The following is a 113820-nucleotide window of genomic DNA, read 5'->3' as shown; positions in this document are numbered from 1 at the left end:
TAGCGTTCGCGGTTGATGGTGCCGGTGGTGGCGTTGATGGCCAGTTGGGTGCTGCCGTGCTGGCCGGCCAGGAGCCAGGTGACGCCGGTGGCGTCGCGCATGGCGATCGGGGAGCCGTCGCTGGCGCTGTAGTAGCGCTTGCCCGCGACTAGGCCGCCAGACAGGCGCAGTTCCATCGGGCCGAGGTAGAGGGTGGTGCTGCCGTCGGGGTCGCGGCGGATCAGCCGCTGCCCAGCGGCGTCGTAGACCATCGAGGTCTGCTTGCCGTCGACGGTTGCCTGTGCCAGCTGGCCGAGTTGGTCGAAGTCGAAGGTGGCCTGCTTGCCGGCCACGGTGCGAGCTGACAACTGCCCGGCGTTGTCGTAGGCGTAGGTGTCGGTGCCGGTGGGACGGGTGATGGAGGTGACGGCATTGGGCCGGACCGCGGTGGCGCCGGGGGCGGGATAGGAGTAGGTGGCGGTCTGGCCGTTGTCGGTCAGGCTGGTGAGGTTGCCGACCTTGTCGTAGGAATACGCCTGGCTGTAGGGATCGAGGCCCTTGGCGTCGCCGGTGCCGGTGCACGAGGAAGCGGTGGTGGTGTAGGCGGTCTTCAGCCGGAGTAGGCCGTCGTAGGTGAAGCATTCGGACTGGCCGTCGGTGGTGCCGGGGATGGCCGAGGCGGCGTCCAGGACGCGGGTGATGGTGCCGGCGACGTTGTAGCTGTAGCGGTCGTCCTGGACGGTGTCGGGGGTGGTGGTGTCGGCCTTGGTCTGGGTGGAGACCCGCGACAGCCAGTCGGTGGTGGTGTCGCGTTCGAGGGTGCGCTTGACCTGACCGGCGGCGCCCAGCGAGCGGGTGGCGAGTTTGCCAGTGGGGGTGAAGGCCGTGTCCTTGACGTAGGTGAAACCACCCAAGTCGGAGGTCAGTCCCTTGGCGAAGCCGAGGTCGGTGTAGGCGTAGGTGAGCTTCTCGGCGGCTAACCCACCCGCGTCAGGCAGGCTCTGCTCACGCAGGTTGCCTGCGGCGTCGTAGGCCGAGGTGAAGGTGTAGTCGCGGCCCAGGTTGCCTTCGCTGGCCGGGATGGTGAGTTTGGTGGCGGTCGGCCGATAGTCACTGTCGTAGGCGGTGACGGTCTGGGTGTAGGCCTGGCCAGCGGTGTAGCGGGTGGCGGCGCCGGGCTGGCCCTTGGCGACGGTGTCGTAGCTGAATTCGGCGAGTTTGGTGCCGGTGGACACTTCCCCGGCCCATTGGATGGTGCGTCGGCCGAGGTCGTCGTAGCTGTTGGAGATCTTCTGGTTCTTGCCGTCGATGCTGAAGGTGAGCTGGCCCGCCAGGTCGTAGCCGTAGCTGGAGGCACCCGCGTCCGGATCGGTGGCGGCGGTGCGCCGGTTCAGCCAGTCGAAGGTGTAGGTGCGGACGTTGCCGTTGGCGTCCGTCATCTTCGTGAGGTTGTCGTGCAGGTCGTAGCTGTAGCTGGTGTCCTGGTGGGTGGTGGCGTCGGCCCACTCCTCGACCTTGACGGCGCGGTCGAAGGCGTCGGTGACGGTGGCGGTCTTGCCGCCGACCGGCGGGGTGACCTCGGTGCGGTCGGCGCCGGGGTAGGCGGTGCTGGTGCGGCGCAGCTCAGTGTCGAGGTGGTAGGCGATCGAGGCGACCGGGCGTTCCTGATCGTCGTAGACGCTCTTCGTCCACTGCGGCAGGCTGGTCGTCGCGGGGTTGAGCAGCCCGCTGCCCGGCTGGCCGGTGTTGTGCACCGGCTCGGAGATCGCGCTGGTCAGGCCGCGCGCGTCGTAGGTGGTGGCGGTGACGATCCGGCCGCCGGACGGGGAGGCGGTCTGCGCCTCGCGAGCCCGCCCTAACCCGTCCTCGTAGCTGATGGCGCTGGTGTACTTCGTGCCGGTCAGAAGTTGCTTGACGGTCGTCTTGATCGGCGCGGTCGGCTGACCTAACCAGCCATTCCAGGCGATGTCATAGGCCACCGTCGCACTTGGGATACCACCGCTGCGCGGCTGGCCCGGCTTCCACAACGCGGTGGTACGGCCGAGCGCGTCGTAGTCCATCTCGGTGGTCTTGCCGTTGGCGTCGGTGACCGCGACCGCGTCGCCCAGGCGATGCGAGAGCCGAGCGGTGATGGTGTGGCCGAGCGGGTTGGTGGTGGTAATGCCGGTACTGGGCCAACCGACGGGCGGGGTGTACGTAGTCGTAGTGGTCTTACCGAGCGGGTCCACGCTGGTCAGCTGGCGGCCGTACTCGTCGAAGGTGGCCTTGGCGGTGGAGATGGTGGACGCGTTGGCGTAGGTGCGGACCTCGGTGGGGTTGCCGTCGCTCGGCTTGTTGGTCGCTGGGTCGGTGCCCAGGTCGTACAGGCTGACCGTCTTACCGATCAGAGCCCCGGCGGCGCAGTCATCGCCCGACCGCTCCTCCACCACCGACGGGAAGTCCAGCAGCCACTGACCGGCGTCGGCGTTGCGCGCATATGTGGTCGTGGTGCACGTGTTGTCGGTGGTGACGCCGTCCTGGCCGTAGTCGTTGACCTTGTTCGGCAGGCCGTCGGCGTTGTAGCCGGTCTTGGAATCGGTATAGCGCCAGGCGCCGCCGGTTATCTTGTCGCGGGAGCGCTCACGCGTCTGCAGCACCAGGGCGGGATCCATGGTGCCGGGCCCGTTGCCGGTGGTCTGGATCGTGTACTCCCACCGGGTGGAATCCACCTCGGTATAGGCGCGCGGGCTGAGCGCGGTCATCTTCCACGACTGCTCCTGCAGCACGTTGCCCTGCAGGATCGGCTTGTCCACCACGGTGCCGCCGTCGAAGTCGGTGAGCGTCTCGCCGGTGCCGCCCAGGAAGGTGCGGGTGGTGACCGTGTAGGCCGACGGGTCAGTACCGGAGCCGTCGATGGTGCGGACCTGGCTATAGCCGCGCCAATCCGAGGTCGGCGGCGCCTGGCCGGGCTCGGCGAACTGCACCGGCTTGGCCCAGCGAGGTTTGCCGAGGAATTCGTACTGATGCACCATGTCCGGCGAGCCGCCGACCATGTCCCGATCGACGACCTTGACCGCGAGCTGCTTGAAGAAGCGTGACCAGCTCTCATACCCGGAGTCAGGATCGCTGCCCATGTCGACGTCGTAGCAATCGCCGCTCTTGTCGGTGAAATAGTTGGACCCGTCACGGCCCTTACCGCCACCGCACGCATCGGCCTGCCCGTAGGTGACCTCGGTGCGGCCGCCCATACCGTTGCCGATCGCGGCGATGCGCGGCACCATCCGCCATGACAGCAGGTCGGTCCAGTCCGACATGGAGTCATAGTCCATCTTGCCGGCCAGCATCACCGCGTCGAAGTCCAGCGGCGGCAACGCCACCTCCTGGGCGGCGGCCAGCCCGACCTGCTGCACGGTGTCCAGCCACAGCGCCGGATCGTCGGCCGGCCCGAAGTCGGTGCGCTGGTAGATCCAGGTCTGTGCCAGGTCCAGGCGGTCCACCGGATCCCACCCGTTCGAGGTGGGGTTGAGCGACTCGGTCAGCACCGAGACGAGTTTGCGGGTGGAGAAGAAGCCGATCGCGCTGTTGGCGCAGCCGGCGGCCTGTGCGCACTGCAGGTCGGTCGGCACGTCCACGCCGCCGCGATCGGCGGTGGTGAAGGTGGTCCGCGCGGTCGGCACGCTGCCGGGCACCTGGGTGTTGTGGCCCCACTGCACCTTGGCCAGCGTGCCGCCCCGGTCATAGGGCAGCACCCGGTACAGCTCGTGCGCGCACGAGGGCAGGCAGAAGTAGTTGGTCTCCCGGTTGTAGGAGTAATCGATCACGTTCTCATTCGAGTCGAGCTCCTGGTCCAGGTTCCACCGCCACACACCGGTGCAGGTCGGCGGAATGTCATTGGCCAGGTAACGGTCGTAACACGGCTCACCCGAGTCGTTGCCCACGTACGGCACCTGCCACTGGGCGTCCTTGGTGTAGCCGAACCGCCACACCGTGCCGTCCTGGCTGGTGACCTTCCAATACGGCTGGCTGTCGGCTCCCCCGGCGACCTGCTCGATCTTCCAGCCGAAATCCGGAACCGTCTTCCAGCCCCCGCCCGCATTGCGGTCCTTGACGATCTGCGCCGACCGGCCACCCGCCGACAGCACCAACTCCGACTGCGACCTGTCAGTGGTGGCGGGATCGTCGTCGGTATCATCCGGCGACTCCCAGCACAACGCCTCCCCGCCGATCCCCTTCTCCTCGGCGGTCCAGATCAGCTCTGCGGTGTTGTCGTCGTAGAAGTTGTCGACGTAACAGCGGCGATAGCGCCGCTCGATGAACCCGGCGCTCAGATCCCAGCCCGCACCCACCACGCTGGACTGGTTGTTGGACCACTGCCCCTGCCCGTCCACCGACGACGCGTCGTACTGCAGCGACAGATCCGGCCCATCACCGCCCACCGACGGCGCCTCCGGCAACGGCACGTCATAGTCGAACCCGCCCCCCGACGTACCCGCCTGCCACGTCCCCGACGGCTTCAGATCGGTCGCGCCCCAGTTGCCGTTTGGCCCCGTCATGCCGACCTGCAGCAGATACACCGACCCGGCGGCCAGCTGCGCCGCCAGCCGATCGCGCGTCACCTGGGCCGCCCACGCCTTACGATCCTTGCCCACAGGCGTCGGCTTGACCGCCGCCGCACTCGCGCCGGCCGGCGTTGCCTCGACCTCCGCGGTCAGCATCCCGGCCTTCGCGTTGTTGGTGGACGGCACCACCACGGGGCGCACCACGCACGTCTTCGGTCGCGGCACCTCCACCGCACACGCCGGCACCCGCACCAGCCGCAACCGGCTGACGAAGTTCCCACCGAACGCGTCCCGGAAGCCCGCGTACGAAAACTCCGCCCGCACCTTGCCCGGCGCCGCCCCGTCATCGGCCCGCACCATTCGAGCGGCGATCCCCACCCCGCCCAGAGCACGCGCAACCTCCGGCGACAAGGTCTCCACCTTGACCTTGTCCAGCCCGCCGCCCTTGACCTGGCCCACCTTGACCGGCAACGTCCCGGCCTCGGCCACCTTGTCGACGGCCGGCACCTCCACCTCGGCCGTGCCCGCCTTCGGCCACACCGGCTTACGCCGCTCCACCTTCGGCGCTGACTCCTCCGCGCCCTTGGGGACCTCGCGTTTCGGTACAGGGCGGCCGTCCACGGACTGTTCAGGGTCCGGCGCGGCAGCGGCAGCCCGCTCCACCAGCTGATCCGGCACCCCGACACTCGAAATCAGCACCATCGCGCAAAGCCCGACAATCAATGCCGCCAACCACATCCGTACACGTCGAGCCCGCATACCGCATCCCTTCAGGGCACGCTGACGCAGACCCCGGGAAACGGGGCCTTGGCGCACCTAAGGCAGACATAAGAACGATCACTCGGAATGTGATCGACAAACCAAGATCGGTCAACAACGGGAGGGTCACTTACCCGACACCAACCGTCAGGACGCGTCAGCCACGCACTTCATGTTCACTGGTCAACCGACATGTCAGGGAAGGCGCTTTCCTGAAGAAAAATGCACATGTGATCTACATCACAGTGATGACGGTACGGCCACGAGACCGTGGGTGCCGGGTTGCCGCCTGCCCAGCTCTTGCCGCTGACCGCTGTGATCTGATGCGAGCTCCATGTCAACCGGTTCGACACGCGCGGGGAATGGTGATCACCACGGTCTGCCAGTCAAACCTTTCGGTCTCATTGAACACAAAACGGATATCGAACCGCCATTCCCTTGCTTTCCAGCCAAAAACCGCATCGAGCGAATGCACGCCACCGCAATCACTGAATCTAGGGATCCCCCTCGTATGCCGCCCCGATGCACAGTCGGAGCAAGCATCCAGCCGAGGATGAATCCTTTCTCATGGAGGTAGACATGAAGAATTCAGTGCGACTGCCAATGATGCTGGCAGCCTCTGCCATCATCGCCAGTGGCGTGTTCGCCGTCTCGAGCGCGACTGCGGAGACCAACTCCGCTGCCCTGTCCGCCAATCGGGCTGCCCCGGGAATCCTCTGGGCCAAAGTCAGCTCAAACGGAACCCTGCTCGCCGCGTCGGGCATCAGGAACGTCAACAAGTTCGGCGGGGGGCGTTACAACCTGACGACGGACTCCGACATCAGCAGATGCGCGCTGACCGGAACGGTCAACACGTCGGGTGGCAGTGACCCCGGGCCGGGCAGTGCGTCGATCCTGGTCGGCGCGGTCAATGGAACGACACTTTTCGTTCGCACAGCCACGCCATCGGCTCAGAACCCGAGGACCGTCGACGACGATCGACCGTTCTCCCTGGTGATCTCCTGCTGAGGTCCGCCTGCTGAAACGAGCAGTCATCCGCCGAAAGCAGATCCCGCTCAGGCCGGAAAACGGCACCACATCGGGAGAAGGAGTTTATCGTGAGTTACCGAATCCGCCTGCTTTCCGGACTGGCCGGCACTGCCGCCGCGACCAGTCTGCTGCTGGGCGCCGGCGCCCCTGCCATGGCCGCCGGTGAAAGGGCGGCCGTCGGCGCCGTTCACGCCCAGACCGTCCTCGGCCCTTATGCCACCTTCGAAGCTTGCGCGGTATCTGGGCTACGGGGTCAGCAGGCCCATCAATGGATTTCGTGGTTCTGCTCGCAGAACGGCACCACCCAATGGTGGTTGTTCACCACTCCATGACCTACCCCATAGCTCGATGACCCGGCCTTGGCCATCTCCGCGATCTTGGAGATGGCCAAGGCCGGGCTCAGTTGGGCGGCTCGTCCAGGACCAGCCCCAACGCGGCCGCCAGGTCGATCGTTCTGCGTGGTGTCGGGCACTGCTTGGCCAGGCCGGCCCGGTCGAGGCGGCCGTCACGGGCCTGGAAGAGAACCTTCGCGGCAGGATGTCGGCGCAGCCCCTCCTCGGTGAGCTCGCCGGCGACTCGATGCGCAGTGGCGACCAGAATGGGGAATGCCGCCTGCAGATTCGCGGCCCACTCTTGGAGCGCCTCCAACCACCCCCGTGTAGCGGTGTCAGATGCCGAGGTGAATCGCTCTGTCGCCTGAGCCAGCTCGAGCCAGGTGGAGTCATGCCAAGGCTTCGACTTCAGGACGGGCAATTGCCAGTGACGCTTGGTGATCGCCCAATGATCCGCGTGCGCCTTTACCGAGTGGGCCGTGAATCCTGGAAGACACAGTGCGGTGAGATTCCAGCCGTGGCAGGCACCGGTGTCGAGGCCGAAGATCCGGCCGTCGAGGATCATCGGTTCCCGGCCGGTCACGTGATGGCCGAACACCACCGGCTTGGCATCGGTGTAGTGGTCGTACCAATGGCTGCCCGGGAACAGCGCCGCGAGCTCTCGTTCGCCTCTCGTCGAGCCACAGAGGATTTCCTCCCTCTGATCGGCCAGCGGAATTCCGGACAGCATCGCGGCGTGGACCACACGGACATGCTCGTTCTCGAAGTAGTACGGCAGTGTCCGCATCCAGTCGACCGTTACGGCGTAGTGGTCGCCGAGCTGCAAGCGCGTGATCTCTTGTGCGTAGGAGAAGATCCCGCGTACGTGCTTCCGCTCGTGGTTGCCCATGACCGCGACCGAGTTCGGGCGCTCGCGGAAAAGCCTGACAACGTCACCGGGCACTGGACCGCGATCGACCAGATCACCGACGCTGACCAGCAGGTCGTCCGGTCGGATCTCGACTTTCTCCAGCAGTTCGAGCAGCTCGTCGAAGCAGCCGTGGATGTCGCCGATGATGATCGTGCGCCGCATTCGGGAGATCGTAGGGAGGCGTCGGTACGGCGGACAAAGGATTTTGCGCGATCTCCGGTGCTGGAGACATCTACGATGCCGCGTGTGAATCGTGATCAAATTCTCCTGACTCATCCCGGTACCTCCAAGCCCAAGTACTTGGAACTCCGGGTCGACGGGGTTGAGCTGCACCGGAGTTGGTGGGCCGGTACCGGGAAACCTCAGGGGCGCACGAAGGCGTTCGACGACGGGCCCGCGGCACGCGAGGCCCTGGAGAAGGTCGTCACCGAGAAGATGCGTGACGGGTACGCCCTGCTCCGCGACGCCGCCGCGACCGAGCCGGGTGACGTCGTCGTCCAGTGCGCCACGCGGGCAGAGAACGGCGCCGTGGAGATCGCCATGCACCCGGACGGCCACACCGTCGCGGTCGCCCGCGGCATCCCCGACCGGGTCGGCAGTGCCGGCTCCGATGTGCAGACAATCGACCTACGGACCGGCGTCCGGCAGGTGATTTACACCGATGCGTACCAGTACTCACTGATCCACACCATGGCCTTCGAACCGGACGGATCGCACCTGACGTTCACCATCCGCGACAGGATCACCATGGTGGAGGTGAGCTACACGGTGGCGCTCGCCACCGGTCATGTCCAGCGCCTGCCCCACACCCGACCGGAGTGGGACGCGGCCCGCCAGCGGATGCTGGTCGTCGGCAACGATCACGCGGTGCGAGTGCTGGGCCCGGACGGCGATTCGTGCCTCGATTTTCCGCCGGGCAAGCGCTTCCAGACCACCGCCACACTGTCGCCGTCAGGCCGGCTCCTCGCCCTCACCCATGACCCGGACAACCGCGATACGGAGTACGACCTCGAGATCTGGGATGTTGACGCTGGTCAGCGAGTGCTCGCCGCCCCGTTCCCCTTCCCGGCGGGATTCCAGGGGTTCGGCCGCCGGTTCGACAAGCTGGCGTTCGATGGGACCGAGCAAATCCTCGTCGCGAGCGGCAAGACGTCAGGATGCTTCGGCCTCTCGGTGGCATCCGGCGACCTGTGCTGGGCGATCGAGGGCGAACGGGACGGGTACGAGCGGTTCGCCGACTTCGCAATGTCACCCGACGGCACCCTGCTCGCCGGCGCCCCCTCTCGTGGCCCGGTCATTGTCTACGACGTGGCGACCGGACAGCCGCTGGAGCCGCGCTTCGCCGTTCCCGGCGAGTGGCCGAACTGGTACCAGGGGGTTGGTTTCTCCGCTGACGGCCGGCTTCTGGCGGTCGGCGACTACCCCGGCCGCGTTACGGTGTTCCGGGTCGACGGCGTGGAGTTCACCAAGCCCGGCGAGTGACGTCCGGCACCGGGTCGGCAAGGCTTTCCGGTCTTGCGTGGGAAGGTCCTGCCGGAGGGCGATCACCGGCTCGAGCCTCTTGGCACTTCACGTTCGGCGTCGACACGGACCACCTGGATGACCTGGGCGAGAGCGTGATGGGAGAGTAGCGTGAGGCAATGGATCGCCGCATCTTCGGGCTGGAGAACGAGTACGGCGTGACCTGCACGTTCAGGGGACAGCGCAGGCTGTCCCCCGACGAGGTCGCGCGCTACCTGTTCCGGCGGGTCGTGTCCTGGGGCCGATCGAGCAACGTCTTCCTCCGCAACGGCGCACGTCTTTACCTCGACGTGGGCAGCCATCCTGAGTACGCAACACCCGAGTGTGACAACGTCATCGAACTCGTCACCCACGACAAGGCCGGCGAGCGCATCCTCGAGGGACTCCTCGTCGACGCCGAGAAGCGGCTGCGCGAAGAGGGCATCGCCGGCGACGTCTACCTGTTCAAGAACAACACCGACTCGGCCGGCAACTCCTACGGCTGTCATGAGAACTACTGTGTGGGCCGGCAAGGCGAGTTCGGGCGGCTGGCCGACGTGCTGATCCCGTTCCTGGTCACCCGGCAGATCATCTGCGGTGCGGGCAAGGTGCTGCAGACGCCGCGCGGCGCGGTCTACTGCGTGTCGCAGCGGGCCGAGCACATCTGGGAGGGCGTCTCCTCGGCGACGACCCGGTCCAGGCCGATCATCAATACCCGGGACGAGCCGCACGGTGACGCCGAGCGATTTCGCCGCCTGCACGTGATCGTCGGCGACTCGAACATGAGCGAGGCCACGATGCTGCTCAAGGTCGGCGCCACCGACCTGGTGCTGCGCATGATCGAGGCGGGCACGGTGATGCGCGACCTGTCGCTGGAGAACCCGATCAGGGCCATCCGCGAGGTGTCGCACGACATGACCGGGCGGCGGCGGGTGCGGCTGGCCAACGGCCGTGAGGCGTCGAGCCTGGAGATCCAGCAGGAATACCTGTCCAAGGCCAAGGACTTCGTCGAGCGCCGCGGCGGCGACGCGATCGCGCGCCGGGTGCTGGAGCTGTGGGAGCGGACGCTGCACGCGGTCGGCACCGGCGACCTCGACCTGGTGGCGCGCGAGATCGACTGGGTGACGAAATACCAGCTCATCGAGCGTTACCGCAAGAAGTACGATCTGCCGCTGTCGTCGCCGAGGGTGGCGCAGCTCGACCTGGCCTACCACGACGTGCACCGCAAGCGCGGCCTGTTCTACCTGCTACAGCGCCGCGGCTTGGTGGAGCGGGTGGCCTCCGACATCAAGATCTTCGAGGCCAAGTCGGTGCCGCCGCAGACCACCCGGGCGCGACTGCGCGGCGAGTTCATCCGCAAGGCGCAGGAGAAGCGGCGCGACTTCACCGTCGACTGGGTGCATCTCAAGCTGAACGACCAAGCCCAGCGCACCGTCCTGTGCAAGGACCCGTTCCGCAGCGTCGACGAGCGGGTGGACAAGCTCATCGCCGACATGTGAGTCAGCGGCGCCGCTGACCACCATCATCGTGCGGGATAACCAGTCGACGGGTACGCGGTCCTGTCCGAGTTCGATGGGCGGCAAACATGGTCGCCGCAGATTGGCGAGATGGGTGTCATCGAAGGCTGTCGTTCCGGCGCGCGCTCCACACTGCCGGCCCGGCCACCAGGACGAGAACGCCGGCGAGCCAGAGGATGCCCCGGAGTGGCAGGGCATCGACGATTGTGCCGCCAGCCAGCGCGCCGAGACCGATCGAGAGGTTGAACACCGCCACCCACAGAGCGGAGGCTTCCTCGACCGCTTGTGGCGCGGACTTGATCATCCATGTCTGGAGGCTCGTGGAAACCCCGCCGTACGCCAGGCCCCAGACGACGAGCAGCGTTACCCCGCCCGCGGCGGTGAGCCCTGCTAGGGGGTAGAGCAGCACGGTAACCCCCAAGGCGGTGGCGATGGTGAGGACCGTCCGATGGAGTCGTTTCGCCACGGCGGCACCCGCGATGAAGTTCCCTGCGACGCCTGCCAGGCCGAATCCGAACAGCAGCGGCCCCAGAAGTTGCGCGTCGATGCCGGACAGATCCTGCAGCACGGGGCTGATGAACGTGTAGGCCGCGAAGTGGCCGGTCACGATCAGGAAGGTTGCCAGAATGCCGATCCGGACGCCCTGGTTGCGGAACTGGTCGGCCAGCCGGCGCAGGCCGACGGGTTGAGCAGCGGTCAACGGTGGCAGCACAGCCAGCAAGGAGACCAGCACGACCAGTGCGAGGGCGCTCAAGGCGCCGAACGCGATCCGCCAACTCGCCAGCCCGCCGATCACCGTGCCGATAGGGACGCCGAAGACGTTCGCGGCCCCGACACCGCCGAAGATGATCGCCGTGGCCCGCGGCACGAGCTGGGCGGGGACGAGCCGGACGGCCAGGCCGCCGGCGATGGCCCAGAATCCGCCGATCGCCACCCCGACCAGCACGCGGGCGGTGATCAGAAGTGGATAGTTCGGGGCCAGGGCGGAGGCCAGGTTGGCGAGCGTCATGAGTCCCATCAAGGCGACGAGCAAGAGCCGGCGATCCATCCTGCCGACGAGTACCGGGACCGATGGTGCCGCGACGGCGGCGACGATGCTGGGGACCGTGACCATCAAGCCCGCCGCACCCTCAGAGACCGACAGCGCCGAGCCGACGGGGGTGAGCAGTCCGATGGGGAGCTGCTCGGCCGTCACCAGGAGAAATGTGCCGAAGGCCACGGCGGACACCGCGATCCAATGATTCTTCGCTGACGCGTCTCGCCGGGCCGTCGTAGGGTCCGTTGCCGTCACGTCGTGTCTCCCCTCTCATTCGGGAGCGATCGCTCCCATATGACGGCACACCCTAATACGGGAGCGATCGCTCCACAACCTTGGTAGAGTGGCGAGCATGGCACGGCCCAGGGAGTTCGACGAGCAAGACGTGATCGCCAAGGCGACCGACCTGTTCTGGCGTCGCGGCTACAACGCCACGTCCGTCCGCGATCTGGGCGCCGAGCTCAGACTCAAGCAAAGCAGCCTGTATCGGACCTTCAACGACAAGCGCACACTGTTCTTGCGGACGCTGGACCACTATCGGGCGACGGAGTCCACGCAAGCCGAAGAGCAGCTCAGCGCCGCTGGTCCCAGCCTCGAAGTCCTGCGAGAGTGGTTGATCTGGATGATCAGCCACGAGGCCGGTCGCGGCTGCTTCGTGGTCAATACGGCTGCCGAACTCGGCACCACCGACCCCGAGGTCCAGCAGAGGACCGAGGCCGCGTTCGAAGTCACCAGGAAAACCCTGGCGTCACTGCTCCGCCGCGGCATCCGCGACGGCGACCTGCCCGCCGCATTGGACGTCGACGCCGCAGTGGAGCTGCTGTTCACGACGGTGCTCGGACTACGCGTACGCGAACGCACCGGACACGACGTCCAACGACTCGCCGCAGCAATCGACTTCACCATCAAAACGCTCGCGACATCTGCGACCTGACCGGCAGAAGGGCACCTCGGCCGAGATCTCCGTGCAGGTCGCTGCGTGCCGCCACCGCTACGCCGGCGTCTCTAATTCGGTACCCCTGCGAGGGGTGCTGTGCCAAGGTTCTGCAGAAGATCAGGCGAACCGAGGGCTTGGATGTGGAATGGGCGCAGTGCGGTCGGAGGAATGGGATGAGCGAGAAATGACCGAGCTGGACCCGCCCCCGGCCGACCACCCCGCGCGCCTTGAGCAGGGGCACCCGTTCCGGCAGTGGAAGACCTGGCGGATGCCCGGCAGTGAGCTGACCCTCACCGGCTACTCTCGCGCGAACGACAAGACGTTCTTCCACATCCCCGAACTGCGGTGCAGCCTCGATGCGGGGCTGTGCGAGGGGCGGCAGGTGGACACGGTCTTCCTGACCCACACCCACCATGACCATGCCAAGGACCTTGATTTCCTGGCCGCCAATCCCGCCGGGACGGACATCTACCTGCCCGCCGAGGCGGTGCCGTACGTGGAGTCCTACTTACGCGCGTCCGCGGAGCTCAATCACGGAGCGGGGTTCGATCCCGCTCTGGCGGCAGGACACCGCTTGCACGGGGTGCGGCGCGGCGACGAGTTCGGCTTCGGACGCCGGGGACATCACGTGCGGGTGGTGGAGTGTGAACACAAGGTGCCCTGTGTGGGGTACGCCTTCTCGGAGCGGAGCAAGGCGCTACGGCCGGAGTTCGAGCAGTTGCGACTGTCCCTGATGGAGCAGGGCAGGGGCGGTGAATTCGGCCGGATCATGGCGCGGAACCGCAAAGAGGGGGTCGCAGTCGACCACGAGGTCCGGCGACCGCTGTTCGCCTTTCTTGGCGACACTCATGTGAATGTGTTCGCCCGCAACCCGTGGTTGTTTGAATACCCGGTCATCATCACCGAGTGCACGTTTCTGGATGACACCGAGTTGGAGCGCGCGGACCGGATCGGGCATACGGTCTGGAGCCGGCTGCGGCCCGTGGTCGAGGCCCATCCGCAGACGCTGTTCGTTCTGACCCACTTCAGCCTGCGCCACTCCGACCAGCAGGTCCTCGCGTTCTTCCGGCAGCAGTGGGAGCAGGCGTCGCGGCCGGACAACAACGTTTTCCTGTGGGTTCACCCGGACAGCCACCTGCCCGAGCAGCACCAGCACCGCACTTCCTAAACCCTGACACTCAAATGCCCACGGGTCCGCCCCCGGGATAAGGGGCGGACCCGTTCGTATCAGGGACCCGTTCGCATCAGTAGGGGAAGACCGGGTAGCCGTTGTAACCGCCGCCGACGCACGTGCGCCCGGTCGGGCTCAGCCAGTCAGGGACGACCACCCCGCCCGCGAACACGCACTGGGTGACGGTGATGTACTCGCGGGCGGCGGCCTGAGCGGTTGCGGCAGGGGCGAGTGTCAGCGCACCTGCCGCGGCCGCGGAGACGAGGGTGAGGGTGAGGAGCAGACGACGCATAGGACTCCCATCACGGAGGGTTATTGAGCCACTACCTATGGTTACCTACGCGCCCGCCCGCCAAACTGCGACAAGGCCGCTAACAGTTGCCGAAGGCCGGGAGGCCGAGGATGCGGAGTGCGAGCCATTCGATGGCCAGCGGCCCGCCCTCGATGGCCCCCGTCACGTGGCTCGGGGCCGGAAGGGACGTCCAGCGGAGGTTGACCCCCGCCCGGCAGTACTCCGAGCGCAGCGTGGCCGAGATCGCCTGCGGGATGATCTCGTCGCCCTGCGCGTGGTAGATGAACATCGGAACGCGCGGCGCGATCGCCCCGAGGCGGTTCTCGGCGAGCCGGGCCAGCCACTTGGGCTGGTTCATCAGGTCAACGGGGCTCAGGTCGGAGAAGCGCAGGCCGGCGAGCTTGTCCAGGTCGCCCACGCAGTCGTCCGCCGCGTCCGCGAGCAGGGCGCGCCCGCGGTCGTTGAGGTCGGCGTTGAGATCGAGTTCCGGGTAGGCGGCGTCGAAACCGACCCCGGCCGCGGCGGCCAGCCCGAAGTTGGCATCGCCGTCGAGGTGGTCCGCCACCGCGTGCAGGTCCGCCGGGACTCCGCCCGCGGCCACGCCCTTGAGCCGCAGCTCCGACGCGTACGACGGCTGGAGCTGGGCCGCCCAGGCGGCCGACGCGCCGCCCTGCGAGTAGCCCATGATCGCGACCGGCCCGCCCGTGGACAGGCCCGAGCCCGACACGCGCGTGGCGGCCCTGATCGAGTCCAGTACGGCGTGACCCTGCGAGATCCCCGCCATGTACGTATGCACGCCAGGTGTGCCGAGGCCCTCGTAGTCGGTGATGGCCACCGCGAACCCCTTGAGCAGGAACAGGCTGACCAGCGCGAGCTCCGCCTCGCCGCCCCGGCTCATGCTGGCCGAGGGCGCGCACTGGTCGCCGAGTCCGTGGGTGCCGACGGCGTACCCGATGATCGGGCGCTTGCCCAGCGGGTAGCTCGCCTTGGGCACGAGCAGGGTGCCGGACACGGCGTTCAGCGAGCCGGTGGCGGAGGTCGAGCGGTAGAGCAGGTGCCAGGCGTTCACCGGGACTTCGAGCAGCTTGCCCGGCAGCAGGTAGACGGTGGTGGGCTGGGCGGTGACCACGTCCCCCGCCGCGGCCGCGCGGGCAGGCGGCGCCGCGACGAAGGACGCGATCAGTAAGAGGATCATGGTCATGCTGACGCGGACACGTAACCTCATGTGCCACCCCTCTCCGTGGGGTTCGCTCAGGGGAAGGCGGCGCCGCGAGCCGATCGTTACCCGGCAGTAACCTCGTGTCAAGGCCCGAAACGACGGCGAATCCGAGCCGTTGTCAGACTGCCTCCCGCGCCACATAACACTGGCCACGACCGCATCACCGGGCCGCCCCGAAACGGTGAACTCCACTGCGACGGTCGGGCACCATGGACGGATGGATGCTGGTTCGGTGACCTTTCTGCGCGAACTACTCGCCGAGACCGGCTGGGTGGAGCGCACCCGCGAGCTCGGCCTGGCGCTGCGGACCACCCGCTCGCCCGGCGGCCTGATGCTGGTGGGCACGCCCGACGACGAGCCGTGGCATCTGACTGCGCATCTCGCCGACGAGGCCCGGCTCTCCGAGCTGCCGCAGCTAGCCCCCACTCTGGTCCGTTGGAAGCCGCCCGCCGACGCCCCGGCCCACCTGCGCGTCGGCCTCGACCGGATTCAGCGGGCGGGGCGCGGCGAGACGCTGTTCGTGGTGGCCGAGCAGGACGCGCCCGTGCCGCTGCTCGAACGGGTCAATGACGCCCGCCGTACGGGGGCGACGATCCTGGCGCTCGAAGGCGGCGACACGGCGCTGGAGGGGCTGGCGCACGACGCGATCGCCGTGCCACGGCTCGGGCCGGTGACCTTCGACGGCGCCCAGCACCTGGTCAGCATGGCCGCGGGCGAGCTGCCGGCGCGCCCGGGGCTGCGCGAGCGCCTGGCCCGCCTGCTGGAGAAGGTCAACGGTCCCCAGGTCGCCGACTGAGGCTCATACCCCGGCGTTGGTGAGCCTTCTGGCGAGTGCCCGTACATGGTCCTTGAGCTCGGGCGGGTCAAGGACCTGGAAGTCGATGCCCTTGAGCGCGACATAGAGGGCGATGGTGTCGAGGGAGTCGCCGCCGGCGTAGAAGAGGCAGCTGTCCGCGTCGCGGTGTTCGAGACGGCCCGCGGTAGGTGAGGTGTGTTCGGCGACGACGTCGAGCGGCGCGTGGAACAGGATGGTCGCTCGATACCGGTACGGGGAACTCGTGAGGGCGTTGGAGACATAGGCGTGGACGCCCTCGGCGGGTTCGGCCCGAGGCGTGAAACGTGGCCCGGGTTGTGGAGCCGAGTCCATACGGTCGACGCGGAAGGTACGCCAGTCGTCGCGGTCGAGGTCGAAGGCGAGCAGGTACCACCGCCGGCCGGTATGGACGACGCGGTACGGCTCGACGCGGCGGGTGCGCTGCTGGTACCCGAAGCGGATGCCCTCGTGGGCGCGGCAGGCGGCGGCCAGGGCGGTGAGCAGATCGGGCTCCACCGTCGGGCCGGGGCCGGTCAGCGGCAGGATGGCCGACTGCATCGCGCCCACGCGGTGGCGCAGCCGGGAGGGCAGAACCTGTTCGAGCTTGGCGAGGGCGCGGAGCGAGGTCTCCTCGATCCCGGTGACCGTGCCCGTGGCGGCGGCGCGCAGGCCGACCGCGACGGCGACGGCTTCGTCGTCATCGAGCAGCAGCGGCGGTAGGGCCGCGCCGACCCCCAGCCGATAGCCGCCGGTGATGCCGGTGGCGGACTCCACCGGGTAGCCGAGGTCGCGGAGCCGGTCGACGTCGCGGCGGACGGTACGGGTGGTGACACCGAGGCGTTCGGCCAGCTCCGCGCCTGACCAGTCGGGGCGGGACTGGAGCAGGGACAGCAGCCGCAGCAGCCGCGCCGAGGTTTCCAACATCCGCGCGCAACTCCCTCCGAAGGTATGAGGACCGGACCTGTCCTCAATGGTTCCTAGTGTTCCTCGTACCGGGGTCGCCCGGGAACCCTCGAAACCTAGGAGAGCTTCATGATCCTCGTCACCGGCGCCACCGGAAACGTCGGCCGCCACGTACTCGACGTGCTGGTCGCCAACGGCCACGCCGTACGTGCCCTGAGCCGGTCCCCGCAGCAGGCGGTGTGGCCGGCCGAGGTCGACGTCGTCGCCGGCGACCTGGCCGACCCGGCGTCGCTGGACGCGGCCCTGACGGGCGTGGAGTCGGTCTTCCTGTTCGCCGTACCGGGCTGTGGGCCCGCGTTCGTCGCCGCCGCCCAGCGGGCCGGCGTGCGCCAGGTCGTGCTGCTGTCCTCCGGCGGGGTCGATGACGACGCGGAGGTCCAGGACGGGCCGATCGCCGCCTACCACGCCGAGATCGAGCACGCCCTGCGCGACTCCGGCCTGGCGTGGACCTTCCTGCGCCCGGACGTGTTCGCCGCCAACAGCCTCATGTGGGCCGGGCAGACCAGGTCCGGCGACGTGATCCGCGGCGCCTACGCCGACGCGGCGTCCGCCCCGGTGCACGAAGCCGACATCGCCGCGGTTGCCGTAGCCGCCCTCACCGAGGACGGGCACGCCGGTCAGGTCTACCGGCTGACCGGGCCTCAGTCCCTCAGCCACGCCGACCAGGCCGCCATCCTCGGTCAGGCGCTCGGCCGGCCCATCAGCTACGCCGAACTACCCGCCGAGACCGTACGCCAGGCGATGAGCGCCCACGTGCCGGGCCCGATCCTGGACAGCATTCTCGCCACTTGGGCCGCCTCCGTCGGCCGCGTCGCGCCCACCACCACCGACATCGAGAAGGTCACCGGTCGTCCCGCGCGCGGCTACCACGACTGGGTCCTCGACCACGCTGCCGCGTTCTAGCCACGAGACATCATTCAAGGAGACCTTGCGTGTCAGACATGAGCGAAACGATCATGCCGTTCCGGATCGATGTCCCCCAGTGCGATCTCGATGACCTGCACCGCCGCCTGTCCGCCGTGCGGTGGCCGAGCGAACTGCCCGCCGTCGGCTGGAGCCGCGGCGTTCCCCTGGCCTACCTCAAGGAGCTGGCCGAGTACTGGCGCACCTCGTACGACTGGCGTGGGCACGAGGCCGCGTTGAACGACATCCCGCAGTTCACCACCGAGATCGACGGGCAACGGGTGCACTTCATGCACGTACGTTCCCCGCACCCGGATGCCCTGCCCCTGATCCTCACCCACGGCTGGCCCGGATCGGTGGTCGAGTTTCTCAAGGTCATCGGCCCGCTGACCGATCCGGCCGCGCACGGCGGAGACCCGGCCGACGCCTTCCACCTGGTCATCCCGTCGCTGCCCGGCTTCGGATTCTCCGGCCCCACGCGAGAGACCGGGTGGAACAGCGGCCGGATCGCGCGGGCGTGGGCGCGGCTGATGAGCCGGCTCGGCTACGACCGGTACGGCGCGCAGGGCGGCGACCTCGGTGCCCTGGTCACCCCGGAACTCGGCCGCACCGCCACCGGGCAGGTCATCGGTGTCCATGTCAACGCGGCCTCCTTCGGGTTCATCCCGTTCGGGGAGGTCTCGGACGAGGAGCGGGCCACGCTGACCGACGCCGAGCGGGCCCGGCTCGGACGGGTGAAGGAGTTCATGGACGACCAGAGCGGCTACTTCAAGATCTCGGCCACCCGGCCGCAGACGGTGGCGTACGCCCTCACCGACTCACCGGTCGGCCAGCTCGCCTGGCTCGTCGAGAAGTTCAAGGAGTGGAGTTTCCCCGCCGCCGACCTGCCCGAGGCCGCCATCGACCGGGACCTGCTGCTGACCGACGTGATGCTCTACTGGCTCACCGGCACCGCCGGTTCCGTCGCCAACCTGTACTACGAGAACATGCACGCCAGCACCTGGCACACCAAGCCGGCCACCACACCCACCGGTGTCGCCGTGTTCGCCCACGACCTGCCCATCCGCCGCTACGCCGAATACGGCAACAACATCACCCACTGGTCGGAATTCGACCGCGGCGGCCACTTCGCCGCCGTGGAAGCACCCGACCTGCTCACCGCCGACATCCGGACCTTCTTCCGCCCGCTCCGCTAGCGGCGCCCGGCTACCCACCCCTTGAGGACCCTTCGTGCCACGCCTCACCACCCGCGCGACGCGACCCGGCCGCGCTGGCCCACGCGGCCCGCGCCTGGGTGCCGCTGGTACAGATCCCGCCGCGGCGGCCACGCCTGGTCACCTTCCGGGACGAGCGGGGCCGTGAACTGTTCGACCTTCCCGACGCGCCGCGGCCGGATCCGGACACCCCGGCCCCGGTGCGTTTTCTCTACGACTTCGACAACCTGCTGCTCTCCCACGACGACCGCAGCCGCGTGGTCACTGTCAACTACGCCGACCAGGGCTTCGGCAGGACGAACGAACAGCCCCGGTCCGTACTGGTCGACGGCTACGTAGCCGCCACCTGGAAACTCGCCACCAACCGCGACACCGCGACCTTGACCGTGCGCCCATTCCGGAAACTGACCGCGGCCGAGCACGAACAACTCGACGCCGAAGGCGCCCGGCTACTCGCCTTCCTCACGCCCAGCACCACAGTCCACGACATCGTGCTCCATTGGCATTAAACCCGACAAATCGGACGCCAATGGTATTGCTGAACGAAGTGATTTCCTTACACATAGTTGACTAAACCAGCCAAACGGGAATACTAGATTTCCCGTTTGGCCGTCGTTCCACTGAGACCGAGGATGCCCATGTCGCCCGGCACCGCCATGCCTCCGGCAGAACCGCACCAGGCACGTAGCGGTACCGGCGTCGCGGAAGGGCTTGTACCACGCCGACCCGGCCCCCGTCGGCCGCCGCGTGAGACCGGCACGCGCCGCTAACGGGCCCTTCGGCGGTCGACACCCTCCCCGCCTGCTCTCCCCGACCCCAGGACTGTCATGCCGCCAGACTCTTTCAGCGTCCCGATAACGATCGGCGCCGCCGTTCTCGCCATCGCCCTCGCGGGCGTCGTCATCTTCCACATACGCCTACGCCGCGACCTCGCCCAGGTCCGTGGGGAGCTCGTTCAGGCCCGTCAGGCTCACGAGCACCTGACGCGCGAGACCAGCGCCAGGAACCAGTGGCAGGCGCAGGTGGAGCGCCAAGCTCAGGAGAGCGCGGAGCAGACCCGCGAGGCGCGCGCCCAGCAGGACCTCCTGCACGCCGAGACCGAGCACCTGATCTCGAAGCGGATACCCGCCCTGCTGTCCCACCTGCGTGCCCCGCACGTGATCGTGCCCGGCGTGCAGAACCCGGCGCTGGCCGGCACGGACATCGACAGACAGCACCGCGCCATCCTCGAAGCGCTCACCCGCGGCGTCCGCGAGGAAGGCGAGCGCATCGACGAGGCGGCCCAGGCCGTCGTCAGGGGCGCGATGTCCCGCGTGCAGACCCAGGCGCTGCGCGCCCAGGACCTGCTGGCCGGCGTGCAACAGCGCTACAGCGGTGACGAGCACACGGCGCTGCTGCGCGAGGTGCTGGGGCTCGACATGTTCAACGAACTGATGATCCGTCGCGTGCAGGTCACCGGCATCGCCTGCGGCGCCACGCCCGGCCTGTCACGTGACGACACCTACCTGGTGGACCTGATGGTGGGCGCCATCTCCCGCGTGGAGAACTTCGAGCAGCGCGTCGAGGGCCCGGCCAACCACCTGCGACGCCGGATCGGGGTCGCCGCCCGCGCCGCGGAGTCGATCCTGCTCATCACGGCCGAGCTGCTGGCCAACGCGGTCCACCACTCCCACGGCACGCTCAAGGTGACCATCGCCGTGCACGAGACCAACACCGGCGCCGCCATCGTCATCGACGACGCCGGTGTCGGCCTCAACGAGGACCAGTACGCCCGCGCGACCCGCCTGCTGAGCGGCACCCACCCGGTCCGCCTGGTCGACCTGGGCAACCCACCCCACACCGGCTGGGCCGCGATCGGCCGTCAGGCCGCGCACTACGGCATGCAGGTCACGGTCAAGAAGAGCGCCTTCGGCGGCGTCCAGGCCGTGCTGAACATCCCCACCGCCCTGCTGGTGGAGATGCCGGAGGACAGCCGTCCGTCGGTGCTGGCGCCCGAGCCGATCCGCGCCGCTGTCCCGGCCGCCGCCACCGCCCTCCGGTCGGCGCACGTGGCAGCCGTCCCGGCCCCAGCACCGGCCCCGACCCCGGCCATCCGGCTGGAGCCCGTCACCTCCTCCGTACGACCCGAGCCCGCGGCGACGCCCCGTACGGAACCCGCGACGACCCCCGAGCAGCGACAGGCCCCTGCGGGGGATCTCGCGCCACTGCCACAGCGCCGCCGCCAATCGCCGGCCGGGCCGAGGCCCAGCAGAAGCCAGGGCGGCTCGGACGACAGGTTGCTCACCACCCCGGAGGAGGCCCAGAAGCGGTGGGGAGACTTCCAGGTCGGAGCCGAAGCGGGCCGCCGCGAAGCGCTCCCGCCGCAACAGCAGCATGACATCACCGAAGGGATTTGACCGCTCCATGGATGCTCACAGCGCTTCCAGCCGTGTTCAGACCAAGGGTCGCCCGTTGTCCCTCGACGTGTCCTGGGTCCTGTCGCCGCTGCTGGCAGTGCCCGGTGTCGCCCGCGGCGTGGTGCTGAGCCGTGACGGGCTCATCCTCGGCGGCTCCGCTGACGTGACCGCCGAGACCGGCGAGCGCGCCGCCGCCATGACGAGCTCCGTGCTGGGGGCGGCCCGCGCCCTGTGCGACGGCCTCAGCAACGGCGCCGACGGCGAGGTGGTGGACATCGTCATCTCCGCCGGCAGCGGCGGCTACTACTACATCGCCCCGGCCGGCGACCGCGCGGCCATCGTCGTCGCCGCCACCGGCACGGTCAACATCGGCGCGCTCGCCTTCGAGGTGCAGCTGCAGGTGCAGAAGCTGGTCAAGGCTCTCGACGAGGCCAGCGCGGCCAGGGTGCCGGGCGTCCGGACATGACCTCCGGACGGCGGCGGCGTGTCGTCCCGGACTACATGGCCGCCGCGAGGCTGACCGTGCCCGAGCACATCAACGTCGAGCGCACGACCCTGGTCTACATCGCGCCCGACGCCGCCACCAACGGGCTGGACCCGCCGGGGTCGCATCTGCTCGCCCTGCTGCGGGATGGGCCGTTGTCGGTGTACGAGTGCGCCGCGCACCTGGGCCTGCCGTACTGCGTGGTGCGGTTGCTGGTCGCCGGGCTGGTCGGGGGCGGAACGCTGCTGACCCGCGATCCGCCGGCCGCCGACCTGCCCGACATCGAGATCTTGGAGTTGGTGCTCAGTGGCCTCCGCGCTCTTTGACAGCGGCATCAGTACCGAACACATCCCGGTCAAGCTGGTCATCGCCGGGCCGTTCGGCGTGGGCAAGACGACCATCGTGAGCGCGCTATCGGAGATCGAGCCCCTCAACACCGAGGAGGTGCTCACCCAGGCGGGCACGCTGGTCGACGACCTCACCGGCGTGAACGAGAAGACGACCACGACCACCGCGATCGACTTCGGCCGCCTCACCCTGCCGGGCGTGGTGCTCTACCTGTTCGGAGCACCGGGACAGACCCGGTTCCAGGTCCTGTGGAACGAGCTGGTCCGCGGCGCGCTGGGGGTGCTGGTGCTGGCCGACACCCGCCGCATCGACGACAGCTTCGCCGTCCTCGACCTGGTGGAGAACGCCGGCATCCGCTACGCGGTGGCCGTCAACCACTTCCCCGACTCGCCGGACTACCCGCCGGAGGCCTTGCGCGAGGCGCTCGACCTGGGCCCGCGCACGCCACTGGTGGTGTGCGACGCCCGCGACCCCGCCTCCGCCCGCGCGTCGCTGATCGCGCTGGTGGAGCACATCAGAGAGCTGGTGCTGTCATGACTCTGCGCTATATGCCCGACGCCGGGCGCCTGTACGGATCTGAGTACGCCGGCGACCCGCAGGCGGTCTACGCGGATCTCCGCCGGCGGCACGGCGCGGTCGCCCCCGTGGAGATCGCCCCGGGCATCGAGGCCCACCTGGTGATCGACTACCAGGCCGCCCTGGACGTCCTCACCAACGTCGGCGGCGTCTGGAGCAAGAACCCCAGCGCCTGGCAGACGCGACTCCCCGACACCCCCGAGGCCGCGGGCATGATAGCCATGCTCGGCCACCGGCCCAACGCGCTGTTCTCCGACGGGGCCGAGCATGCCCGCTACCGCAAGGTGATCTCCGACTGCTTCCAGCTGGTCCAGCCGCACAAGCTGCGCCAGATGGTGATCGAGGTGTCGGACTCGCTCATCAGTCAGTTCGCCGCGAAGGGCGAGGCCGACCTGGTCGCCGACTTCGCCCGGCTCATCCCGGCCCGCATCTTCAACCTGCTCTTCGGGCGGCCCGACTCCGACAGCGCCGGCTTGATCCAGGCCCTGGCGGACATGATGGAGGCTGACGGCGAGACGGGCGCGCGGGGCAGCGAAGCGTTCGGCCGCTACATCGGCGAGCTGATCCAGGGCAAGTACGCCCAGCGGGGCGACGACCTGACCTCCTGGTTCATCGACCATCCGGCCGCGCTGCAGACCGACGAGCTGGCGCAGAACATCGTGCTCGTGATGGCCGCCAGCTACGAGCCCACGGCCAACCTGATCTCCAACACGATCTCCCGGATGGTCAGCGACGACCGCTACTACAGCTCGCTCACCAACGGCGCGCTCAGCACGTACGACGCCCTCATGGAAGCCCTGCGCGCCGAGCCTGCCATGGCGAACTACGGCCCGTACTTCGTACGCCAGCCGGTGCACTTCCACGGCACCTGGATCCAGCCGGCCGAGCTGGTCCTCGTCTCCTACGCCGCGGCCAACACCGAGCCTGCCAACATTCCCGAAGAGCTGCGCTCGGACGGCGGCGCGTACCTGGGCTTCGGCGCGGGGCCGCACCGCTGCCCGGCCAGCGACCCGGCCGTGCTCATCGCCATGACCGCGATCGAACGCCTGACCTCTCACCTGTGCGACCTGGAACTGACCGTGCCGCGCGAGGAGCTCCTGTGGCGGCCCGGCCCGTTCCACCGCGCGCTGGCGCACCTACCGGTGCGCTTCACCCCCATCCGTCCAGATCAGCCTGGAGAATCCCCTTGGGTAGTACAGCCTCCGTCGTCCTTGACCCCTTCGGAGCAGACCTCCCCGGTGAGGTCCGTCGGCTACGTGACCTCGGCCCCCTGGTCCTCGTAGAGCTCGCGGGAGGCATCCCGGCCTGGGCCGTGACCCGGCACGACCTGCTCAAGCAGCTGATCCTCGATCCGCGGGTGAGCAAGGACAAGCGGCACTGGCGGCTGCTGCCTCAGGCGCTCACCGAGCCGGGCTGGACCTGGATCATGACCTGGATCGGCGTGTCGAACATGCTCAGCGCCTATGGCGAGGAGCACCGGCGGCTGCGCAAGCTGATCGCCCCGAGCTTCACCGCGCGCCGTACCAAGGCCATGCAGCCGATCGTCGAGGGGATCGTCACTGAGCTGCTGGACGCCATGGCCGCGGTGCCGCCGGGCCAGGTCGTCGACCTGCGCGGCGCCTACGCCCACCCGCTGCCGATGCGGGTGATCTGCGAGCTGTTCGGTGTCCCGGCGGACATGCGGGTGGCGATGGCCCAAGTGATGGAGGCCATCATGGACACCACCGCCACCCCGGAGCAGGCGGCGGCCACGGCGGCCCAGATCGGCACCGTGCTGCCCGCCCTCGTCTCCTACAAGCGCGAGCACCCGGGCGACGACCTGACCACGGAGCTGATCAACGTCCGCGACAGCGGCGACTCGCTCAGCGACGACGAGCTGCGCGACACCCTGCTGCTCCTCATCGCGGCCGGGCACGAGACCACCGTCAACCTGATCGGCAATGCCGTACACGCCCTGCTCACCCATCCCGACCACCTTCGGCGGGTCCTGGCGGGAGAGATCTCCTGGGAGGCGGTGATCGAGGAGACGCTGCGCTGGGCGCCGTCGATCGCCAACCTGCCGCTGCGGTTCGCCATCGAACCGATCGAGATCGGTGGCGTACGAATCGAGGCGGGCGACGCGATCATCACCAGCTACTTGGCGGCCGGGCACGACCCCGACCAGCACGGCCCGGACGCCGACCGGTTCGACCCGACCCAGGATCGCGACGAAAACCTGGCCTTCGGCATCGGCGTGCATCGCTGCATCGGCGCTCCGCTGGCCCGCCAGGAGGCGCTCACCGCCCTGCCCGCGCTGTTCGCCCGGTTCCCGGACCTCCGGCTGGCCGTGGACGAGAGCGAGTTGCCGCACGTCCCGTCCTTCATCGCGCACGGCTGGAGCAGGCTACCGCTGCTGCACCGCTGATCCGCCTCGGCGACGCCCGGCCGGGACCGATTCGCCGGCCGGGCTAGGGGTCGATGGGCTCGGGGGTGTGCAGGTGGCCGACGAGGGTGGCGTCCAGCGCGGCGGTGGCGTCCTCGATCGCGCTGATCACGACCGATTGCACCGGGTCCGGCTCCCCCGATCTCGTACGGCTGACCCGCGTAACGGCGTCCAGCCGCCGCGCCCCCACATCCCGGATCTCACTGACCCGCACCTCCCCCTCCGGCACGTCCAGCAGGGCGAGCGACGGCACGATCGCCACCCCGTACCCGGCCGCCACCAGCGCCAGCGTGGGATCGAACTCGGTGATGACGTGCACCTTGCGCGGCTCGAACCCGTGCAGCCCGGCCAGCCGATCAAGCGCCTGCCCGCACGCCTGGTCGGGCTCGCTGGCCACCCACGGCAGCTCCGCCAGGTCGGCGACCGTACGCGGGTCGGGCCCGTCGGGCGGCACCACGATGCGGTACTCGTCCACGTACAGGGGGCGGACGGCCAGCGACGGCTGCGCCGGCACCGGCAGGCTCATGTCCTGCTCGGTGATCAGCACGTCCACGGCCCCCAGCCGCAGCTCCTGGAGCGCGGGCTGGCCGTACACCTCATGAATGACCGGAACGATCTTGGGATGGCGGACGGCGAGGTCGCGCATGGCGGGCACCAGAATGTGCTTGATCACCGTCGGGAAGGCGGCGATCCGCACCGGCCCGGCCAGCCGTTCGGTGAAGCGGGTGAGCTCGCGCCTGGCCTCGGCCAGCTCGTCCTCGACCCGCTCGGCGTAGCCGGCGAGCACCCGGCCCGCCGGAGTGAGCGAGACGCGGCGCTGAGAGCGGTCGATGAGGGCGAGGCCCACCTCGCGTTCGAGCTGGGCGAGTTGCTGGGACACCGCCGACGGCGTCAGGAACAGGGCCTCGGCCGCGCGCATGACGCCGCCGCGGCGGGCGACCTCGTGCAGGACACGCAGGCGGCGGGGGTCGATGTCCATGCAGATCAGCTTACGTCAACCTTTAGCAATCTTTATTTGCGCTTCAGCACAATAAGTCCGGACAATTGCGCGCATGAGCTTCCTCGTTGACGCCCTCGGCTGGCTGGGCGCCGCGTTATTGCTGTTCGGGTACGCCATGGTCTCCTCCTCACGGATGTCCGGCGACGGCGCCCACTACCAGTTGCTCAACCTGGCCGGCTCGATCGGCCTGATGGTCAACAGCGCCGCGAACGCGGCCTGGCCCTCGGCGGGCCTGAACCTCGTCTGGGCCCTCATCGGCGTCACGGCCATCTACAAGCTCACCAGGATCGGATTCGCTCAATGATCGTCGAACTCAGCCACCGCATCACCGACGGCATGGTGACGTACCCGGGCATCCCCGGGCCGGTGATCGGCACGCACCTCAGCAGAGAGGCCTCGCGCGAGGTCTACGCGCCGGGTACGGAGTTCCACATCGGCACGATCGCGCTGGCCGCCAATACCGGCACCTATCTGGACACCCCCTACCACCGCTACCCCGACGGCCAGGACCTGTCGCAGGTGCCGCTGAGCAAGCTGGCCGATCTGCCAGGGCTGGTCGTACGGGCCGAGGGCGTCAGGCAGGTCGTCCTGGAGGAGGACCTGGACGTGCGCGGCCGGGCCGTACTGATCCAGACGGGCTGGGACCGGCACTTCGGCACCGACAAGTATCAGCGCGAGCACCCGTATCTGGCGCCGGAGTCGGCGGCCTGGCTGGCGGAGCAGGGTGCGGCGCTGGTCGGCATCGACTCGCTGAACATCGACGACACCCCGTCGCGCGGCCCGCGCCCGGCGCACTCGGTGCTGCTCCAGGCGGGCATCCCGCTGGTCGAGCACATGACCGGGCTCGCGGCGCTGCCGGACGAGGGCTTCCGCTTCCACGCCGCGCCGCCCATGGTGGCGGGCATGGGGACGTTCCCCGTCAGGGCCTATGCGGTGGTTCCTTAACAGCGGCCCATTCACTAACGCATTCATTCATCAATGCCCACTATGACGGGCCGCCGCCCGGTCAGCGGCCCGCCATAGCTTTACCATCCCCCTGCTTCCTATCCCGTCCAGGCTCTCAGCGGAGCCCGCCGCGCATTACTTGCAGACGGACGCGATGCAGACGTTGATGTCCTTGATGATGACCGTCGGACTGAACGTGGCGTAAGTTTTGACGACCGAGTTCTTGATGGCCGCGACGTTCACCGCGGTCCCGTTGAGGTTGTTCTGCAGGACGCCGATCTCGTTGCCGGTGAGAACCCGGTTGCCCGTGATGTTGATCTTCACCGGGACGCCAGCGATGACGTTGTTGCAGGTGACGACGTTGGCGAGGCCATTGGAGCAGGAGTAGCCGCCGGTGGCCTGAGCCATCGAAGCACCCCCCACCAGCGCGGAACCGAAGAGGCCGAGCATGAGTGCGACCGAGGCCACGCGCGTGTTCGTCTTCATGGAATTAGCATCCCCTCTTTTGTGGTTTCTGACGGCCCATGCCTCCATGACCGGATGCCGTGGACCGCCGGCGTACGATGCGAGAACACTTCAATTTTTTACATCGGCGTCGTGCCCCCCTTTTTCGGTGACGTGGAATTTATATCCCACGCCCTTCGCGAACAACAAGTCCAGAGTTTCGCCCGCGGCCTTTTCGGCTAATCGCCTTCGGCGTTTCAACCGATGGCCTTATGCAAGCCGTACAAGTATTTTGAGAGCGCTTGTCCGCTAAGGGGATGATTTGTTTTGGGGGCGTTTGTCAGCTGAAGCGAAATGGGAGTCCCAGGGAATCGGTCTTGCCCGTGGCAGCGGGCGACTCAGAAGACGACCACGACCTTCAGGCCGCCCCCTGGGTTGGGGCGTGCCCGCACGCCCGCCTCATGCGCCTTCGCGATCGACGCGACGATCGACAACCCGAGTCCGGCACCCTGCTCACGGGTCGTGTGGAGGCGCCGGAAGGGCTCGAAGAGATCGCCCATACGCTCACTCGGCACTTCCGGGCCGGTGTTCCGGACGGTCAGAGCTCTGTGGGAGAGCGTGACCTCGACGCTTCCGCCGGGATGGTTGTAGCGGACCGCGTTGTCGACGAGGTTGGTGACGAGCCGGTTCAGCAGGATCGGATCCCCATCGACGGTGAACGGCTCGATCCGTGTGGTCACGGCGACGCCGTCCGGGTCTCCTTCGGCCAGGACGACTCTCACCACCTCGTCCAGGGCCACCGGGATCCGCTTCTCGAGGCCGTGTTCCGCCTGGGCGAGGACCAGGAGGGCGTCGATGAGGCTCTCGGTACGGTGGTTGTGGAACAGGAGCTTGTCGCGGATCTCGCCGACGTCCTCGGGAAGGCCGATCTCGATCGCCGCTCGCTGGACGGCCAGCGGGGTCCGCAGCTCGTGGGACGCGTTCGCGATGAACCGCCGCTGTGCCTCGACGGAGCGTTCGAGGCGGTCGAGCATCGCGTCGAACGTGTCGGCCAGTTCCTTCAGCTCGTCCTTCGGCCCGCTGAGCGCGATGCGTTCGTGCAGGGTCGACATGGACAGTCGCTGCGCGGTCGCGGTGATCCGGTGGACGGGCCGCAGGATCCGCCCGGCGACCAGCCAGCCGACGATCACTGACACCACCGTCAGGAGTCCGACCGTCAGCTCGGTCACCCCCCACTGGTAGTCGATCACGTCGTCCACCAGATCGGGCAGCACCGGCGGCAGATCGGCCGGCACTCCCCGTATCGGCGCCTGTGGCGCCAGTGGCGCCCCCTGGATCCGCGAGACCCCCCTGTGCAGCGCCTGGCTCAGCAGCAGGTTGACCGTGATCAGCAGAACGGTCGAGGTCAGCAGGAACAATCCGGAGTAGATCAGCGTGAGCCGTACCCGGACCGTCGTCACAACACGTAACCCGCGCCGGGCACCGTCTGGATGCAGGCCGGGTCGCCCAGCTTCGCGCGCAAGCGGCTGACCACGACCCGCACCACCGTCGTGAACGGGTCGACGTTCTCGTCCCACGCCTCTTCGAGCAGCCGTTCGGAGCTCACGACCGCGCCGTCCGCTCTCATCAGCACCTCAAGGACGGCGAACTCCTTGAGTGACAGGTGCAGATGCTGACCGTCCCGCGACGCCTGCAGCCGGTGGGTGTCGAGCACGATCCCGTGCCGCGTCAGCACCGGCGGCACCTGCGCCTGGCTGCGCCGCCCCAGCGCCTGCACCCGCGCGACCAGCTCCGCGTAGTCGAACGGCTTGGGCAGGTAGTCGTCGGCCCCCATCCCGAGACCGGCCACCCGCTCCGGCACCGCCGCGGCCGCCGTCATCATCAGGATCCGCGTACGGCTCCCGCGCGCCACCAGCTCACGGCACACCAGGTCGCCGTGCTTCTCGGGCAGGTCCCGGTCCAGTACGAGGACGTCATAGTCGCTCACCGCCAGCCGCTCCGCCGCGGCGGCCCCGTCATACACCACGTCGACGGCCATGGCGTGGCGGCGCAACCCCACCGCCACGAGATCGGCCAGATCGCGTTCGTCTTCGGCCACCAGAACCCGCATGCTGACGTTCTTACCCGAATCGGGGTGACAGCGGCGTTAACGGATCCGTTCACGGCCGTGCAACCCGCTTCCGGCCATGCTGGCGGCCATGATCAAACTCCTCTGCGCCGCCGTGCTGACGGCGACCTGCGCCCTGTCCGCGCCCGCCTCCTCGCCGGCCGCCGCCTCAGGCGACCGCTGCACCGCCGCCACGGCGCCGCCGCCGCAATCGGCGCCGCCCACCTCGGTGAACACACTCCGGCAGGCGTACTTCTGCGTGCTGGACAACTACTACAGCGGTCCGGTCATGGACCCGAAGGCCCTGCTGAAGAGCGCTTTCGCCGCCTACACCCAGGACCTGATGCGGCGCGACGCCGATCGGGCCGACCTCCGGTTGCCCGAGCTGACCGGGAACCGCGACACCGACTGGGCCGCCTTCGCGCAGGTCCTCGGCGCGGGTGACGTGTCCGCGCTGCGCGCCGCGATCACCGGAATGGTCGCCGGGCTGCACGACAACCACGCCCGCGCGGTCAGGCCGACTCCCCCGCCGGAAGGGGGGCCGACCGGAACGGGCATCGTGGGCGTGTCGGCCGAGCACGGCCCGGAACTCGACCCGGCGGCCAAGCCGCCGTTGTTCATCACCCGTGTCCTGCCCGGCAGCCCCGCCGCCAAGGCCGACATCAGACCCGGCGACATCATCGTCAAGGTCAACGGCGTGCCGGCGTTCATCGGGAACACCGTGAACCAGAGCATCGTCGACGCCTTCACCACCTCCGGCCCGGTGAAGCTCACGCTCAAGCGCCCCACGACGGGACGGATCCGCACCGTCGACCTCAAGGAGGGTCCCATCACGAGGCAGCCTCCGGCGGTGACATCGAAGACGCTTCCCGGCGGCGTCGCGTACGTCCAGCTGCCCGGTTTCTTCGAAGGGGCCGCCGACCAGGTCATCGCCAAGCTCCAGGGCGCACCGAAGGCGGTGGTCCTCGACCTGCGCGGCAACGGCGGCGGGTCGCCTCGTGAGGTGACCCGGCTGCTCGGCGCGTTCGCCCACGGCAAGGTCACCAGCTACTTCTGCCCGCTCCAGGGAGACTGCCAGCCCAACCGGACCGACGACACCGTCGCGCTGCTCGGCCTGCGCCTCGTCGTCCTGACCGACCGGGCCTGCGCCTCGGCCTGCGAGGACTTCAGCGCGGCCGTCAAGGACAACGGACTGGGCACCCTCGTCGGGACCCGCACCGCGGGCGCCATCTCCGGCCCCGCCGCAGGCTACCTCCTCGACGACGGCAGCCTCCTGCTGCTGCCCAAGGTCCGGCACCTCGGGCCCGCCCGCGAGATCATCGACACGATCGGTGTACCGGTCGACCACTACGCCCCGATGACCGCCCTTGACCTGGCCACCGGGCGCGACCCGGGCGTGGCGAAGGCGCTCGCGTCGCTGTAGGTCCGCGAGCCCGAACGTTGGATCTGCGGCCTAGTCGTCGTCCTCGTCGGCCTCGTCCCACGCCTTGTTGCGGTCGGCGGCACGCTGCAGGGCGCCGGCCGCCTCTTGTTCGGTCTCGTAGGGGCCCATCCGGTCCTTGTTAGGACAGCCCTGATCGGGCTCGACGCGCATGTGCTTGAGGCAGAACCACCACTGGCCATCGCTCACGGGATCAATCTTGCCCCGTAGACTTGCCTTTCATGACGACATTGCTCCAGCCAGGGCGAGTTTCGCCCATTCGAAAGGTCCCCGCGCACATCCAGCGGCCGGAGTACGTCGGCAAGAAGCATCCCAAGACCGGCGAATCCGATGTCAAAACCCCGGAGATGATCGAGCGGATGCGGGTGGCCGGCCGGATCGCGGCGCAGGCGATGGCCGAGGTCGCCAAGCACATCCAGCCCGGTGTCACGACCGACGAGCTGGACCGGATCGGCCACGAGTTCCTTGTCGACCACGGCGCCTACCCGAGCACGCTCGGCTACAAGGGCTACCCCAAGTCGCTGTGCACCTCGATCAACGAGGTGATCTGCCACGGCATCCCCGACGACACCGTGCTGCGCGACGGCGACATCGTCAACGTCGACATCACCGCCTTCATCGGCGGCGTCCACGGCGACACCGATGCCACCTACCTGGTGGGCGAGGTCGACGAGGAGTCACGGCTGCTGGTGGAGCGCACCCGCGAGGCGATGATGCGGGCGATCAAGGCGGTCGCGCCGGGCCGGCAGCTCAATGTGGTGGGCCGGGTCATCGAGGCGTACGCCAAGCGGTTCGGCTATGGCGTGGTGCGCGACTTCACCGGGCACGGCATCGGCACCACCTTCCACTCGGGCCTGATGGTGCCGCACTACGAGGACCCGTCGCTGCGGGTCGAACTGGTGCCGGGGATGACGTTCACGATCGAGCCGATGCTGACGCTGGGCACGATCGACTACGACATCTGGCCCGACAAGTGGACCGCCGTGACCAAGGACCGCAAGCGCACGGCTCAGTTCGAGCACACGATCGTGGTGACCGACACGGGCAGTGAGATCCTCACCCTCGCCTAGGCACCACGCCGCTGACGGTGGTGCCCTCGCCCTGCGTGCCGGTGACCGACAGGCTCCCGCCTAGTTCGGTGAACGTGGCCCGCATCCGCGCGATGCCGCGGCCCGCTCTGAGCGTGGTGAAGCCCCGGCCGTGGTCGCGGATCGTCATCCGGAGGCCGTCCCTGCCCGAGGTCACCGCGACGGAGACAAGGCTCGCGCCGCTGTGCGCCTCGACATTGCCGAGGGCCTCGCGCATGGCGGCCAGCACGCCCGCCCCAATGCGGGACGGCACGTCGGTCGAGGGCAGCGCCCACGTCTCGACGGCGATGCCCGTGCGCTCCGACCACTCCGCCAAGTAGGTCTCCAGCGCCTCCGCCAGGCTTTGCCCCCCGCGCATGCGCGTCTCTTTCGACAACTCTGATCGCCTCTCTGAGCACATGGGGCACGCACCGGCCCCCATACCGATGTCCCCATGCGCGTGCGCGCACTTCCCCCCTCGGGCCTTACGCACACAGCTCATGAGGTTATGCCCGTCTCCCCTGCGAGCAAGGCTACCCGGCGGTTCGGTTACGCGCGGTGGAGGATAGAAGGCCGTGGCCGAACGGCTACTCGGCCCTGTCACTTCTGTTGAGCTTGGCGAGGTAGGCGTTGTAGGAGGCGAGTTCGGGGTCGCCCGCGGCGCTGCGATCGGCCTTGCGGTCCGCCCGCCGCGCCTGCCGCTCGTCGTCCTGGTACCACTGCATGGCGATCGCCAGCAGCACCATCAGGGTCGGGATCTCGCCGAACCCCCAGGCGATCGCGCCGCCGTTCTGCTGCTCCTCCAGCAGCGGGCCGCCCCACGTACGGCCGAGCTGGTCGTACCAGCCGGAGGCCAGCACGGTGCCGGTCATCATCAGCGCGACGCCGAAGAACGCGTGGAAGGGCATCGTGACGAAGAGGACCAGCAACTTGCCCACGTACGGCAGGCGGTGCGGCGCCGGGTCGACCCCGATGATCGTCCAGAAGAACAGCGAGCCACTGAGCAGGAAGTGCAGGGTCATGAAGATGTGCCCGAGGTGTTCCTCCATGGCCGACTCGAACAGCGGCGTGAAGTACAGCGCGTACGTCGAGGCGATGAAGATGGCCGTCGCGATGCCCGGATGGCCGACGACCTTGACGAACCCGCTGTGCAGGATCGTCGTCAGCCACTCGCGCGGCCCCCGGTCGCCGCGCTTGGCGGCCGGCCTGAGCGCGCGCAGCGCCAGCGTGACGGGGCCGCCGAGGACCAGGAGGATGGGCACGACCATGGAGAGCGTCATGTGCTCGACCATGTGCACGTCGAACATGACCTTGGCGTAGCGGGCAACACCGCTCTGGGTGGCCACGACCAGCAGCGCCACCCCGCCGAACCAGGCGGCGGTGCGGCCCCACGACCAGCTGTCGCCGCGCCGCATCAGCCTGATGACCCCGGCGGCGTAGAGGCCGCCCAGGACGGCGGCGACCACCGCGAAGAACAGGTCGAGCCACCACAGCGAGGCCAGGTTGCCGATCGTGATCGGCGGCGGCATCGGGAACCCGAGCAGGTCGAAGGCCCGGTCGGCGGGCAAGCTGACCGGCGGCGGCGCGGTGCGGGAGAGCACGACGGCCAGGCCCATGGTGGCGGCCATGAGCAGCAGCTCACCGCAGGCCAGCCGGGTGAACGCGCCATGGCGGCCGGCGCCCATCCCGGCCAGTGTGCGCTGCCGGTGCCACCAGCCCACGTAGCCGAGCAGGACGAACGCGATGATCTTCGCCACGATCAGCACGCCGTACGCCGACGTCCAGAGGTCGGAGACCGAGGTCAGCCGGGCCAGCACGCTGAACACCCCGGACGCGCCGACCCCGATGTAGCACCACAGGGCGAGCCTGGAGAACCTGGCCGCGGCGATCTCCAGCTGCGGCAGCTTCCGTACGGCGTGCAGGGCCACCACCGCGAGACCGCCCACCCACAGCGACAGCGTGAGCAGGTGCAGCGCCAGCCCCGAGGTGGCCAGGTCGTGGTTGGGCGAGGAGGAGGAGTGACCGGTGAGCGCGGGCGGCAGCAACGTGGCCAGCGCGAGCACCAGCAGGCCGGCCGCGGCCCCGGCGGTGATGGCACCGCGCGAGAACAGCGCGATGGCCACCCCGAACAGCACCACGAGCGTGAGCGCGATGCCCTGGCTGGACTGGGTGGCGAAACCGGTCAGGTAGTTGGATTCGAAGACCTCGGTGACCGGTCGGGTGAAGGTGTCGGCCGCCCCGAACATGATCGCGGCGAACGCGGCGGCGGCCCAGGACAGCGCGCTCCAGGAGGCGGCCTTGACATAGCCGAGCGCGGTCTTGCCCAGCAGGCCCTTGTCGTTGGGCAGCAGGAGGGCGGCGGTCAGCAGCAGGCCGATGGTGACCACGCCGGCCGCGTCCATCCACAGCTTGGAGACCGGCAGCCCCCACCGGGTGATCGGCCCGGCGTCGGGCAGGCCGGCGATGATCCGCGGGAACGCCGCGCCGCCGGCGACCATGGCGATCACCAGGGCGACGAGCGCCGCCCCCACCGCCGCGAGCGCGAGACGCGCGGCCCTGGTCACGGTTTCTTCTCGTCTCTGGGCGAATCTGTACGCGGGCCGGTCGGCCGCTTCTGCCGCGCGCTGAGCAGGAAGCCGATGCCGACGCCGACGAGCGCGCCGACCACGACGATCAGCCACACGGGGAACGACGTCGAGGCGGCCCCCGCCTGCTCGGCCGGCGCGGCCGAAGCCGCAGCCTGGGCCTGGGTTTGGGCTGCCGGAGCCTCGGTGACGGGCGCCTGCGACTGCGCGCTCGCTGACGGCGCGCTCGGCGAGGACGACGGCGAGGGTGACGGCGCCCCCTTGACCGTGAACGGGATCTCGCCCTCGATCGGGTGCCCGTCGGAGGAGACGACGCGGTAGGCGATCGTGTATTTCCCATCGGGCAACGCGCCCTTGAGCTCCTGCGTCACCACCTTGCCGTCGGCACGGGGATCGCCGCTCTGGTGAGCGGTGCCTTCGGCGCCGCGGACGACCACGACCGGGATGCGCACGCCCGAGGTGAACTCGAGCCTGACTTCGTCGACGGACTCGACCGTGGCGCCCTTGGCCGGGTCACTGCTCTTGAGAGCGTCGTGAGCCAGGGCCGGTCCGGCGGTGCCCAGCAGGACCAGGGCGGCGAGGAACGCGGTGAGAGCCGCGAACGGGGATCTCTTCATGACATCCCCAAGGCTACCGACGTCGCCGCCCGGTCCTGACCTCGCTACAGGCCCGCGCAGGCCAGCGCGCGCTGGTAGGCCTTCACGGCGTTGTCGGCGTCGCCCAGCTGCTCCATGGTCTCGGCGGCGGCGTACCAGGTGGAGGCGACCTTGCCGGTGTCGGGCAGCGGGCTGATCCACTGGCGCACGATGTCGAGCTCATGCTGCGCCTCGCCGAACCTGCCGACCCCACCGTAGGTGCGGCTGAGCATGAGGCGCAGCTCGGCGCCCAGGGTCTTGGCGGTCTCGGGCAGCAACTCGGTGCCGGCCCGCACGTACCTGATCGCCTGCTCATAGTTGCCGTCGAGGATCTCGGCGCGGCCGAGCTCCACCAGGCAGCCGGCGCGGTCGGCCGTGCTGGCGGAAGACTGGGCCAGTTCCTGGTCGGCCTTGATGAGCAGCTGGCGGGCCTCCTTGCGGGCCGACGGCCTGACCCTGAGCAGCAGCGCGGCGTACGCGTTGCGCATCCTGGCGAGGTTGCGCGGCTGACCGTACTCCGACTGGACGGCCAGCGCCCGCTCGGCGAAGCCCAGGGCCTCCTCGCCGTGTCCGGTGGTCTCGGCGACGACGGCGGCGTTCCAGCAGGCGGCGACCGTCGATCTCGGCGTGCCGAGCAGGTCGGCCGCGTTCAGCAGTTCGGCGGCGAACTGGCGGGCGCGCAGCAGATCCCCGCGCAGCATGTACGCGCCCAGCAGGGTGGCGCCCAGCTCGATGGTCAGGTCGGACCAGGCCGGCCGGCTCGCGCCGCCCAGAATGCCTTCACCGATCGCGACGGCCTCGGTCAGCCTGTCGCTCCTGTGATAGAGACGGCACAGGGCGATGGACACCTCGATGCGGCGGTCGGCGGGGATGTCCTCCTGGCTGATCCGATCGAGGATGGCGATGGCTCCGGTAAGGTCACCGCATGCCTCGGTGGCCAGGGCGAGCCCGAATTCGGTGTCTTGACGGAGAGACGTGAGACCTGTCAGGTTATTGTTCGCCATCAGCTCGGCGAAGCGGGTGCGGGCCTCGGAGACTTCACCGTTCTCCAGGGCCAGCCGCGCGTAGCCGAGGGCGAGTTCGATGTCCTCCATCTGCTCGGCCGTCACGCCGTTGACCAGATAGGAGAGCGAGCAGTCCAGCTTCTGAGCCAGCAACTCCAGGACCGCGGGAGTCGGGGTACGCTTGCCACTCTCAATCAAGGAGACGTAGCTATCCGAGAGTTCGGGGTGCGCGAGTTGCGCCTGCGACAGGCCACGCTGTCGCCGAACCGTCTTAATCCGGAGTCCGACCAGGTCAGATGTGGTCACAGTCGCCGCTCCTTGAGATGATGAAACGCTCTACCCATAGGCGAGGGAGACCCCACATGCGTATGCGTCTTATCTTGTCCGCACTTGCTGCCATGGCTGCGACCGTACTGGTCGCAGGAAGCAATGCTACGACTGCGAACGCCCAATCGTCTCCTGCTGTCAGCTTTGATGTCCCAATATGCTGCTAGGTGATCATTGACCGCTTGACCGGATGATGTCATCAGCAACTCAGCGTGATCATCGCGCCGCTTGTCGTAATCGCTTCAGCCTGCCCGGAGGGCCAGGAAGAAGTCGACCCGGTCTGTCATCGTCGACAGATCGCGGCCGGTCAGCTCCTCCACCCGCTTGATCCGGTAACGGACAGTGTTGACGTGCACGTGCATCCGCTCCGCGCACGCGTTCCATGAGCCGGCGCAGTCGAGGAACGTGCCGAGAGTACGCACCAGCTCCGATTGGTGCCGCCCGTCGTAGTCGAGCAGTGGCCCGAGCAACCGATCGGCGAACGAGCGCCGCACGTCGCCAGGGGTCGTGGCCAGCAGCAGGGCGTGCGTGTAGATCTCGTCACTCGTCACCACCCCGCCGCCGCGCACCTCCGCCAGCCGCCTCGCGTGCCCGGCCTCCTCGACCCCGCCCTTCACGGCCACCGCGCCGGTGAGCGCGCCACTCAACCCGACGCAGACCCGCGTGCCGGGCAGCGCGGAAAGCACCTCCACCCCGGCACTCAGCTGCTCGGCCACCCCGCTCGCCGTCGAGCCCCGCAGCGGCACCAAAGCCACCGCGCCGTCCGTCCATACCGCCGCGACGACCTCGCGGGCCAGCAGCTCCTCCATGGTCTGCCCGCCCAACGTCGCCGCGTCCGGATCGCCCGGCCGGCCCGCCGTGAGGACGGTGGCGTTCACGATCGCGTACGGCTCGGCGGCGTCGAGCCCGCAGGTGCGGAGCCTGGCGTCCAGCTCGGCCGGGCCCGCCTCCGCCAGCGCGGCCGTGACGAGCTGCTCGGCCAGCCGCCGTTCGACCCGGCGCCCCTCCTCCATCCGGCTGTGCTCGACCGCGACGCAGGCCGCCAGCTCGTAGCCGATGTCGGGCCGGTCCAGCAGGTCGCCGTCGCAGGCCAGCAGCCAGCCCGCGGCCCGGTGGCCACGCCCGACGCCGAAGATCGTGTGCTCGCCGACGCGGCAGGGCAGCCGGGACGCCGTCAGGTACGCGCGGGCCAGCCGTACCGGATCCTCGGCGGAGCCCACGATCACCCGGCCGGTGGCGGAGACGACGGCGCCCGTGACGCCCAGCTCCGCGGCCGTCAGCGCGAACAGCTCGGGCAGCGCGGCGCCCTCGGCCACGGCGGTGAGCAGCCTGCGGTGACGGCCGAGCGCGTCGCGCGCGTCGCCGGACAGGCGGGGCACGACGAGCTCCGCGAGCGTACGGAAGGAGACCTCGGTGGGCACCTCGACGAGCGTCAGCCCGGCCGCCGCGCACGCCGCCACGAGGTCGTCGGGAACATGACCGAGCCACGCCTGGCCCGCGCCGAGCGCGGCCACCCCGGCCTCGGCCAGCGCGGCGACGAAGCGGGCCGCGTCGTCCGGTGACGTGCGCCACATCATCCCCGTGAGCACCAGCTCGCCGCCCGACAGGTAGCGCCCCGGCTCGGGCAGGTCGGTGATGTGCACGCCGGTGAACTCCGTGGCCGGGTCGCCGGTCAGGAGCCTGAGGCGCAGCTCGCCGATGGCCAGCAGGTCACTGATGCGCACTTGGAGGAATATACAAGCCGGCCCGTCAAGCTCTGACCGGGATTTAACGTCACGCGCATAGGACCGCCGCCACGCTGGTGCTCTACTCGGAGAATGACCGAAACGTCGAGCGAGACGCGGCGGCTCGAGTCCATGGGCGTGGGTGAGAGCGCCCAGCGGCCGGACGCCACACTGAAGGTGACGGGCGAGTTCGCCTACGCCTCCGACCTGTGGCTCGATGGCATGGCGTGGGGCGTGACGCTGCGCAGCCCGCACGTCTCGGCGTGGATCCGCTCGATCGACGTGGGACCCGCGCTGGCGATGCCCGGGGTGTTCACGGTGCTGACGCACGAGGACGTGCCCGGCGAGAAGTTCTACGGCCTGGAGCTGAAGGACCAGCCCGTGCTGGCCATCGACCAGGTCCGCTACCAGGGCGAGCCGGTCGCGCTGGTGGCCGCCGACCATCCGGAGACCGCGCGCAGGGCCGCGGCGGCGATCGTGGTCGAGTACGAGCCCCGTCCCGCCGTGACAGACCCCCGTGAGTCCCGAAATTTCGTAAGACATCAGCCGGTGCGGGTGGGCGACACCTTCGAGGCGGACGTCGTGGTGTCGGCCGAGTACGAGGTCGGCATGCAGGACCAGGCGTTCCTCGGCCCCGAGTCCGGCCTGGCCGTCCCCGCCGAGGACGGCGGCGTGGACCTGTACATCGCCACCCAGTGGCTGCACGTGGACCGCGACCAGCTCGCCCCCTGCCTCGGGCTGCCGCCGGAGAAGGTACGGCTGACGCTGTCGGGCGTCGGCGGCGCGTTCGGCGCCCGCGAGGACCTGTCGATGCAGGCGCACGCCTGCATGCTGGCGCTCCGGCTGAACCGTCCCGTGAAGATCGTCTACAACCGCGAGGAGTCGTTCTACGGCCACGTACACCGCCACCCCGCGTGGATGCGCTACGAGCACGGGGCCACCCGTGACGGCAAGCTCGTCTACGTCAAGGCCGACATCCTGCTCGACGGCGGCGCGTACTGCTCCTCCTCCCCCGCCGTCGTCGGCAACGCCGCCTCGCTCGGCGCCGGCCCGTACGAGGTGCCGAACGTCCGGATCGACGCCACCGGCGTCTACACCAACAACCCGCCGTGCGGGGCGATGCGCGGGTTCGGCGCGGTGCAGGCTTGCTACGCGTACGAGTCGCAGATGGATCTCCTGGCCGAGGCGTGCGGCCTGTCGCCGGTCGAGATCCGGGTGCGCAACGCGGTGTCGCAGGGTTCGTCCCTGGTCACCGGCCAGATCATCGACTCGCCCGCGCCGCTGGCCGGCATGCTCCGCGAGCTGGCCGCGATGCCGCTGCCGCCCTCCCGGGAGTCCGATCTGCGCGCGCTGCCGGGCGGCGTCTCGCAGACCACCCACGGCGAGTCCGTACGGCGAGGCGTCGGGTACGGCGTGGGCATCAAGAACATCTGCTTCTCCGAAGGCTTCGACGACTACTCCACGGCCCGGGTCCGGGCCGAGCTGATCGGCGGCGAGCCGCACGTCACCGTGCACACCGCGGCGGCCGAGGTCGGCCAGGGCCTGGTGACGCTCCAGGCCCAGATCGCCAGGACCGAGCTCGGCGTCGAGAACGTGACCGTGGCGACGGCCGACACCACGGTGGGCTCGGCGGGCTCGTCGTCGGCCTCGCGGCAGTCGTACGTCACCGGCGGAGCGGTGAAGGCGGCCTGCGAGGCGGTACGGGCGCGCTTCGAGGGGCTGCCGGCCAGGGAGGCGCTGGAGAAGTACGGGCCGATCGAGGAGACGCGGGAGTACCGGCACCGGCCCACGTTCCCGATGGACCCCGAGACCGGGCAGGGTGACTCGCACACCCAGCTCGCCCTGTGCGTACACCGGGCCGTGGTGGACGTGGACGTCGAGCTGGGCCTGGTCAAGGTGGTCGAGCTGGCGGCCGTACAGGATGTGGGGCGGATCATGAACCCGCAGGCGCTGGAGGGCCAGATCCACGGCGGCTCGGCGCAGGGGCTCGGGCTGGCGCTGATGGAGGAGATCCAGATGCGTGACGGGCGGCTGCTGAACCCGTCGTTCACCGACTACCTGATTCCCACCATTCTCGACATGCCGCCGATGGCGCTGAAGATCCTGGAAAATCCCGACCCCGCCGCCCCGTACGGACTGCGTGGCGCGGGTGAGCCGCCCACGCTCTCGTCCACACCCGCCATCGCGGCGGCGGTGCGGGCGGCGACCGGACTGCGGTTGACGCGCGTTCCCATCAGACCGGAAGATATCGCCTTGGTTAATGGGCGGATCGACTACGGGGAGGAATCCGATGACCAGCGCACGTGACGCGGCCAAGGCAGAGTTCGAGCGGTTCGACACCGACGGCGACGGCCTGCTGTCGACCAGCGAGATCAGGCAGGTCAATGCGGCCCTCGGCGGGCAGGGCGTCACCGACGCGGAGATCAGCGCGTTCATCGACGCCATCGACAAGGACGGCGACGGCCGGATCGGCCTGGAGGAGTTCGTCGGCCTGGTGGGTGGTGGCAAGCACGAGGCGTGATCGGCGCCTTGCGGGACCGGCCGGAGGGATGATCACGTTCCCGGCCGGGTAGGGCATCCGGCACTCCCCCTTGATCGCGAGGGGGAATGGCCGTGCTCGACAGGTTCTTCGAGCTCTCCGGCCGGTCGACGACGGCCGGGCGTGAGGTGCGCGGCGGCATCACCACGTTCATGGCGATGGCCTACATCATCCTGCTCAACCCGATCATTCTGGCCGGCGCCCGCGACATCACCGGCGCCAGGCTCTCGATCGTCCAGCTCACCACCTCGACCGCCTTGGCGGCGGCCGTCTCGACGCTGCTCATGGCCTTCATCGGCAACGCGCCGTTCGGGCTGGCGGCCGGGCTCGGCCTGAACGCGGTGGTGGCCTACCAGGCCGCGCCCCACATGACCTGGGCCCAGGCGATGGGCCTGGTCGTCCTCGAAGGACTCGCGATCGTCATCCTGGCCGTGACGGGCCTGCGTACCCTGATCATGAACGCGATCCCGCTGGCGCTCAAGCACGCGATCAGCGTGGGGATCGGGCTGTTCATCGCGCTGATCGGCCTGGTCGACGCGGGCTTCGTGGCGGCGGGCTCCGGCACGCCCGTGCAACTCGGCGCGACCGGGCACCTGGCGGGCTGGCCGGTCACGGTGTTCTGCTTCGGGCTGCTCCTGATGATCGTCCTGTACGTACGCCGGACCCCGGCGGCCATCCTCATCAGCATCGCGGTGACTACTGTCCTGGCCGTGGTCGTGAACTCACTGGCCACCATCGACCCCAGGACCTGGGGCGTAGTGACGCCCCGGGTGCCGAAGTCGCTGGTCGCGGCGCCCGACTTCGGGCTGGTGGGACGGTTCGACCTGTTCGGCGGGTTCGTGAGCGCGGGGGCGCTGACGGCGGCCGTGGTGCTGTTCACGCTGATTCTGTCCGGGTTCTTCGACGCGATGGGCACGATCATCGGCGTCAGCGACGAGGCCGGGCTGGTGGACGAGCAGGGGCGGGTGCCGCGGCTGGGCGCGATCCTGACCGTGGACGGCGTCGCGGGCATGATCGGCGGGGCGACCAGTTCGTCGGCGAACACCGTCTTCGTCGAGTCGGCCGCCGGTGTGGGCGAGGGGGCCAGGACCGGGCTGGCCAGCGTGGTGACCGGGGCGCTGCTGGGCCTGGCCCTGCTGTTCACGCCGCTGGCCGGGATGGTGCCCGCAGCCGCGGCGGCGCCCGCGCTGGTGCTGGTCGGGGCGCTGATGATGACGCAGAGCAGGAACGTGCCCTGGGAGGACCTGGAGCTGGCCGTGCCCGCGTTCCTGACGATCGCGCTGATGCCGTTCACGTACTCGATCACGAACGGGGTGGGGGCCGGGGTGATCTCGTACACGCTGATCAAGGCGGCTCGGGGGAAGTTCGGCGAGATTCCGTGGCTGCTGTGGGTGGTCTCGCTGATCTTCCTGGCCTATTTCGGGATCACGGCATTGGAGGAGTTGTTCGGGTAGCTGCTTGGCCGGCTGTCAGCGGATGTCGGCGGTGTTGCAGGCCACGTTGTTCTTGTCGAGGTCGGGGTACCAGGCGTACTCGGGGTGGACGCCCTTGGTGTACGGGCCGTCGCCGGCGGCGACGGCCGCCTTGCAGCTCGCGTAGTGGGGGTCCAGGCTGCCTCGGACGGGAGAGGTGGCATGGCTGGCCGGGGCGGAGGCGCCCGAGGTCGGCGCTCCCGCGTTGGGCACGCCCGTCGTGCCCGTAGTGCCCGTGGGGGACTGGCCCGTGGTGGTCGGCGCTCCACCCGTCGGCGCTCCACCCGTCGGGGCTCCACCCGTCGGCACTCCACCCGTCGGTACCCCCGCGGTCGGGGCGGCGTCGGTCGGCGCTCCGGGCGACGGCGTGGAGCCGAGCAGACTCGCGGCCAGGGCCTCGGCCGCCGCCTTGTCGAAGCCCACGATGCTCAGGCTGTCGCCGTCCATGGGCTGCGTGACGATCGGTGCCGCCAGGACGGTCTTGGGCACCTGGACGACTGCCACCTGCCGCTGGTTCGTCACCAGCTCGTCGATGAGGTCCGACACCTTCTGCTTGAACGCGGGCGCGATCGCGATGCGCACCGAGTAGGTGCCGTCCTTCTCGCGTACCGCCTCGATCCGCTGCACGGCGTTGACCGTGACCCCGTCCTCCAGCAGGTAACAGGTGGTCTGCTCCTTGTCGAGCACCGCCGTGACACCCGGGCACGGCGCCGGCTTGGTGTCTCTGACCGGCGCGAAGTGGATCGGCGTCGCCAGCCGCTGCGGCGGGACGCCCCCCAGGAGCGGCGCGTCGGGGCTTCTGGTCATCAGGACGGCGACCGTCCCCAGCACGCCGGAGATGAGCACGACGATCACCAGCGAGACGATCAACACGATGGTGGTGAATCTGCTGGCCTTGGGTTCTCCGGGCTCTCCGGGCTCCGCGGGTGGCGGCTCTTCCGGCTTCTCCATCGTTGGCGACCCCATCCTGACGTTCGGGCTGCGGGTGAGCCTATCGAGGACCGGCTGTAGCGGGGTAATCAGGTGAACGATCCTCATCGTCCAGCAAGAAATGGGGAAGATGGGAGAAAGGGCTGCAGATTGTCGATGGATCCTTACGGCGGTCGAGAAGAAAGTGACGCCGCCTGAAGGCAGGGGTTTCCACGCTCAAGGAGTCTCGATGAAGGTCGGCGTTCCCCGCGAGGTCAAGGACAACGAATACCGCGTCGCGCTCACCCCCGCGGGCGTCCACGAGCTGGTACGGCACGGCCACCAGGTCCACGTCGAGCACGACGCGGGCCTCGGCTCGTCGATCCCCGACGCCGACTTCGCGGCGGCCGGTGCCGTCATACTCGACCAGGTCGACGACGTCTGGGCCGAGAGCGACCTGGTGCTGAAGGTGAAGGAGCCGATCGCCGAGGAATACCACCGGATGCGCAAGGGCCAGATCCTGTTCACCTACCTCCATCTGGCCGCCTCCCGGGCCTGCACCAAGGCGATGCTCGACTCGGGCGTCACCGGGATCGCCTACGAGACCGTACAGACGCCGAACGGCGCCCTCCCCCTGCTCGCCCCCATGTCGGAGGTCGCGGGGCGGCTCGCGCCGCAGGTCGGCGCGTACCATCTGATGCGCTCGCAGGGCGGCAGAGGCGTGCTGATGGGCGGCGTGTCAGGCGTGCGCGCGGCCCACGTCGTGGTGATCGGCGCGGGCGTGTCGGGCATGAACGCCGCCGCCATCGCGCTCGGCATGCAGGCCGAGGTGCTCCTCCTCGACAAGAACATCGACAAACTCCGCCAGGCCGACATGATCTACCAGGGCCACTGCCAGACGGTCGCCTCCAACACCCTGGAGATCGAGAGCGCCGTACGCGAGGCCGACCTGGTCATCGGCGCGGTCCTGGTGCCCGGCGCGAAGGCGCCCAAGCTGGTGACCAATGAGCTCGTCAGCCGGATGAAGCCCGGCTCCGTGCTGGTCGACATCTCGATCGACCAGGGCGGCTGCTTCGAGGACTCCCGGCCCACCACGCACGCGGAGCCGACGTACCAGGTGCACGAGTCGATCTTCTACTGCGTGGCCAACATGCCGGGCGCGGTCCCGTACACCTCAACGTTCGCCCTGACGAACGTCACGCTCCCGTACGCGCTGGCCATCGCCGACCGGGGCTGGGCACCGGCCATGCGCCAGGACCAGGCGCTCGCGCTGGGACTGAGCACGCACGAGGGCCGCCTGACCAGCCGGCCGGTGGCGGAGGCCCACGGGTTCACATGGACGCCATTGGAAGACGTACTGACCCGAGCATGACGAGGCGACCGCCGAGCACCTCCCGGTGCCGGGCGACTCCTTCGACGCCGGCCTGGCGATCCTCATGGTCCACCGCTGGAGCGCCCTGACCTCCTGGACCAGGGGCACACTCCCGCGGCGATGTACTCACGACTACTGACCTATGCGGCCGTCGATGCGCTCGCGCAACAGGTCGGCATGACCCATGTGGCGGGCATACTCCCAGATCATTCCCATCGCCGCCTCGCGCAGCGACATCAACCCTCCACCGCTGCCATGCAGATTCGCGGCATCGTCGGCGGTGATGTCGAGACTGGGCGCCTCGGCCATGAACCGCTCGGCGAAGTCCACCTCCGCACGCCATGCCTCCCACGCCTCCGCTACGACCTTGGGGTCGGCGACAGCGCCGTCGAAGTCACCGTCACGGTCGGTCTCGGAGGTGAACAGCTTGGGGACGTCCTGTCCGGCCATCAGCACCCGGAACGTCCCACGCTCCACCTCGGCCAGGTGTCGCACCAGGCCCAGGAGCGACATCGTCGACGGCTCGACGGAACGCCGCGCCATCGCCTCCGCATCGAGATCCGCGCATTTCATCTCCAAGGTGAGGCGTGCGCAGCGCAGGTTTTCGATCAGCGTGGTGCGCTCGTCGCCCAACGTTGGCCCGTTCTCACGTGGGTCGTCGTCAGATGGCTTGCCGTCCGCGGTGAACATGTCGGCTCGTCGTGTCGTTGCCATGGCCGCCATCTTGGGCGAAGCGCCTGGCGGCCGACAACTGATTAACGGTCCCTAGACTCATGGCCATTCGCTGTAACTCACGGAAGGACGACAGTGGCCAAGACCGCTCTCCTGGTGATGGATGTCCAACGGGTCATCGTGGACCGCTACCCGGACCCCGCCTACCTGCCGCGCCTGCGCGAGGCGATCGACGCCGCCCGGGCCGCCGGCCTCCCGGTGATCTACGCGGCCGTCGGGTTCCGTCCCGGATATGCGGAGATCAGTCCCCGCAACAAGATGTTCGGCGCGATCGCCCGCATGGGGGGAATCGGCGGAAACGACCAGGCCATGGAGATCCATCCGGACGTGGCACCGGAACCTGGCGACGTCGTCGTCACGAAGAAGCGGGTCAGCGCCTTCGCCGGCAGCGACCTCGACATGGTCCTGCGGGCAGGCGACATCGATCACCTGGTCCTCACCGGCATCGCCACGAGCGGCGTCGTGCTGTCCACCCTGCGCCAGGCGGCCGACCTGGACTTCCAGCTCACCGTCCTGTCCGACGCCTGCCTCGACTCCGATCCCGAGGTGCACCGGGTGCTCGTGGAAAAGGTGTTCCCCGGCCAGGCGGACGTCACCACCGTGGCCGAGTGGGTGGCGACGACCAAGTGATCCGAGGCCGCTTCCCTGACATCTGGGTGCCGGGCGGCCCAGTGATCCGAGGCTGTTCGCGTCCCTGACATCTGTTTTCCTGACACCCCGGCGGGTACGCCGGGGTGATGCACGAGCCCATGGCAGAGCGGATACGACGACGCGCCGAGCACCTGCTGCCCGAGGAACAGGCGGCAGGCAGCGACGACACCGAGAAGCAGGCGGCAAGCATCCTCGCCGACTCCGACGCCCGCGAGGAGTACGCGGAATCAACACCCGACCTGCGGATCGACCACCGCACGTCCGAGGAGACCGTCGATCCTTGACGCGCTCTCCGGTGTGAACGCCGGAGATCCAGCCCGTGCCGTCGCGGCTCATCTGGGACCGGACGCGCGCGCCTCCTGACCGAGGCGGTGTGTTTCGAACTGGAAAACGAGACTCAGCCAGTGACCGGAAGCGCGTACCGCACAGCGGTCAGCCGTTCCGACAACTCCCACAGCCGGCGTCCGGTCTCGGCGTCGGCGGCGGCCGGGGCCAGTCGCACCCGTGTTGGCGCGCCACGCAATTCGCCCATGCCGTCCGGCCCGAAGAACTGCCCGCCGGACGCGTCCGGGGCGGTGGCCGCGTACAGCTGGGGCAGTGCGCCCCGGTCCGGGGGCTGTGCGAGCGGGGTGAGGATCCGGCCGTACAGCATTTTCACCATGCCGACCGGTGCGCTCGTCTGCAGGTTGGTGGCGGCGTAGCCGGGGTGGGCGAGCATGCTGGCCACCGGGCTGCCTGCGGCGGTCAGGCGGCGGTGGAGTTCCCAGCCGAAGACCGCGTTGGCGAACTTCGACTGGTTGTAGAACCTCATCGGCGCGTACGTGCGCTCGCCGGACAGGTCGTCGAAGAGCAGGCGGCCCTGCCGGTGGTTGGTCGAGCTGACGGTGACCACGCGGGGATCGTCGCCGTCGGCCAAGAGGTCGAGCAGCAGGCCGGTGAGGGCGAAGTGGCCGAGATGGTTGACGGCGAACTGCAGCTCGTGACCCTGCGCGCTGAGGGTACGGGGTGGCGCCATCACACCGGCGTTGTTGATGAGCACGTCCAGCCGCGCGTGGTCGGAGCGCAGCCCGTCGGCGAAGGCGCGGACGGAGTCCAGATCGGCCAGATCGAGGCGGCGTACCTCCAGGCGGGCGCCCGGCTGCTCAGCGACGATCTTCGCGACCGCCTGGCGGGCCTTGGGCTCGTCGCGTACGGCGAGGATGACGTGCCCGCCCTTGCGGGCGAGCGCTTGGGTGGTCGCCAGGCCGAGGCCGCTGGTGGCTCCGGTGACGACGAACGTCCGTGTGGTCTGGTCCGGAAGGTGCGCGGAGGTCCAGGATTTTGTCACGCGGCACACGCTGCCCTTGTAGGCACTGAGTGTCAAGTCGCGCTTCCGTGCCACCAGCGGCATGGGATGTAAGATGGGCCGGTGACCATCCGCCCCGAAGTGAGCCTGGCCCAGCGCAAACGTCAGCTTGTCTCTGACGAGCTGACGCAGGCGGCGCTGAATCTGCTGACCCGGAAAGGGTTCGACGCGGTCACGGTCGACGAGATCGTGGCCGCCGCGGGCGTTTCCCGACGCACGTTCTTCCGATATTTCGCTTCAAAGGAGGACGTGGTGGTCCAGTTCCTGGCCGAGATGGGCGCCGGCATGCGTGCGGAGTTGGCGGCCCGCCCCGCCGAGGAGCCGCCATCGGCCGCACTGCGGCACACCGTCTGGGTCTCCGTCAATGCCTGCGCCGACCATGCCGACCGGGCGCTGCGCGTGGTGCAGCTGATTCTGAACACACCGGCCCTGCTCGCCCGTTTCCTGGAGCGCCAGGCGCAGTGGCGTGCGGAGTTGACGGCGGAACTGGCCCACCGGCTGAGGCTCGACCCCGCGACCGACCTGTATCCGCACATGGCGGCCGGGATGGCACTGACCGCCTTCGACGCCGTGCTGCGGCGGTGGAGCGACAGCGACGGTTCCGAGGCCCCCACCGCCCTGATCGACCAGGCTTTCGCCGTGATCGCGCCGGCGCTGGACACCGTCGATGGCGAAGGCCCTGGACCGCGAATCTTGGATGCGCCGCGGCCCTAAGGTCAATCCCACCAGAAGGACCAGACAGCAGCATCCACGATCTCGGCCGCGGAGGCCGGTGCCTATAGTCGCTTATGGTGTGTTTGTGACTGCTAGTCCAGGCCGCCGTGACCAGCTCAAAGAGTTCCTGCGCGCCAAGCGGGAGGCTCTCTCCCCCGCCGACGTCGGCATGCCCGAAGGAGGACGCCGCCGTACTCCGGGGCTGCGCCGGGAAGAGGTGGCAGTGCTCGCCGGGGTGGGAGTGTCCTGGTACACCTGGCTGGAGCAGGGACGCGACATCAAGGTCTCCGATGCCGTGCTGGATGCCGTCGCCCGCGTGCTGAAACTTGACGAGGCGGAACGGGCGCACCTGTACGTGCTCGCCGGGCTGAATCCACCGGACCCCGCAGGCCGGCCGGGTGCGCCGGTGAGCGAGCAGTTGCGCGCGGTGCTGGAGGCATGGATGCCCAATCCGGCGCACGTACTGGATCGGCACTACAACCTGGTGGCGATGAACGACGCGGCCAGGTGGGTGTTCGGATTCGATGACGATGTCCGGAACTGCATGGTGGCGTTCTTCACCCACCCGATCTACCGCGGCAGGTTCACCGAATGGGACGAGTTCGCCCCGGACATGGTGGCCGACTTCCGCGCCAGCGCCGCCCGCTATCACGACGATCCGGTGTTCGGTCAGATCGCCGAAGAGCTGTGCGGCGCCAGTGCGGAGTTCGCCGAGTTGTGGGCCCGGCCGGACGTACGCTCCCGCTCCCAGGGGATCAAGGCGATCACCCACCCCGAAGCCGGGAACCTCACCTTCGAGTATTCGCTGTTCCGGCTGCCGGATCGTACGGACCTCAACGTGGTACTGCACACACCGCATCCCGACACCGACACCAAGGAGAAGGTCGAAAGCCTGGTGGTGGCACACCCAGGATGAGCTGACACTGCCTTCCCGAAAGCCTTCCCACCACGATGGAAGACATGAAGGCAATCACGATTCCCGAATTCGGCAGTGCTGATGTCCTCCGCCTCGACGAGGTCGAGCTCCCCGAGCCCGGGCCGGGGCAGGTCTCCATCGACGTGGCCTACGCGGGCGCCAACTTCGCCGAGATCCTCTACCGGCAGGGCGTGGTGGACGTACCGCTGCCCTTCGTGCCCGGCATCGAGGTGTCCGGCCGCATCCGGGCGCTCGGCCCCGGCGTCGAGGGGCTGCGGGTGGGCCAGTCGGTCGCCGCGCTGACGATCGTCGACAGCGGCGGCTACGCGGAGGTGGTGACCACCTCCGCCGACCTGGTGGCCCCGTTGGACGACTACGACCTGGGGCTGGGCATCGCGGCGGCGCTGCCCTCCAACAGCACCACCGCGTTCCTCGTACTCGACCGGGTAGCCCGCATCGAACCAGGCGAAACCGTGCTCGTGCACGCCGCCGCCGGAGGCGTGGGCAGCCAGCTCGGCCAGGCCGCCCGGTTGCTGGGCGCGGGCCGCGTGGTGGGCACCGTGGGCAGCCCCGCCAAGATCGAGACCGCCAAGGCGTTCGGCTATGACGAGGTCGTCCTGCGCGAGCAGGTGGCCGAGGCCGGTCGGTTCGACATCGTGGTGGACATGGTCGGCGGTGCGGCCCGACGCACCAGCCTGGACCTGCTCGCGCCGATGGGCCGGATGGTGGTGATGGGCAACGCCTCCGGCGCCGAGGACGTCGGGATCTCGGCCGACGAACTGTGGTTCACCAACAAGACGGTCTCCGGGTTCAACCTGGCCGCGTTCTCCGCCGCTTTCCCGGCAGAGGCGGGTCGGGCGCTGAATCGGGCTGTCGCGGCGGCCGCTAGCGGGGAGCTTCGGGTGCAGGTGGAGTCACTACGGCTGGAGCAGGCCGCACAGGCGCACCGCCGCATCGAGTCCGGCCGTACGACCGGCAAGCTCGTGCTCGAAGTCGAACGAATCTGACGCCTAACTCAAAGAACATGAGCAGGTCGGAGGCGGTTCTCTGTGGATGCGCTCCGACGCCCGTTGTACGTCCCCGCTTGTACGTCCCCGCTTGTACGTCCCCGCTTGTACGTCCCCGCTTGTACGTCCCCGCTTGTACCCCCACCCCACGGCTTTCGGCCCCACGGGACAGACCCGCTGCACATGCGTGGCCTGCCGGTTCGGCCGCTGGCGGTGCTCCAGCCACTCGCGGGTCTCCATGACGACCGATCGGAAAAGCCGTGGCAGGCAGGCACGACGGACGACAGGATTCTTGACATGCGCTTGCACATCGACACCGACCTGGGCGGGGATCCCGACGACCTCTGCGCCCTGGCGATGGTTCTGGGCTGGCCCGGCGTGGAGATCGTCGGCATCACCACGACCGCTGACCCTGATGGCCGGCGGGCCGGTTACGTCGCGCACTGTCTCCAGCTGGTCGGGCGCCTGGACATCCCGGTCGTCGCCGGCGCAGGAAGATCGCTCACCACGGGCGGGCCTGTGGGCGCCCTACTCGATCACGAGCGGTACTGGGGCGTTCCCGTAGCCCCCCGTCCCGCACCACCGGAAGCAGCCATCGACCTGCTTGAGCGCAGCATCGATCTCGGCGCCACCATCGCAGCCATCGGGCCCTTCACCAACCTGGCTCTGCTGCACAAGGCCCGGCCCGGTCGTCTAGACGGGGTGCAGGTGGTGGCCATGGGCGGATGGCTGCACACCCTCGCCCCCGGACTGCCCGCGTGGGGCCCGGAGATGGACTGGAACACACAGTGCGACACCCAAGCCGCCCAGCTGCTGGCCGAGCACGCCCAGCTCACCCTGGTCACCCTCCCCATCGCCGTCAAAGCGCACCTGCGGGCCGCTCACCTGCCCCGCGTGGCCGCCTCTGGCCCCCTGGGCGAACTAATCGCCCGCCAATGCAGGGCCTACGCCATAGATGGCGGTATGACGGAACTCGGCCGCGCCCATGCGGGACTGCCCGATGACTTGATCAACATCCACTGGGACCCGGTCGCGTGCGCCGTGGCGCTCGGCTGGGGCGGGGCCATCGTCCAAGAACAACGCCTGCGGACCGTCCTCGAAGCAGAGCAGTTGTGCTTCACGAGCGACCCGAACGGGCGGCGGACGCAGGTGCTCACCGACCTGGACGACCGGACCTTCAACGAGACCTGGATCGATGCTGTCGAAAGGGCGCAACAGCAGTAGACCGAACCCGCTCGATCAAGCAAGGCGACGTGCTATGGGTGCACGTGCCGTTCATCGGGGTGGGCGGAGTGAAACTACTGGGCTGCCGGATCATGTCCGGTCGCGTCAAGCACTGGACGACCTCGACGGTGACGCATGTACCAGCGAGAGATAAGCCCGACCAACGTTTGGTTTCGCCGGAAGTGTCCGCCGAGTCACCGGTCGCATATTTCGCCGCGTCCGCGAGTGCGGAGGCCGTCAACGAGCGGCCCGTGATATTGGCGCGCGAGAATACCGTGCTCGCCACAGAAAGAGAGCCCCGTTTTCGCTGTCGCGGATGAGCACTACTACTTCAGTGACACTTCGCGATCATGGCTGGGATCCGTTGGTAGTGGCAGCGTCGAGCGGTGGCTTGATGGCTGTAGCGGATGAGCACGCCGAACGCCCTGGCCACTCCATGCCGCACCTTGCGGGAGTCGGTAGGCCTGCCGAAGCAGCCGCTGGCCCAGAGCCCGGGATCCGGTCAAGGTCATCGCAGGGAGGCAGGTGATCGAGCCGGCACCGACCAGGCGGCCCGGCACTCAGCCCACTTCGTCGAACAACCCTTGGAGGGTCTGTGCGGTGACCGCTCGGGCGAGCCAGGTCTCGAGTTGGGCAAGGTCCGTACAGGTGACGATCCGGGCGTGGATGTCGTTGGGAACGTCGAAGCCACGGGCAGCCAACACGAGCAGCACCGACCTACCAGCCTCTTCCGCCTTGCCCTCTGCCTTACCTTCGGCCTTGCCCTCCGCCTTGCCTTCGGCCTTGCCTTCGGCTTTGCCGCGGCCGTAGTGTTCGCGGGCGAAGGGGCTGTAGACCGGCCATTTGGTGGACGCGGACTTCATGATCTCCTCCATGAGGTGGCGGATCTCGGGCGCGGACATGTCGTAAGCGTATTCATAGTAATCCGGAGCGTGTTCGTCGGTCACGTCCGGCAGCGCGGCGGTGAACGCCTCGATGACCTTGCGGTCGCGTCCGTGGACCATGACCGACATGGCGGCAAGGTCCAGGTGGGCGGCGGCCTCTTGGGGGTCGGTGATGGCCGGGATGCCGTCCGGCCCCAGCACCCAGGGCCGCAGGCGGAAGCCGGTCAGCCCGGACTCGACCGGCTGCGCGTAGTGCTCGGCGACTTTGCGGTCGGGGCAGATGACCAGGACCGAGACGTCACAGCCCAGCATGAGCCACAGCGCGGCGGCGTAGCGGGCGAGCTGCCGGGGATCCTTGGACTTGTCCTGCTGGATCTCCACGATGATGGCGTGGACGGGCGTTTGTGGTGGGCCCAGCACGAGGACCAGGTCGGCCTCGATGTCGTCGGAAGGGCGGGTGTTGAAGGTGCTCGTCTCCCGCCGGATCAGCGGAGTGGCGGGCAGGTCCGCCCCCAGGAAGTCACGCAGGATCTCCACCGCCAGTTGAGGGCGATCGGCGAACAGCTTGATGAGGGTGTCATGTCGGGGGGACGGCATGACACTCGTTGTTACATCACGAGCACGTAAAGTGACGATCATTTGCCCACCTCCGGCCCGGCCCTGCCCAGACGTCAAGGCGCCACAGCGCGTCGGCCATCACGTAATACCCCAGTGACACCGCCCACGGATACCCGCGGTCTTCATCAGAGCCATCAGCGGCCTCTCCGTGGGTGCGGAGTAGCGATAGAAGGCCAGTTCACCGGTGGTCAGATTGCGGCGGATCAGCAGCCACCGGTATCCCTCGGCGGTGGTTTCATCGATGCGCCCAGACCCAGGCATACCAACGCGAGCCTATGGCGCCATGGCCGGCGCGGTAGCGGTGCCAGTTCCGATCGGCCACCCCGACGGCGAATCGGCGGCGCTGCTGTCGGTTCCATCCGGCTTCACCTGCCGGTTGCCCGCGATCGCCAGCACGTAGCCGACCCCGCATTGCTCCAGCAGGCCGCGTAGGCGCGGGTCCTGGCCGTAGACGTCATCACCCCCCACCGGGCCGACAGTCCAGCAGCCTGTGCCCCCGCGTCTGACAGCCGCGACGGGATCGCGTCCGGGGGTAGCGGGGACCGGCAGGCCCCCGCCGAAAGGCGGAGCCCCCGAGAAGGCAGCCTGAGCGGAGAGCGAAGACCATGCTTTTCGGGGGTCGAAGGGGGCGGAGCCCCCTGGGAGGCCGCCGCCCGACCGCCAGGGAGGCCCGAGCTTGGAGTTACTTGTTGGTGGGGCTGATCATTTCCGTGGGGGGCTGGCTGGCCTGGCCTTTGGGCTCCGGTGGGAGGGGGGCCTGGTCTGCCGTCGTGGTGATGGCGTCGGGGCCGCCGCAGATGGCGCCGGCTTCAGGGGTGTCCGGGCCGTTCTGGTACTTCTTGATGAACGCCGCGAGCTTCGGGTCGTCGGCCTTGTCGAGCTTCAGCTGGTGGCCCCAGGACGATGCCACGACCGGAGCGGGCAGGTTCGGGTACGGACTGACCAGCATGTAGTCCTGCTGCCCCGTCGAGGTGGCCGTCTTCTTCAGTGCGTCGACCTGCGCCTTCGGCAGGTCGGGGCGGTACGTGATCCACAGGGCGCCGTGCTCCAGCGAGTGGACGGCGTGCTCGTTGTGGATCGGCTTGTCGTAGACCGCGCACTGCTGCCAGTAGTTGTTGTGCTGGCCGCCGACCGGCGGGGTCTCCTTGTACGTGACCGTGTTCCAGACGTGCTGGCCCGCCTCGTACTTGTAGTTGGCCACATCCCCCAATGATGTCTCTTTGGCCTGCTTGACCAAGTAGAAACCGACCACTCCGACGAGCAGCACGATGACGAGTCCGCCTGCCCCCCACATCAACAGCGCGGCGCGGCGCTCCTTGCTCTTCTGCTGCGCTCGCATCTTCTGCAGATGCTCGCGCCGCGCCTGCGCCTTCTCCTTCGTCATCGTTCCTCCATCGGCATGCCAACTCCGGGTCACCCTATGCCCTAGTGCAGTATGCGGAGAATAAGAGCGTCTTAAGTGTCCGGACTCGTCTCGGCGATGAGATGGGTACGCTGGACGAGCCATGGAAAAGCCCGCCAAGAACTCACTGCTCATCGCCTGCGCCGTGCTCGTACTCGCCGGAGCGGTGATCTTCCTCGTATGGGGTCGGAGCGGCACTCCCGGCGACGCCTCGGCGGAGGCCGGATTCGCTCGCGACATGGCCACGCATCACGCGCAGGCCGTCGACATGTCGTTCACGATCAGGGACAAGACGCAGTCCAAGGACATCAGAAACCTGGCCTACGACATCATCACCACCCAGTCCAACCAGCGGGGCATGTTCCAGGGGTGGTTGCAGCAATGGGAGCTCGACCAGGCCACCGACCGCCGGCCGATGGCCTGGATGGCCGGGCACGGGCACAGTGGGTCGGGCACGTCGGCCGCCCCCGCGGCCGTTCCCGTGGGCGGGGCGATGCCGGGCATGGCCTCGCCGGATCAGCTGACCAAGCTCAAGGAGCTGCAAGGTACGGCTGCCGAGGTGCTCTTCCTGCAGCTGATGATCCGCCACCACGAGGGCGGCGTGCAGATGGCCGAGGGTCTGCTGAAGCTGTCCACGCGGGACGAGGTGGTCAACATGGCGCAGAAGATCATCGATGGGCAGACCGGCGAGATCAAGCTCATGACCGAGATGCTCAAGCAGCGCGGCGCGCAGCCGTACCCGACGATCCTGAAGTGAGCGCCAGGCGCCATGGATTGAGGCGGGCCTGAGGTGAGTGCCGACGCCGTTGTGGTGGGGTCCGGGCCGAACGGGCTGGTCGCCGCCGTGCTGCTGGCTCAGGCCGGGCGTGAGGTGCTGCTGCTGGAGGCGGCCGATCAGTTCGGCGGGGGGCTGCGGTCGGCGGAGGTGACGCTGCCCGGGCGGGTGCACGACCTGGGTGCGACCGTGATGGCGATGGCGTTGGCCTCACCCGTCTTCAGAGAGCTCGGGATCAGTGCCAGTGGATCCGGCCCCAAAGAGTCCGATCTCCGTGGGGGCGAGGTCGGTTCGGTGGAGTTCGTGCATCCCGCTGTGGTCGCCGCTCATCCGCTCGACGATCGGCCCGCCGTGCTCGTGCACCGTGATGCCCGCCGTACCGCGGCCGGTTTGGGGCAGGATGCGGCGGTGTGGGAGCGGACGGTGGGGGCGGCGGCGCGGGCCGGGTTGCCGCTGGTCGATCTGCTGCTCAAGCCGCTCGGGCCCTGGAAGCCACGGCCGCGGGTGTTCGCGCAGGCGGCCAGGTTCGGGGTGGCGGCGGCATTGCCGGCCACGACACTCGGGCGGCGGGCGTTCCGGACCGTCGAGGGGCGGGCGGTGCTCGCGGGCATGGCCGCCCACTCGATGCTCGACCTGCGCTCGCCCATGACGAGCGGGTACGGCCTGCTCCTGGCGGCCCTGGCGCACCTGGTGGGGTGGCCGGTGGTGAAGGGCGGGTCGCAGGTCCTGGCCGACGCCCTGGTGGCCAGGCTCAGGGCGCTGGGCGGGGAGGCGGTCACCGGGCATCGGGTACGTCACCTGCGGGAGCTGGACGCCGAGACGGTGGTGCTCGACGTGACCCCCCGGCAGTTCCTGACGATGGCCGAGCTGCCGGCCGGGTATCGCAGGGGGCTGGAGCGCTATCGGTACGGGCCAGGGGTGTTCAAGCTGGACTGGGCACTCGACGGACCCGTGCCGTGGCGGGATCCGGCGGTGGCGGCGGCCGGGACGGTACACCTCGGGGGCACGCTGGAGGAGATCGCGCTCAGCGAGGCCGAGATGGCCCACGGGCGGCACTCACCGCGGCCGTACGTGCTGCTCGTGCAGCCGTACGCGGCCGACGACAGCCGGGGCGGGCACACGTTGTGGGCCTACTGCCATGTGCCGAACGGGTCCAGGGCCGACATGACGGACGCCATCGAGGGGCAGATCGAACGGTTCGCGCCGGGGTTCCGCGACCGAGTGCTGGCCAGGCACGCGATGGGGCCCGCCGAGCTGGAGGCGGCCAACCCCAACCTGGTGGGCGGCGACATCGGGGGCGGGCTGGCGAGCCTGGGGCAGTTCGTCAGGCGGCCGGTGTGGTCGGCGGCGCCCTGGCGGACGCCGCTGCCGGGGGTGTTCCTCTGCTCGGCGGCCACGCCACCCGGGGCGGCCGTGCACGGCATGGGCGGCTGGCAGGCCGCCCGCCTCGCACTCACCGACTGAGCGCCCTAAGCCCTGAGAGCCGGCAAGCCCAAAGAGCCCTGAGGGCCCAAAGAGTCAGCCCATCTCCTCCCGGATCGCGGCCGCGAAGGCGTCCACGTCCGCTTCGGTGGTGTCGAAGGCGCACATCCACCGCACCTCCCCCGTCGCCTCGTTCCAGGTGTAGAACCGGAACCGCTTCTGCAGCCGCTCCGTCACCTCACGCGGCAGCACCGCGAACACCGCGTTCGCCTCCACCGGGCGCGGCACCTCGACGCCGGGGATGTCGCGGACCGCCGCCGCCAGTCGCTGTCCCATGGCGTTGGCCTGGCGGGCGTTGCGCAGCCACAGGTCGCCGGAGAGCAGCGCCTCGAACTGGGCGGACACGAACCGCATCTTCGACGACAGCTGCATGAACGTCTTGCGGATGTAGTCGATGCCGCCGGCCGCCTCGGGGTTGAGCACCACGACCGCCTCGCCGTACAGCAGGCCGATCTTGGTGCCGCCGAAGGAGAGGACGTCGACGCCCGCGTCGGTGGTCAGCGCCCGCAGCGGGACGTCGAGAGCGGCGGCGGCGTTCGTGAGCCGGGAGCCGTCGAGGTGGACGAGGAGGCCGCGCTCGTGCGCGTGGGCGCAGACGGCCGCGATCTCCTCGGGGGTGTAGAGGGTGCCGAGTTCGGTGGTGTTGGAGATGGACACGACGCGGGGCTGGGCGCGGTGGACGTCGCCGAACCCCCAGGCCTGGCGGTCGATCAGCTCCGGGGTGAGCTTGCCGTCGGGCGTGGGTACGGTCAGCAGCTTGATGCCGCCCACGACCTCCGGCGCGCCGCCCTCGTCGGTGTGGATGTGGGCGGTCTCGGCGCAGATGACCGCCTCCCACTGGGCGGTCATGGCGCGCAGGGAGACGACGTTCGCGGCGGTGCCGTTGAACACCGGCCAGACCTGGGCCCGCTCACCGAAGTGCCGCTGGAAGACGTTCAGCAGGGCCTCGGTATAGACGTCGTCGCCGTAGGCGATCTGGTGGCCGCCGTTGGCGTCGGCGATGGCACGCAGGATCTCCGGGTGTACCCCCGCGTAGTTGTCGCTGGCGAAGCTCTTGAGCTGCGGGTCGTGCCGGGCAATCACTGAGTGAGGTCCAATCTGGTGCCGTTGAGCTGCGCGGCGGGCCGGTCGTAGAGGTCGCCGATCGCCTCTGCCAGCGTATTGACGTCGGTGAAGCCGGTGAAACGGGCGTCCGGCTTGGCAGCGCGCATGGCGTCGTTCACCAGGGCCTTGATGACCAAGATGACCGCCGCGCTATGGGTGTCCTTCAGTGCGTCGGCCAGGGCCAGGGTCCACGCCTCCGCGGCCGCCTTGGCGGCGGCGTACGGAGCGCCGCCCGCCGTGGGGTGCTGGGCCGCCTTGGCGGAGACGATCACGAAACGGCCGTTCTGGCTCTTGCGCAGCAGCGGCTCGAAGGCCAGCGAGACGTGCTGGAGCGTGCGGATCAGCAGGTCGTGCAGGGTGTCCCAGTCGTCGAGGTCGGTCTCGGCGAACGACTTCGCGCCGCGCCAGCCGCCGACCAGGTGCACTACCCCGTCGACGTGGCCGTGCTCGGTGGAGATCCGGTCCGCGAGCGCTTGTACGGCCGCGCGGTCGAGAAGGTCGACGTCGTCCCTGCCGACCCCGATCACAGTGTGCCCATTTTTCCGGAAAAATCCGGAGACGGCCTGACCCGTGGGGCCACCGGCACCCGTAACCAGAATGATCATGCCCGGATCCCCCTAGTCGATTCGACCACTTCGGCCAGCTTACGGCGCAGTGCCTCATAGAACATGCTCAGTGGGAACTCGTCCGGCAGCACCGCGTCCACCTTGGCCTTCTGCTCCTCCGGCAGCGCCTGGATCCCCTTGGCCCACGTCGATCCGGGGCTCGGTTCGACGTACCCGCTCACCAGCTCGTACGCGGCCAGCCAGTGCGCCAGCTTGGACCGGTCGATGCTGTCCCGGTACAGCTTCTCGACCTCGCCCCGCAGATCGGCGACGCCGCCCGCCACGCGCTCCCAGTCGACCGTGAGCCGGTTGTCGGTCCACCGCACCACGTCGTTGCGGTGCAGGTACGCGAAGAGCAGCTGCCCGCCGAGCCCGTCGTAGTTGCGCACCCGGTCACCGGTGATCGGGAAGCGGAACAGCCGGTCGAACAGGATGGCGTGCTGGACGTACCGCGCGTGCGGCACACCCTTCTCCTCCAGCCGCACGGCCTCGCCGAACGCCGTCAGGTCGCAGCGCAGCTCTTCGAGCGAGTAGAGCCAGTACGGCATGCGCTGCTTGATCATGAACGGGTCGAACGGCAGGTCACCGTGGCTGTGGGTACGGTCGTGGATCAGGTCCCACATGACGAAGGTGTCCTGGGCCAGCCGCTGCGACTCCAGCAGCCGGGCCGCGTCCGGCGGCAGGTCGAGCTTGAGCGTCGCCGTGGCGGCCGTGGCGACCCGCCGGAACCTGGCGGCCTCACGGTCGGCGAAGATGCCGCCCCAGGTGAACCGCTCGGGTGCCTGACGTACGGCGACGGTCTCCGGGAAGAGCACGGCCGAGTGGGTGTCGTAGCCGGAGGTGAAGTCCTCGAAGGCGATCGGCACGAACATCGGGTTGTCGTAGCCGGACGACTCCAGCTCGGCCAGCCAGTCCGGCCAGATCGTCCGGAGCCAGACGGCCTCCAGGGTGCGGTTCGGGTTGCCGTTCTGGGTGTACATGGGGAACACGACGAGGTGCTCCAGGCCGTCCACCCGCTGGGTGTCGGGGTGGAACAGCTCCAGGGAGTCGAGGAAGTCCGGTACGCCCAGATCCTGGGCGCTCCACTTGGCCAGGTCGGCGCGGACGGCGGCCAGATAGGCGGCGTCCTGCGGGAAATATGGCGATATTTCGGCTAGCTGGCTGTCGATCGCAGCCACCAGCGCCTTCGCCTGGGGCTTGTCGGCGGGCACCGAGCCGTCCTTGACCTGGAGCGGGCGGAGCTCTTCGACCGTCGCCTTGAGGGCGGCGAACAGGCCCGCCTTCCGCTCGTCCCGGGAGCCGGTGGCGCCGTCGTCCGGCACGCGGGCCGCCCAGGTGACCACATTCCCCCACAGGGTGCGGTGGTCGTAGTCCTCGATCGAGTCGTCGCCGAACAGGTCCGAGTCGGCGAACACCACGACCCGGCCGCGCCCGTGCCGCACCGCCACCGCCAGCGGCGCCCCGGCCGGATCCGCACTCCCGGAACTGGTGAACAACACGGTCGCGTCCACCGACGAATCCGCGTCGGCCGACGCCGCGTCCGCCAAAGAATCCGCAAGGGTCAGCGCGCCGGAACGGTAGAAGCAGGCGGTCTTGACCCCGGCCAGCACCCCGTCACTCGTGGCGCGCTCGCCGAGCACCCAGGTCGCCACCCCACGGTGAGCGTGCCCGGGATCCCGCACCGTGGCGTGCGTCACACCCACCCCGAACCGGCCCAGCAACTCGGCCAGGTTGTTGCCGTACTTGTCCTGCTCCTCCTCCGCCAGCACGACCAACCCGCCGCCACCGGCGACGAACGCCGCCACCGCGTCCAGCTCGGCGGCGGAGAACACCGGGCTCCCCTGCCCCGTGGTGCGTTCCCACCGCTCCCCCGACGGATGCGCGATGACCAGCACGTCCTGCTCCTGGAGCGTTCCCGCGTCGAGCGGTCCCGTCTGACGGGCCGTCACCGTGTGCCCCAGACGCCGCAGCAGCTCGGCCGCGCGGGCGTAGCTGTTGTCGTCGGGGTGGGCCGGGTTGATGGCCTCGGCGACCTCGCGCCGGATGGTCCACGACTCGCTGTGGGCCTCGTCGAACAGCACCCTGGGGAACGCCTGCATGAAATATCTCCCGCCATAAGCATCTTCTACGGGAAAATATACATATAGGGATGCCCAAAACCGCCAAACCTGTCCGCATGGTGAGATGTCAGGAGAGGTGGACGCTCTGCCTGACGCGGCCCTCGGTGGCGTCGTCGCAGCGGTTCTTGGCGCAGAAGTACAGCACCAGCAGCGGTTTGGGCCGGCGGTCGATGACGTAGCTGACGAAGCCGAGCCGGTTGCCGCTGTTGCGGTCGCGCAGGGAGCCGTCGTACCGGGTGGCGTCGCTGTCGCCGGCGCGGTCGGGTACGGGCTGGTCCACCACGATCTCGCCGGGCAGCAGCCCTTCGAGCATGGCCTTCATCTGGGCGGCGGTCGCGCTCGCGCTGAGCGCGTCGGAGACCTGCACGTACACGCCCACGGCGTTGTCGGCGTCGCCGGTGATGACCTCGTTCACCGCGGTCCAGTCCGCGGCCGCCCCGGAGACGAACATCGACTCGAACTCGGCGGCGTGCGGCGAGGCCACCACGAACAGGTCGCCGTGTGTCCTGACGGTCCAGTCGGCCGGGTACTCGAAGGTGAGCGGGGCGGCGGTGGTGCTCTGGTAACGGGCCCAGGAGTCGCCCTTCTGGGTCATGACGAGCAGCACGACGAGCGACAGCGCCGCGATGGCCGCGATCACCGTGGCCACCACGAGCGGCAGCTTGCTCGGGCCGCCGGACCCGGCGGAGGTCGCCTTCCGGCTCTGGCGTACCGCCGACGACGGGGTGGGCGACGGCGCGGCGGGCTGGCCGCTGATCGCGTCGCGCAGCGCGGTGACGAACGCGGTGCACGACGGGTAGCGCTGCTCGGGCGACTTGGCCAGCGCCCGCATCATCACACCGTCGACCTCGACCGGCAGTTCCGGCCTGACCTGTGACAGCGGCGTGGGCTGCTCGGCCAGGTGCGCCCATAGCAGCGCGATGTCGTTGTCGCGCGGGAACGGCAGCCGCCCTGACAGCGCCTCGTAGGCGACGCAGGCCAGCGCGTACTGGTCGCACCGCCCGTCGATGTGCTCCTTGTTGATCTGCTCGGGCGCCATGTAGCGGGGCGTGCCGATGAACTGGTCGGTCTGGGTCAGCCCGGAGATCGACGTACGGTGCTTGGTGATGCCGAAGTCGGTCAGGTAGACGTGATCCCCGGCCAGCAGGATGTTGGCCGGTTTCACGTCGCGGTGGATCAGGTCGTGCGCGTGCGCGGCGTCGAGCGCGGCGGCCACCTGGGAGATGATCTGGTTCGCCTGCGCGATCGGCAGCGCCCCCCGGTCGTAGATGAGGCGGCGCAGATCGAGCCCGTCGACGTAGCGCATGGCGATGTAGAGCACGCCGTCGGCGTCGGCGTTCGCCTCGTAGATCGGGATGATGTTGGGGTGCTCGATGCTGGCGACCGTCCGGGACTCCAGGATGAAGCGCTGCCTGAACCGGTCGTCGACGCTGAGCACCGGGTTCAGGATCTTCAACGCCACCCGCCGGCTCAGCCTCGGATCGAGTGCCAGGTAGACGACGGCCATGCCGCCCTTGCCCACGATGTCCTCGATGTAATAGCCGGCCACCTCCTGGCCCACGAGCGATCTGTCGTTCACGGGCATCACGTCTCGATGGGGTGGCCGCAGTAGCCGCAGAAGCGGTGCGCGGCCCCCAGCCGCATTCCGCACGCGGTGCAGTATTTGACCGACGGCTGGTCCTGCTCGGTGAGCACCTGCTTCTGTTGCGGGATCACCTGGAAGGGCTGCGACCTGCGGACCACGACGGTCTGGTTCGCGCCCTCGTCGAGCGGCACCGGCGGTGAGGTCGGCGCGGACGACACCGACGAGGCCGCGGCCGCCGCCGCTGCCGCCGCGACCAGCGGTGGTGGCTGCTCAGGTTGGTCGTCAGGAGTACGGCGGCGCCGCCACAGCAGGTACGCCCCGGCGCCCGCGGCCACGAACAGCACCCCGGCGGCGACGATGAACGGCCACAGCGGCATGCTCCTGGGCGCCGGTGCCACGGCCTGCTTGCTGCCCGCGTCCTCCGGGCCGCCCCGCTTCTGCAGGGAGGTCTGCAGCAGCTTGGCCGCCACCACGTTGCCGGGATAGAGCTCCAGCACGCGCTGGAAGCCCGGCGCGGCCTCGGTGTAGTACTTGGTGTGGTAGCGGGTCAGCGCCGCCTCGAAGGCGGCGTCGATGGCGCCACGGCGCGGCGCGACCCCGGCCTTGGCCAGCGCGGCGAGGATCTCCCTGACGCCGATCATCCTGGCTTCCTTGCCGCCGCCGATCAGCATGCCGATGACGTGGCCGTCCTTGTCACCGATGACCGGCGCGCCGAGCAGGCCGCGATCGACCAGGGCGCCGAGCTTCACGGGCTCGTCGACCTTCTTCTCCGGATCGGCGAAGCTCCGGCCGGCGTCCTGTCCGCCGCCGCCTTTGCCCAGGTGCGCGATCTCCACCGTCTCCTTGACGTTCGCGCCGGGCCGGTCGGTGAACCCGGCCACGTTGGTGGGCGAGCCCTGCTGGTCGGGCACCTTGTCGGCGAGGGGCGCGGTGGGCATGCCGACGCTGCCGACGGCCCGGCCCGTGGGGATCAGGACGGCGGGGCTGTCGGGCTGCGGGCCGGTCTTGACGATGTCGGCCTTGATGCCCTTGGGGTCGGCCGGGGAGACGTTCGGAAATATCGTGACGTTGGTGGTGACGTTGATGATGCAGGTCGACACGTTGGTCTTGGGCGGGTAGCACTCTTTCAAGTGGTGCTCGAGCAGGTCGTCCTTGACCTTGTGCCGCTCGAAGTCGATCGGGATCTTCACTTTGTGGTGCTCGGCGAAGATCTTGTTGGCCGCGTAGACCGCCACGTCCTTGTCGGTCTTGACCACGCGGGTGAGGGTGACGATGGCGCCCTCGGGGTTGACCACGATGCCCGTTCCCACGCCTAAGGGGACATCGTAGGACCGTTCCACATGCATCAGCTCGCCTATGTGATCGAGCAGAGTGATCTCGACGTGCGAGGAGGCTTCCACGCGAACCACGGCCGGGGTGACGAGGTCGGTGATCCCGCTGGGATGCTCGTGCGCCGCCGCGGGCAGGGCAAGCAGGACGAGTGTCGCCGCGACACCCCCGGCAAGAGCTGTGAGACGTGCCATCTCCGCTCCAATTTCGCAGTTATCGAAATAAGGGTCTCAATCACCTGCCGGAAGTCAATAGACGTGCTCATAGACAAGCGCTTGCTTGGACGTCTACGGTACCGGAATGGGCTACGCGATCGGCATCGACGTAGGCGGTACCTTCACCGACGTGGTCCTGCGCGGTCATGTGGGCGAGGTAACGGTAGCCAAGTGTTTGAGCACCCCCTACGACCCCATCGCCGGAATTACGGACGGTGTTACACGCGTGCTCGCCGGCGTGGACCCCGCGTCGGTCACCCGGGTCGTGCACGCCACCACGCTGGCCACCAACGCCGTGCTCGAACGCAAGGGCGTGCGGGTGGCCTACGTCACCACCCAGGGCTTCCGTTCGGTCGTCCCCCTGGGCCGGTACGCCCGGGTCGAGGAGGACCGCTACGACCTGCGCTTCACCCCGCCGCCCCCGCCGGTGGCCGCGGGCGACTGCTTCGAGGTGGTGGAGCGGGTGTCGGCGCGCGGGGCCGTACTGACGCCCCTCGATCTGGAGTCCGTACGGCGGGTGGCGGCGGAGATCGCGCGGCGGGGCATCACGTCGGCGGCGGTGTGCCTGATGCACTCCTACGCCAATCCCGGCCATGAGCGGCAGGTGGCCGCGATCCTTCGCGAATCGGTCGAGAACGTGGTCGTCTCGTCCGAGGTTTGGCCGGAGATCCGCGAGTACGAGCGGGCCACGACGACCATCATGTCCGCCTATATCGGACCGATCATGGCCTCGTACCTCTCCAGGCTGCGCGACCAGCTGGCCTCGCTGGGTGTGGAGGCGCCCGTGCACGTGATGGAGTCGAGCGGCGGCGTGATCTCCGCCGAGCTGGCCGCCAGGCGGGCGGTCGCCATGATCGAGTCCGGCCCGGCGGCCGGGGTGCTCGCGGCGGCGGGCAGCGGGTTCGCGAACGTCATCTCCTTCGACATGGGCGGGACGACGGCCAAGACCTGTGTGGTGCGTGACGGGCGGCCGGAGATCACGCACGAGTTCCACGTCGGCGGCAAGGGCAGCTTCGGCGGGCGTCGGGCCGGGACCGGGGTGCCGATCAAGACCCCGGCCATCGACCTGGCGGAGGTGGGCGCGGGCGGCGGCAGCATCGCCTGGCTCGACGCCGCCGGCGCGCTGCGCGTCGGCCCGCACTCGGCCGGCTCCGACCCGGGGCCCGCCTGCTACGGACTGGGCGGCTCCGAGCCGACGGTCACGGACGCGAACCTGGTGCTCGGCTACCTGACATCGGCGTCGATCCCGCTGTCCGCGCCGCTCGCCGACAAGGCGCTGGAGCGGCTGGCCGGGCCGCTCGGAGTGTCCAGAGCGGCGGCGGCGCATGCCGTCCACGAGATCGTCAGCGCCTCGATGGCCGCGGCCGTGCACGTGGTGACCGTGCAGCGGGGGATCGATCCGCGGGGGTACGCGCTGGTGGCCTTCGGCGGGGCCGGGCCGATGCACGCGGCGCGGGTGGCGGAGCGGTTCGGGATCGGGACCGTGGTGGTGCCCGCCCACTGCGGGGTCGCGTCGGCGGCCGGGCTGCTGGTGGGCGACCTGTCGACGGACCGGGTGCTGTCGCGGCTGGACGCCGGGGATCCCTCGGAGGTGTTCGACTCGCTGGCCGGGGCGGCGGCGAAGGATCTCGGGGTGTCGCCGTCCGATCCGGGGGTGCGGGTCTCGCGGTCGGTGGACGTACGGTTCCGGGGGCAGTCGCATGATCTGACCGTGCCGTGGAGCTCGTCGCGTACGGAGCTGGAGGGGCGGTTCTTCGACCGGTACGAGCGGGTCTACGGGATCTCGCAGCGGGGCGAGGTGGAGATCGTCAGCTACCGGGTCCGCGTCACCCTGCCCGCCGCCCCGGTCCCGGCGGTCACCGACGTCCCCGTGGCTTCTTCGGGGCCTTTTGGAGTGCGGTCCGCGTACTTCGCCGAGGTGGGCGGGTATGTCGAGGTGCCGGTGCACACCCGCGACACGCTGGCGGTGCTGCCCGGTCCGGGGATCATCGAGGACGCCGAGTCCACGATCGTGGTGCCGCCCGGGTGGACCGCCACGCTGGGCCCGGCGCGGGCCGTACATCTGAGCAGGGAGCCGCATGAGTGACGTGCTGACCGCCGAAGTGCTGCGGAACGCGCTGGTGGTCGCCGCCGAGGAGGCCAGCATCGTCGTCGTGCGGTCGGCGTACTCGACGTTCATCGTGGAGGGGTCCGACGCGTCCGCCGCCGTCCTGGACGCGCGCGGGCGGCTGATCGCGCACTCCATGGCCACCACGCTCATGAACAGCATGGCGCTCAAGGTCGCCCTGCCGGAGCTCGTCCGGGACGTGCCGCTGGAGACGATGCGGCCCGGTGACGTGTACGTGCTCAACGACGCCTACCGGGGCGGCGTGCACACCAACGACCTGCTCGTCTACCGGCCCGTCTTCGTCGAGGACCGGCCCGCGTACTTCGCCGCGACCATGATCCACGTATCGGACCTGGGCGGGCTGTCCGCCGGTGGCATGGCGCCGCTGGCCACCGACATCTTCCTCGAAGGGCTCCAGCTGCCTCCCGTACGGCTGGCCACCTCCGCCGGTCTGGAACCGGCCGTGGAGGCCATCCTGCGGGCCAACAGCCGTACGCCGGACAAGGTCATGGGCGACGTACGGGCGCTCGTGGCGGGCACCGCCGTGGCGGCCGCCCGGGTCGGGGCGCTGGTGGCGGAGTACGGGGCGGCGGGGCTGGCGAGCGGGATCGACGATTACCTCGACTACACGGAGGCCAGGACGCGGACCGCGCTGGCCGACCTCCCGGAGGGCCGCTTCGAGGCGTCGTACCCGATCGACGACGACGGAATAAGTCTCGAAAAATCGCATGATGTCCGGGTGGCCATCACCCTGGAACGCCACTCCTCCGATGGCGGGCGCGTCGAGCCTCAGGTGCCCGAGATGCGGGCCGTGGTGGACTTCGCCGGGACCGGGGCGCAGGTGCCGGCGGCGATCAACGCGTCCGCGTCACAGTCGCTGGCCGCCGCCGTCTTCGCGGTGCGCTGCTTCCTCGATCCGACGATTCCCATGAACGACGGCTGCCTGCGCGCGATCGAGGTACGGCTGCCGGAGGGCTCGCTGCTCAACGCCCGCTCTCCCTACCCGTGCGGTGGACGGTACGTGCCGATCTACGCGGCCATGGAGGCCATCTTCCAAGCGCTGTCGGATGCCGTACCGGAGCGGGCCATCGCGCCCAGCGGCATCCTCCAGCCGTTCTCGATCGCGGCCGTCGGGGCACCGTACTGGATCCACCTGTCGTACGACTTCGGCGGCGTCGGCGCGCGGCGGGGGCTCGACGGGCCGGACGCGACAGGCGTGCACTTCGGCATCGGCCGGAACTCGGTGCCGCAGGCGGAGCCGGTGGAGAGCCGCTGCCCGCTGATCGTGGAGTCGATCGAGACCATCCCGGACTCCGGCGGCCCCGGACGGCATCGCGGCGGGCTGGGCTCGCGGACCGTGTACCGGTTCCTGGCGGATTGCCACGTCACGACGCGCGGCGACCGGCTGCGCCTGGCCCCGCCGGGCCGCGACGGCGGGCTGCCGGGACGGGTTGGCGGCTTCTTCAAGCGCCACCTGGACGGGACGGTCGAGCGACTGGCGTCGAAGGTGAACAACGTACGGTTCGCCGCGGGTGAGGCGTTCGTGGTGGAGACGACGGGCGGGGGCGGAATGGGCTCCCCGTACGAGCGGGACCGCGAAGCGGTGCTCGCCGACCTCGACGCGGGCCACGTCACGGAACGCGGCGCCCAGGAGGACTACGGCCTCACCCGCTGATCCAGCGGCTGCGGACGTCCGCTCGGGGCATCCCCCGTGCGGACCCCGACCACCACAGACCGCCCCCGCCCTTCCCCCGGAGGGGGTATTCCTCCACAAGGACCTCAGCAGCCGCAGACCGTCACAGGAGATCGAGACGGTCGTGGGACGCCCACCGTCCTAGCTCCGGGGCCGCCAGGAGGCCGCGCCCTGGTGGACGGCGGAGTGGACGGCGCGGGCCAGGCGGGCGCCCCAGGTCGAGCGCGGGCCGCCGAAGAGCTCCTGCTGCCCCTCAACGCGTACGGCCAGGCACAGGGCGTCCGAGGCGGTACCGGTGCACGGGAAGCCCGCCTCGATCAGCGCCTGCGACTTGGCCTCCGTCATCGTCATCACGGCGTTGACCAGGGCGGCGTCGGTCATCGCGACCGGCACCACGGCCATCAGGTTGATCGTCCCCACGGGCGGCGCGGGGGTGGCGAGCATCGGGGCCAGTTCGGGGTCGGTGGCGCCCTCGGGGGCGGCCGCCCAGGTGGGGACGCGTAACCCGACCGTCGCCACGACCTCCGCGCCGCCGTCCACCGACCGCGCGTAACGCTCCACCGAGGCGGCGGTCATCATCCCCACCCCGCTGCCGTCAGGCCCGAGATCGAGCAGGTGCTCGACCGGGTCCATCCGCGAGTAGCCCGCCACGACCTGCGCGTTCAGCACCCACGTACGCTCCCCGATCCCCCCGCCCAGCAGCGCCGACGAGATCATCCGCCACCCCGGCCCGAACTCCCACAGCAGCGACCCGAGCCGCGCTCCGTCCTCGACCCGATACGTCAGCTCCACGAAACCCCCTTCAGGACAACGCCCTCGACCCGGTAGGCCACCAGATCCCCTTCAGGACGACATCCTCGACCCGATAGGCCGACGCCACCTTCACGAGACACCCCTGACCAGGTGCACCACGGGCCGGCCTCCGGGACCCGGCGCGATCTCCACCCGGGCGTCGAAGTGGGTGCCGACCAGCGCCTCCGTGAGCACCTGTCCCGGCCGCCCTGCAGCGATGGCCCGGCCGCCGGCGAGCAGGAGGAGCCGGTCGGCGTACTGGCCGGCGAGGGTCAGGTCGTGCAGCGTCGTCACCACGGTCAGCTCGTCGGCGAGCCTGAGCCGGTCGACCAGTTCCAACACCTGCTGCTGGTGCCCGAGGTCGAGCGCGGTCGTTGGCTCGTCGAGCAGGAGCGCGGGCGCCTCCTGGGCCAGTGCCCTGGCCAGGACCACCCGCTGCCGTTCGCCACCGGACAGCTCCCCCAGCCGGCGCGCGGCGAACTCGGTGAGGTCGAGGCGTTCGAGCACGGACCTGGTGACCTCCTTGTCGTGGCGGCTCTCGCTGCCGAGGTAGGGGATGTACGGGGTGCGGCCGAGCAGGGCGTAGTCGTACACAGTGATGTCGGGTGGCAGCGAGGGCGTCTGGGGGGCGTAGGCGACCAGCCTGGCCCGGTCCCTGGGCCTGAGCGTGTTCGCGGCCCGGCCGCCGACGGTGACGTCGCCCCGGTGGGCGACGACGCCCATGACGGCCTTGAGCAGGGTGGACTTTCCGGCGCCGTTCGGGCCGATGATCGCCAGCCATTCGCCGCGCCGTACGGAGAGGTCGACGTCGCTGAGCACCTCGCGCTCACCGAGCCGTACGGACAGGCCGCTCGTCTCGATCATCCGGGCCGGCCGGGCCGTGTCGGCGGTCATGTGGCGGTCTGCCGGGTCATGCGCAGGACCGCCACGAAGAACGGCGCGCCGACGAACATGGTGACCACCCCGATGGGCAGTTCGGCGGGGGCGATGACGGTGCGCGCGACCAGGTCGGCGAGCACGAGGAAGGCGGCGCCGCCGATCAGCGACAGTGGCAGCACGATCCGGTAGGAGCCGCCCGCCAGCCGTCTGACCACGTGCGGGATGACGATGCCGACGAACCCGATGAGCCCGCTCACCGCCACGGCCGCCGCGGTGGCCAGGGAGGCGGCGAGCAGTACCGCCAGCCGTACCCGCCCGGCGCGGACGCCGAGGCTGGTGGCCTCCTCGTCCCCCACCGAGAGCACGTCCAGCATCCGCCCGTGCGCGAGCAGCAGGACGGCCGAGACGGCGGCGTACGGCAGGACCAGCCAGAACTGGTCCCACCCGCCGCCCACGTCGCCCAGGATCCAGGAGTAGATGCGCTGCAACTGCTCGACCTTGAACTGCTGGATGAACGTCTGGATCGCGGTCAGGAACGAGGTGACGGCCACCCCGGCGAGCACCAGCGTGGCGGTGCCGCCCGAGCGCCCGGCGGTGTTGCCGAGCACGTACGCGAGGAACACCCCGCCGACCGCACCCGCGAAGGCGGCCACCGGGATGCCGACGGCCGGGGTCGGCACGAGCACGATGACCACGGTGGTGGTCAGCCCGGCTCCGGCCGCGGCGCCCAGCAGGTAGGGGTCGGCCAGCGGGTTGCGGAACACCCCCTGGTAGCCGGCCCCCGCGATGGCCAGCAGCCCGCCGACCACGGCCGCCACCAGCACTCTGGGCAGCCGCAGCTCGAACAGCAGCCCCTGCTCCACGGGGGCCAGCCCCGAGTCCACGTGTACGTACGGCAGCCAGTCGAGCGCCTGGAGCACCACCTGCCACGGCGAGATGTCGGCGGCCCCGCCGAGCAGCCCGGCGACCATGGAGACGGCGAGCACGGCCAGCGCGCCCGCCGTCCACATCGGTCTGGACCTCACTGGCGGGTGGCCGCCTTGCCGACGGCGTCGCTGATGGTCTGTGCCAGGTCGACGACCCGCGGGCCCCAGCGCGAGGCGATGTCGTCGTCGAGCTGGATCACCTGGTCACCCTTGACGGCCGACAGTCCCTTCCAGCCGGGGCGCTTGGCCAGCGTGTCCTTGCTCTGCTGGCAGCACTTCACGTCCGCCAGGAAGATCAGGTCCGGGTCTGCCTGGGCGACGAACTCCGCCGACAGCTTGGGGTAGCCGCCCGCCGGGTCCGGCGCCTTGTCGGCGATGTTGGTGAGGCCGAACATGGCGTAGATCTGCCCGATGAACGTGCTGGACGTCGCCGCGTAGGGGGTCTGGTCGAGTTCGTGGTAGTAGGTGAGCTTCTTGTCCTTGGGGGCGTTCGCCGAGAGCTTGTCGAGGGACGTCTTCATGCCAGTCACGACTTGTCCGGCCTTTTCGGTGTTGCCGGTGGCGGCGCCGAGGTCGGTGATCTCGTCGTACGCCTCGTCGAGCTTGGTGGCGGCGGGCTCCAGGAGGACCGGCACGTTCACCTTGCCCAGCTTGGCGACGATGCCGTCGATGTCGTTGGAGACGATCACCAGGTCGGGCTTCTGGGCGACGATGGCCTCGACGTTCGGCTTGAAGCCGGACAGGTCGGTCTTGGGGACACCGGCCGGGTAGTTGGACTGGTCGTCCACCGCGATGACCTGGGGGCCCGCGCCGATGGCGAAGAGCGTCTCGGTATGGCTGGCGGAGAGCGAGACGATCCGCTCCGGCTTTTTGGCGATGCTGACCTTGCCGTTGCCCGCCTCGACCGTCACGGGGAAGGCGGCGGAGCTGGTCGTGCCGGTCGTACCGGTGGAGCCGGTGGGGCTCGCGGGGGACGGGGTGGTGGTAGTGCTGGTCTGACCACATCCGGCCAGAACGAGCGTTCCCAGCAGCGCGCCCGCGAAGGCCGTGCGTACGGGCCTCACGAGAAGTCCTTTCACACTGTCGGAACCGAGAGACCCGCTTGAGAGCGACGGATCACCCTTTTCCACGAGGGTTGATGACGTCAGCGCGGAGGCAGGCGACCTGGCTATGACAGTTGCGGGACAGCGCCGGACTCGCACCGGACTTCGCTGCAACTCTGCGCGTCGGACAGACGCTATCAATGCGCCAGATGCGCGTTAAGTCAAGGGGTGCCCAATTGGGCTTCCGCCTCGGCGATGATCTCTTGCAACCTGAGCCCGTGGGCCGCGTCCAGCGGGTGGCCGCCGCCCTGGCGTACGGTCCGCGCGAACTCCTCGGCGATGGTCTCGAACGGATCGTCGTCATCACTGGGCAGCAGCGTCGCACTGCCCGTCCTGCCGTACACCGCGACACTGGCCGGCGGCAGGTCACCGGCGGCGGCCATGCACAGCGACGCCTCGCTGGCCGCGCCGCCCTCGTGATCGAGCAGCAGTCCGGTCCAGCCGAGCGGGTTGCCGTGCGCGCGCACGCCGGTCACCCGGCCGAGCGCGGCGTCGAGCAGGTCGACCACGTGCGGCCCGACGTCCAGGAGCGCCCCGCGCTCGAGCCGCCACGGGGTGCCGAAGAGGTGGCCGCCCAGCAGGACATCGGAGATGTTCGCGGCGTGACCGCCGAACGCCTCGATTTCCGCGCAGCGCGCCAGGAACTCCCTGACCTGCTTCATATAACGCATGCTGAGCACCATCTGGGAGGCCACACCGGCCTCACGCACGGCATCGGCGAGCCGCCGCGCGTTCTCCAGCGAGTCGGCGAGCGGCTTCTCCAGCAACAACGCCTTCCCGGCCTTCGCCGCGCGCACCCCCAATTCGGCCTGTACGCCCGGCGGCACGCAGAACGCCACGGCCTCGCACGCCTCGAACAACTCCTCGACCCGCTCGAACACCGGCGCCCCCAGCCGAGCGGCAGCCTCCGGACGCCGAGCCCACACGCCGGCGAACCGGAGATGCGGGCTGTTGACCAGCATGGGCGCATGCGCGCGCTCCGCCCACGGCCCCGCCCCGACCAACCCGACCGACACCGGCTCCATTCATCCCCCTTGATCCGCCACAACCCTAATGCGGTTCCTAGGAATGTTCTCCGGGTATCCGGTCTTCCGCTCCCCCGCAGGGGTGTCCGCTCCGAGGGACTCCTGCCACGACAAACCGTCACAGGGATCGAGACAGTCGTGTGACGGACCGCTCCGGGGAATTCCGGTGGTCACCCCGCCGCGTCGCGCCATTGGCGCAGGGCGTGTTCAGGGCGGTGGGCCACCGTGCCGGAGTCGATGACGATGGTCTGTCCCGTGATGCACCGGGACTCAGCCGAGGCGAGGAAGGCGACGAGGTCGGCCACGTCGTCCGGGGTGCAGGCCCAGGGCAGCAGCCGTTCGGCCGCCTTGTCGGCCAGCCGCTCCCGCCCGAGGGCCTGCGCGGCCGCGTCGGTCAGGACCAGTGCGGGCGCGATGGCGTTGCAGCGGATGCCGCGCGAGCCGTACTTGGTGGCCACATAGCGCACGAAACCGGTCAGCGCCGCCTTCGAGGTGCCGTACGCGACGTGCGCGACGTCGCCCAGCAGACCCGAGACCGACGAGGTGACGACGAACGCGCCGCCGTCGGCCATCACGGGGGCCGCGTGCTTGACCATGAGCAGGCAGCCGCGCAGGTTCACCGCCATCGTGCGGTCCCATACGGCGACGTCGAGGTCCTCGAGGTCGCGGTCGCGGCCGTAGGTGCCGGGGTCGAGCGCGGCCGCGTTGGAGTGGACGACGTCCAGGCGGCCGAACGAGGCGAGCAGGTCACCGATCGCCTCGGCCACCTGCTTCTCGTCCGACACGTCACAGACGAGCGCCGTGGCCGTGCCGCCCCTGGCGCGGATGGCGGTGGCAACCGACTTGGCCCCCGCCGCGTGCACGTCCAGGACGCCCACGCAGGCACCCTCGGCGGCCAGGCGCGACGCGCACGCCGCGCCGATGCCCGACCCCGCGCCCGTCACGAGGGCCACCCGCCCGTCGAACCGACCCGGCGCGGCACTCACCACGTCACCCGCAGAGCCGTCAGCCCCCGGCCCACGAGGGACTTGCGGTAGACGATGGGCTCGTCGGCGAGCCTCAGCGAGGGTAGGCGGCGGCCGAGCACCTCGAGCGCCGTCCGAAGCTGCAGCCGGCCGAGCGCGGCGCCCACGCAGAAGTGGATGCCGTAGCCGAACACCATGTGGGCGTCGGCGTTGGGCCGGTCGATGACGAACCGGTCCGGGTCGGGGAAGACGGTCTCGTCGTGGGCGGCGGAGTCGGTGGAGAGGAGCACCAACGACTTTTCCGGAATTATCACGTCGTGTAGCGAAATATCCGTGGTGGCGTACCGGAACGACCCGAGGGAGGCGCCGTCGATGCGCATGCACTCCTCCACCGCGTTCTGGATCAGCGGCGGCGCGACCGGCCAGGCGTCCTCGCGCAGTAGCCGCAGGACGCTGTTGGCGAGCTGGTTCGGCACGGTGTCGTTGCCGCCGAGCAGGATCGTGGAGATCAGCTCCACCACCTCGCGGTGACTGAGCTCCGAGCCGATCAGCGAGGTCATGAGCGAGGTGAAGTCGTCGCGCGGCTCCTTGGCGCGGGCCGCGACCAGCCGATCCACGTAATCCAGATAGGTCAGGAAACTGTCGGCCAGTTCGAGCTGGCGGTCGGGCGGCTGCGGCGACAGGAAGAGCTGGAACCAGTCCTTCACATGCGCCTGTACGAACCCCTCGTCCGACTCGGGCACCCCGATGAACCGGGCGGTCAGCTTGATCGACGGCTCGTGCCCGATCTCGGACACGAAGTCGGCCTCGCCCCTGGACGCCACGCGGTCGAGCAGGTCCTCGTTGAGCCGCCGGAAGTGCTGCTCCATGGCCGAGACCGCCCGTGGCGTGAACGCCTTCGACACCGAACGCCGCAGTCTGGTGTGGTCGGGCGGATCGACGTTCGCCACGAAGCTGGACAGGAACGACCCGTGCTCGCCCAGCCTGTCGCGCGTCTCACGGGTGAGGCTGCGGGAGATGGTCAGCGAGCCCTCCGAGGAGAACCGCCTCGGATCGCCGTACGCCGCGCGCACGTCGGCGTGCCGGGTCAGCACATAGGCGCCGAGGTGCTCGCTGCGGAACACCGGCCGCTCCCGGCGCAGCCTGCCGAGGAACTCGTACGGCGAGGCGACGTGCCAATCCGAGCCGACGTCGAAGTCCTCGATCGCGTCCCCGATCGTGCCGTGGGTCGCGCCGTAGCTCGTGCCGCCGGCCGTCCCGCCGGTCGTGCCATCGGTCGCGTCCTTGAGCGTCCCGTCGGTCGTGCCCTCGATCATGCGAAGATCCTCCGGGGATTGTCGACGAGCATCTGGTGGATCTGGTCCTCGGTGACGCCTCTCTTGCGCAGCTCGGGCAGGACGTCGCGGGAGATGTGCAGGAGGTGGTAGTTCGGGTGGCGCTGCCGTACGACCTCGGCGTCAAAGCGATCGTTGAAGCAGTACGAGTCGTGACTTAGCACCATTTGGTCGGCGTGGCCGCGCGCGCACATCGTCGCCACGATCGACACCCGGTCCTCGAACGGCGAGAGCGTCTCGATGCCGAAGCGGTCCATGCCGAGGTAGGAGCCGTTCGCGGCCAGTTCCTCCAGGTAGGCGACGTCGGTCGAGTCGCCCGCGTGACCGATGACGACCCTGGTGAGGTCGACGCCGAGCTCGCCGAGCAGCCGCTGCTGCTCCAGGCCGCCCCTGGAGGCACTGTGCGAGTGGGTGGTGATGGGCACGCCCGTCTCCAGGTGCGCCTCGGCGACCGCCCGGAACACCCGTTCGGTCCCCTTGGTCATGCCGAGATGGTCAGTGGCGCATTTGAGCATGCCCGCCTTGACCCCGGTCCGGCCGATGCCCTGAACGATGTCCCGTACGAAGAACTCCGCGAGCCGATCAGGCCCGCCGAACAGCGAGCCGGGACCCCGGTTGCCGAAGTACGGGGGGAGGGCGTCGTAGGTGTAGAGGCCGGTGGCGGCGACGATGTTCACGCTGGTCAGCTCGGCCACCCGCTGGACGGCGGGGATATACCTGCCGAGCCCGATGACGGTCAGGTCCACGATCGTGTCGATGCCCTCGGCCCGGAGGTCGTCCAGTTTGGCCGCCGCCTCCCTCGCCCGCCGCTCGAAGTCCCACCCTTCCGGGATGTCCGGCCAGTTCCAGAGAATCTCCGGACTGAGCCCGAACACGTGCTCATGCATGAGCGTGGCGCCGAGCTCGCCCACCGGCCCTCTCACCGTCTCAGGCATAGGCGTCGTCTCTCATCTGTACGTCTGGTCTCATCTGTACGACTGGGGCGCTTACACGCACGGGAACCTCGGATGGTCGAACGGCCGGTTCACCTCTAGGTCGAGCCCGTCCGTCTGCTGGTACGGCGTGCCGGTGTAGAGAGCGTTCGCGTCGAAGTACGTGACGGTGAACGACAGGCGCGGCTGGTCACGGTGGTTGGCGGGCGCTCCGTGCACGGTCAGCGCGTGATGCACGGTCGCGTCGCCCGCCGCGAGGTCAAGGGGCGGCGACAGCTCCAGTTGCTTGAGCCACGGGTGCTGGCTGAGCTGATCGTCCCCCGTCCGGGTGAAGCTCCGCCCGAGCAGTCCGTACCGGTGCGAACCGCTGAAGAAGCGCAGCGACCCCATGTCCGCCGGTACGTCCACCAGCGCCAGCCAGACCGTCAGCATCGCCGAGCGGTCCATCGGCATCCACGGGAAGTCCTGGTGGAACTCGGTCGCCGCGTGCTCTCCGGGCTCCTTGACAAGCAGGTTCGTGACCTGCACGCGCACGGCCTCCACACCGTGCAGCAGCCGGGTCGCGTTCACGCCCATGGCCGGGCTCAGGGCCAGCGTCCGGAACGCCTCGTCGCTCTCGGCGATGTCGCGCGACTGCCCGAACGCCTGGTCCACCAGTGTCCGCCGCTCCTTCGCGCGGGCCGCCAGATAGCCGGTCGCCCGCTGCCTCAGCTCGGCCACGGCGTCGGGGGGCACGAGGGCGGGCAGCCGCACCCATCCGTGCTCATGAAAGAAGCCCGCCTCGTCGTCCGACGCGGCGCGCACGGGGATCTCCATGCCCCACAGTCTTGCACCTGAGCAAGCGCTTGGTAAGTGCCCTTGGCCCCTTCGGTCAACTAGAGCCCTCAAATACGGAAGGGGAAGCATAAAACGGATACACGGCCATAAAAGTGGGCAGGGAACTCTTGTTCGTCGCGCGCGGGGGAGGCGTTCGACGTCCGCGATATGGGGGAGGAATCATGGCCGTTGCCCAGTCTCGAGCGCGTTCGTCCAAAGAACTAACGATTGATCTGCCGATGATGAGCGTCCAGGTCCATCCCCCGGATCTGCGGATGCCGCACGTCGAGATGCCGCATCTGGGGTTGCCACGTCTTGGGCTGCCGCGCCTTTCCCGGCGGGAGCTCGGTCACGCCGTGGACGTGGCGCGGACGTTCCTTCCGCCGCCCGAGCGCCTCGCGTACTACGGCGCGCTTGGCGCGCTCGCTGCGTTCGGCGTGCTCGACTGGCCGGTGGCCGCCGCCATCGGCGCCGGTGCGCTGATCGCGCGGCGCGGACAGCAAGGGGAGAGCGGGACACCCGCCCGCGGTACGCAGGCGTCCCCGCCCGCCACCGCCCGCGCCACGACCTCCACCGCCCGTCGTCGCGCCACGACCTCCGGAACCCGCAGCCGCACCACGTCCGCCACGACCCGCGGCCGTGCCACGACCTCCGCCGCGCGCAGCCGCACCGCGACCGCCGCGACCGCCACACCGAAGAGCGACACCGAACAGAAGAGCGCCACCACGTCCAGGAGCTCAGCCGCACCGAAGAGGACCACCACGTCCAGGACCACCACCTCCAGGAGCGCCACCACGCCGAAGAGCACCGCCACCTCCAGGACCACCGCCACACCGAAGAGCACCACCGCCTCCCGGAGCTCCGCCGCATCCAAGAGCACCACCACGTCCAGGAGCACCGCCACACCAAAGAGCACCGCCTCGGGCGGGACCGCCACCTCGGGTCGGCGTACCGCTTCCGGCAGGCGCAGCACCTCCTCGACGAGCGCCGCCGCGACCACCGGCTCCTCGAAGAGGGCCTCCTCCCAGCGCAGAACGGCCTCCTCCACCACGTCACGAGGTGCTCGGGCGAGCACCACCGGACGTGCGCGGTCGGGCCGGTGAGACCGGGTTGCCACGTGTTCTGAGTAGCCTGCGCGCCCGGACGGTTCAGCGTGTTCTGAGCGGCCCGCGCGCCTGGACGGTTCCGCCGAGCAGCCTGCGCGCCGCCCGGACGGTTCCGCTGAGGGGACGACATGTGGCCGTTCTCCGCTGACACGGTCCTGAGCGTGCTCCCCGAGCCGGTACGGAGCCTACTCCCCCGCCCTCGCCGGATACAGAAGTGCGCGGGTGGCGTACGCATCGAACTGCGGCACGTCGGCGGCCCCGGCACGGACTCGGCCGCCCGCGTCCTCGAAGACCGGCTGCGCGCGGCCGGTGTGGACCGGGCCGAGGTGAACGGCGCGCTCGGCTGCGTGTTCGTAGGCTGCGACGCGGCCACGGCCGATCTGGACAAGCTCACGGCCATCGTCGACGAACTCGACCTGGACGGCGCCGGTGGCCCGGTGGCGCTCGACGGGGTGCAGCAGCAGGCCCGCGCCGCGATGAGCCTCGGCCTGCACGTCCTGGGCACCGGGCTCGCGCTGGCCGGCCGGGTCGCCCGCCTGCCGAGTCTGCCGGCGGCCGTGCCCGCCGTCCTGTCGCTGGCCGAGCACACCCCGCGGATCCGGCGCGAGCTGGAGCGGTACATGAGCGTTCCCACCGCGGAGGCGGTGGTCGCGTCCACTCGCCTGGTCTCCCAGACGTTGGCGGTACGGCCCGTGTCGATGCTCGTCGACTCCGTCGCGGCGGCCATCCGCTTCGTCGACTCGTGCGCCGGGCGGCGGGCCTGGGAGCTGCGCGAGGAGGAGTTCGCCGACGCCGACGGGGCGTACCGGCACATCAAGGTCGCGGAGCGGCCTCGGCCTGTTCCGCTGCCGCACGGGCCCGTCGAGCTGTACGCCAACGCCGCGAGCACCGCCACGGTGGTGACGCAGGCGGTCACGACCGTGGTGGGCGGCGGCCACGAGCGGGGGCTCTCCGTACTCATCACGGGGATCCCGAAGGCCGCGCACTTCGGCAGGGACGCCTTCACCAGCGTTCTCGCGCGCGCCCTGGCCAACCGCGGTGGAATGGTGCTCCACCGCCGCGCGCTGGGCCGCCTGGATCGCGTCGACACGGTCCTCCTCGACGCCGCCGCGCTGACCACGGGCGGGTGGACGATCGACGGCATCGTCCCGCTCGGCGAAAACCTTGGCACGGACCACCGCGAGAACCTCGGCACAGACCACCGCACGGACATCGGCGCGGACCACCGCTCGGACATCGGCGCGAACCTTGGCACAGACCACGGCGTGGACAAAAGCCTGGACGAGCTGCACGCGCGGATCTACACGCTGCTCGACCTCACCGATCCGGCGGCCCGGCGCGAGCGGGACGGCTGGTCGGCGGGGCCGTACTCGGCGACGCGCGAGCCCGCGGAGGTGCGGAAGTGGCGCCGCCAGGGGATCCGGCCGATCAGCGTCTCTCGGCAGGGAGTCCCGGTCGCGCTGGTCGGGGTGGCGCCGGAGCTCCACCCGCTGGCCGAAGCCGTGGTCGCCGCCGCGAAATGCGCCGGTGACGTGGTCCTGGCCGGTGGGGAGGCGTACCTCGGCCCGCGACTCGGTGTGGACCGGGTCGTCGACGGCGGCTCCCGGCTGGTCGCCGCGCTTCGGTCGCTGCAGTCCGAAGGACACGTCGTGGCCCTGGTGTCCCGTACGTCGAGGCGCGGCCTGCGCCAGGCGGACCTGGGCATCGGCGTGCTCAGGGGGGCGCGGCGCGTGCCGTGGGATGCCGACGTGATCAGCGACCTCGACGGGATCCACCTGCTGCTGCGCTGCGTCCCGTACGCGAAGAAGGCCAGCAGGCGCAGCGTGCGGGTGGCCGCCGCGGCGGGGGTCGTCGGCGCGGGCCTGGCCGTGCTCGGCCCGGCCCCGACGGCGGTGGCGCGGGCGAACCTGGTACGCGACTGCGCCTCGGTGGCCGCCCTGGTCACCGGGGAGTGGGTGGGACGGAACGTCAGGCGGACGGCGCCGCCGGTGCCCGCCGATCGCACGCCGTGGCACGCGATGGCGGTGGCCGACGTCCTCGACCTGCTGCGTACGTCGCCGCACGGGCTGAACGAGAGGGAGGCCGAGCGCCGCAGGACGAAACCGGCGCGGCCGGATTCCGCCGGGCCCACCTCCCTGGTCATGGCGTCTCTGGAGGAGCTCGCCAACCCGTTGACCCCGGTCCTGGCGGCGGGCGCGGGGCTGTCGGCATCGGTCGGTTCGGTCCTGGACGCCGTACTGATCGGCGGCGTGATGGTGGTCGACGCCGTCATCGGCGGGGCGCAGCGGCGCGGCGCCGACCGGGAGGTGCACCGGCTCACCGAGGTCACCGCCGTCCGGGTCCGCCTGCGCAGGCCCGGCGGCGGCGTCTCCGGCGTCGCCGACGACCTGGTGAAGGGGGACGTGATCGAGCTGCGCGCCGGTGACGCCGTACCGGCCGACGGCAGGCTGATCCAGGCGGTCAACCTGGAGATCGACGAGTCCACGCTGACGGGCGAATCGCAGCTCGTGTCCAAGACCGCGGCGCCCACCGTGGCCGCCGCCGTCGCGGATCGCCGGTCCATGGTGTACGAGGGCACTACGGTGGCGGCCGGTCACGGCCTGGCCGTGGTCGTGGCTACCGGGGAGGAGACCGAGGCGGGCCGGACCGCCGGGCTGGCCGCCGAGAGGCCGCCGGTGAGCGGTGTGGAGCTGCGGCTGCGCAGGCTGAGCCGCCGCATCCTGCCCGCCGCGATCGGGTCGGGCCTGGTCCTGATGGTGACCAACCTGCTGCGCGGCTCGCCCCTTTCCGCGGCTCTCGCCCCCGCGGTCAGCCTGGCCGTCGCCGCGGTCCCCGAAGGGCTGCCCTTCATCGCGACCGTGGCCGAGCTCGCCTCCAGCAAACGGCTCTCCCAGCGCAACACGCTGGTCCGCAACCCGTCGACGATCGAGGCCCTGGGCCGGGTCGACGTGCTCTGCTTCGACAAGACCGGGACGCTGACCGAAGGCCACATCAGCCTGCGCCAGGTCTCGGACGGAAGCCACGCCCGGCCGGTCGAGACGTTGACGCCGGAGCTGAAGGTGATCGTCGGCGCGGCGCTCCGGGCGGGCCCCCGCTTCGAGGGCGGGCGGGCCATCCCCCATCCGACGGACCGCGCCGTCGTGGACGGCGCCGCCAAGCTCCACGTGGCGCCCAAGGACGGCCTTCGGGAGTGGCACCGGGTCGACGAGCTGCCGTTCGAGCCCGCCCGCGGCTACCACGCGGTGCTCGGCCTGTCCGAGTCGGGTCACCTGCTGAGCGTCAAGGGAGCCCCCGAGGTCGTCCTCGACCGCTGCACCCACCTGATCCGCGGTGGCGAGCAGGTGCCCATGGGCCCGAGGACCAGGCGTGAGCTGGAGAAGGAGGTGGAAAGGCAGGCGTTGCAGGGCTTCCGCGTACTCGCCGTCGCCGAGCGTGAGGCGTCCAGCCGCGCCGATCTCGACGAGGCCCGCATCCAGCGCTTGTGCTTCCTGGGCTTCCTCTGCCTGGCCGATCCCGTACGGCCCACGGCGAAGCGGAGCGTCGAGGGGCTGATGGGCGCCGGCGTGCGGGTCATCATGATCACTGGTGACCATCCGAGCACGGCCGAAGCCATCGCCGCCGAGATCCACGTTCTGAACGGTCAGCGGGTGATGACGGGACCCGAGCTGGAGCGGCTGGACGACGACGCCCTGGCCGAGGTGCTGCCCGAGGTGGCGGTGTTCGCGCGTACCACGCCCGAGCACAAGGCCCGCATCGTCTCCTGCCTGCGGCGCGCCGGCAAGGTGGTGGCCGTGACCGGTGACGGCGCCAACGACGTCCCCGCGATCCGGCTCGCCGACATCGGCATCGCCCTCGGACCACGTGCCGTCCCGGCCGCCAGGGCCGCCGCCGACATCGTGGTGATCGACGATCGCATCGAGACGATCATCGACGCGATCTCCGAGGGCCGGGCGATGTGGGGCTCCGTCCGCGACGCGCTCGGCATCCTGCTCGGCGGGAACGTCGGAGAGATCGCCTTCACGGTCGGCTCTAGCCTGCTGTCCAGGCGCAGCGCGCTGAACGCCCGCCAGTTGCTCCTGGTCAACCTGCTGACCGACATGCTGCCCGCCATGGCCGTGGCCGTTCGCCCGCCGAACGCCGAGACCCCGGAGAAGCTGCTCGCCGAGGGGCCGGAGGTCTCGCTCGGCGCCGCCCTGACCCGGGACATCTACGTACGCGCGGTCACCACCGCGGCGGCGGCGACCGCGGCGTGGCTGCTCGGCCGGATGACGGGCACACCGCGCCGCGCGTCCACCGTCGGGCTCATCGGCCTGGTGGGGGCGCAGCTGCTGCAGACGCTGTCGGTGGGGGATGGGGATCGGCTGGTGTTCCTCGCGTCGGTGTCGTCGCTGGCGGCCCTCATGGTGATCATCTCCGTCCCGGGGCTCAGCCAGGTCTTCGGCTGCCGTCCGGTCGGCCCGTTCGGCTGGGCCATCGGGCTGGGCTGCGCCGGGGCGGCGGCGCTGGTGGCGGGGCTGATGGAGCGGGCGAGCGCGGGCTAGTCATCAGCGGTTCACCATATAGACACCTGAATTGTGGCCTTATCGCAACTTTTGTGGCTGATTATCCTCATAACGGTAGGTTTACTGATGTGAGGTACTCAGTGTCTGAATTTCTGGCCTCTGTGCTCGCGAAGGCGGGCATGATGCTCCTGGAAATGCTGATCGCGCGGATCGTCCAGGCGCTGGTCACGTCCCTCGCGGGCCGCACCGCGCTCCGCCTGGCCTGATCTCGCCGCGCGCGTCTTCCGGTCAGGGCCTTTGTTTCCCGTACGGCACAGCCGCCCCACCCGCCACCCGCCGCACATGACTGGGGGCCTCCAGGAAAACGGCCGCTGAACCCGCACGTGGCCGGGCGCCGTTACGTGCGCATAGTTGACCATCTCCATGGTTTCGCCGCGTGATCGCCTCTACGCTGGCAAGCGTAGCTACACAAGCGCTTGCTCAAGCAAGGAGAGGCACGTGCGGCGGTTCAGGTTCGGGGCGGTGGTGCGGCAGGCGGAGTCGGGCAAGGCGTGGGCGGACAAGGCCAGGCGGCTGGAGAGTGCCGGGTTCGACGTGCTGCTCGTGCCCGACCACCTGGTCGGTCCGCGATTCGCCCCCGTTGCGGCGCTGGCCGCCGCCGCGAGCGTGACGACGCGGCTTCGGGTGGGGACCCTTGTGTTCGCGAACGACTTCCGGCATCCGGCCGTGCTGGCCAAGGAGACGGCGACCCTCGACGTGCTGTCCGACGGGCGACTCGACGTGGGACTCGGGACCGGCTGGATGGCCGAGGACTACCAGCGGGCCGGCCTGCCGTTCGAGCCGCCCGGGGTGCGGGTGGACCGGCTGGCCGAGGCCGTGGCGGTGCTCAAGGGGCTGTGGGGCGACGGGCCGTACACCTTCGACGGGGCGCACTACCAGATCCGGGCGCTCGACCAGCAGCCCAAGCCCGTGCGGCGGCCGCACCCGCGGCTGCTCCTGGGCGGCGGCGGGCCGCGGATGCTGCGGCTGGCCGCCCGGGAGGCCGACGTGGTGAACCTGGGGATGCGGGTACGCGCCGACGGCACCGGACCCGACGGGAACGACGGCGGGCGGCAGGCGTTCATGGACAAGCTGCGGACGGTACGCGCGGCCGCCGGCGACCGCTACGACCGGCTGGAGCTGGGCACGAGCGTGGTGCAGGTGGGCGTACGCAAGCCGGAGGAGACCTGGAGCGCCGCCGACACCTCACAGCTGGACGAGACGCCACAGGTACTCCTCGGCACCCACCACGACATAGTCGACAAGCTCCGCTACTGGCGGGATGAGCACGATATTTCGTATTTCGTGGTGCATCACGAGCGCGACCTCGACGCCTTCACCCCGATCGTCGAGGAGCTCGCTACGGGGTGAGGATCACCTTGCCCATGGTGTTCCGGCTCTCCAGCGCCGCATGGGCGGCCGCGGCCTGCTCCAGCGGGAAGGACTGGACGGCGGGCGTGAGCTCGCCGTTCGCCGCCGCCTCCAGCGCCCGCTCCTGCAGGTCGTCCATGCCGCCCTGGCGGCCGAGCAGGTAGGCGAGGGCGTCGTACGAGGTCACGCCACGGGCCTTCAACTCGGCCTCCTCAGGATGGAACCACTCCCCCGACGCCTGCCCGAACACGACCTGCCGCCCACCTTCAAGGAGTTCGAAGGCGGTTCTGCCGAGTTCGCCGCCGACCCCGTCGAAGACGATCGTGACGTCGCCGACCGATTCCCGTACGACGTCCGTCCAGCCGGGCGTGCTGTAGTCGACCGCCAGGTCGGCGCCCAGCGAGCGGACCCGGGCCGCCTTCGCGGGGCCGCCCGCCGCTCCGACGACCGTCGCGCCCACCCGGCGGGCGTGCTGGACGAGCAGCGTGCCGATCCCCCCGGCGGCGGCCATGATCAGCACCACGTCCGAGGCCGTCACCGGCGCGACCTCCAGCAGTCCCAGCGTGGTGGCGCCGGTCGAGAGCATGGCGACCGCGGCGCCGTACTCCAGCCCGTCGGGAAGCACCGTCAGACCGGCGGCGGGCGCGACGGCGAGCGACGCGTAGCCGCCCGAGGTCACCTCGCTGGTCACCACGCGACTGCCCAGCAGGCCGGGGCCGACGCCCTCACCGACCGACTCCACCACCCCCGCCACCTCATGGCCGAACGTCGCGGGCAGGTCGGGCGCGGGGTGCGGGCCGATGGGGATGCCCCGCCTGAACAACGTCTCGATGAAGTGGACACCGACGGCGTGTACGGCGATGCGGACCTCGCCGGGGCCCGGCAGGGGATCAGGGACGGATTCATAGCGGAGGTTCTCGGCAGGGCCGTAGGAATAGAGCCTTATCGCGTGCATGCCGCCCAGCCTGCTACCTGAACCACGGTTGAGGTCAACCGTGCCGGATGATGGAAGTCATGGACGAGATGGTGTTGCTCAGGCACGGCGCGACAGAGTGGAGCAAGGCGGGCAAGCACACGGGCCGCACCGATGTGCCGTTGCTGCCCGAGGGCGAGGAGCAGGCGCGGGCGCTGGCGCCGCTGGTCAAGGAGATGACGTTCGATCTGGTGCTGGTGTCCCCCGCCCAGCGAGCCCGCCGGACGGCGGAGTTGGCCGGGCTGGAGGCGTACGAGGTGGACGCGGATCTGTGGGAGTGGGACTACGGCGGCTACGAGGGCATCACCACGCCCGAGATCCGGGAGACCCGGCCGGGCTGGTACCTGTGGCGTGACGGCGTGACCCCCGGCGACGCCGAGCATCCCGGGGAGAGCGCGACCGACGTGGGCGCGCGCGCCGACCGGGTGATCGCCAGGGCCAAGGCGGCCGAGGGGCGGGTGGCGCTGGTGGCGCACGGGCACTTCCTGCGCGTGCTGACGGCCCGCTGGCTGGACCTGCCGCCCACCGACGGCCGCCTGTTCAAGCTCGACACCGGCACGTACTCACGGCTGGGCTACGAACACGCCGAACCCGTGGTGACCACCTGGAACGCACCGGTCGCCTGACCCCCGGCGAGCAGCCCGACGCTAACCCGATGTGCCTCCGGGCGCCAGACGGCTGCCGGGGAAGGGCGAAAGGAGGGTCTCGCGCCACGGCCCGTCGAGGAAGTCGCGGGCCCGCCTGGCCCAGTCGAGCAGGCGCGGGTCCGGCGGCACCTCGTCGTCCAGCCCGAGGGCGGCGTCGCGGGCCCGTTGGGTGCGCAGGTGGTCGTCGAGCGACACGCCCCAGACCGTGACGGCCTCGGTGTCGCAGAACAGCACCTCGTACAGGCCGATCAAGTGATGCCCGTGCTCGGCCAGCAGCGGGGCGCGTTCGGTGCGGACCGCCTCCAGGTAGTCGAGGGCGGCGCCGGGTCGTACGCGGGCGCTCTCGAACACGTAGAACTCGGCGGTGGTGACCTCGCTCAGGTCCGGGCAGCCCGGCACGGCGCCGAGCGGGCGGGAGAAGGCGGAGAAGCGCAGGTCGTCGATGTCGGACAGGAACAGACGGTCGTCCACCCCACGGTAGATCTCCATCATCTGGCGCCAGCCGCCGTCCCAGCCGCCGTGGCAGTCCCACAGCGTGACCGCCTTGAACTGCGGGTGCCCGGTGATGCCCACGGCGTAGAAGGCGCCGGCCAGGTCGATCTCGCGGGACCTGATGGACATGCCGGAGGTCAGCGTGGGCGCCTGGCGGGCCTCGTCCTCGCGCTTGTAGCGGGTCAGCCAGGTGAGGTACTCCATCGGGCGCCGGGAGTTCATCGGCCGGAAGTCGACCTCTTCGAGAAGGTAGATCCCACGCCGCATCCAGGGCTCCTTTGACCAAGCGATTGCTCGGCCTCAACCCTAGCCGATCAAGCGACCGCTTGGGTAGGCTGCGGCCCTCTCCCCGTCAGCCACTCCAGCACCCTGCGGTGCCCGGAGGTGGCGTCCTCGAAGTGTCCCCAGTGCCAGTAGCGCGGCTGGTCACGGAGACCCGTGACCCACGTGCGATAGGAGACGGCGGCACCGGAGGGCGCGACGCCGTAGGTGCGGATCACGACCTTGCCGCCGGGTGCGAAGAGCACGTCGTCGGCGATCGGATAAAGGGTCATCTGGTCGAGCATGTGCTGATCATGGAGTCCGCCGGAGGCGGGGCGGTTACGCCTCCGGCGCGCCCCCGTTAAGGGGGCCCGCCGGAGGTTAACAACCTGTTACACCAGGAGGCCGTCGAACTCCCCATCCTTCACTCCGAGCACGAGGGCTCGGATCTCGTCGCGGGTGTAGATCAGGGCCGGGCCATCGGGGAAGCGCGAGTTGCGCACCGCCACCCCGCCGTCGGGGAGCTTCGCGAGCTCGACGCAGTTCCCCTGTGAGTTGCTGTAGTGGCTCTTGCGCCAGGCGACCTGCTGCAGGTCGGTCGCGGGCATGCCGTTGTAGGTCTGCTTCATCTACATCTTTCTGAGAAGACCGCCGATGAGCTCGACGGTGCCCCCTGGCGTGGTGCTCTCCACGCATAACTGCTCCATAGCCGTGAGATATGGATCGATGTCCTCACGCTTGTCCAGGTACAGGGCACCCCAGAGCTGCTCGACATAGACAACGTCCGACAAGTCGGACTCGGGAAATCGCAAGATGCTGAACGCGCCACCTTCAGCGGCGTGCATGCCATATCTGAAGGGCATCACCTGAATGGTGATATTGGGAAGGGCAGCGACTTCCAGCAAGTGCTGAAGCTGCTCGGACATGACCTCCCGCCCGCCGATGGTCCTCTTGAGGGTCGCTTCGTCGATGACCGCCCACAGTCGCGGGCCGTCCTTCTGCGTGAAGCGCTCTTGTCGCTGCATGCGCAGATGCACGCGGCGCTCGATCTGCCCAGGGGTCTCATCGGGGTTGCCGAGTTGGTATACCGCGCGTGCGTATGCTGCCGTCTGCAACAGACCGGGCACGAACTGCACCTCATAGGTACGGATCACGCTGGCTGCTTCCTCTAGCCCCACGTACGTGGTGAACCACGCGGGCAGAACGGCTGAATACTTGTGCCACCACCCGGGGGTGTTGGCTTCGCGGACCATCTCCAGCAGGGCACGGCGCTCGGCGTCGTCGACGACGCCGTACAGGGTGAGCAGGTCCTCCACATCGCGTGTCTTGAATCCGACGCGACCGAGTTCCATACGGCTGATCTTCGACTCGGACGCCCGGATGTGGAATCCGGCCTGGTCGCGGGTGAGCTCGCTGGCTTCACGCAGCCGCCGCAAACTGGCGCCAAGCATGATGCGCCGAACGGTCGAACCTGAACCGGGCGGATCGAGGGACACGTGCTGCTCCTTGGTCGTTTCCTTAGCACACAGTCTGTCACTCCACGGCCGAAAGATCATATGCCGCGGACAAGATCCCCTTTCCCACTGATTGACCTTTTGGGGCAACGGTAGCGCTTGCACACGGTGTCTGCACGTGCATTCGCTCTTGCACCTGCACGAGAGTTTGCTCCAGAATGATCAACGTGCAATCCACCACGGCGACGCAGGGCTCGTGGACCACGTTCGACTGGTGGCCCCCGGTCGGGTGGTGGCCGGAGGCCGCGCGTGACCTGCTGGTCCCAGGCCCGGCCTCGAGCGCCACGTTCGTCCTCCCGCCCACGGCGTCCTCGATCCACTCCGTCCGCAGCTTCACCAACGGCACCCTGACGGGATGGGGGCTCGGTGAGCTGATCGAGAACATGGAGCTGGTGGTCTCCGAACTGGCCACCAACGCCCTGCGACACGGATTACGCCTGGCCGAGCCGCATTGCCATCGCCCGGTCCACATGTCCCTGGTGCGCCGCGGCGCGCTGGTTACCAGCGCCTTCACCGATCCAGGCTCATCGGTGCCCGTGCTGAGATACCCTGGCCCTCTCGACACCGGCGGCCTCGGACTCCACATCGTCGAATCGCTCAGCCACCGATGGGGCTGGTCCGCACTCGCGCCCCACGGGAAGATCGTCTGGGCAGTCCTCTCCTGACCGGGGGTGATCTGCATTACCGTGGATGCTCATGGCTCACGGTGAGTCCCTGCGTGCGACCCCATGAGAGTGCTGACAGATGGATGATCACCTGCTCGGCTGGCTAAGAACACTTGACGAAGACAGGCTGGGCCGCATCCTGGCGACCCGGCCCGACGCCATCGCGGCCCCCTGGCCGCGGCGGCTCGACACCCTTGCCCAGCGGCTCGGCAACGGATTCGCCGTGATGGAGGCCCTGCGCGGCCTGCCCCTTCCCTGCCTTGAGCTGGCTCAGGCGTGCCTGGTCGTGCGGCACGCCACTCCCGAGCGGCTGGCGGCCTTCCTCGGCGTGCCGGCCGAGGAGCTGACCCCCTGGCTCGACCTCCTGCATGACCACGCGCTGGCCTGGCCCGACGGCGAGGGCGTCATCCGCCTGGCCGAGCCCGTGTCGCGGTGGTGGACCGCGCCCCTCGGCCTGGGCGAGCCGCTCGACCACTACCTCAACTCCTGGACGATCAGCAACGACACGCTGCGCTCGCTCGCCAGAAACCTGGGGCTCCCGCCCGACGGCAACAAGCGCCGCACGGTCAGCCGGGCCAGCGAGGTGCTCGGCGACCGGGACCGGCTCGACGCGCTGCTGCGCACCGCCCCCGAGGGCACGGTCCGGCTGCTGGACAGCTTCGCCTGGGAGGGCCCCGTACGCGATGTCGACGGCGGCCGGTTCGTCATGCCCGGCACACCGGAGAAGTGGGCCGCCGACCACGGGCTCCTCTACCGGCCGAGCTGGCACGTGGCCGAGATGCCGCGCGAGGTGGCGCTCGGCCTGCGCGGCGGCGACTACCACCCACCCTTCACCCCCGAACCACCCGAGGTGGCCACAATCCCGATCGACCCGGAAGAGGTCGACCATCTGATGACGCTGGCCGCTCCGCACGTGGTGGAACGGTGCGCGGCACTGCTCGACAACGCCTCCAAGGCGCCGCTGCCGCTGCTCAAGACCGGCGGCGTGGGCGTGCGCGAGGTACGCAGGATGGCCAAGGAGACCGGCTGCGACGAGGACGAGACCCGGCTGCTGCTGGAGATCTGCACCGTGGCCAGGCTGCTGGCCTGGGACGAGCCGTCCGGCGGCATGATCCCCACCGAGCGGTTCGACCGCTGGCGGCTCGACGAGGGCTCGGCCAGGCTGCGGGTGCTGCTGTCGGCCTGGTGGCGCATGGAGCGCTCGTCGCTGCGCAAGATCGACGGCAAGTACGGCACCGTGCTGGGCGACGACCAGTCGGGCGCCGCCGTGGCGCGCGTGCGCCGGGCGGTGCTGTCGGTCCTGTCCCACCTGCCGGCCGGCACGGCCTTCGCCGATCGCGCCGGCCTGGTCCGCAACGTCCACTGGCACTCCCCGATGCTCGACCAGGACCTGCTGGCCGAGTGCGCGTCCGCGGTGCTCGTCGAGGCGCGGCTGCTCGGCCTGCTGGCCAACGACTCGCTGACCGACCTGGGCAGGGCGCTGGCCGGGCTGGCCGCCAAGGCGGGCGAGGAGAGCGACGACGCGGTGCCGCTGGTCGAGCACGACCCGATACTCGCGGAGGCGTCGACCAGGGCGCTGGCCAGCGTGCGCAGGAGCGCGCTGTTCGGCCCCGACCTGACCGCGGTGGTGACGGGACCGCCGTCGGCCGAGCTGGCCGCGCTGCTCGACCGGGTGGCCGAGCGGGAGTCGCGGGGCGCGGCCTCGGTGTGGCGGTTCACCACCGAGAGCGTGCGCCGCGCGCTGGACCACGGCTACGAGGCCGACGAGCTGCTGGAGGAGCTGTCCGGCGTCGGCACCGTCCCGCAGCCGCTCGAATACCTCGTACGCGACGTGGCCCGCCGGCACGGCGAGGTGACGGTGACCACGGTGGGCTGCGTGGTGCAGGCCTCCGACCCGACCCTGCTCGCCGAGATCGCCGCTCACCGGCGGCTGAGCCGGCTCGGCCTGCGGTTGCTCGCGCCCACCGTGCTGGTGAGCTCGGCGGGCGCCGAACGGACACTCGCCGCGCTGCGCGAGCACGGCTACTCGCCCGTCCCCGTCACCGACGGCGGTGAGATCACGATCCGCCGCACCCGCGTCGAGGAGCCCCACAACGGCAAGCTCATCCTGCTGCCCGGCGGCCAGGTGGCCGAGCTGTCGGAGCTGGCGGCGATCGGCGGGGCCGAGGCGATCCCGCACATCATCGCCGAACCGATCCCCGACCCGCACGAGCACGCCGCCCGCCTGATCAGCGCCAGCCGGGCGGCGAACGACCGCGCCGGGCGCACCTGGGCCGTCATCGGCCGGATGGCGACCAGGCTGCCCACGGCGCAGCAGTCACTGCTGGGCTTCGTCGTGGACCGGGGCGTGCGGGCCGGCATCACGCTGACCGACGGCCTGACCGCGACGATCAGCCACGGCGAGCTCAAGGGCGGCGCCCTCGACGCCTGGTGCGAGGAGGCCGGCGACTACCTGGAGTTCCCGCTGGCCGAGATCGTCGAGGTCACGGGAGCTTATTAGCGTCTGCGATTCTCTGTGTTTGCCGGGGGATTTCCGGCATTCCGGGCGGGCGTGGCGCGTGGCGGGCCACCTGCGTACGTTCCCAGGGGGAGTACGGGGGTGGCTGCGACACGGTGGAAGCCAGTCCGGTGGTGAGAATTGCGTACAGGCCCTGTACGTCCCGCCGGTGAGCGGGATGCCTGGGGTGCCTGGCCCGCCGGACGCTTTCCCATCCCGGGCGTGCCGGGGTCGGGGGCGGGCACCGTGCGCCGGTCGGGCACACGGCTGAACGTCTTGGTGCGGCTGACCTGCCGCCGTTTGGGGGTCGGCCGGGTCTTGGCGCGCGCCCGGGCCGGTGGGCGTGGATGCACATCGGTCTGGGTGCGCCGGGCCCGACGAGCCGCGCGGGTGGGCCTGTTGCGGCGGCGCGCCCGGGTCACGTTGCCTTCCACCACCACCGCGATGGTGCGCACGCCGGTGCCCGGGGCGGTCCGGGTGTGGCGCTGGCCGAGCAGGCCGCGGGCGGCGATCCGCTCGGCCGCGGCATGATCGCGGTCGCACGACAGCCCGCACGCCGGACAGTAGGCCCACTTCCAGCCACGCTCGCCCGGCCGGTCAGGCGCCGGAACATGCCGCAGCACGCTGCCACCCTCACCGCAGCGTGGACAGTAGCGGGAGGTGCCCCGTGCGGGCACCGTCACCACCGCGACACCGTCCTTGGCGGCCAGATGCCGGATCGCCTCGATCACCATGCCGCGCACCTGCCCCGACAACGCCGCATTGCCCCGGCGGACCCCACGCGCCTCCAGCGTGGCCAGATCCTCCAGATAGATCGCCCCGGCACCGAGCGCGACCGCCTGATCCACCGCCCACCGCGCCGCCGACCAGGCCAGCGCATGATCAAGCCGCCGGATCCGGGCACACACCCGCTCATGCTCCACCGCCACTACCCGTAGCCCGCGCTCCAGCGCCACACGGCGCACATCATGGGCATCGGCGGTATTCAGCCCGGACAGCAGTGCCGCGCAGTGATCGCGTTTGGCGGCCAGGTGTTCACGGTGGCCGCGCAGCCGGTGCAGCTTGGCCAAGATCACCGTGGCGTCGTAGCGCAGCATCCGCCCGTCGGTGCACACCCGGCCCTCGCGCGGTTGGCCGTCGCGCACGTGCACATGATGTGACTGATGGTTTGGTGGCGACCGCATCCGAAACACATCTCCACCCACATTCGCTCAGCGAATCAGGACAAGCGTTCATACCTTCTTCAGGTTGGCCACGAGGCCTTCCACGAAGTCGGCGTAGCCCTGGTAGCTGTAGGGGGCCTCGGCGCTCCACGGGTAGAGATGCCCGGCCTTGACGGCGGGAAGCTTGGCGAAGGTGGGCTTCTTCATCATCTCGGCGGGCTTGAGCGACTGGGTGCGGGTGTCGTAGAGGATGACGTCGGCGTCGTAGGTGTCGGCGTTCTCCCAGCTCAGCGTCTGGAAGAAGCCGCCCTCGTCGACCTTGGAGGGCGTGACGACGGTCAGGCCGTTCTGGGTGAGGTGCACGATGTCCGGATACTCCGGCGGGTTCACCACCCACATGGCGTCGGGGCCGGCCGAGACCATGAGGATCTTGAGGTCCTTGAACGCGGCCAGCTCCTTGCCGGCCGCCGCCAGCCGGGCCTTGGCCTCCGGCACCCCCTGCAGGTCCGCGCCCAGCGACGTGGCCAGCTCCTCGTACTTGCCGATCACCTCCATGGCGCTGCGCCCGGTGAGCATGATGCCGGCCGTCGGGGCGATCTGCTCGATCGTGGCCTTCGACTTCTCCGGTACGTACCAGAGCGTGCCCTTGATGTACATGCTGCTGACCAGCAGGTCGGGCTGGAGCGCGATGTACTGCTCCACGTTGAACTCGTCCCACACGTTGCCCAGCCCCGCGACCTTGGTGATGTCGACGTTGCCCACCTGGGGGTCCCTGGCGCCGTCCTTGAGCTTGTGCGGGCCGAAGACGCCGACCGGGCGCACGCCGAAGTCCCACAGCGCCGCCGCGGCGCCGACCTGGGCGACCACCCGGGTGGGGCGCTTGGGCAGGCTGAGCTTCTTGTCCCGGTCGTCGGTGAACGTCCACGCGCCAGCCGCGCCCGAGGCGCCCGACGCGCCGGTCGGGGCCGCCTGGGTGGCGGCGCCCTCGCCACCCGCCTGGGTGGTGGCGCCCTCGCCGCCGCAGGCCGCCAGCGTCAGGGCCGCCGCGACGCCCGCCGTGGCCGCGAAAAAGCCCCTGCGAGGCAGTACCGGTCCCGACATGTCCATCTCCTAAGGTTAGGCTTGCCTTGGTTGTGGGGCTTTACCTTAGCCTCGCCTAAATGTGACCGTGACGAAAGGGGTGCGGGTTGCCCGCGGTGAAAGAGCGCCCGGCCGAGGTCGAGCCCGTGGCGTCCCGGGGGCGTCCGGCGGCGCTGGCCGGTGGGCTGGTGGTCGTGTTCGGCGTGCTGGTGCTGGGGGCGATGGCCAGCGTGGCGCTGGGCGCCCGATCGGTGCCGCTGTCCACGGTGCTGGACGCGCTGACCGCCCCCAACGGGTCCGGCGACCACACGGTCATCCGCGAGTTACGCGTCCCGCGGACCCTCCTGGGCATCGGCGTGGGGGCCGCGCTCGGGCTGGCGGGCGCGCTGATGCAGAGCCTGACCCGCAACCCGCTGGCCGATCCGGGCCTGCTCGGCATCAACGAGGGCGCCGCGCTGGGCGTCACCCTCGCGCTCGGGCTGTTCGGGCTCACGGACCCGGCCGTCTACGTGTGGTTCGCCTTCGGCGGCGCCGCCGTGGCCTCCGTCGTCGTCTACGCGCTGGGCTCGGCCGGCCGCTCGGGCGCCGGTCCGGTACGCCTGGCGCTGGCCGGCATCGCCGTCGGCATGGTGTTCACGGCGGTGGCCTCGGCCATCCTGCGCATGGACCCGCAGACGTTCGACCGGATGCGGTTCTGGCTCACCGGCTCGCTGGCCGGGCAGACCTCCGACGTGCTGCTGCGGATCGCGCCCTTCATGGTCGCCGGCCTGGTGGTGGGGCTGCTGCTGGCAAGGCCGCTGAACATGCTGGCGCTCGGCGACGACGCCGGCAAGGCCCTGGGCGTGGCCGTCACCCGTACGCGGGTCCTCACGGCCGTGTCGGTCACGCTGCTCTGCGGCTCCGCCACGGCGGCGGCCGGGCCGCTGTGGTTCGTCGGGCTGGCCGTGCCGCACGCCGTACGCGCGGTGGTGGGCCAGGATCAGCGGTGGGTGCTGCCGTACACGGTGCTGGCCGCTCCGGCGCTGCTGCTGGCGGCGGACGTGGCCGGGCGGCTCATCGCCCGGCCCGGCGAGGTGCAGGTGGGCATCATGTGCGCCGTGGTCGGCGCGCCGATCTTCATCCTGATGGCCAGGCGCAGGAGGCTGGCCGCGCTATGAGCTTCCGCTTCGGTCCCTGGTCCGTACGGCTGGCGCCGCGGGCCCTCGTCGTCGCCCTGGTCCTCGTCCTGGTCGCGTTCGCCGTGACCGTGGCGGCGATCTCGACCGGCGAGTTCACCGTGTCCGTACCCGACGTGCTGACCGCGCTGTTCGGCCAGGGCACGCCCGTCGCCGAGCTGATCGTGAGCAAGCTGCGCGCGCCCCGGGTGGTCACCGGGCTGCTGGTGGGCGCGGCGTTCGGCCTGAGCGGCGCGATCTTCCAGAGCCTGACCAGGAACCCGCTCGGCAGCCCCGACTTCATCGGCTTCACCGCCGGCGCCTCGACGGGCGGCATCCTCGGCGTGATCGCGGGCGGCACGGCGCTGCAGATCGCGGGCGGCGCGCTGGCGGGCTGCGTCGGCACCGCCGTGCTGGTGTACGCGCTGGCCCATCACGGGGGCGTGCAGGGCTACCGGCTGGTCCTCGTCGGGATCGGCGCGAACGCGCTGCTCCTGTCCGCCAACTCCTACCTGCTGACCAGGGCCAACATCAACGACGCCGCGACCGCGGGCGCGTGGCTCACGGGCAGCCTCAGCGGGCGCGGCTGGGACCACGCGATCCCGGTGGCGCTGGCGCTCGCGGCGCTGCTCCCGGTCTGCGCCGCCGTGTCGCGGCCGATGCGAATGCTGGAGATGGGCGACGACTCGGCGCGGGCCATGGGCATCAGGGTCGAGGCCGTACGGGCCACGGCCATCACCGCGGGCGTACTGCTGTGCGCGGTCGCCACGGCCGCCGCCGGGCCGGTCATCTTCGTCGCCCTGGCGGCTCCGCAGCTGGCCCGGCGGCTGACCCGGTCGCCCGGCGTGACGATGGGCGCCTCGGCGCTCATGGGCGCCGTCCTCCTGACCGGCGCCGACCTGGCCGCCCAGCGCGTACTCGCCCCCACACAACTGCCCGTCGGCGTGCTCACGGCCGCGATCGGCGGCGCCTACCTCGCCCTGCTCCTCCGAAAGGACCGCCACTGATGCTCCTCCGAAAAGCCCGCCACTGATGTTCGCGCGAAAGGACCGCCACTGATGGCAACCCCCCGGTCCGCCCGGCTGTCGGGCAGCGACCTCACCCTCGCCTACGACCAGCGCGTCGTGGCGGCCGAGCTGGACGTGACGATCCCCGACGAGTCGTTCACCGTGATCATCGGCCCGAACGCCTGCGGCAAGTCCACCCTCCTGCGCGCCCTGGCCAGAATGCTCAAGCCCAGGAAGGGCGCGGTCCACCTCGACGGCAGCGTGATCACCTCACTGCCGTCGAAGGAGGTGGCCAGGCGACTCGGGCTGCTGCCGCAGAGCTCGATCGTGCCCGACGGCATCACCGTGACGGACCTGGTGGCCCGCGGCCGCTACCCGCACCAGAAGCTGATGCGGCAGTGGTCACGCGCGGACGAGACCGCGGTGAGCGAGGCGATGCGCGCCACCGATGTGTCCGAACTGGCCGACCGGATCGTGGACGAGCTGTCCGGCGGCCAGCGGCAGCGCGTATGGCTGGCGATGGCGCTGGCCCAGGAGACGCCGATCCTGCTGCTCGACGAGCCGACCACGTTCCTGGACATCTCCCACCAGATCGAGGTGCTGGACCTCTGCGCCGACCTGCACGAGGCGGGACGCACGATGGTGGCGGTCCTGCACGATCTCAACCAGGCGTGCCGCTACGCCACCCATCTCATCGTCATGCGCGACGGCGCCATCGTGGCGGAGGGCGACCCGGCCGGGATCGTCACGCCCGACCTGGTCGCCCAGGTGTTCGACCTGCGCTGCGAGATCATCGAAGATCCACAGTCGGGCACTCCGCTCATCATCCCGGAGGCGCGCCGCCAGGTGAGAACGACGGCCTGATCCACCGGCTCCCCCCTCTCATCCCGCTCTCAGCCCACCAGGGCCCCGACCAGGGCGGTGATCGCGTCGCGGGCGCGCGCCTCGCCGTACTCCTCCCTGAGCACGCCCGCCACCTCTGCGGCGGTGGCCGCCAGCAGTGCGTGGGACAGTACGTCCGCGTCGGAACCCGGACGCGAGGCCGCCAGCAGAATGGCCGCGTGGCGGTGCCAGAAGCGGTAGGCCCCAATCCGGTAGCGGGCGCCCGGACTGGCCGTCTCGGACATGCGTACCAGGTCGAGGTGGGCGAACAGGTAGTCAAGATAGGCGTCGACGAAGGCGGTGAGCCGGTCGCGGGCGGGCGCGCCGGGACCCAGCGGCGGCGGGCCGGACAGGATGCGTTCCTGCAGCACCCGCTCGCGCTCGTCGAGCAGCGCCACCGCCAACCCCGATTTATCCCCGAATCTGCGGAACAACGTGCCCTTCCCCACCCCGGCCTCCGCCGCTATCGCATCCATGGAGACCGCTTCGACACCCTTCTCAGCGAACAGTCTGGCCGCGGCGGCAAGGACCTTCTCCCTGTTGCGCGCCGCGTCCGCACGTTCGTTGACCGGGCCCCCGCGAAGCAGTTCCAGTCTCTGTCTTGACGAACCGGACTGCGGTCCGTTAGCTTTCGAGCCATCCACAAAGCGGACTGTAGTCCATTTGGACCGGAGGCCACAATGACCATCACCCGCGACGAGCTCCGAGCGACACTCGGCACGGTCACCCTACTCGACACACTCGGCGGTGCTTACTACGACCAGCAGCACCTGCCGGGTGCCATCGCGCTGGTCGAGAGCGAGGTCGTCGAGCGGGCGCCCGCGCTGCTGCCCGACAAGGACGCGCCGATCGTCACCTACTGCTCGAACCCGGCCTGCAACAACAGCAAGGCCGTCGCCCGTCGCCTGACCGCCCTCGGCTACACGAACGTGCGCAGGTACGTCGAGGGGATCGAGGACTGGGTGACGGCGGGCCTGCCGGTGGAGTCCTCGTAGAACGTCATTCTTGGAGCGTGCCAAAGGACGTGGAAGCGGACGGCAGGCCAGGTGACCCTCTGGAAGCGACACCTTTCTCAGGGGGGAACCATCATGGATCACGCCATCGTGATCGGCGCGAGCATCGCGGGCCTGCTGTCCGCCGCCGCTCTGCACCGCAGGTACGCCAGAGTCACCGTGATCGACCGCGACACACTGCCCGCGGCCGACGCTCATCGCCGGGGCGTCGGCCAGAGCCGCCACGCGCACGGCCTGCTCGCCAGGGGCCGTGAGGTCATGGACGAGCTGCTGCCGGGGCTCACCGCCGAGCTCGTCGCGCAGGGCGCGCTCATGGGCGACCTGCAGAGCCGGGCCCGCTGGATCCACGACGGGCAGACGCACGCCCGCGCGGAGAGCGGACTGATCGGGCTGTCGGTCAGCCGCGCACTGCTCGAAGGGCAGATCCGCCGCCGCGTCACCGCCTTACCCGGGGTGCGCGTGCTGGCCGACCGCGCCGTCACCAGCCTGCTCGCCGACCAGGGCCGGGTCGGCGGCGTGCGGCTGGCGGGCGGGGACCCGATGCCCGCCGACCTGGTCGTCGACGCCTCGGGGCGCGGCTCGCGTACGCCGTACTGGCTGGCCGAGCTCGGATACGAGCGGCCCGCCGAGGAGCGGGTGACGATCGACCTGAGGTACGGCACCCGTGAGTTCCGCCGCCGGCCGCACGAGCTCGACGGCGACCTTGTCCTCGTGGTGGCGCCCACGGCCGAGATCCCGCGCGGTGGGGTGGCGCTGGCGCTGGAGGGCGACCGCTGGATCGTCACCATGGCCGGGTACGCCGGCAAGGGGCCGGAGCTCCCACTCCAGCGATTCGCCGCGTTCGCCGAGACGCTGCCCGCCCCCGACCTGGCCCAGCTGATCACCGTCGCGGAGCCGATCGGCGAGCCGCGCTCGTACCACACCCCGGCCAGCGTCAGGTATCGCTACGAGCGGCTCTCGCGCTTCCCCGAGGGCCTGCTGGTCGTCGGGGACGCCGTCTGCGCGTTCAACCCGTTCTACGGCCAGGGCATGTCGGTCGCGGCGCTGGAGGCCAAGGCCCTGCTCGACCCGGATCTGCGGCCGCTGCCGTTCTTCAGGCGGATCACCAAGGTGCTCGACGCGCCATGGGACATCGTGGTCGGCGGTGACCTGCGGCTGCCCGGTGTGGAAGGTGAGCTCACGCCGAAGATCCGGATGATCAACGCCTACCTGGGGCGCTTCCACGCGGCGGCGGCACACGATGCGGACCTGGCCAGGCGTTTCCTCCGCGTGTCGAACCTGATGGACGCGCCGCCGTCGCTGATGAGCCTGGGGGCGCTGCTCAAAGTGTTCCGCAACGGCGCACCACGAGCGTTGCCAGCGCTCGTGTGACCTCGCGCAGTTCGCGCAGCTCGACCTGCTCCCTGGGGGCGTGCGCGTACCGTACGTCGCCAGGGCCGTAGTGCAGCGCCGGGATCCCGCCGGCCGCGTAGAGCCGCAGGTCGCTCCCGTACGGCGCGGCCTTCTCCATCGGCCGCGCGCCCGTCGTGTCGGCGATCGCCCCGGTCACCTCCGCCAGCAGCGGGTGTGCCTCGGGCAGCCGCCCGCTGGCGAACTGGCCGCCCGGCCAGGTGATCGCCGGCGGGTGGTCGCGCAGCCACGGGTGTGCGACCGTCAGCACCGCCTCCTCGAACGCGGCCCGCGCCGCCGCCGGGTCCTCGTCCAGTTGAACGCCCATCCGGCCCTCCGCGACGAGCAGGTCGGGCACGCTGCTGGCCCAGTCGCCCGCCCGCACGGTGCCGACCTCGATCGGGTACGGCATCACGTTCCCGGCGAACACGGCCGGCACGTCACGGTTGCGCTCGGCCTCCAGGCGGCGGATCGCCTCGAACACCGGCCAGAACACCTCGACCGCGTTGACCCCCTCGTACCGGGTGGCCCCGTGCGCGGCCCGGCCCACCACCTCCAGCCGGAACGTCAGCGCGCCCGCGTTGGCCGTGATGACGGCACCGCTGGTCGGCTCGGTGATGACCGCCGCCTCCGCCGTGTGCCCCCTGGCCAGCGTGGCGAACGCGCCGAGGCCGCCGTCCTCCTCGCTGACCACGCAGTGCACGGCGAGCGGCCGGGCCAGCCGTACCCCGGCCTTCTTGAGCGCGCGGACGACGGCGAGGTTGGCCACCAGCCCGGCCTTCATGTCGCAGGCGCCGCGGCCGTGCAGGGTGTCACCGGTGATCCTGGCGGCGAACGGGTCGTGTCCCGCCCACTGGGCCGGATCGCCGATGGGCACGACGTCGACGTGGCCCTGCAGCGCCAGTGCCGGTGTGCCTTCGCCGCCGGTCACGGCCACCACGCCGTAGCCCTCGGCCCTGGGCGCCTCGGTGCCGGGGAAGCCCGCGCGGCGGCCGAGGTCGTCGAGGTCCAGCTTCCAGACGTCCACGTCCAGATCGGCCTCGATGAGCAGGCGGGCGACGCGGTGCTGGAGGTCGGACTCCGCGTCGGTGCCCGTCACGCTGGGCACTCGGACGGTCTCGGCCAGCAGGTTCACGGTGTCGGTGTCGTCGATGGCCTGGAGGACCCTGGCTTCCGCGTCGCGCATGGGGCCCACCATCTCATGGCGTGAACCTATGTGTTGACTTGTGGCAATACATGGGAGGAGGTGCGGGTGCGAACTTTGGTGAGTGTTCTGGTGTGGCTGGTAGTGGCTCCGTTCGCGGTGTGGGCGGCGCTGCGGGTGAGCCCGTACGACGGGTTGTGGCCATGGGTGCCGATCGTGGCGTTCACGCCGTACGCGGCGGCGGCCTCCGTGCTCGGCCTCGTCCTGGCCGGGGCGCTGCGGCGGTGGGTCGCCGGGGCGGTCGCGCTCGTCACCGTGGCGGCCCTGGCGCTGGCCGTACTGCCTCGCTGGTTCGCCGACGGCGAGCCGGTGGCGGGCGGCGGGTCGGTCGCGGGCGGGCGGACGTTGCGGGTGCTGGCGGCCAACCTGATGGTGGGCTCGGCCGACACGGCGGGGCTGATGGACCTGGTCGCCAGGCTCCGGCCGGACGTACTGACGCTGCAGGAGCTCACCCCCAAGGCCGCGGCGGCCCTGGACCGGGCGGGTCTGCGCAAGGCGTTGCCGCAGGCCGTGGTCCGGGCGCTGCCCGGCGTGGGCGGCTCCGGCGTCTACTCGCGCTATCCGCTCACGGCGGGGCCGGCCATCCAGTTCGGCGCGTTCGGGCAGGCCAGGGCGGTGGTCACGGATCCGGGCGGGACGAAGATCGAGGTGGTGTCGGTGCATCCGTGCGCGCCCAAGTACGAGGGACGTACGCCCTGCTGGCAGCAGGGGCTGGTCGCGCTGCCTCGCGGCGGCGGCGCCGCGCGGGTGCTCGCCGGCGACTTCAACGCCACGCTCGACCACGTACCGATGCGCGACCTGCTGGCCGCCGGCTACCGCGACGCGGCGGACGTCACCGGACGGGGCTTCACCGCGACGTACTGGCCCAGCGGCGGGCGGGCTCCCGGTGTGGTGATCGACCATGTGCTGGCCTCCGCCGGGATGGGGGTACGCGCGTTCTCGGTCGAATCGCTGGCGAAGACCGACCATCGGCCCGTCTTCGCCGAGCTCACACTGCCCTGACGTCGCCATTGCCGGTTCGCGGGAGTCCGGATGACCGTAAACTGAGCGCGTGGTAGCACCCAAGTTCGAGATCCAGATGCTCAACGACCGGGTGATGATCCGGCTTGAGCAAGAGACCGAGGAGCGGCGCAGCGGCTCCGGGATCGTCATCCCCGCGACGGTCAAGATGGCCAACCGGCTGGCCTGGGGCGAGGTCTGCGGGGTCGGCTCGAACGTGCGCGCGGTCAAGGTAGGCGACAAAGTGCTGCTCAACCCGGAGGACCAGTTCGAGGTGGAGCTGCACGCGCAGGTCTACCTCGTCATGCGCGAGCGAGACCTGCACGCCGTCGCCACGCAGGAGACCGACCACGGCACCGGCCTCTACCTCTAGCCCCGGTGGAAGGTCAGCCAGAGGTTCGCCTTCCACGTCTGGGACGGGATGTCGGCCAGCACCCGTGTCACCTTGCTCGTCAGGTCGAGCACCGACAGGCGGTAGACGCTCTGGTGGGGCATGACCGCGATGACATGGCTCTCGTCCCACCAGCCGAACAGCATCGGCGGGCTGACGGCCACCCGGCTCACGATCTTGCCGGTGGCCGGGTTCACCACGCAGAGCTGCTGCGTGAAGCGTGCCGGGCACCACGTGGTCAGGCGGCTGCCTGACGGCGAGTAGGCGTCCTCCGGGCCGGTCGGCGGTCCGACGCCCACGAACGTGCGCAGAGTCGCGCCGTCACTGGCCCGGTAGGTCCGCACGCCGTCGTCGAACCTGGCGACGAGGTCGCCGCCGGGGCTCCACCCGAAGGCCGCGCTCCCGTCGAGCCCGGCCGGGCGGACCGTGCGAGCGGTGCCCGCCACCACGTCGACGACGGTGAAGCCGACGGTCCGCCAGTTCCCGCCGGCCTTCTGCTCGACGGTGAGCGCCACGCGCTTGCTGTCGCGCGACCATGAGATGTACGAGGCGGCCAGGGGCTTCTTGACCGTACGCACTCGCCTGGTCTGGCCGCTGGCGCGGTCGGTGAGCAGGAGCGAGTCGTAGCCCGCCCGGTAGGACTTCGGGACGCCGGCCACTGTGGCGGCGTCGGGTGAGACCGCCGCCTCCGACAGGGCCGGCTGCCTGGCGAACGCGTTGCCGGTCCTGGTCCTGAGGTAGGTGCTCTTGGTGCCCAGGCCGTAGCTGCTGAGCCGTACGGGATCACCCTTTTTTTCCTGATATTTCACACTGATGCCGGGAAGGAGCAGTGTGTCCGCCTGAGCGGTCGGGAGCCCGGCCTGAGCGGTCGGGAGCCCGGCCTGGACGGCGGGGAGCACGGCGGTACCGGTGGGTGAGGCTGGAGCGAGCAGGGCGAGCGACACGGCGACGGCGATGTGGGCGATCACGCCCCGCAGAATAGGCACCGGATGGCCCGAATTCCGGCAGCGATAACGACCCGGTCTAGATAACGCGCTGGGCCAGCGCGATCAGATCGATGCCGAGCGTTCTGAGCCCGATGTAGACGATCACGGCCGCGACGGCCACGGTCACGATGAGCACGATGACGCGGACCGTCCAGCCCTGCCGTTTGTACCATTCGGTCCAGTCGTGCAGCACCCGCTTGCCGAACTCCAGCGCCCGGCGCGCCCAGTGGAACTCGGTGGCCAGCACGGCCAGCCCCGCGAACACGACCAGCCAGCCCGGCCCGGGGAACGGCACCATGATCAGGCCGCCCACCACCATGATCGCGCCGATGGCGCCGATGACGATCTTCAGCGTGAGCGCGCCCGCGCGGGTGGATCGAACGCCGTCCAGCCAGCCGTGGATGCCCGACCGGCGCTCGGGCATGCTGGAACGGTCTGCCGACTCATCCTTGATCGCGTCGGCGTCTCCGGTCTCGGAGTCCTGGATCGGCAACGTACTCCCCCGCACGGTCGATGTGCCCCCCAGGATACGGCCCAGCGGCCTGAAATAGGCTGCCTTACCAACCCGACAACCCGCCAAATCGACAAACCGCTCAAAACGTAAAATTTCATGCTTTTATAGGCGACTTCAGGCAAAAATCGGTTACCGTCTCCTATGCCCGAGGCCATGCTTCGTACCGTCACCGGTCCCGTACCCGCGACCGCCATCGACGGCGCCGTCCTTCCCCGCGAGCACCTGCGCACCGACATGCGCTGGGCGACCGGCATCGACTCCGACCCCTATCGGTGGCTCGACGAGGACCAGACCGTCACCACCGAACTCCGCGAGGTGCGCCAGTCCGACCACCTCGGCTTGATCATCGATCTTACCTGCCTGGGTATGGGCCGCGACGCCGCCGCCCTGGCCCGGATCGCGATGGGCAGCCGGGTTCCGGTGATCGCCTCGACCGGCCTGTTCGCCGGACCGTTCAGCGGTCCCCGCGACACGGACGTCGAGACGCTCACGAGGCGGCTGATGAGCGAGATCTCCGACGGCCTCGACGACATCGGCGTGTTCCCCGGCGTGATCGGCCAGGCCGGCTGCTGCGGCACCGAACCCAGCCCGGCCGAAGAGCGCGGCCTCATCGCCGCCGCCCGCGCCGCGCTGGCCTCCCGCCTGCCTGTGGCCACGTACGGGCACAACGGGCTGGCCATGCTGGAGATCCTCCTCGCCCAGGGCCTGGCGGGCGACAGGGTGAGCGTGGGCTACGCGGGCGGCGACCCGGCCGTCGCCCGCAAGATCGCCGAGGCCGGCGCGTACGTCAGCCTGGGCTCACTCAGCCTCGGCACGGACCAGTCGGCCAGGATCGCGCTCGCCCTCATCGAGGACGGCCACGCCGACCGCCTCCTGCTCAGCACCGGCGTGAGCCGGATCGCCCAGGTCAACCGGTACGGCGGGCCCGGATACGCGCACCTCTTCCACACGCTGCTGCCGCGCCTGCGCGAGTCCGGGGTGACCGAGGACACGATCCGCCTCGTCACCCGGGACAACCCGCTGCGCTGGCTCACCAGCGGAGCCGCCTGACCTGGACGGCGCTGCAGGTGGCCGGCGGCGCTCCAGGCGGAGTCGCTTGACCCGAACCGCGCCCCAGGTGACCGGGGTTGCCAACTGCGCCCCAGGTTGCTGGCCGCACCCCAGGTTGGCGGGCGTGCTCCAGATTGGCGGGCGCTCCAGGTGGCGGCTGACCGCCCCCCACAAGATCGTCTCGTGGGGGTTCGGGCGGTCCGGCCGCCAACCGGAGGGCCGGAAACTGGCTAGGATTATGGGCTGAGCGAGCCTGGCCAGGTGGGGGGACGGTGACCGAGCACACGCACAGCGGTGACGGCCCGCGCGGGCCGTTCAAGGCGCTGTCCCGCATGGCCCGGCTGGGTGACGTCCCGGTCGTGATCATGCTGGCCTGGGCCGGCTGGCTGGCCGTCCCGTGGTCCTTCAGCGGCCTGGCCCAGGCACGCGCCGCCGTTGCCGCGGCCGCCGCGGAGGCCGAGCCGCCATCGGCCATCTCCATGGGCACGGCAGGAGCCGGCACTTCCACTGATGCCGCACGAGTGGGCACCGCCGCCGACACCGCACGAACCGGCCTACCTGTCGATGCCGTACGAACCGGCACCACCGCCGACGCTGCACGAGCCGGTGTCACCGCCGATGCCGTACGTACCGGCTCGCTGGCGACCGCGACGCCCGCCAGGGCCTGGGGCATCCCGGCGGCCCACAGCCTCGCCCCGGCACACCGCACGGTCCGCGCCCTCCGTGACGACGCCCCCTGCGACGGCGCCCTCCACGCCGACGTCCCCTGTGACGGCGCAGTGGGTGACGCCGCATCGGGTGGCGGGCCTCGGGAGGATGTACTCGCCGCCGAGCGGGCGCGGATCGCCGGGGAGGTGCACGACGCCGCCGGGCATGGGCTGGCGGCCATCGCCCTGCAGGCCGGGCTCGCGCTCGTCACGCTCGACGACGACCCCGAGCAGGCGCGCGCCTCGCTGCTGGCGATCAGGGAGACCAGCACGACGGCGCTCACCCAGCTACGCGCCGCACTCGACCGGCTCGACCCGCGCGACAGCACCCATGACCCACACGCCAGCGCCCACGACCTGCCGAGCCTCATCGACGGGGTCCGGGCCGCGGGGCTCGCGGTGGACGTGGAGCCCGCCGACCCCGTCGTGCCCGCTCACCTCAGCGCGACCGTCTACGGGGTGGTACGCGAGTCGCTCACCAACGTCCTGCGCCACGCCGGCCCGACACAGGCGCTCGTCCGGCTGTCCAGCGACCCGGCCGGGCCGCTTGTCCTGGAAATCGCCGACCGAGGCGCCCTCCGAAGCACTGGTCCAGCCGCCGGCCGGCTGGGAACGACCGAGGAGCACGGCCGAGCAGGGACGTCCGAGGGCCGGGGACTGGCCGGGATGCGGGCCAGGGTGCTCGCCGCGGGCGGACACTTCACGGCGGGCCCGCGGGACGGCGGCGGCTTCCAGGTCCTCGCCACATTCCCGCAGCAACCCGCACTCCAGACCGGCTCAGCTCGCCACAACACCGCCGACTCCCCGGCAGACCTCACGTGACCCCCGCCTCAGCCGAGGAACCCGAGGAAGCCAAAGAAGCCGAGCAGGGGCCGGTGATCCGGGTGGCCGTCGCCGACGATCAGGCCGTCGTACGGATGGGGCTCAGGGCGTTGCTGGACCGGGAGCCGGGCCTGGAGTGCGTGGGCGAGGCGGCCGACGGCGCGGCGGCGCTCCAGCTCATCCGCCGCACCCGTCCCGACGTACTCCTGCTCGACATCCGCATGCCCGGCATGGACGGCCTGGCGACCCTGCGGGCCATCGCCGGTGACCGCGAGCTGAGCGGCACCAGGATCGTGGTGGTGACCACGTTCGCCGTGGACGAGTACATCTTCGCCGCGCTCCAGGCCGGAGCCAGCGGGTTCCTGCTCAAGGACAGCGCCCCCGACGAGCTGGTCGGCGCGGTCCGGGTGGTGGCCGCGGGCGAGGCGCTGCTGTCGCCCGCGATCACCAGGAAGGTCATCGGCCTGTTCGGCCGCCACGGCACCGAGCCGGTCGAGGGCCTCGACACCCTCACGCCGCGCGAACGCGAACTGGTCGCCTGGGTGGCCACCGGCAGGTCCAACGAGGAGATCGCCAAGGAGTTGGTGATCAGCCCCGACACCGTCCGCACGCACGTCAGCCGGGCCATGGTCAAGCTCCACGCCCGCGACCGCGCCCAACTGGTCGTGTTCGCGATGCGCGCCGGCCTGGCCGTCCCAACGTAACCAGCCGACCCGGCCGTCCCAACGCAGCCAGCCGACCAGGCCGTACCAACGTCGCTATTTCCTGAGGAAACCCTCGTAGTTGCGCTGCTGGAGCTGCGCCTCGATCTGTTTCACCGTCTCGAGCCCCACACCCACCATGATCAGAATGCTGGTCCCCCCGAACGGGAAGTTCTGCTGGGTGCTCGGATCCCGCAGGATCGCGAACGCGAGCAGCGGCAGCAGCGCCAGCACCCCCAGGTAGACGGCCCCGGGCGCGGTCAGCCGCGACAGCACGTACGCCAGATACCGCGCGGTCGGCGTGCCAGGGCGGATGCCCGGCACGAACCCGCTGTACCGCCGCATGTTGTCGGCCACCTCGACGGGATTGAAGGTGATCGACACGTAGAAGTACGCGAATCCCACGATCAGCAGGAAGAATCCGATCATGTAGAGCGGGTGCGTGCCGGCGGTGATGTTCCGCGACACCCAGCCGCCTACCTCGTCACCGAGCAGTGGAGCGGCCAGCGTCGGCAGGTACAACAGCGACGTGGCGAAGATGACCGGCACAATGCCCGCCTGATTGACCTTCAGGGGGATGTAGGTGCTGCTCCCGCCGTACATCCGCCGCCCCACCGCCCGCTTGGCGTACTGCACGGGAATGCGCCGCTGCGCCTGCTCGATGAACACCACGGCCGCCACCAGGAACACCCCGGTCACCAGCAGCATGCCGAAGGCGAACGGGCTGAGCACGAAGATGGTCGACATGTACGACGGGAAGAACGCCACGGTCTGGGTGAACATCAGGATCGACATCCCGTTCCCGATCCCCCGGTCGGTCACCAGCTCGCCCAGCCACATCACCATGCTGGTCCCCGCCACCAGGGTGACCACCACCACCGCGACGCCCAGCAGGCTCTCGTCGCGCAGCAGCGGCTTGGCGCACCCGGGCAGCAGTTGCCCGCCGCGCGCGAGCGCGACCACTGTGGTGGCGTTGAGCACGGCCAGCCCGATGGTCAGGTAACGCGTGTACTGGGTGATCTTCGCCTGCCCCGACTGCCCTTCCTTCCTGAGCGTCTCAAGTCGCGGCACGACGACGGTCAGCAGCTGCATCACGATGCTGGCGGTGATGTACGGCATGACGCCCAGCGCGAAGACCGACAGCTTCAGCATCGCGCCCCCGCTGAGCATCTGCACCATGTCGAACAGCCCGCCACGCGCCGTACCCAGGCACTGCTGGACCGCCACGACGTCCACCCCCGGCGCCGGCAGGATCTGCCCCAGCCGGAACAGCCCGATGATGGCCAGCGTGAACAGTAACTTCTTACGGAGATCCGGCACCCGGAACGCCCTGAACAGCACGGTCAGCATGAGCCGAGTCTGTCGGCGCGCCCGTCTCCGGTCGTCCGCCGAGCCGCGTCACCCGCGTACGCAGATCCGCGTACGCGACACTGACCACATGAGCACGCTTTGGGTGATCAGCGGCCCGCCGGGCGCGGGCAAGTCCACCATCGCGGCGGCGCTGCTCGCCCGCCTCGACCCGCCGGCCGCCCTGCTCGACAAGGACACCCTGTACGGCGACTTCGCCGCCGAGATCCTCCGGGGGTACGGCAGGCACCACGGCGAACGCGAAGGCCCGTGGTACGACGAGCACATGGCGTTCCGTTAAGGGGTACCTTGGAGGCATGCCACTGACCAGGAGCAGAGCAGCCAGCTACGCCCGAAGATCCAAAGTTTGGAAGAAGGGCACCGACAATGACGACTCGGTTTTCCAGCAGGAAACCGAAAACATCGCCCGCGCACATGAGGAAGGATGGGACCTCCCCCAATACCGCCTCTACAGCGATAACAACATCTCCGCTCGCAAAGACACTGTTCGTACGGACTGGATTCGGCTTAACGGGGATATCGAATCCAAAGAGATAGACATCCTCATCCTGTGGGAGTCATCCCGTGGGGATAGGGAACCGGGCGACTGGATCAACTTCCTTGAGAAGTGCCAGAAGCACAACGTACGGATTCACGTCACATCCGATGAGCGAACCTACAATCTGGACAACACTTCCGACTGGGAAGCCTTAGCAACTCAGGGCATCAGGAATCAAGTAGAGGTTCGCAACACCAAGAAAAGGACTCAGCGGCACATGGTTGCCAGAGCAAGGAAGGGCCTGCCTCACTCCCGTGCTCCATACGGCTACGAAATCTACGCCATCTCGCCTAAGGAGAACGGGCGCAGGCCGGTATACCCGGACGCAGACATAGTGGCTGACGTTATCAGGCGCGTAGCACGCTCAGAAGCTCTGGTTGCAGTCGCTAAAGACCTCAATGCGAAGGGAATTGACTCCCCCTCTGTAGCTGAGGCTACGCGAGAGGGCAAAGAGCTTTCGGAGACCATTACCCTTAAGGGCAGGGAGGTCAAGCGATCCCTCAAATGGTCCCCCCGCGTGATCCGCAAGATCTGCATGAACGTGGCCTACATTGGCAAGCGACGTTTCGAGTCCAAGACGAGAGACGAGAACGGGGATTACGTAACCATAGAGGAAACTGTAGATGCCCAATGGGAAGCCATCATAGATGAGGAAACCTTCTGGGCTGCATACACCATCCTCGCTAACCCCGAGCGGAAGACCACTAAGCCGGGTAAGGCTAAGCACCTCCTCTCCCACATAGCCCAATGCGATGAATGCGACTCCTACATGGGCAGGAAGAAGAGAGGAAACTATGAGCGCTACCAATGCAATGCCAAAGGATGCACCACCATCCAAATGGACTGGGTAGACGACTTCATCAAACAGCTAGTCTGCGCGCGTCTCGCACAGCCCGATGCGTTCGACCATCTCCTTAAGCAGGACAATAAGAAGCTCTACGCAGAGCTAGATAAGCTGAATGCGGAGCATCAGCAGGCCCTAGATATGAATGACAAGGGAGACCTTTCCCTTATCGCACTCAGCCGAGTAGAGAAACGTGTCCTCCCTCGCATAAGCGAGATTCAGAGAACGCTGCAACCGGCATCTATCCCTCAGGCCGTGGCAAGCCTGCGCAAGGATGCAATAGGTAACGCGGGACTCATTCGGAAGCGGTGGAGTGATCTAGAGGTCGCAGCACAGAAAGACGTGATTCGCACTCTAATACAGTCCATCAGAGTCACTAAGGCACCGGTCATACGGTCACGTGTCGTTGGCCAGGCCATGACGGACGAACAGATTGCATGGAATCTCAAAGAACGCATTCGCATCCGCTGGGTAGGCCAGGAAACCCCATAGAAGCGGCAAGGCCGCAGAAGCCCCCGGACCCCAAAGGATCCGGGGGCTTCTTCATGCCCCCATATGCCCCTGCGCGTTGGCAACCGGCTAAGCAAAGGGTCGGCGCACGACCCTATATCTATATGCGGTCATCATCCGACCCTTAAAAATGTGGAGCCGTGACGACCATATATGCATTAGCGGTCGTCACACCTTCTCTTTTACTCCCAATCAAGGCCGCTGACTCAGCCCGCACCCTGTAGATCAATTGTGCAACTCCGCAGCTCACAGCGCACTTCACAGCGAAGTTTGCCAATCAACGGATCTTGCGGTACCTTCCGAATAGATCGCATATAACGATCATATAACAGCCCCTTGATAAGTTCATAAAGGATGAGGATGCGATTACAAGAGTTAATCGACGAGCTGGTAGCAGAAGCTCCTCCGTTATCAGCTCAGCAACTCTCCCGATTGCAAATCTACTTTGCAGACCTAGAAGAGGAGGAGTCTTATGCAGCCTGAGCACATCTTAAATCCAGGCACCGGCATGACCACCGCTTTTACCACTTGCCTTTCCCCCTATCGCATAACCCCTAATATGAGTGAGCAGATTGATGATAAGGCGTTTGAACTTGGTCTTAGCAAGTCGGAGGTTGTGCGTTATGCCCTTAGTTACGCCTTCGAACATGCCGATTGGCGAAATCTGTCTACATTGAAAAAGGAGTATCGAGAAACCAGGAAGAAGAGAGCTTTAGCCAAAAAGGGGTAGGCGCCTACCATGTTGCAGTACACATCAGCCAATACACAGCAGAGCGACCAAGAGCAGAAGATAGTCAAACTTGAAAAGCTACTAGCAGAGCTTATTGATACTGAAACCTCGGCTGGGCTTATCGCCTATAACGGGATGACGGCTTTGTATGAGTCGTACATCCGCACCCTTGATTAACACAACACACAAAGAGCCCCCAACCTTGCCGGGTCGGGGGCTCTCGACCGTACGCCGCTCACTCAGGAGCACCTACGGAAAGGGGATCGTTTAGCAACTATGAGAGAGAGTGGCATTGACTGCCGAAAATGTCAAACTAAAGGCGGCCGTAGACTTCGCCGCTGTTCACAATCTTGAGGTCTTCCCGCTTCATAATGTGGTTAGCGGGCAGTGTAGTTGTCCAGACGGGCCGGGCTGTGATCGCCCAGGGAAGCACCCTCGTATTGGGTGGACAACGGAAGCCACTACCGACCTAAGGAAGATAGCTCGTTGGTGGCAGAAGTGGCCGGACGCCAACATTGGGATCCCTACCGGCAACCGTAACCGCATATTCGTTCTTGATGCCGATGACCAAGATGGCCTTAACGAGCTGACCTCACTCATCGGAGAGTTGCCAGCGCCCACCACGGTTAGCGGTAGGGGCATGCCCCATTATTGGTTTCGCCTTCCCGAAGATGCCCATATCACTAACCGGCAGGGCAGCATCCCTTTAGGGATAGACGTTCGGGGTGACGGAGGCTTTGTCGTTGTCCCTCCGAGTATGACTAATAAAGGGGAATACCGATGGCCTGCCGGTCGCGAACGCCTCATCGAACCAGCCGAACCCTCCGATAAGCTGCTAGACCTTCTTAGGCCCTCCGAGGAAGAGAAGAAGCTAGTAGACGTTTCTCTGGTTAAAAAGTTCTCGCAGCTCGATAAGCAGAAACAAGCTCGATACCAAAAATATTGGGAGAAGGTCTTTAACGAAGAGATTGAGAAGATCGAGAATTTGGCCTTTGAGGATTGGGGCAGATGGAACAAGACCCTTTTTCGGTCGGCAGCAAACATCTGGGAATACGTTAAGACCCCATGGACTCCCGACAATAAGCCTGAGGCAGTCAGGCTAGCCTTATTGGATGCATGTGCTACCCATCCGGAGGAGAAGGGCTGGACTAAAGCGGTCTGGGACCGAACCATTGGATCCGCATACAGGAAAGTCATGTATAAGGATGGCGTCCTGCCTGAACCTTCTTCTAAGAATGAGTCCAATGAAGATGGCGATGGGGCAAGGGTTGAGCAGTTCCTTAAGAACATTGAAGCAGGCTATGAGCGCGATGAGGACTTGCAAGATGAAGAGTATGAGTTCTTATGGGAAGACCGCATCACGGCTAACGACTTCTGCCTATTACAGGGTGACGGCGGTGTTGGAAAGGGACTCTTTGCTGTATGGCTTATGTCGGAACTAACAAGGGGAACATTGCCGGGAATTTTCCTTGGACACCCGACCCGCTGTTTGTTCATCTCCACTGAAGAGGTCTATAACAAGGCGACCAAGCCTAGGCTTAAGGCTCAGGGCTACAACAGTGAGCTAATCCTCTACTTAAACCAGAACAAGATTATTGGCGGGGACTCTCTTACCTTGGAACCATGGAAGACCAAGGCCCTTATGCAGGATTGGAATCGTCGCGGCATCCGAGTCGTCATCCTCGACCCTGTGCAAGACTTCTTTCCCGATGCTGCCAACCCGGATAACCGTAAGGATGTCCGCAACATCCTCAGGCATCTCCAATCTTATGGCCAGCAGTACGGCGTCACGGTTATTGGCATCCATCATGAGAACAAAGGCTCTTATGGATCGGCCAGTGACAAGGGGGCCGGAAGCAAAGCATTCCGCGATGTGGCCCGCTCGGGCTTCCGGCTGGCCTTAGGCAGGAACACCGATGATGAAGAGGAACGCTATGCAAACCCCATCAAGAGCAACTATTCGTCTGGCAAGTCGAGCTTTAGGTATGAGATCGTCGAGGCAAAGGTAACAACCGATGATGGCCAGGAGATTAATACGGGAAAGTTCGTCATGGGAGAGTCTATCGAATCCACTGCCAATGATGTAATTCAGACCGAGAGCTTAAGCCAAAAGGAACGATCCTTTGTTCGGAAGGAAACGACTAAGGCCGAGATAGCCCTTTTGGAGAAGCTAATTGAGTGCGGCGCGGAAGGCATGGAACCAGCCCACCACAAGACTATAGCTAAGGCCGTTGGGGTTAGCTCCGCAACGGTAAGACAGAACGCCTTTAATTCTCTAATTGACCACAGGCTTGCCGAGAACACCGGCCAGAGAGGAAAGCCGGGAGTCTGGCGGATTACCGACATGGCTAAGGCTAAGCGCTATCTGCGAGAGATTAAGCCCCGACCAGGCATCAATGATTCCTTCCGCGATCTCGCCGTTTAGCCTTATGCAGTTTTAGGGGGGTGGATCTTGGAGCCTGCCCCCCTCCACATGTAAATATCTTAGTATCTTTATATCTTTGCAGGTGGGGGGCGGTGTGGGCTGTGTCATTGCCGGTATCATTCTATCTTCACATTGCGAAGTGCCATCTTTACGCTCGGTAGCCAGTATCATTCGCAACTTTTCTGACCTGCAAAGATACAAAGATACAGAGATAGAGATGCCCGCACGCTTGCCCCCTCGACCCCCGGCTACAGTCACGTATGCATATAGCCCTGCATATCCCGAAGGAGGATAAGCAATGCCAGATCCAGAGTACCCGGATTTCGACAATGACCCATTAAGAGCAATGGCTAAAGGCCGGCCTGCATCTAATAGGTATAACCATTACGGTCTTAATCGCTTGGCTAATCCAGTAGAGGGGGTGTCATGGGATATCAGCCGGTATAGCGATGCTGAGATTAGGGGGCTTATGGAGGTGCTGGATAAGCAAGCACAGGGCCTATTGGTTACTCGTAGGCGGCGTCATGCCGAAGCACTGCACGGCCTTATGATCTCCCTCGGCGATGCATTGAAAGCTAGAGAGGTTAAGTATGAAGCAATCCAGAGTGACACTGCAATGCCTCCCGATTGGGTTACGGCTATCGCCTGCCTACCGCTTGAGGATAACCAACCCATGCTTGATGATCCCATGTTAGAAGATGAGAGCAATGGCTGATCCCAGGAGAAACGGAAAGTCGTATCGTGACTTACGCGTGAGGTTGAAGGGAAGTCACCGAGGAACAACATGCCATATCTGCCAGAAGCCTATTGATATGACGTTGGCTTGGCCAGACACGATGTCTTGGTCTATGGACCACATCACACCATTAAGTCATGGAGGATTGAACATATTTGAGAACGTTGCTGCCGCTCATCTCACTTGCAATAGCAGGCGTGGGAATCAACTAGATCTCAATAGAGACGCTAACGGAAGATGGATAGCATCGAGGGATTGGTAGTCATGGGGTATAGGGGGGTGGTTGCTCAACGGGTAATGGATAACCCCCCTCTGACACCCCGGAGTCTCCTTTTATATCCTACTAGGCCGTGAGGGTAATCTTGGTTAATGGATTAATGAACGTCAGACGACCGCTAATGAGCCCCATCTATGTGTCGGAAGCCAATCGCCACACAGGTACCTATCGGCCGGAGAATGGCTCTCAGCAGGCGATTCCTTAGAAATCTCGTAGGACGCGCCGAGAATTCTTCCGCAACTGCCGGGACTTCGGCTAGAGTGTTCCCATCGGCTCAGGTGCGCCGGACAGCTCAATTCCCCTGACAAGTCCACTCATCTGAGCCTTCCACTTGGAGGGTCGGGCAATCGCCCGCTTCAAGGTCTCCCTAGTTCTTATGGCCAGGCAAGTGCCGCATAAAGAACCCCTGCCGACCATAACGCCAGGCAACCGCCGGTTATGAGAAAGCGAAATCGTTCTAGGGATTGAATAATGTTAGAGCAGGAAATGTCCCTCGTGGTGCATAACCTTCTTGGGTCCACGATGCAAACGCGGGACGACGGAACCCCTGTTGTTCAGCACACCTTAGAGTCCATGTCCTCTACTGAGCGTGAGAAGCTTCACACCTACTTAATGGGTCGCGTCGGGCTTATGCGCGGTTATGACCGTAGGTCTAAGACTCAGGATGAGGAGCTAAAGCAGCTTGAGGCTTTAGACCGTGACGTCCTAGGCGCTGAGCGGGATCACCTCCGTAACCTTATCGGTGGGGCGCTTAGTCGTGGTGATGCTGGACTGGGTGCAAATGGAGCCGGAACCGTCGAGCTTGATGGCGGTTATCGGATTGAATCTGGTACGTCTCTTCATGGGACCGGTGACAAGCCTTCCCGGTATTCCGGGACTCCCCTTGGTCGTTCGCCTTATGCCGCCTCCCATGAGCTTCGGGATAAAGCGTTACGGGCAGTCGAACGGGTAGAGGGCTGCACCGATGAGGTTAAGCACAGGGCTGTCAAGGTTCTCGATTCCGCTAAGGGTGTCGAGCTTAACGCCTTTAGCCGATGGGTTGAGGTTAGTGCCGATCCCGACTACGAACGGGC

At 68.9% G+C, this 113820-nt stretch carries 106 protein-coding genes, 1 pseudogene and 1 riboswitch (1 of these 108 only partly in view); of the genes and pseudogenes, 58 read left to right on the top strand and 49 right to left on the bottom strand.

Features of this window, described 5'->3' with window-relative positions; all coding sequences use genetic code 11:
- Positions 1–5195 carry the 5' portion of a polymorphic toxin-type HINT domain-containing protein gene (locus tag ACGFJ2_RS23875; protein ID WP_393471654.1) on the bottom strand. The gene continues 1393 nt to the left of window position 1, outside the view, so 5195 of the gene's 6588 nt are visible here — the first part of the coding sequence; its start codon is at positions 5193–5195; its stop codon lies off the left edge, out of view.
- Between the two features lie 660 nt (positions 5196–5855).
- Between ACGFJ2_RS23875 and ACGFJ2_RS23870 the strand changes: the two genes are divergently transcribed.
- Both ACGFJ2_RS23870 and ACGFJ2_RS23865 read left to right on the top strand, forming a co-directional pair.
- On the top strand, positions 5856–6284 hold the full coding sequence (locus ACGFJ2_RS23870; RefSeq protein ID WP_358204921.1) for a hypothetical protein: 429 nt from the start codon (positions 5856–5858) through the stop codon (positions 6282–6284).
- Positions 6285–6373: 89 nt separating this feature from the next.
- Positions 6374–6637, top strand: a complete 264-nt coding sequence (locus ACGFJ2_RS23865; RefSeq protein WP_393471651.1) for a hypothetical protein — start codon at positions 6374–6376, stop codon at positions 6635–6637.
- 67 nt (positions 6638–6704) lie between these two features.
- Here the strand turns inward: ACGFJ2_RS23865 and ACGFJ2_RS23860 are convergent, their stop codons facing one another.
- Positions 6705–7823, bottom strand: coding sequence for a metallophosphoesterase (locus ACGFJ2_RS23860; RefSeq protein ID WP_393471649.1), 1119 nt, complete (start codon positions 7821–7823; stop codon positions 6705–6707).
- Here ACGFJ2_RS23860 and ACGFJ2_RS23855 point away from each other — a divergent pair.
- Together ACGFJ2_RS23855 and pafA are read left to right on the top strand one after the other, a co-directional pair.
- Entirely contained in the window at positions 7794–9029 is a 1236-nt protein-coding gene (locus ACGFJ2_RS23855) for a hypothetical protein (protein ID WP_358204903.1), read from the top strand. The genes ACGFJ2_RS23860 and ACGFJ2_RS23855 overlap by 30 nt on opposite strands.
- Positions 9030–9187: 158 nt before the next feature.
- Entirely contained in the window at positions 9188–10546 is a 1359-nt protein-coding gene (pafA, locus tag ACGFJ2_RS23850) for a Pup--protein ligase (RefSeq protein WP_393471646.1), read from the top strand.
- A gap of 115 nt (positions 10547–10661) precedes the next feature.
- On the opposite strand, the gene ACGFJ2_RS23845 is transcribed toward pafA, so the two are convergent.
- Entirely contained in the window at positions 10662–11783 is a 1122-nt protein-coding gene (locus tag ACGFJ2_RS23845) for an MFS transporter (protein ID WP_393472720.1), read from the bottom strand.
- Between the two features lie 169 nt (positions 11784–11952).
- Here ACGFJ2_RS23845 and ACGFJ2_RS23840 point away from each other — a divergent pair, with 169 nt between their 5' ends.
- On the top strand, positions 11953–12534 hold the full coding sequence (locus ACGFJ2_RS23840) for a TetR/AcrR family transcriptional regulator (protein ID WP_393471643.1): 582 nt from the start codon (positions 11953–11955) through the stop codon (positions 12532–12534).
- Between the two features lie 187 nt (positions 12535–12721).
- Positions 12722–13705 carry an MBL fold metallo-hydrolase gene (locus tag ACGFJ2_RS23835; protein ID WP_393471640.1) on the top strand — a complete coding sequence of 328 codons (984 nt, stop codon included), beginning with the start codon at positions 12722–12724 and terminating at the stop codon, positions 13703–13705.
- Positions 13706–13781: 76 nt separating this feature from the next.
- Here the strand turns inward: ACGFJ2_RS23835 and ACGFJ2_RS23830 are convergent, their stop codons facing one another.
- Together ACGFJ2_RS23830 and ACGFJ2_RS23825 are read right to left on the bottom strand one after the other, a co-directional pair.
- Positions 13782–14000: a hypothetical protein gene (locus tag ACGFJ2_RS23830; RefSeq protein WP_357961352.1), complete on the bottom strand. Its 219-nt coding sequence runs from the start codon at positions 13998–14000 to the stop codon at positions 13782–13784.
- Positions 14001–14079: 79 nt separating this feature from the next.
- Positions 14080–15225, bottom strand: a complete 1146-nt coding sequence (locus ACGFJ2_RS23825; RefSeq protein ID WP_393471636.1) for a lipase family protein — start codon at positions 15223–15225, stop codon at positions 14080–14082.
- Between the two features lie 211 nt (positions 15226–15436).
- Between ACGFJ2_RS23825 and ACGFJ2_RS23820 the strand changes: the two genes are divergently transcribed.
- On the top strand, positions 15437–16015 hold the full coding sequence (locus tag ACGFJ2_RS23820; RefSeq protein WP_357961346.1) for a hypothetical protein: 579 nt from the start codon (positions 15437–15439) through the stop codon (positions 16013–16015).
- A 3-nt stretch (positions 16016–16018) separates the two neighbouring features.
- Here ACGFJ2_RS23820 and ACGFJ2_RS23815 read toward each other — a convergent pair whose 3' ends face one another.
- Positions 16019–16957 carry a helix-turn-helix transcriptional regulator gene (locus ACGFJ2_RS23815; RefSeq protein ID WP_393471633.1) on the bottom strand — a complete coding sequence of 313 codons (939 nt, stop codon included), beginning with the start codon at positions 16955–16957 and terminating at the stop codon, positions 16019–16021.
- A gap of 108 nt (positions 16958–17065) precedes the next feature.
- Between ACGFJ2_RS23815 and ACGFJ2_RS23810 the strand changes: the two genes are divergently transcribed.
- The 9 genes and pseudogenes from ACGFJ2_RS23810 (at position 17066) to ACGFJ2_RS23770 (ending at position 25321) form a co-directional block, all read left to right on the top strand.
- Positions 17066–17899, top strand: a complete 834-nt coding sequence (locus tag ACGFJ2_RS23810; RefSeq protein WP_393471630.1) for an NAD(P)H-binding protein — start codon at positions 17066–17068, stop codon at positions 17897–17899.
- A 38-nt stretch (positions 17900–17937) separates the two neighbouring features.
- Positions 17938–18426 (top strand): annotated as a pseudogene (locus ACGFJ2_RS23805) (epoxide hydrolase family protein); the annotation flags it as partial.
- Entirely contained in the window at positions 18390–19622 is a 1233-nt protein-coding gene (locus tag ACGFJ2_RS23800; RefSeq protein ID WP_393472717.1) for a DNA glycosylase AlkZ-like family protein, read from the top strand. The pseudogene ACGFJ2_RS23805 and the gene ACGFJ2_RS23800, both read left to right, overlap by 37 nt.
- 318 nt (positions 19623–19940) lie before the next feature.
- The gene (locus tag ACGFJ2_RS23795) at positions 19941–21509 is read left to right on the top strand and encodes a hypothetical protein (protein WP_393471627.1); all 1569 of its coding nucleotides are present in this window, start codon (positions 19941–19943) and stop codon (positions 21507–21509) included.
- Positions 21510–21564: 55 nt separating this feature from the next.
- Entirely contained in the window at positions 21565–21975 is a 411-nt protein-coding gene (locus ACGFJ2_RS23790) for a roadblock/LC7 domain-containing protein (RefSeq protein WP_357961336.1), read from the top strand.
- Complete coding sequence (locus ACGFJ2_RS23785) at positions 21972–22319, top strand: DUF742 domain-containing protein (protein WP_357961334.1); 348 nt, start codon at positions 21972–21974, stop codon at positions 22317–22319. The genes ACGFJ2_RS23790 and ACGFJ2_RS23785 overlap by 4 nt, the downstream gene beginning before the upstream one ends.
- Entirely contained in the window at positions 22300–22878 is a 579-nt protein-coding gene (locus tag ACGFJ2_RS23780) for an ATP/GTP-binding protein (protein ID WP_357961331.1), read from the top strand. The genes ACGFJ2_RS23785 and ACGFJ2_RS23780 overlap by 20 nt, the downstream gene beginning before the upstream one ends.
- Positions 22875–24200 carry a cytochrome P450 gene (locus ACGFJ2_RS23775; RefSeq protein WP_393471622.1) on the top strand — a complete coding sequence of 442 codons (1326 nt, stop codon included), beginning with the start codon at positions 22875–22877 and terminating at the stop codon, positions 24198–24200. The genes ACGFJ2_RS23780 and ACGFJ2_RS23775 overlap by 4 nt, the downstream gene beginning before the upstream one ends.
- Positions 24104–25321: a cytochrome P450 gene (locus ACGFJ2_RS23770; protein WP_393471619.1), complete on the top strand. Its 1218-nt coding sequence runs from the start codon at positions 24104–24106 to the stop codon at positions 25319–25321. Before ACGFJ2_RS23775 ends, ACGFJ2_RS23770 begins: the two co-directional genes overlap by 97 nt.
- 43 nt (positions 25322–25364) lie before the next feature.
- Here ACGFJ2_RS23770 and ACGFJ2_RS23765 read toward each other — a convergent pair whose 3' ends face one another.
- A complete protein-coding gene (locus ACGFJ2_RS23765) occupies positions 25365–26318 on the bottom strand; it encodes a LysR family transcriptional regulator (protein WP_358205537.1) in 954 nt (317 codons plus the stop codon).
- 73 nt (positions 26319–26391) lie between these two features.
- Between ACGFJ2_RS23765 and ACGFJ2_RS23760 the strand changes: the two genes are divergently transcribed.
- Together ACGFJ2_RS23760 and ACGFJ2_RS23755 are read left to right on the top strand one after the other, a co-directional pair.
- On the top strand, positions 26392–26643 hold the full coding sequence (locus ACGFJ2_RS23760; protein WP_357961319.1) for a hypothetical protein: 252 nt from the start codon (positions 26392–26394) through the stop codon (positions 26641–26643).
- A complete protein-coding gene (locus ACGFJ2_RS23755) occupies positions 26640–27284 on the top strand; it encodes a cyclase family protein (RefSeq protein WP_393471615.1) in 645 nt (214 codons plus the stop codon). Before ACGFJ2_RS23760 ends, ACGFJ2_RS23755 begins: the two co-directional genes overlap by 4 nt.
- Positions 27285–27419: 135 nt before the next feature.
- Here ACGFJ2_RS23755 and ACGFJ2_RS23750 read toward each other — a convergent pair whose 3' ends face one another.
- The 3 genes from ACGFJ2_RS23750 to ACGFJ2_RS23740 form a co-directional block, all read right to left on the bottom strand.
- On the bottom strand, positions 27420–27770 hold the full coding sequence (locus ACGFJ2_RS23750) for a hypothetical protein (protein ID WP_225299744.1): 351 nt from the start codon (positions 27768–27770) through the stop codon (positions 27420–27422).
- A gap of 356 nt (positions 27771–28126) precedes the next feature.
- Positions 28127–29188, bottom strand: a complete 1062-nt coding sequence (locus ACGFJ2_RS23745) for a sensor histidine kinase (RefSeq protein WP_393471611.1) — start codon at positions 29186–29188, stop codon at positions 28127–28129.
- Positions 29185–29838, bottom strand: coding sequence for a response regulator transcription factor (locus ACGFJ2_RS23740; protein ID WP_393471608.1), 654 nt, complete (start codon positions 29836–29838; stop codon positions 29185–29187). Before ACGFJ2_RS23740 ends, ACGFJ2_RS23745 begins: the two co-directional genes overlap by 4 nt.
- Before the next feature lie 88 nt (positions 29839–29926).
- Here ACGFJ2_RS23740 and ACGFJ2_RS23735 point away from each other — a divergent pair, with 88 nt between their 5' ends.
- On the top strand, positions 29927–31258 hold the full coding sequence (locus ACGFJ2_RS23735; protein WP_393471605.1) for a S41 family peptidase: 1332 nt from the start codon (positions 29927–29929) through the stop codon (positions 31256–31258).
- A 30-nt stretch (positions 31259–31288) separates the two neighbouring features.
- On the opposite strand, the gene ACGFJ2_RS23730 is transcribed toward ACGFJ2_RS23735, so the two are convergent.
- The gene (locus ACGFJ2_RS23730; protein WP_357961302.1) at positions 31289–31465 is read right to left on the bottom strand and encodes a hypothetical protein; all 177 of its coding nucleotides are present in this window, start codon (positions 31463–31465) and stop codon (positions 31289–31291) included.
- Between the two features lie 32 nt (positions 31466–31497).
- Here ACGFJ2_RS23730 and map point away from each other — a divergent pair, with 32 nt between their 5' ends.
- Positions 31498–32346 carry a type I methionyl aminopeptidase gene (gene map, locus ACGFJ2_RS23725; RefSeq protein WP_357961299.1) on the top strand — a complete coding sequence of 283 codons (849 nt, stop codon included), beginning with the start codon at positions 31498–31500 and terminating at the stop codon, positions 32344–32346.
- On the opposite strand, the gene ACGFJ2_RS23720 is transcribed toward map, so the two are convergent.
- From ACGFJ2_RS23720 to ACGFJ2_RS23700, 5 genes are all read right to left on the bottom strand, one after another.
- Positions 32333–32722 carry a hypothetical protein gene (locus tag ACGFJ2_RS23720; RefSeq protein ID WP_357961296.1) on the bottom strand — a complete coding sequence of 130 codons (390 nt, stop codon included), beginning with the start codon at positions 32720–32722 and terminating at the stop codon, positions 32333–32335. The genes map and ACGFJ2_RS23720 overlap by 14 nt on opposite strands.
- A 208-nt stretch (positions 32723–32930) precedes the next feature.
- Positions 32931–34907 carry a cytochrome c oxidase assembly protein gene (locus tag ACGFJ2_RS23715; protein WP_393471600.1) on the bottom strand — a complete coding sequence of 659 codons (1977 nt, stop codon included), beginning with the start codon at positions 34905–34907 and terminating at the stop codon, positions 32931–32933.
- Positions 34904–35545, bottom strand: coding sequence for a copper resistance CopC family protein (locus ACGFJ2_RS23710; protein WP_357961291.1), 642 nt, complete (start codon positions 35543–35545; stop codon positions 34904–34906). The genes ACGFJ2_RS23715 and ACGFJ2_RS23710 overlap by 4 nt, the downstream gene beginning before the upstream one ends.
- Positions 35546–35589: 44 nt before the next feature.
- A complete protein-coding gene (locus tag ACGFJ2_RS23705; RefSeq protein ID WP_357961288.1) occupies positions 35590–36873 on the bottom strand; it encodes a helix-turn-helix domain-containing protein in 1284 nt (427 codons plus the stop codon).
- A 263-nt stretch (positions 36874–37136) separates the two neighbouring features.
- Positions 37137–38618 carry a helix-turn-helix domain-containing protein gene (locus ACGFJ2_RS23700; protein ID WP_393471596.1) on the bottom strand — a complete coding sequence of 494 codons (1482 nt, stop codon included), beginning with the start codon at positions 38616–38618 and terminating at the stop codon, positions 37137–37139.
- Between the two features lie 93 nt (positions 38619–38711).
- Here ACGFJ2_RS23700 and ACGFJ2_RS23695 point away from each other — a divergent pair, with 93 nt between their 5' ends.
- The 3 genes from ACGFJ2_RS23695 to ACGFJ2_RS23685 all read left to right on the top strand — a co-directional run bounded on the left by ACGFJ2_RS23695 (position 38712) and on the right by ACGFJ2_RS23685 (position 42611).
- Entirely contained in the window at positions 38712–40925 is a 2214-nt protein-coding gene (locus ACGFJ2_RS23695; protein ID WP_393471593.1) for a xanthine dehydrogenase family protein molybdopterin-binding subunit, read from the top strand.
- Entirely contained in the window at positions 40909–41139 is a 231-nt protein-coding gene (locus tag ACGFJ2_RS23690) for an EF-hand domain-containing protein (protein WP_393471590.1), read from the top strand. The genes ACGFJ2_RS23695 and ACGFJ2_RS23690 overlap by 17 nt, the downstream gene beginning before the upstream one ends.
- Before the next feature lie 86 nt (positions 41140–41225).
- Complete coding sequence (locus tag ACGFJ2_RS23685) at positions 41226–42611, top strand: NCS2 family permease (protein ID WP_357961277.1); 1386 nt, start codon at positions 41226–41228, stop codon at positions 42609–42611.
- Between the two features lie 15 nt (positions 42612–42626).
- Here ACGFJ2_RS23685 and ACGFJ2_RS23680 read toward each other — a convergent pair whose 3' ends face one another.
- A complete protein-coding gene (locus ACGFJ2_RS23680; RefSeq protein ID WP_393471587.1) occupies positions 42627–43580 on the bottom strand; it encodes an excalibur calcium-binding domain-containing protein in 954 nt (317 codons plus the stop codon).
- Between the two features lie 208 nt (positions 43581–43788).
- On the opposite strand from ACGFJ2_RS23680, the gene ald reads away from it, so the two are divergent.
- Positions 43789–44910: an alanine dehydrogenase gene (ald, locus tag ACGFJ2_RS23675; protein ID WP_357961271.1), complete on the top strand. Its 1122-nt coding sequence runs from the start codon at positions 43789–43791 to the stop codon at positions 44908–44910.
- A gap of 132 nt (positions 44911–45042) precedes the next feature.
- Here the strand turns inward: ald and ACGFJ2_RS23670 are convergent, their stop codons facing one another.
- Positions 45043–45600, bottom strand: coding sequence for a DinB family protein (locus tag ACGFJ2_RS23670; RefSeq protein ID WP_393471583.1), 558 nt, complete (start codon positions 45598–45600; stop codon positions 45043–45045).
- A gap of 117 nt (positions 45601–45717) precedes the next feature.
- Between ACGFJ2_RS23670 and ACGFJ2_RS23665 the strand changes: the two genes are divergently transcribed.
- Positions 45718–46272, top strand: a complete 555-nt coding sequence (locus ACGFJ2_RS23665; RefSeq protein WP_393471580.1) for a cysteine hydrolase family protein — start codon at positions 45718–45720, stop codon at positions 46270–46272.
- A gap of 107 nt (positions 46273–46379) precedes the next feature.
- Positions 46380–46577: a hypothetical protein gene (locus tag ACGFJ2_RS23660; protein WP_357961263.1), complete on the top strand. Its 198-nt coding sequence runs from the start codon at positions 46380–46382 to the stop codon at positions 46575–46577.
- A 113-nt stretch (positions 46578–46690) separates the two neighbouring features.
- Here ACGFJ2_RS23660 and ACGFJ2_RS23655 read toward each other — a convergent pair whose 3' ends face one another.
- Complete coding sequence (locus ACGFJ2_RS23655) at positions 46691–47620, bottom strand: oxidoreductase (protein WP_393471577.1); 930 nt, start codon at positions 47618–47620, stop codon at positions 46691–46693.
- A gap of 81 nt (positions 47621–47701) precedes the next feature.
- Between ACGFJ2_RS23655 and ACGFJ2_RS23650 the strand changes: the two genes are divergently transcribed.
- The 4 genes from ACGFJ2_RS23650 (at position 47702) to ACGFJ2_RS23635 (ending at position 51499) form a co-directional block, all read left to right on the top strand.
- Positions 47702–48352 carry a TetR family transcriptional regulator gene (locus tag ACGFJ2_RS23650; protein ID WP_393471574.1) on the top strand — a complete coding sequence of 217 codons (651 nt, stop codon included), beginning with the start codon at positions 47702–47704 and terminating at the stop codon, positions 48350–48352.
- An 85-nt stretch (positions 48353–48437) separates the two neighbouring features.
- Positions 48438–49268: a helix-turn-helix transcriptional regulator gene (locus ACGFJ2_RS23645; RefSeq protein WP_393471571.1), complete on the top strand. Its 831-nt coding sequence runs from the start codon at positions 48438–48440 to the stop codon at positions 49266–49268.
- A 44-nt stretch (positions 49269–49312) separates the two neighbouring features.
- The gene (locus ACGFJ2_RS23640; protein ID WP_357961249.1) at positions 49313–50275 is read left to right on the top strand and encodes a zinc-binding dehydrogenase; all 963 of its coding nucleotides are present in this window, start codon (positions 49313–49315) and stop codon (positions 50273–50275) included.
- A gap of 297 nt (positions 50276–50572) precedes the next feature.
- A complete protein-coding gene (locus tag ACGFJ2_RS23635) occupies positions 50573–51499 on the top strand; it encodes a nucleoside hydrolase (protein WP_357961245.1) in 927 nt (308 codons plus the stop codon).
- 560 nt (positions 51500–52059) lie between these two features.
- Here the strand turns inward: ACGFJ2_RS23635 and ACGFJ2_RS23630 are convergent.
- The 3 genes from ACGFJ2_RS23630 to ACGFJ2_RS23620 all read right to left on the bottom strand — a co-directional run bounded on the left by ACGFJ2_RS23630 (position 52060) and on the right by ACGFJ2_RS23620 (position 54385).
- A complete protein-coding gene (locus ACGFJ2_RS23630) occupies positions 52060–52980 on the bottom strand; it encodes a hypothetical protein (RefSeq protein ID WP_393471567.1) in 921 nt (306 codons plus the stop codon).
- A gap of 294 nt (positions 52981–53274) precedes the next feature.
- Positions 53275–53469 (bottom strand): hypothetical protein, encoded by a 195-nt coding sequence (locus ACGFJ2_RS23625; protein WP_357960130.1) that lies wholly within the window; start codon positions 53467–53469, stop codon positions 53275–53277.
- 214 nt (positions 53470–53683) lie between these two features.
- A complete protein-coding gene (locus tag ACGFJ2_RS23620; RefSeq protein ID WP_393471564.1) occupies positions 53684–54385 on the bottom strand; it encodes a DUF3105 domain-containing protein in 702 nt (233 codons plus the stop codon).
- A 121-nt stretch (positions 54386–54506) separates the two neighbouring features.
- Here ACGFJ2_RS23620 and ACGFJ2_RS23615 point away from each other — a divergent pair, with 121 nt between their 5' ends.
- Both ACGFJ2_RS23615 and ACGFJ2_RS23610 read left to right on the top strand, forming a co-directional pair.
- The gene (locus tag ACGFJ2_RS23615) at positions 54507–55160 is read left to right on the top strand and encodes a DUF305 domain-containing protein (protein WP_357960125.1); all 654 of its coding nucleotides are present in this window, start codon (positions 54507–54509) and stop codon (positions 55158–55160) included.
- A 33-nt stretch (positions 55161–55193) separates the two neighbouring features.
- Positions 55194–56642 (top strand): phytoene desaturase family protein, encoded by a 1449-nt coding sequence (locus tag ACGFJ2_RS23610; protein WP_393471561.1) that lies wholly within the window; start codon positions 55194–55196, stop codon positions 56640–56642.
- Positions 56643–56696: 54 nt separating this feature from the next.
- Here ACGFJ2_RS23610 and ACGFJ2_RS23605 read toward each other — a convergent pair whose 3' ends face one another.
- The 5 genes from ACGFJ2_RS23605 to ACGFJ2_RS23585 all read right to left on the bottom strand — a co-directional run bounded on the left by ACGFJ2_RS23605 (position 56697) and on the right by ACGFJ2_RS23585 (position 63597).
- Complete coding sequence (locus tag ACGFJ2_RS23605) at positions 56697–57743, bottom strand: threonine aldolase family protein (protein WP_393471558.1); 1047 nt, start codon at positions 57741–57743, stop codon at positions 56697–56699.
- Complete coding sequence (locus ACGFJ2_RS23600; RefSeq protein WP_357960116.1) at positions 57740–58369, bottom strand: SDR family NAD(P)-dependent oxidoreductase; 630 nt, start codon at positions 58367–58369, stop codon at positions 57740–57742. The genes ACGFJ2_RS23605 and ACGFJ2_RS23600 overlap by 4 nt, the downstream gene beginning before the upstream one ends.
- On the bottom strand, positions 58366–60468 hold the full coding sequence (locus tag ACGFJ2_RS23595) for a DUF6421 family protein (RefSeq protein WP_393471554.1): 2103 nt from the start codon (positions 60466–60468) through the stop codon (positions 58366–58368). The genes ACGFJ2_RS23600 and ACGFJ2_RS23595 overlap by 4 nt, the downstream gene beginning before the upstream one ends.
- Positions 60469–60556: 88 nt before the next feature.
- On the bottom strand, positions 60557–62074 hold the full coding sequence (locus tag ACGFJ2_RS23590) for a serine/threonine-protein kinase (RefSeq protein ID WP_357960110.1): 1518 nt from the start codon (positions 62072–62074) through the stop codon (positions 60557–60559).
- Entirely contained in the window at positions 62074–63597 is a 1524-nt protein-coding gene (locus tag ACGFJ2_RS23585) for a hypothetical protein (RefSeq protein ID WP_393471551.1), read from the bottom strand. The genes ACGFJ2_RS23590 and ACGFJ2_RS23585 overlap by 1 nt, the downstream gene beginning before the upstream one ends.
- Before the next feature lie 106 nt (positions 63598–63703).
- On the opposite strand from ACGFJ2_RS23585, the gene ACGFJ2_RS23580 reads away from it, so the two are divergent.
- On the top strand, positions 63704–65704 hold the full coding sequence (locus ACGFJ2_RS23580) for a hydantoinase/oxoprolinase family protein (RefSeq protein WP_393471548.1): 2001 nt from the start codon (positions 63704–63706) through the stop codon (positions 65702–65704).
- The gene (locus ACGFJ2_RS23575; RefSeq protein ID WP_393471545.1) at positions 65697–67400 is read left to right on the top strand and encodes a hydantoinase B/oxoprolinase family protein; all 1704 of its coding nucleotides are present in this window, start codon (positions 65697–65699) and stop codon (positions 67398–67400) included. The genes ACGFJ2_RS23580 and ACGFJ2_RS23575 overlap by 8 nt, the downstream gene beginning before the upstream one ends.
- A gap of 159 nt (positions 67401–67559) precedes the next feature.
- On the opposite strand, the gene ACGFJ2_RS23570 is transcribed toward ACGFJ2_RS23575, so the two are convergent.
- From ACGFJ2_RS23570 to ACGFJ2_RS23525, 10 genes are all read right to left on the bottom strand, one after another.
- Positions 67560–68210, bottom strand: a complete 651-nt coding sequence (locus ACGFJ2_RS23570) for an adenosylcobinamide amidohydrolase (RefSeq protein WP_357960099.1) — start codon at positions 68208–68210, stop codon at positions 67560–67562.
- A gap of 90 nt (positions 68211–68300) precedes the next feature.
- Positions 68301–69104, bottom strand: coding sequence for an ABC transporter ATP-binding protein (locus ACGFJ2_RS23565; protein ID WP_357960096.1), 804 nt, complete (start codon positions 69102–69104; stop codon positions 68301–68303).
- Positions 69101–70099, bottom strand: a complete 999-nt coding sequence (locus ACGFJ2_RS23560) for an iron ABC transporter permease (RefSeq protein WP_357960142.1) — start codon at positions 70097–70099, stop codon at positions 69101–69103. Before ACGFJ2_RS23560 ends, ACGFJ2_RS23565 begins: the two co-directional genes overlap by 4 nt.
- Before the next feature lie 11 nt (positions 70100–70110).
- Positions 70111–71079, bottom strand: coding sequence for an ABC transporter substrate-binding protein (locus tag ACGFJ2_RS23555; protein WP_393471541.1), 969 nt, complete (start codon positions 71077–71079; stop codon positions 70111–70113).
- A 72-nt stretch (positions 71080–71151) separates the two neighbouring features.
- A riboswitch (cobalamin riboswitch) is annotated at positions 71152–71272 on the bottom strand.
- 7 nt (positions 71273–71279) lie between these two features.
- The gene (locus ACGFJ2_RS23550) at positions 71280–72143 is read right to left on the bottom strand and encodes a Gfo/Idh/MocA family oxidoreductase (protein ID WP_357960090.1); all 864 of its coding nucleotides are present in this window, start codon (positions 72141–72143) and stop codon (positions 71280–71282) included.
- A gap of 170 nt (positions 72144–72313) precedes the next feature.
- Positions 72314–73129 (bottom strand): SDR family NAD(P)-dependent oxidoreductase, encoded by an 816-nt coding sequence (locus ACGFJ2_RS23545; protein ID WP_393471538.1) that lies wholly within the window; start codon positions 73127–73129, stop codon positions 72314–72316.
- On the bottom strand, positions 73126–74424 hold the full coding sequence (locus ACGFJ2_RS23540; protein WP_393471535.1) for a cytochrome P450: 1299 nt from the start codon (positions 74422–74424) through the stop codon (positions 73126–73128). The genes ACGFJ2_RS23545 and ACGFJ2_RS23540 overlap by 4 nt, the downstream gene beginning before the upstream one ends.
- Positions 74421–75377, bottom strand: coding sequence for a phosphotriesterase (locus tag ACGFJ2_RS23535; protein WP_393471532.1), 957 nt, complete (start codon positions 75375–75377; stop codon positions 74421–74423). The genes ACGFJ2_RS23540 and ACGFJ2_RS23535 overlap by 4 nt, the downstream gene beginning before the upstream one ends.
- Before the next feature lie 51 nt (positions 75378–75428).
- Complete coding sequence (locus ACGFJ2_RS23530) at positions 75429–76190, bottom strand: phytanoyl-CoA dioxygenase family protein (protein WP_357960077.1); 762 nt, start codon at positions 76188–76190, stop codon at positions 75429–75431.
- Positions 76191–76593: 403 nt separating this feature from the next.
- The gene (locus ACGFJ2_RS23525; RefSeq protein WP_393471528.1) at positions 76594–77307 is read right to left on the bottom strand and encodes a hypothetical protein; all 714 of its coding nucleotides are present in this window, start codon (positions 77305–77307) and stop codon (positions 76594–76596) included.
- 117 nt (positions 77308–77424) lie between these two features.
- Here ACGFJ2_RS23525 and ACGFJ2_RS23520 point away from each other — a divergent pair, with 117 nt between their 5' ends.
- The 3 genes from ACGFJ2_RS23520 to ACGFJ2_RS23510 all read left to right on the top strand — a co-directional run bounded on the left by ACGFJ2_RS23520 (position 77425) and on the right by ACGFJ2_RS23510 (position 83208).
- Positions 77425–81837: an HAD-IC family P-type ATPase gene (locus ACGFJ2_RS23520; protein WP_393471525.1), complete on the top strand. Its 4413-nt coding sequence runs from the start codon at positions 77425–77427 to the stop codon at positions 81835–81837.
- A gap of 101 nt (positions 81838–81938) precedes the next feature.
- Positions 81939–82064 carry a hypothetical protein gene (locus ACGFJ2_RS23515; protein ID WP_357960069.1) on the top strand — a complete coding sequence of 42 codons (126 nt, stop codon included), beginning with the start codon at positions 81939–81941 and terminating at the stop codon, positions 82062–82064.
- 232 nt (positions 82065–82296) lie between these two features.
- On the top strand, positions 82297–83208 hold the full coding sequence (locus tag ACGFJ2_RS23510) for a TIGR03621 family F420-dependent LLM class oxidoreductase (RefSeq protein ID WP_357960066.1): 912 nt from the start codon (positions 82297–82299) through the stop codon (positions 83206–83208).
- Here the strand turns inward: ACGFJ2_RS23510 and ACGFJ2_RS23505 are convergent.
- Positions 83198–84163: a zinc-binding dehydrogenase gene (locus ACGFJ2_RS23505; protein ID WP_358448255.1), complete on the bottom strand. Its 966-nt coding sequence runs from the start codon at positions 84161–84163 to the stop codon at positions 83198–83200. The genes ACGFJ2_RS23510 and ACGFJ2_RS23505 overlap by 11 nt on opposite strands.
- 59 nt (positions 84164–84222) lie before the next feature.
- On the opposite strand from ACGFJ2_RS23505, the gene ACGFJ2_RS23500 reads away from it, so the two are divergent.
- Positions 84223–84807, top strand: coding sequence for a histidine phosphatase family protein (locus tag ACGFJ2_RS23500; protein WP_357960061.1), 585 nt, complete (start codon positions 84223–84225; stop codon positions 84805–84807).
- 21 nt (positions 84808–84828) lie between these two features.
- Here the strand turns inward: ACGFJ2_RS23500 and ACGFJ2_RS23495 are convergent, their stop codons facing one another.
- The 4 genes from ACGFJ2_RS23495 to ACGFJ2_RS23480 form a co-directional block, all read right to left on the bottom strand.
- Positions 84829–85587 carry a hypothetical protein gene (locus tag ACGFJ2_RS23495; RefSeq protein ID WP_393471520.1) on the bottom strand — a complete coding sequence of 253 codons (759 nt, stop codon included), beginning with the start codon at positions 85585–85587 and terminating at the stop codon, positions 84829–84831.
- 47 nt (positions 85588–85634) lie between these two features.
- The gene (locus ACGFJ2_RS23490) at positions 85635–85886 is read right to left on the bottom strand and encodes a hypothetical protein (RefSeq protein ID WP_357960055.1); all 252 of its coding nucleotides are present in this window, start codon (positions 85884–85886) and stop codon (positions 85635–85637) included.
- 87 nt (positions 85887–85973) lie between these two features.
- On the bottom strand, positions 85974–86210 hold the full coding sequence (locus ACGFJ2_RS23485) for a DUF397 domain-containing protein (protein WP_225299640.1): 237 nt from the start codon (positions 86208–86210) through the stop codon (positions 85974–85976).
- Complete coding sequence (locus tag ACGFJ2_RS23480) at positions 86211–87032, bottom strand: helix-turn-helix transcriptional regulator (protein ID WP_225299863.1); 822 nt, start codon at positions 87030–87032, stop codon at positions 86211–86213.
- A gap of 221 nt (positions 87033–87253) precedes the next feature.
- Between ACGFJ2_RS23480 and ACGFJ2_RS23475 the strand changes: the two genes are divergently transcribed.
- Complete coding sequence (locus tag ACGFJ2_RS23475; RefSeq protein ID WP_357960052.1) at positions 87254–87760, top strand: ATP-binding protein; 507 nt, start codon at positions 87254–87256, stop codon at positions 87758–87760.
- 79 nt (positions 87761–87839) lie between these two features.
- Positions 87840–90260: a helicase-associated domain-containing protein gene (locus ACGFJ2_RS23470; RefSeq protein WP_393471515.1), complete on the top strand. Its 2421-nt coding sequence runs from the start codon at positions 87840–87842 to the stop codon at positions 90258–90260.
- Here the strand turns inward: ACGFJ2_RS23470 and ACGFJ2_RS23465 are convergent.
- Positions 90257–91402: a zinc ribbon domain-containing protein gene (locus ACGFJ2_RS23465; RefSeq protein ID WP_393471512.1), complete on the bottom strand. Its 1146-nt coding sequence runs from the start codon at positions 91400–91402 to the stop codon at positions 90257–90259. The two genes, ACGFJ2_RS23470 and ACGFJ2_RS23465, sit on opposite strands and share 4 nt — an antisense overlap.
- 87 nt (positions 91403–91489) lie before the next feature.
- Complete coding sequence (locus tag ACGFJ2_RS23460; protein ID WP_393471509.1) at positions 91490–92521, bottom strand: ABC transporter substrate-binding protein; 1032 nt, start codon at positions 92519–92521, stop codon at positions 91490–91492.
- 95 nt (positions 92522–92616) lie between these two features.
- Between ACGFJ2_RS23460 and ACGFJ2_RS23455 the strand changes: the two genes are divergently transcribed.
- Genes ACGFJ2_RS23455 through ACGFJ2_RS23445 form a run of 3 tightly spaced genes read left to right on the top strand, consistent with a single transcriptional unit; the run spans position 92617 to position 95525 of the window.
- Positions 92617–93657, top strand: a complete 1041-nt coding sequence (locus ACGFJ2_RS23455; RefSeq protein ID WP_393472712.1) for a FecCD family ABC transporter permease — start codon at positions 92617–92619, stop codon at positions 93655–93657.
- Positions 93654–94661, top strand: coding sequence for a FecCD family ABC transporter permease (locus ACGFJ2_RS23450; RefSeq protein ID WP_393471506.1), 1008 nt, complete (start codon positions 93654–93656; stop codon positions 94659–94661). Before ACGFJ2_RS23455 ends, ACGFJ2_RS23450 begins: the two co-directional genes overlap by 4 nt.
- A gap of 51 nt (positions 94662–94712) precedes the next feature.
- Positions 94713–95525, top strand: a complete 813-nt coding sequence (locus ACGFJ2_RS23445) for an ABC transporter ATP-binding protein (protein WP_357960036.1) — start codon at positions 94713–94715, stop codon at positions 95523–95525.
- Positions 95526–95554: 29 nt separating this feature from the next.
- Here ACGFJ2_RS23445 and ACGFJ2_RS23440 read toward each other — a convergent pair whose 3' ends face one another.
- On the bottom strand, positions 95555–96019 hold the full coding sequence (locus tag ACGFJ2_RS23440; protein ID WP_393471503.1) for a TetR/AcrR family transcriptional regulator: 465 nt from the start codon (positions 96017–96019) through the stop codon (positions 95555–95557).
- A 204-nt stretch (positions 96020–96223) separates the two neighbouring features.
- Between ACGFJ2_RS23440 and ACGFJ2_RS23435 the strand changes: the two genes are divergently transcribed.
- Positions 96224–96538, top strand: a complete 315-nt coding sequence (locus ACGFJ2_RS23435) for a rhodanese-like domain-containing protein (RefSeq protein ID WP_393471500.1) — start codon at positions 96224–96226, stop codon at positions 96536–96538.
- A 93-nt stretch (positions 96539–96631) separates the two neighbouring features.
- Entirely contained in the window at positions 96632–97927 is a 1296-nt protein-coding gene (locus tag ACGFJ2_RS23430; protein ID WP_393471498.1) for an FAD-dependent oxidoreductase, read from the top strand.
- On the opposite strand, the gene ACGFJ2_RS23425 is transcribed toward ACGFJ2_RS23430, so the two are convergent.
- Positions 97878–99131, bottom strand: a complete 1254-nt coding sequence (locus ACGFJ2_RS23425) for an ArgE/DapE family deacylase (RefSeq protein WP_393471495.1) — start codon at positions 99129–99131, stop codon at positions 97878–97880. The two genes, ACGFJ2_RS23430 and ACGFJ2_RS23425, sit on opposite strands and share 50 nt — an antisense overlap.
- A 66-nt stretch (positions 99132–99197) precedes the next feature.
- Between ACGFJ2_RS23425 and ACGFJ2_RS23420 the strand changes: the two genes are divergently transcribed.
- A complete protein-coding gene (locus ACGFJ2_RS23420; protein ID WP_393471492.1) occupies positions 99198–100151 on the top strand; it encodes an endonuclease/exonuclease/phosphatase family protein in 954 nt (317 codons plus the stop codon).
- A gap of 76 nt (positions 100152–100227) precedes the next feature.
- On the top strand, positions 100228–100521 hold the full coding sequence (locus ACGFJ2_RS23415; RefSeq protein ID WP_246652531.1) for a co-chaperone GroES: 294 nt from the start codon (positions 100228–100230) through the stop codon (positions 100519–100521).
- Here the strand turns inward: ACGFJ2_RS23415 and ACGFJ2_RS23410 are convergent.
- Complete coding sequence (locus ACGFJ2_RS23410) at positions 100518–101507, bottom strand: hypothetical protein (RefSeq protein ID WP_393471489.1); 990 nt, start codon at positions 101505–101507, stop codon at positions 100518–100520. The two genes, ACGFJ2_RS23415 and ACGFJ2_RS23410, sit on opposite strands and share 4 nt — an antisense overlap.
- Positions 101508–101562: 55 nt before the next feature.
- Positions 101563–102018 carry a TIGR02611 family protein gene (locus ACGFJ2_RS23405; RefSeq protein ID WP_393471486.1) on the bottom strand — a complete coding sequence of 152 codons (456 nt, stop codon included), beginning with the start codon at positions 102016–102018 and terminating at the stop codon, positions 101563–101565.
- Between the two features lie 174 nt (positions 102019–102192).
- Here ACGFJ2_RS23405 and ACGFJ2_RS23400 point away from each other — a divergent pair, with 174 nt between their 5' ends.
- From ACGFJ2_RS23400 to ACGFJ2_RS23390, 3 genes are all read left to right on the top strand, one after another.
- Complete coding sequence (locus ACGFJ2_RS23400) at positions 102193–103089, top strand: aryldialkylphosphatase (protein WP_393471483.1); 897 nt, start codon at positions 102193–102195, stop codon at positions 103087–103089.
- Positions 103090–103361: 272 nt separating this feature from the next.
- Positions 103362–104618 carry a sensor histidine kinase gene (locus ACGFJ2_RS23395; RefSeq protein WP_393471480.1) on the top strand — a complete coding sequence of 419 codons (1257 nt, stop codon included), beginning with the start codon at positions 103362–103364 and terminating at the stop codon, positions 104616–104618.
- Positions 104615–105322, top strand: coding sequence for a response regulator transcription factor (locus ACGFJ2_RS23390; protein WP_357960008.1), 708 nt, complete (start codon positions 104615–104617; stop codon positions 105320–105322). Before ACGFJ2_RS23395 ends, ACGFJ2_RS23390 begins: the two co-directional genes overlap by 4 nt.
- 54 nt (positions 105323–105376) lie before the next feature.
- On the opposite strand, the gene secY is transcribed toward ACGFJ2_RS23390, so the two are convergent.
- Entirely contained in the window at positions 105377–106669 is a 1293-nt protein-coding gene (gene secY / locus ACGFJ2_RS23385) for a preprotein translocase subunit SecY (protein ID WP_393471476.1), read from the bottom strand.
- Positions 106670–106757: 88 nt separating this feature from the next.
- Between secY and ACGFJ2_RS23380 the strand changes: the two genes are divergently transcribed.
- The 8 genes from ACGFJ2_RS23380 to ACGFJ2_RS23345 form a co-directional block, all read left to right on the top strand.
- Positions 106758–106967 carry a hypothetical protein gene (locus ACGFJ2_RS23380; protein ID WP_393471473.1) on the top strand — a complete coding sequence of 70 codons (210 nt, stop codon included), beginning with the start codon at positions 106758–106760 and terminating at the stop codon, positions 106965–106967.
- Between the two features lie 16 nt (positions 106968–106983).
- Positions 106984–108561, top strand: a complete 1578-nt coding sequence (locus ACGFJ2_RS23375) for a recombinase family protein (RefSeq protein WP_393471470.1) — start codon at positions 106984–106986, stop codon at positions 108559–108561.
- Between the two features lie 490 nt (positions 108562–109051).
- Complete coding sequence (locus tag ACGFJ2_RS23370; protein WP_393471467.1) at positions 109052–109309, top strand: hypothetical protein; 258 nt, start codon at positions 109052–109054, stop codon at positions 109307–109309.
- Positions 109310–109318: 9 nt separating this feature from the next.
- Positions 109319–109486: a hypothetical protein gene (locus ACGFJ2_RS23365; RefSeq protein ID WP_393471464.1), complete on the top strand. Its 168-nt coding sequence runs from the start codon at positions 109319–109321 to the stop codon at positions 109484–109486.
- Between the two features lie 109 nt (positions 109487–109595).
- Positions 109596–111734 (top strand): bifunctional DNA primase/polymerase, encoded by a 2139-nt coding sequence (locus tag ACGFJ2_RS23360; RefSeq protein ID WP_393471461.1) that lies wholly within the window; start codon positions 109596–109598, stop codon positions 111732–111734.
- A 298-nt stretch (positions 111735–112032) separates the two neighbouring features.
- Positions 112033–112449 (top strand): hypothetical protein, encoded by a 417-nt coding sequence (locus tag ACGFJ2_RS23355; RefSeq protein ID WP_393471458.1) that lies wholly within the window; start codon positions 112033–112035, stop codon positions 112447–112449.
- A complete protein-coding gene (locus tag ACGFJ2_RS23350; RefSeq protein WP_393471455.1) occupies positions 112433–112732 on the top strand; it encodes an HNH endonuclease in 300 nt (99 codons plus the stop codon). The genes ACGFJ2_RS23355 and ACGFJ2_RS23350 overlap by 17 nt, the downstream gene beginning before the upstream one ends.
- Before the next feature lie 486 nt (positions 112733–113218).
- Positions 113219–113820 (top strand): hypothetical protein (locus tag ACGFJ2_RS23345; protein ID WP_393471452.1); only part of this gene is annotated, 602 nt, incomplete at its 3' end.

Source organism: Nonomuraea sp. NPDC049028, assembly GCF_043197735.1.
GTDB lineage: Bacteria > Actinomycetota > Actinomycetes > Streptosporangiales > Streptosporangiaceae > Nonomuraea.
Note: the sequence above shows the minus strand (reverse complement) of the source record. Positions and strands in the feature narration are given on the sequence as shown.

Coding starts and splice junctions, on each gene's coding strand:
- ACGFJ2_RS23425 (WP_393471495.1), bottom strand. CDS start 99,131: ATGCGCGACGCGGAAGCCAGGGTCCTCCAGGCCATCGACGACACCGAC.
- ACGFJ2_RS23870 (WP_358204921.1), top strand. CDS start 5,856: ATGAAGAATTCAGTGCGACTGCCAATGATGCTGGCAGCCTCTGCCATC.
- ACGFJ2_RS23765 (WP_358205537.1), bottom strand. CDS start 26,318: ATGGACATCGACCCCCGCCGCCTGCGTGTCCTGCACGAGGTCGCCCGC.
- secY (WP_393471476.1), bottom strand. CDS start 106,669: ATGCTGACCGTGCTGTTCAGGGCGTTCCGGGTGCCGGATCTCCGTAAG.
- ACGFJ2_RS23520 (WP_393471525.1), top strand. CDS start 77,425: ATGTGGCCGTTCTCCGCTGACACGGTCCTGAGCGTGCTCCCCGAGCCG.
- ACGFJ2_RS23400 (WP_393471483.1), top strand. CDS start 102,193: ATGCTTCGTACCGTCACCGGTCCCGTACCCGCGACCGCCATCGACGGC.
- ACGFJ2_RS23600 (WP_357960116.1), bottom strand. CDS start 58,369: ATGATCATTCTGGTTACGGGTGCCGGTGGCCCCACGGGTCAGGCCGTC.
- ACGFJ2_RS23485 (WP_225299640.1), bottom strand. CDS start 86,210: ATGAAGCAGACCTACAACGGCATGCCCGCGACCGACCTGCAGCAGGTC.
- ACGFJ2_RS23475 (WP_357960052.1), top strand. CDS start 87,254: ATGATCAACGTGCAATCCACCACGGCGACGCAGGGCTCGTGGACCACG.
- ACGFJ2_RS23590 (WP_357960110.1), bottom strand. CDS start 62,074: ATGCCCGTGAACGACAGATCGCTCGTGGGCCAGGAGGTGGCCGGCTAT.
- ACGFJ2_RS23445 (WP_357960036.1), top strand. CDS start 94,713: ATGGCAACCCCCCGGTCCGCCCGGCTGTCGGGCAGCGACCTCACCCTC.
- ACGFJ2_RS23505 (WP_358448255.1), bottom strand. CDS start 84,163: ATGCACGCGATAAGGCTCTATTCCTACGGCCCTGCCGAGAACCTCCGC.
- ACGFJ2_RS23820 (WP_357961346.1), top strand. CDS start 15,437: ATGGATGCTGGTTCGGTGACCTTTCTGCGCGAACTACTCGCCGAGACC.
- ACGFJ2_RS23760 (WP_357961319.1), top strand. CDS start 26,392: ATGAGCTTCCTCGTTGACGCCCTCGGCTGGCTGGGCGCCGCGTTATTG.
- ACGFJ2_RS23690 (WP_393471590.1), top strand. CDS start 40,909: ATGACCAGCGCACGTGACGCGGCCAAGGCAGAGTTCGAGCGGTTCGAC.
- ACGFJ2_RS23840 (WP_393471643.1), top strand. CDS start 11,953: ATGGCACGGCCCAGGGAGTTCGACGAGCAAGACGTGATCGCCAAGGCG.
- ACGFJ2_RS23535 (WP_393471532.1), bottom strand. CDS start 75,377: ATGCCTGAGACGGTGAGAGGGCCGGTGGGCGAGCTCGGCGCCACGCTC.
- ACGFJ2_RS23460 (WP_393471509.1), bottom strand. CDS start 92,521: ATGTCGGGACCGGTACTGCCTCGCAGGGGCTTTTTCGCGGCCACGGCG.
- ACGFJ2_RS23755 (WP_393471615.1), top strand. CDS start 26,640: ATGATCGTCGAACTCAGCCACCGCATCACCGACGGCATGGTGACGTAC.
- ACGFJ2_RS23430 (WP_393471498.1), top strand. CDS start 96,632: ATGGATCACGCCATCGTGATCGGCGCGAGCATCGCGGGCCTGCTGTCC.
- ACGFJ2_RS23595 (WP_393471554.1), bottom strand. CDS start 60,468: ATGCAGGCGTTCCCCAGGGTGCTGTTCGACGAGGCCCACAGCGAGTCG.
- ACGFJ2_RS23440 (WP_393471503.1), bottom strand. CDS start 96,019: ATGGATGCGATAGCGGCGGAGGCCGGGGTGGGGAAGGGCACGTTGTTC.
- ACGFJ2_RS23735 (WP_393471605.1), top strand. CDS start 29,927: ATGATCAAACTCCTCTGCGCCGCCGTGCTGACGGCGACCTGCGCCCTG.
- ACGFJ2_RS23695 (WP_393471593.1), top strand. CDS start 38,712: ATGACCGAAACGTCGAGCGAGACGCGGCGGCTCGAGTCCATGGGCGTG.
- ACGFJ2_RS23480 (WP_225299863.1), bottom strand. CDS start 87,032: ATGCTTGGCGCCAGTTTGCGGCGGCTGCGTGAAGCCAGCGAGCTCACC.
- ACGFJ2_RS23530 (WP_357960077.1), bottom strand. CDS start 76,190: ATGGAGATCCCCGTGCGCGCCGCGTCGGACGACGAGGCGGGCTTCTTT.
- ACGFJ2_RS23490 (WP_357960055.1), bottom strand. CDS start 85,886: ATGCTCGACCAGATGACCCTTTATCCGATCGCCGACGACGTGCTCTTC.
- ACGFJ2_RS23415 (WP_246652531.1), top strand. CDS start 100,228: ATGCTCAACGACCGGGTGATGATCCGGCTTGAGCAAGAGACCGAGGAG.
- ACGFJ2_RS23615 (WP_357960125.1), top strand. CDS start 54,507: ATGGAAAAGCCCGCCAAGAACTCACTGCTCATCGCCTGCGCCGTGCTC.
- ACGFJ2_RS23380 (WP_393471473.1), top strand. CDS start 106,758: ATGAGCACGCTTTGGGTGATCAGCGGCCCGCCGGGCGCGGGCAAGTCC.
- ACGFJ2_RS23550 (WP_357960090.1), bottom strand. CDS start 72,143: ATGGAGCCGGTGTCGGTCGGGTTGGTCGGGGCGGGGCCGTGGGCGGAG.
- ACGFJ2_RS23620 (WP_393471564.1), bottom strand. CDS start 54,385: ATGACGAAGGAGAAGGCGCAGGCGCGGCGCGAGCATCTGCAGAAGATG.
- ACGFJ2_RS23750 (WP_225299744.1), bottom strand. CDS start 27,770: ATGAAGACGAACACGCGCGTGGCCTCGGTCGCACTCATGCTCGGCCTC.
- ACGFJ2_RS23740 (WP_393471608.1), bottom strand. CDS start 29,838: ATGCGGGTTCTGGTGGCCGAAGACGAACGCGATCTGGCCGATCTCGTG.
- ACGFJ2_RS23825 (WP_393471636.1), bottom strand. CDS start 15,225: ATGAGGTTACGTGTCCGCGTCAGCATGACCATGATCCTCTTACTGATC.
- ACGFJ2_RS23670 (WP_393471583.1), bottom strand. CDS start 45,600: ATGTTCACCGCGGACGGCAAGCCATCTGACGACGACCCACGTGAGAAC.
- ACGFJ2_RS23815 (WP_393471633.1), bottom strand. CDS start 16,957: ATGTTGGAAACCTCGGCGCGGCTGCTGCGGCTGCTGTCCCTGCTCCAG.
- ACGFJ2_RS23660 (WP_357961263.1), top strand. CDS start 46,380: ATGCACGAGCCCATGGCAGAGCGGATACGACGACGCGCCGAGCACCTG.
- ACGFJ2_RS23810 (WP_393471630.1), top strand. CDS start 17,066: ATGATCCTCGTCACCGGCGCCACCGGAAACGTCGGCCGCCACGTACTC.
- ACGFJ2_RS23580 (WP_393471548.1), top strand. CDS start 63,704: ATGGGCTACGCGATCGGCATCGACGTAGGCGGTACCTTCACCGACGTG.
- ACGFJ2_RS23540 (WP_393471535.1), bottom strand. CDS start 74,424: ATGATCGAGGGCACGACCGACGGGACGCTCAAGGACGCGACCGATGGC.
- ACGFJ2_RS23470 (WP_393471515.1), top strand. CDS start 87,840: ATGGATGATCACCTGCTCGGCTGGCTAAGAACACTTGACGAAGACAGG.
- ACGFJ2_RS23370 (WP_393471467.1), top strand. CDS start 109,052: ATGCAGCCTGAGCACATCTTAAATCCAGGCACCGGCATGACCACCGCT.
- ACGFJ2_RS23565 (WP_357960096.1), bottom strand. CDS start 69,104: ATGACCGCCGACACGGCCCGGCCGGCCCGGATGATCGAGACGAGCGGC.
- ACGFJ2_RS23860 (WP_393471649.1), bottom strand. CDS start 7,823: ATGAGTCAGGAGAATTTGATCACGATTCACACGCGGCATCGTAGATGT.
- ACGFJ2_RS23635 (WP_357961245.1), top strand. CDS start 50,573: ATGCGCTTGCACATCGACACCGACCTGGGCGGGGATCCCGACGACCTC.
- ACGFJ2_RS23450 (WP_393471506.1), top strand. CDS start 93,654: ATGAGCTTCCGCTTCGGTCCCTGGTCCGTACGGCTGGCGCCGCGGGCC.
- ACGFJ2_RS23830 (WP_357961352.1), bottom strand. CDS start 14,000: ATGCGTCGTCTGCTCCTCACCCTCACCCTCGTCTCCGCGGCCGCGGCA.
- ald (WP_357961271.1), top strand. CDS start 43,789: ATGAAGGTCGGCGTTCCCCGCGAGGTCAAGGACAACGAATACCGCGTC.
- ACGFJ2_RS23795 (WP_393471627.1), top strand. CDS start 19,941: ATGCCGCCAGACTCTTTCAGCGTCCCGATAACGATCGGCGCCGCCGTT.
- map (WP_357961299.1), top strand. CDS start 31,498: ATGACGACATTGCTCCAGCCAGGGCGAGTTTCGCCCATTCGAAAGGTC.
- ACGFJ2_RS23500 (WP_357960061.1), top strand. CDS start 84,223: ATGGACGAGATGGTGTTGCTCAGGCACGGCGCGACAGAGTGGAGCAAG.
- ACGFJ2_RS23585 (WP_393471551.1), bottom strand. CDS start 63,597: ATGGCACGTCTCACAGCTCTTGCCGGGGGTGTCGCGGCGACACTCGTC.
- ACGFJ2_RS23680 (WP_393471587.1), bottom strand. CDS start 43,580: ATGGAGAAGCCGGAAGAGCCGCCACCCGCGGAGCCCGGAGAGCCCGGA.
- ACGFJ2_RS23575 (WP_393471545.1), top strand. CDS start 65,697: ATGAGTGACGTGCTGACCGCCGAAGTGCTGCGGAACGCGCTGGTGGTC.
- ACGFJ2_RS23710 (WP_357961291.1), bottom strand. CDS start 35,545: ATGAAGAGATCCCCGTTCGCGGCTCTCACCGCGTTCCTCGCCGCCCTG.
- ACGFJ2_RS23835 (WP_393471640.1), top strand. CDS start 12,722: ATGACCGAGCTGGACCCGCCCCCGGCCGACCACCCCGCGCGCCTTGAG.
- ACGFJ2_RS23640 (WP_357961249.1), top strand. CDS start 49,313: ATGAAGGCAATCACGATTCCCGAATTCGGCAGTGCTGATGTCCTCCGC.
- ACGFJ2_RS23495 (WP_393471520.1), bottom strand. CDS start 85,587: ATGCGGCGTGGGATCTACCTTCTCGAAGAGGTCGACTTCCGGCCGATG.
- ACGFJ2_RS23375 (WP_393471470.1), top strand. CDS start 106,984: ATGCCACTGACCAGGAGCAGAGCAGCCAGCTACGCCCGAAGATCCAAA.
- ACGFJ2_RS23560 (WP_357960142.1), bottom strand. CDS start 70,099: ATGTGGACGGCGGGCGCGCTGGCCGTGCTCGCCGTCTCCATGGTCGCC.
- ACGFJ2_RS23775 (WP_393471622.1), top strand. CDS start 22,875: ATGACTCTGCGCTATATGCCCGACGCCGGGCGCCTGTACGGATCTGAG.
- ACGFJ2_RS23435 (WP_393471500.1), top strand. CDS start 96,224: ATGACCATCACCCGCGACGAGCTCCGAGCGACACTCGGCACGGTCACC.
- ACGFJ2_RS23365 (WP_393471464.1), top strand. CDS start 109,319: ATGTTGCAGTACACATCAGCCAATACACAGCAGAGCGACCAAGAGCAG.
- ACGFJ2_RS23630 (WP_393471567.1), bottom strand. CDS start 52,980: ATGCCGTCCCCCCGACATGACACCCTCATCAAGCTGTTCGCCGATCGC.
- ACGFJ2_RS23355 (WP_393471458.1), top strand. CDS start 112,033: ATGCCAGATCCAGAGTACCCGGATTTCGACAATGACCCATTAAGAGCA.
- ACGFJ2_RS23685 (WP_357961277.1), top strand. CDS start 41,226: ATGGCCGTGCTCGACAGGTTCTTCGAGCTCTCCGGCCGGTCGACGACG.
- pafA (WP_393471646.1), top strand. CDS start 9,188: ATGGATCGCCGCATCTTCGGGCTGGAGAACGAGTACGGCGTGACCTGC.
- ACGFJ2_RS23785 (WP_357961334.1), top strand. CDS start 21,972: ATGACCTCCGGACGGCGGCGGCGTGTCGTCCCGGACTACATGGCCGCC.
- ACGFJ2_RS23720 (WP_357961296.1), bottom strand. CDS start 32,722: ATGCGCGGGGGGCAAAGCCTGGCGGAGGCGCTGGAGACCTACTTGGCG.
- ACGFJ2_RS23350 (WP_393471455.1), top strand. CDS start 112,433: ATGAGAGCAATGGCTGATCCCAGGAGAAACGGAAAGTCGTATCGTGAC.